Genomic DNA, 111,673 nt, shown 5'->3' with positions numbered 1-111,673 from the left:
TGCGACCGCGACTCGAGCAGGTCCGGACGGGAGATGACTGCCCGCAACGGCGTTACTCGCGAGCCACGGCGATGTTCCGTGTACGGCCGTTGCACTTCGGACAACGACCGAGCGAGTCCGTGACCTTGCGGTGGCCGCAGTTCCGGCATTCGTAGTACGATCTGTCGTCGGCGTGTGGCGCTGGGTACATGCTGGCCCGTGATTGACTACCACGGAAGAACGTTACGAGAAGACAGTATGAGTCGATAGGGACAATACTAGTGCGCGGAATGCGGTTTCGGACTGCACATTCGTCCATCTATCGGGCCGTCCGTCGTTAGCTCGAGCGCGAATCGCTCGACGCTTGAGTACCCGGAGACGCCGTCGCCGTCAGCCGATCGGTCGACGGTGAGAGTCGCCGATCGTTTCGTGTTGCGCGACCGTCGGTTTGGTGCCTACCGGTCGTCGTCGGCGACAGCAGACGGTGGCGAAACGGGTTCCGCGACGCTCAGTCGGGTCGGGAGTCGGTGGATCGGAAAACGCAGTTACTCGCGGCCGTTGATGGAGTCGATACTCGAGTCGGTCGTCGCCGGTCGCTATCCGGCCCATTCGCCGGCGAGGTCGCCGGCGATGTTCTGTCGCCACTGTTCGAACCCCTCCTCGCAGTCGGTCTTCTCGTCGATATGGTCGACGAAGCCGGCACCGGGCGACGCGAGTTCGTCTCCGCAGAACGGGCACGTGACAGGGTCGGACCAGTCCGTCGTCGTGTTCACAGCCATGTACCGATATCTATCAGGAACTATCATATAAGTCTCGCCCGTTAGGATCTATTACAATTAGTATGCCATATAATGACATTGGTGAGAATGTTGGTGGTTCGAAGCGATACCGGTCCCGTACCCCGGTTCGTCGTTCAATTGGTTGGTTCCCGACGCGTTTACGACGACAAGAGTTAACTCGACTCGAGAAGTATGGCAACACATGGCATTCGAGGAGCAACGCGAGTACGAGTGCGTCGACTGCGGGCGGCGGGAAACGGTCGGCGACGCGCTCGTCAGCACCTGTCCGTACTGCGGGGGCGAGATGCGCAACGTCGAGTTGATTCAGTAGGACGTTCGAACGCCCCGTCTCCCGGCAGTTCCGTCAGCCTGTGGAATCGGTAGCGGACGGTAGTCAACGGTCAAGTGCCACTGCGACGCCGACCAGCAGGAGGCCGAGGATGATGGCGCCGGCCCCGACGGCAGTCCCACCGGTGAGGGCGGCAACGCCGCCCGCGACGACGCCCGCGCCGCCACCGCCCGCAGCCACCGCGGGCGAAAGGGCCGTACCGTCGGTCGTCTCCTCGCGAACGGCCTCGAGGTCCGTCCGGAGCGCCTCGAGATCGTCGGTGCGGTCCGCCCGCTCGTCGACGGCGTCGAGTCGCGCGTCGATGGCTTCGACCCGATCCTCGAGATCCGAGAGCCCCGTCGAAACCGTCTCGAACCGTTCGTTCATCGCGTCGGTCTCGTTTTCGACCGACTGTACGTCGGTTCCGAGCGTCGCGGTCTCGTCTTCGAGCGCACGGACATCGTTTTCGAGCGTTGCTACCTCGTCCTCGACCGACGCGACCGCCGACGCCGTCGGCATCGAATCGATGGACTCGGCGAGGTCGTCGGATGCCGCTTGCAACGAGTCGAGTCGGTCGGCGGTCGCGGAAACGTCGTCCTCGAGGGCCGACAGATCACGCTCGCTGGCAGCATCGTCGACCCGATCCGAGAGCCCGTCGAGGTCGCCACCGATCGCCTCGAGTTCGGATTCGACCGCCTCGAGCGTCGCCGAAACGTCCGCGAGTCGGTCGTCGTGGTCGGCCAGCCGCTGGTCGGCGTCGTCGGACTCGGCCTCGAGCGCCGCCACCGTCTCGGTCAACGATTCAGTTTCGGACTCGAGGTCGGCCTGGAGGGCGGCGACATCGTCCGCGAGCGAGGTCTCGACATCGTCGACGCGGTCGTCGAACGACGCCCGTACGTCGTCGATCTCGTCCTCGAGCGTCGTCCGAACGTCGGCTACGTCCGCCAGTTCGTCCTCGAGGCCGTCTAACCGACCCTCGACGGCTGCGAGGTCGGCGTCGATCGACTCCACGTCGTCGGCCACCGTCTCGATCCCATCTGCGGTTTCGGTCACCGACTCCCGTACCGCCGCGAGCGCCTCGTCCGTGACTGCCTCGTCGTCGAGCCGGTCGACCGTTGCCTCGAGTGCCGAGAGATCCGCAGCGATCTCGTCGGTCGTGGTTTCGAGTCGACCCTCGAGGGTCGACTCCACCCGATCGATCCGCCCCTCTAGCTCCGACGCCGCCGTCTCCACCCGCTCCGTGAGGGCATCGTCGAGCGACTCGAGGTCGGCCGTCAGCGCCGCGAGGTCCTCGTCGAGGGCCGACAGATCGTCGGCGATTCCCTCGACCGTCTCAGTGTCAGCGGCCCGGTCCTCGAGATCGGCCAGCGAGTCCGAGACGGCCGATACCGTTCCGTCGATCTCCTCGAACGCCGACTCGAGGGCCGTCAGATCGTACGCGAGCCCGTCGACTCGCTCGTCGGTCGCGGCCGCTTCCTCGAGGGTCGCGAGCGTGTCCGAGAGCGCCTCGAGATCGGCGTCGAGCGTCTCGGTCCGCTCGTCAAGCCGCCCGCGAACGGTGTCGAGATCGGCCTCGACGGCTGCGATCTCCTCGTCGATCGTGGCCTCGACCTCGTCGACCCGCGCGTCGGTCCGCTCGGACTGTTCCTCGAGTCGGCCCGACACGCCGTCGATCCGGGTACGCAGCTCCTCGAGCCGTCCCGAGACCCCCTCGAGTCTGGTTTCGGCGCGGTCGGTCGCCGTTTCGAGGGCCGCGAGATCCGCCGCCAACTCCGAGGTCGTCTCCTCGAGGGCCGCGAGATCCGTCTCAGTCGCCGCGGTTTCCTCGAGGGATTCGAGGTCGTCCCGAAGGTCGTCGAGGCCGTTCTCGGCCGTTTCGGTCCGTTCGGTTACCGTGTCGAGATCGCTTCCGAGGTCGTCCAGCCGCTCCTCGAGGGCGGCCCGTTCGTCGGCTGCGGTCGCGTCCAGTTCCGCCAGTTCGTCGTCGACGCCCTCGATCTCTCCCTCGAGGGCCGCGAGCGCGTCCGACAGCGCCGCGAGATCGTCGTCGAGCCGTTCGACGTCGTCCGAGACGGCCGCGACGGTCGACTCGTCGGCGTGCGTTTCGCTCTCGTCCGCGAGGTCGGTCAGTTCGTCGGCGAACGACTCGAGGCGCTCGTCGAGTTCGTCGACCGCCTCGGCGGGCGCAGTCCGTTCCTCGACGTACTCGAGGTCCTCGATTAGCCCCTCGACGTCCGCCCGGACCGACTCGATCTCCGCGTCGCGATCGGCGAGTCGGTCGAACAACTGATCGATGGCGTCGTCGCTGGGATCGGTGTGTGACGGCTCGTCGAACGCGAGTTCGGTCGGATCGCCGGTCGTCGACGCCTCCCCGCCTCCCGATTCGTCGGCAGCGGCGCTCGGGTCGGTGACGACCTCTCCCTCGTCGCCGCCGGCCGTCGGGTCCTCCCACGTGATCGTCTCGTCGGCGTCGACGTCGTCTTTCGCCGCCGCGAGGGCACCTCTAGCGGCACTTTCCGCGGGTGCGGCGGCGAGCCGGACGCCGCGAACCGAAAACGGGAGCGCGGCGGCGTCGAACCGCCCGCCGAACAGGTACTCGACGCCCTCGACCGCACCCGTCCCCGCGATGGCGATCGGGACGGACAGCCCCTCCTGGACGTCGCTCTCGTCGGCCTCCTCGCGGATCGCCTCGGTCAATGCGGCGATCAGCCCGTCGAACGCCTCGGCGAGCGCGCTCTCGATCTCGCCGGCCGCCGCATCCGGATCGAGCGTGAACTCCGCGAGGACGCCGGCGACCTGTGCCGGTGCGTGGCCCGTTTCGGCGGCTGCCCGCTCGACGAGCCACTCCCGGCCCTTCGAGAGCGAACAGGTCATCGCCGGGACGCCGTAGTACGCGAGCGTCGCGTTCGTGGTCCGGGCGCCGATGTTGATCCCGAGCCCGGTGTAGTTGTCGCCGGCCAGTTGATCGTAGATCACCGCAAACCCCGTGCTGATCGGCGTCATCTCGAGGCCACGATCGGCCAGCACGGTCTCGACCGTCTCGCGATGCACATCGGCCGAGGCCGTCGCGTCGATCAGCGGCCCGGGTGTCGTATAACAGAGTTGCCCGTCGGACTCCCCCTCGAGGAGGTCGCCGACGACGGTATCCAGCGCGGGCGTCGCGTACGCCGTCGTCTCCGCCGCGAGGACGCCGCCGTCGAACACTGACCGGGGTGTGTCGTCGACTTCGTCGGCGACTGCCCGCGCGTCGTCGCCGACCGCGTATGTCGTTCCCTCCGCCCGGATCGTCCGTTCCTCGGAGATCCCTGCCGCCTCGAGGGCGGCGTCGTCGACCGGAACGACGACCGGCGGGACCGCGTCGATCCCCTCCCCTCCGTCCGCGTCGGTAGCGGCCCGTACCGTCCCCGGGCCGATGTCGAGACCGTATGCCATACCCCCGGCAACTTCGACCGCCCTATTGGAAGTTTGCCCCCCAGTACCAGATGTGAAAATCGGCGCTGCCGGCGCCCGCTGACCGCCACCACTGGACACTCCCGCTGCCGACGGAACACGACTCGATTAGAATTATTTCTGACTCGAGTACTCATTATCTCTTACCAGAAAGAGTACTCTTTCGGACCTAGTAATGAGATTGTTACACACGGCCGTCTCCGGGCTAGGAACCGCCATACGTTACTCGGTCACTGGGTAGGTCCTGACACACGACGACGAAAATCCTTCACGCTTATGCATCAGGAAGATGGTGACTTAGGTGTATGTCTGAAACCGGGACGGAGTCCCGTCCGCTGGTCCGACAGCTTCCGGATCCAACCACAGCGTCGAACGTCCGGTATAACCCGTCGCTCGAGGAACTACGGGAACTCGCCGACCACGAGGAGACGACCACCGAGTTCGGGTCGCCATCCTACGTCAGTGAGTTCCGTTCGCGGAGCGCCGATCGGACGAAAAACGCCGTCGACGACGAGTTCGACGAGCGCGATCACGAACTGATCGACGACGCCGTCGATCGTACCGACGAGACCGAGTTCGTCTGCGTCGACCGACTGATGGGCCGCCACCCCGAGGCGTCGTTTTGCTGTCGGCTCTTCGTCCCCGTCGAACACGCTCGCATCGCCTACGCGTGGGCGAACCTGTTCGAGCCCGCCGACGGCCGGGACCCGGACCTCTATACGGTCCAGCTCCCCGACTACGACGAGACCGCCATCCGCGTGCTTCCCGATACCGGCTTCACCGCGGTGTTGGGCAGCGACTACACCGGCGAAGCCAAGAAGTCGTTCCTCCGGCTGTTCATGTACCGGATCAAGCAGCAGGGTGGCCTCGGACTCCACGCGGGGAGCAAACGCGTCCGCGTCCGCGATGCCGACGGCGACCTCCGGACCGTCGGGCAGGTCTTCATGGGGCTGTCCGCGACCGGTAAGTCGACGCTTACCTCCCACGGCTGTTGGCTCGAGGACCCCGAGGACGCCGCGATGCTGCAGGACGACGTCTGTGGACTGCTCTCAGACGGCTCCGTCGCCGGCAGCGAAGGTCAGGGGCTGTTCATCAAGACGATCGGCCTCGGCGAGGACGAACAGCCCGAACTCTACGCGGCCGCGACCGACGAGTCGGCGATCTTGGAGAACGTCGCGGTCGACGACGACGGTACCGTCGACTTCGACGAGGATCGCCATACCTCGAACTCCCGCGCGATCATCCAGCGCGACCAACTCGAGAGCGCCGACGAGGAGATCGACCTCGGGAGCATGGATCAGGCCTTCTTCATCACCCGGAACCCCCTGATGCCGCCGGTCGCCAAACTCGACGAGGAACAGGCCGCGGTCGCGTTCATGCTCGGCGAGTCGATCGAGACCAGCGCGGGCGACCCCTCCCGCGCCGGCGAGTCGATCCGCGTCGTCGGGACCAACCCCTTTATCGTTGGGCCGGCGGGCGAGGAGGGCAACATCTTCCACGAACTGATCGACATCCTCGACGTCGACTGCTACGTCATCAACACGGGGTATCTCGGCGACAAATCCAAGGACATCGGCGTCACCGAGTCAGTGACGATCCTCACCGAGGCCGCTCGCGGCACCATCGAGTGGACGGACGACGAGCGGATGGGCCTGACCGTCCCCGAGTCGATCCCGGAACTCGACATCGAGGACTACTACGTCCCCGACCACGTCGACGATTACGAGGACGCACTCGCCGAGTTGCGCGCCGAGCGCCGCGAGTACCTAGAGCAGTTCGACGAACTCCGCGACGAGATCAAAGACGCCGTCTACTGATCGCCAGTTCCGGTCTCGGACCGGCCACAACCAACTGTCCCCGGACTTCAGACTGATACGGTCTCCCGTCCGTCATTGCCGGCGGGACCGCGACCGTCCTGCGGTCCCACCGGGAACTCGGTACGGCAACCCGTTTGACGCACGATTTTCGAGCGGCGAGGCAGCACTTGCCGCGCACGGATACCGTTATATGTGTCGAGTTCCCACGGACCAATAATGAGTACACAGGTACGGAAACCGACCGCGAGAGTCTGCGAAGAATGCAGTCGAGTCGAACGATGGGACGAGACCCTCGAGGCCTGGCAACTCGCGCTCGAGGACGACGAGAAGCAAGTCGGTAACCCACACTGCATCCACGAGTGGGATATCAACGGTACGTTCAATCCGGTCAACGACGACGAGTAGCCGGGCAACGTGTCCCGTGACGGGACGTTTTTGCCCACCTCGAGCGTAGCGTCGGATATGCCGACCGTCTACGTCACAGCACCGCCCGAGGCGGCTACGGAAATCACCGAGACGCTCGTCGAGGAACGGCTCGCGGCCTGCGTCAATCGCCTCGAGGCGACCTCGACGTACCGCTGGAAGGGAGAAATCCACCGCGACGAGGAGGTCGTCCTGCTCGCGAAGACCACCGACGACGCCTACGATGACCTCGTCGACCGCGTCCTGCAACTGCATCCCGACGACGTGCCCTGTATCGAACGCTTCGACGAGAGCGACGTCCTCGAGTCATTTGCGACGTGGCGCGCCGATAGCGTCGAGTAGTGACCGGCGATCGGACCCGCACGTGAGACGGTCACAGACGATGACTGCACGAATTAGCAACCCTTAAAACTCGCGCACGGGTTGTGACGGATATGGCTGGAACCATCGAAGTGCTCGTTCCGGGTGGCCAGGCCAATCCTGGCCCGCCGCTCGGTCCCGAGCTTGGACCGACCCCCGTCGACGTGCAGGCCGTCGTACAGGAGATCAACGACCAGACCGAAGCGTTCGACGGGACCGAAGTCCCCGTCACCGTCGACTACGACGACGACGGCTCCTTCGAGATCGACGTCGGCGTCCCGCCGACGGCCGAACTCGTCAAGGACGAGGCCGGCTTCGAGACCGGCAGCGGCGAGCCCCAGAAGGACTTCGTCGCCGACCTCTCGGTCGATCAGGTCAAACAGATCGCCGAGCAGAAACACCCCGACCTGCTGGCCTACGACCTCCGCAACGCGGCGAAGGAAGTCGTCGGTACCTGTGCCTCGATGGGCGTCACCATCGAGGGCAACGACGCTCGAGAGTTCAAAGAGCGCGTCGACGACGGCGAGTACGACGACGTACTCGTCGACGAAGCGGCAGCGTAATCACGGGCCGATCGAGTTTTGTCGTTTCCGATGTCGCGTGCGTAGCCGCGCACGTCGTTGCAAACCCGACAGTGCTGTCTTCTGTCGCATGCGCTCACGCGAGGCTACGAGTCGTCGGAACGGTATAGAGGACGTGAAGCGCCGGCGGGGGTGGTGGGCCGATTCAGATCTTGTTCGCAGGCGGGACGGTCCGGTCGTCGGGGCGGGCCGCGCCGACGCCGCCGACCAGCACGCGGACGCTGGCACCGATGCCGAGCGCGCCGGCGAGGGCGGCGACGGCCACCGTCGCCGGGAACACCAGGCCGGCGGCCCCGTGGATGAGCCCGCCGACCAGAATACCGGTCCAGAGACGATCGCGGCCGACGATCGCGGCCGCGTTGCGCCCGAGCGCGGTGAATCCGATCGCGATCACGGCCGGCAGGACCGTCACCCCGAGGATGACAAGCGGGATGCCGAAGAACGTCCCGACGCTCGTATCGACGATGAGATACCCCGTCCCCGCGAGCCCGGCGACGACGAGCAGGCTCGGCAGTCCGAGACAGATCGAGATGACCGGACTGCGGCGGGACTTCGAGATCGCCTGCGTCCCGAAGTTCTGGAGCAGCCCCAGCACGACCATCGCGACGAGGACCGTCCCCGCGAACTGAATCCCCGCCCGCAAGAGCGGGTCGAGCGATCGATACGCCTCGAGTTCACCGCCGGCCGCCGGCATGGCGATCGAGCCGAGTACTGCCGGCCCGATACTGATATATAAGTCTAATGGCCACATAGACGAATGGTATACGACAACGCATAATAGAACTTTCGGTGAAATTGACTGTAATGATGCCTTACGAAACTGATCGCTGCGCTGACGGAACGGACTCGCGGCCCGTTCATCGACTCCGATCCGAGTACGCGTCGGGGGATCGCCGCGTTCGGCCCTGACGCGAGCGCGCGGGTAGTTCGACGGGTTTAAGTCCAGCATCGCACTTGGTTCAAAAGAGACAGGCATCGCCTGTTTCACTGACCCGTAGGAGCAGTCCTGCGTACTACGGAGGTGAACGATGGCAGATTCGGATATTGAAACAGCAGTAGCCCGCGCACTCGAGGACTCGCCGGACCGGAACTTTACCGAGACGGTAGACCTCGCGATTAATCTGCGCGACTTAGACCTGAACGAACCGTCGAACCGCGTTGACGAGTCGATCGTCCTGCCGGCCGGAACCGGCCAGGAGACCCGCATCGTCGTCATCGCCGAGGGAGAGACCGCAGTCCGCGCCGAAGAGGCGGCGGACGAGGTTCTCTCGGCCGATGACGTCGCGGATCTGGACGACGACGAGGCCAAAGACATGGCCGACGAGACGGACTTCTTCATCGCCGAAGAGGCGATGATGCAAGACATCGCCCGGCACCTGGGTACCATTCTCGGTCCCCGAGGGAAGATGCCGGACCCGCTCTCGCCCGACGACGACGTCGTCGAAACCGTCAACCGGCTCAAAAACACCGTGCAGCTTCGCTCCGGCGACCGACGAACGTTCCACACCCTCGTCGGTGCCGAAGACATGGACGCCGAGGACATCGGCGACAACATCGACGTCATCCTGCGACGCCTGCACGCCGACCTCGAGAAGGGCCCCCAGAACATCGACGCCGTCTACGTGAAGACGACGATGGGGCCGTCCGTGGAGGTGGCCTAAATGAGCGCACAGGCCGAACGCAAGACCGAGAACCTTCCCCAGTGGAAGAAAGAAGAAGTCGCGGAGCTCGAGGAGATCATCGAGCGCTACGACAGCGTCGGCATCGTCGGCATCGCCGGCATCCCCTCGAAACAGCTCCAGGACATGCGCCGGGACCTGTACGGCACGGCCCAGCTGCGGGTCAGCCGCAACACGCTGCAGTCCCGCGCGCTGGAAGACGCCGGCTTCGGTGACCTCGTCGAACACGTCGAGGGCCAGGTCGGTATCGTCGGCACGAACGAGAACCCGTTCTCGCTGTACAAGGAACTCGAGGCGTCGAAGACGCCGGCACCGATCAACGAGGGCGAGGTTGCGCCGAACGACATCGTGATCCCCGAAGGGGACACCGGTGTCGATCCGGGGCCGTTCGTCGGCGAACTCCAGAGCATCGGCGCGAACGCGCGCATCGAGGACGGCTCGATTCAGGTCATGGAGGACTCGACGGTCCTCGAGGCCGGCGAGGAAGTCTCCGCGGATCTGGCGAACGTCCTCAACGAACTCGGGATCGAGCCCAAGGAAGTCGGGCTCGACCTGCGCGCCGTCGTCGCCGACGGCGTTCGCTTCGACCCCGAGGACCTCGACATCGACGTCGAGGCCTACGAGAGCGACGTGTCGACGGCCGCCGCCCGCGCACGGAACCTCGCGATCAACGCGAGCTTCCCGACCGCGAGTACGGCCCCGACGCTCATCGCCAAGGCCACGGGCGAGGCCAAGAGCCTCGGCCTGCAGGCCGCCATCGAGGACGAAGAGCTGATGCCCGACCTCGTCAGCAAGGCCGACGCACAGCTGCGTGCGCTCGCGGCCCAGATCGACGACGAGGACGCCCTGCCCGAGGAACTGCAGGACGTCGACGCGGCCGCCCAGCCGGCGGCCGCCGATGAGGGCGACGCTGACGACGAATCGGCAGACGACCAGACAGAGGAGGCCGAGACCGAAGACACCGACACCGACGACGATGACGACGAAGACGACGGTGACGGCGCGGCCGGTCTCGGCGAGATGTTCGGATAACTAACGGAGGACCCAACAATGGAATACGTATACGCTGCACTCATCCTGAACGAATCGGGCGAAGAGATCAACGAAGACAACCTGACGAACGTGCTCGACGCTGCGGGCGTCGACGTCGAGGAGTCCCGCGTCAAGGCCCTCGTCGCCGCGCTCGAGGACGTCGACATCGACGACGCGGTCTCCGAGGCCGCAGCCGTCCCCGCCGGCGGGGCCGCCGCGGGCGGCGCTGCAGGTGCCGAGGAAGCTGCCGACGACGACGGCGACGACGAAGCCGAGGAAGCCGAAGAGACCAGCGACGTGCCGGACACGACGGACGACGACGACGAAGACGACGAGGCCGACGGCGAGGGTCTTGGCGAACTCTTCGGATAACGTTCCCGTCGGTTCGGTTCCGACGAGTTGCAATCCCGAATTTTCTTTCGACTCGAGATCGAGTGGCGACGCCGATCGAGGCCGAAACCGGAATCAGACCGTCACCGAGAGTAGCGATGGTGAGTACAGTAGCGGTCAGGCTACTTACTGAGCGACGATTAATTACGGGGCCGAGACCAATACACCCGGCGACGTTGGTGGGACGATTGAGGGTTGAGTCGACGGTAAGAACGCGTTTGAGTGCGATGAAGGCCACATCTCTCTCTCTCTGTGACTACCACCTCGTATCCCTTCTTCAGATCTTGTATTTCTTGCTAAGATCAATCTCAGGACACGTACTGGTACGTCCCCGAGGACATTAGCGGCCACCGTCTCTTGAAGATCCGCGATAGATATCTATGTATCTGGGTATAATTTTATATAGAAAATATTAATACGATATGTTATAGACTTAGTTTTGATAGCGCGAGAAGAAAACGATAATGGTAGTGACACCCCATCATTCAATCGACGTAACGCATTACAAACAATCAGTGGGGGAATGTTCGCCCTAACTGGACTCTCAGGAACCGGGAGTGCTAGCGAATCAGATACAGATGATGTCCCCCTTCCAGATGTAGAAGAGCTATCCGGCGATGAAAAGAAAAAATACATTTTGAAGGCATTGTCCTCTCCTGAATACAAAACGTTACTGCGAGAGTCGTCGATAGTTTCTCGCCAGTCAGTCCAACTCAATGATTCCAGAGTAGTGCGTTCGGAGTGGAAAGAGTCCTCAAAAGAAAGCGGCCCACGGCACATCGTCGAATTCCCTGTGAAATCTTCTCCAGATCGCGGTCGAAAAGGAAGAACAACAGACGATGAAGACGGAGATACGGTTGTCAACGTAGTATTCGAATCGGATGGTTCGGTCTCAGCCAAGGCGACACGCTTCAAGGATGGTGAAGACGGTGATATCACAATACAACTTGATGTAACGACCAACGAGGTTACTGCTCAGCGAGCGAGTAACCAAAGAGGTGTTAGATTAGAATCGACGACTGAAACAGTCAATCCCTCAAAGGAGGTATACCCAACCGACCCCTCGGAAGTGACGATACAGGGGCACGGTTGTGGATGCACATTGAAATGCAGTCTCTGTGTTCAGATATACAAACATGTCTGTAAGCATGGGTGTTGGGGAGGTGCTTCAACTATCTGCGCAGTACTTGATATTGGCGGTATCCCAGGAAGCCTGACGTGTGCGACTATCGCAAGAACCGTGTGCAGGAAAGAAACATCGAGTTGGGATTGCGGTAGTCTGGCAGCCCAAAAGTTCTGCAACAAGAACTTCGACCTCTGTGACGCAGTTCTATAAATTCAAAATTTTATAATTGCCTATTTTATGAACTGAGTAGTCTAGTATTTATTTGTGTAGGTTTCCTCGCCAATAGTTGTAGGACGCTACGAGTAGCATGAATCCAATCCCTACAATGAAACTCTCGACTGCCAACTCAAATATACCGCCCCGATCAAGCATAAAGTTCACCAAAAAGTAGATAACAATAAGAATCAATCCCTGTTCCACGATTACTCTCTTTTCATTCGACACCATCATATTTTCGGATTGATATTGGGTATATTAAACGTCTTGCTTTTGTATAGCGTGCCAGAACCAAGTCAAGGCACGAGGGTAGTCCAAAATTGAGGGTATAATGAGGTCCAGTCCGACCGGTACCACCACATCAGGTCGTGTGCATTAACAGCAGCGACGACCGACGAGCGAGCGGCCCGCCTTGAGACCCTGTCGACGGTCAGCGAGACTGCTTCGAGCCCGTGGGAGGGTGATCTCGGCGAGCATTACGAGGAACTTGAGGCAACCCACATCGACGGCTTCGAGCAACACGAACGACGGATTCACGGTCCAACCGTGACGACTTGCTCGACGCGTTCGTACTCGCGGCTACGTCGCAAGCGAGCAATCTCCGGCGGCTTTCGTCGTTGCAGCTAGCGCGATTCCAACCGACGACGAGACCGGCTTCCCCCAGAAAATCGTCGATCACGATCCGGAACAGTGAGGCGATGCCCGAGATCATATAAACGAAGCCGCGGCCAAAGCCGGAGATGCCCGCGCCGATCGAAGTCGTGAGCGAGCCGGCGGTGACGCTCCAGTTGCTGGGCTGGGTATTGGCCGGCTCCCTACTGGGGTGTTGTAGCGGGCTCGTACCGGGACTCCACGCCAACAACTTCGCGTTCCTGCTGGCCGGCGTCGTGCCGTCGGTGCCAGGCCCACCGTTGTTCGTCGGCTGTGCGATGCTCGCGGCCGGCGTCGTCCACACGTTCCTGAACGCCGTCCCCGCGATGGCGCTTGGCGTCCCCGACGCCGAGATGGCCGTCACCGCCCTCCCCGGCCATCGACTGGTCCTCGAGGGCCGGGGCTACGAGGCGATCCGTCTGTCGGCGCTGGGGAGCCTGCTTGCCGTCCTCGTGGCGGTCCCGCTCGCGCTTCCCGTGACCGCGGCCGTGACGGCGGCGTATCCGACGGTTCGGGCCCACCTCTCGCTCGTCCTCGCGATGGTGGCAGTAGCGCTACTCGCCTCGGAACCCACCCGACGCGGTCGGATCGGTGGTCTCGTTTCCTTCGCGCTGGCGACTGGACTCGGCGCGGTCGCGCTGGATCTCTCGCCGGACGCCCCGCTCGAGGCCGGCGGCACCCTCGCACCGCTTTTCGCCGGGCTGTTCGGCGCGCCCGTGTTGATCGACGCCGTCCGCGGGGGTGGCGTCCCGAGCCAGGAGGGGACAGCGGTCACGACCTCGCGACGGTTCGTCGGGACGACGGCGGTCGCCGGCTCGCTCGCAGGTGCCGTCGTCGGCTACCTCCCGGGCATCTCGGCCGCCATCGCCGCCGTCGCCGTGCTGGCGGTCGTGCCGAACGGGGCCAGCGACCGCGGCTACGTCGTCGCGACCAGCGGCGTCGACACGTCGAACACGGTCTTCGCGCTCTTCGCACTGGTCGCTATCGGCCAGCCCCGAACCGGCGTGTTGGTCGCCTTCGAGGGAACTGCTGCGCCGCTCGAGTTGCCGATCCTGCTCGCGGCCGTCGTCCTCGCGGGACTGGTCGGGTTCGTCGCCGTGATCGCGTTGGGGGACGCCTACCTCGACGCGGTCGGGCGGCTTCCCTACTGGAAAATTTCGGTGGCCGTCCTCGCCGTGTTGCTCGCGCTCTCGTATCTCTTTACCGGCGTTATCGGGATCGCGATCTTCGCCGTCGCGACGGGGATCGGGATGGTTCCAGTACGCCTGCGGTGTCGCCGAGTCCACCTGATGGGGGTCCTGATCGGGCCGCTGATGCTGGGGCTCTGAGCGGCTCGCGGGCCGCTCGCGATCAGTCGTCGCTCGAGGCCGCGTCCCGGACCGTGCCAACGAGTTCATCGACCCGATCTCTGGAGATCGGGCTTGTCGTCTCGCCGCCGCGTTTGAGCGCGGTACCGACGATGACGCCGTCGGCCCCCGCCGCGAGGCAGTCGCCGACCGTGTCGCTCGTGACGCCGCTACCGACGAACACCGGGGGCCGATCGCGCTCGCCGTCGGTTGTCCGATCGGCGAGCGCGTCGACGACCCGCTCGAGGTCCGCGAGCGACGTTTCGGCTCCGGTTCCGGGTCCGGAGACGATCACGCCGTCGGCCCGTCCACGCTCGACGGCCTCGAGCGCGGCACGTTCGATGTCCCGGTCGCCGATCGGGCTTGCGTGTTTGACGTGGACGTCCGCGAGGATCGAGACGTCGGCCGCGAGCCGGTCGCGCAACCGGAGCGTCTCGTGGGCTCGGCCCTCGAGGACGCCCTGGTCGGTCGCGGCGCTGCCGACGTGGACGTTGACACGGACGAACGCGGCGTCGGCTGCCGCGGCGACCGACACCGCCGCCGCGGCGTCGTTGCGGAGGACGTTGATCCCGACCGGAACGTCGACGGCGTCGGTGACGGCCGTCGCGGTCGCAGTCATCTCCGCGACGACGTGTTTCGGTACGTCGTCGGGATAGAACGGGGCGTCCCCGAAGTTCTCGACGATGATTCCGTCGACCCCGCCGGCCTCGAGCCGGCGGGCGTCCGCGAGCGCGCGGCGACGGATAGCCGCACGGTCGTCCTCGTCTCCGTCGCCGAACCCCGGCGCGCCGGGCAGCGGCGGGAGATGGACCATGCCGATCACCGGGTGGGACGCGTCGAATCGGTCCATGATGGCGGATACCGTCTCCATATCGGTGCTGGAACCGCGACGATCATACCGGTATCGCGTTCGGTCGGGCCGACGCGAGCCGGCAAGCCCCGCTCCCTCCGCGGCCGTTTTCCTCCTGCCGTGGATACGACCGGTCGATGACTGACTTGCTTGCCGGACTGTCGTTGCGCGATCTCGAGACGCGGAACCGAATCGCCGTCTCGCCGATGTGTCAGTACTCCTGTGACCCCGACGGGCTGCCGACCGAGTGGCACCGCGTCCACCTCGGGAGCCGAGCCGTCGGCGGGGCCGGCATCGTCATGACCGAGGCGACCGCGGTCTCCCCCGAGGGACGGATCACGCCCCACGACCTGGGCATCTGGAGCGACGACCACGCCGAGGCCCTCGAGCCGATCACGGAGTTCATCCGGGAGCAGGGCGGCGTGCCGGCGATCCAGCTCGCCCACGCGGGCCACAAAGCGAGCAAGGAACGTCCGTGGGAGGGCCACGTCCCGATCCAGCCCGACGAAACGGGGCCCTCGGGGGCGGCCGGCTGGGAGGTACTCTCGCCGTCGCCCGACGCCTATCCGCCCTTCGACGGCGATCGGCCGGCGATGCGGAAGGCCGAGCAGGACGACATCGAGGGTGTAATCGATGCCTACCGTGCGGCGGCCGAACGATCGCTCGCGGCCGGCTTCGAGATCGCCGAGGTCCACGCGGCCCACGGCTACCTGCTCCACGAGTTCCTCTCGCCGGTCACGAACCATCGCGAGGACGACTACGGCGGGAGCTTCGAGAACCGAACCCGACTGGTCCGCGAAGTAGTCGCAGCCGTTCGTGAGGTCTGGCCCGACGACAAGCCGGTCTTCGTCAGGATTTCGGGCACGGACTGGCTCGACGATCGGGAGTCGTGGGACATCGAACAGTCGGTGCGACTGGCCGACGACCTCGCCGATCTCGGTGTCGATCTAGTCGACGTGAGTTCCGGCGGGCTCCACCCCGACCAGTCGATTTCGGGCGGTCCGAACTTTCAGGTGCCGCTGGCCGAGCAGGTCCGGGAGGGCGCGGACGTCGCCGTCGGCGCGGTCGGCGGCGTCACCGAGCCCGAACAGGCCGACGCCCTGATTCGCAACGAGCGAGCCGATCTCGTCCTCGTCGGCCGCGAGTTCCTGCGGGATCCGTACTTCGGGCTCCGCGCGACCGGCGACCTCGAGCGTGACCCCGACGCGGTCGCGAAAGAGTGGCCGGTCCAGTACCGACGCGCAACCCAGCGATAACGGGTCCGCAAGCAGGTACCCCGACGGTCACGCTCCGTCGTAGCCGTCGAGCCAGCCCGTGACCGCCGACTGCAACGCGCCGGTCGTCGTCCCGACGTTCAGCAGTTGATAGCCGTTCTCCGCCTTTTCGTTGACGTCGTCCATCCCGAAGCCGAGGCCACCGACCGGGACGTCCGCCTCGATGGCGGCCGATCGGATCCGTTCGACGGCCTCCTCGACCTCCGGATGGTCGAATTCGCCCGGATGACCCAGCGAGACCGAGAGATCGAGCGGGCCGATGAAGACGAATCCGAGTTCGGGGACGGCGAGGATGTCGTCGAGTTCGTCGAGCGCGGACTGCGTCTCGATCGTGACCCCGACGACAACTGACTCGTCCTCGCTGGTCACGTAGTCGTCGGTCAGCCCCCAGCGGCTCGCTCGAGGGTTGGCCATGCCCCGGCGACCGGGTTCACCGTCGTACTCGAACCGGCCGGCCCGGACCGCCGCCTCGAGTTCCTCGCGACTGCCGACGCGGGGGAGAAAGACGTTTCGCACGCCGGCGTCGAGTGCCTTCCGTACGAGCGCGGGATCGGTATCGGGGAGCCGAACGAGCAGTTCGGTATCCGTGCCGTCGGCCGCCCGGAGCAGTTCCTCCAACCGGCCGCCATCGACCGGACTCGGGCCGCCGTGTTCGAGGTCGATCCAGACGAAGTCGACGCCGAGCGCGGCGTAGAGTTCGACGACAGTCGGGCTGTACGTGTTTTCGAGGACGCCGAGTGCTACGTCGCCGGACTCGAGCGTCTCCCGAAGCGCGTTGGTTCGCGGATGCTGACTCACACGTCCGACTACACTGGCCACGGACTAAAGACCGGGGACGAACGGGCGGAAGCGGGCGGCGTTCGGAGGTCGAACCGACTCAGTCCTCTTTCCACTTGATCGAACAGCCCCGGGAGGGTTGCCACTCGAGGTCGAGCGACTCACCGGCCAGCACGGCGTCGATCGCCTCGCGGATCTGGAAGCGACTCGGTTCGTCGTCGGGGTTGGGCGCGTCGTCGAGCCGGCCGTGGTACGCGAGCCTGAACGTGCCGTCCTCGCGTTCGAACAGGAACGGATCCGGCGTACAGACTGCGCCGTAGGCTCGCGCAACCGCCTGACTCTCGTCGCGGAGGTAGGCGTCGTACTCGATTTTCCCCTCGTCGACGAACGCCTCCATCTTCTCGAAGGAATCGTCGGGATACTCCGCGGCGTCGTTGGGGTTGATCCCGACGACCGAGACGTCGTCGTACTCGGCGGCCAGTTCGTTCAGCAGGTCGAACTTCGCCTGCGCGTACGGGCAGTGGTTGCACGTGAACACGACCAGCAGCGCCTCGTCGTCGGCGAAGGAGTCGAGCGAATACGTCTCGCCGTCGACGCCCTCGAGGTCGAACTCGGGGGCGGGGTCGCCGGCCTCGAGTTCGGAGTCGGATTCCTGGAGAACCATGGTCGTCGGTTCGGCTCGTTCGGCCTTAGGTCTCACGTTCGGGGCGGTCGCCGTCCCTCGAGACGCGGGGACGACTTACATATTTGTACCCCCGGCCGCATCGACTGGGTATGAAGACGCTCGAGGTCACCGACGAACAGTACGCGTTCATCCAGTACCTCCGCGAGGAGATCTCCGAATCGGTCGTCGGCAAGTACGGCTTCGTCCGTGAGCAGGACGCGGTGCAGTTCCTGATCGACAACTTGGACGAGGAAATCGAACTCGAGGCCGACGGCGAGTTCGACTCCTCGGCGACCGACGACGTCGCGGCCTCGGTCGGGGCCGCCATCGACGGCGAGGCCGATCCCCACGACCTCGAGGAAGTCTCCTACGTCGAGGGCGAGGCGACGGGGACCGACGGGGTCGTGGACGACGCGGACGGGGACGAGGACCGCGAGTCCGAGTCGGACGATCCCGCGGAACCGGCCGACGACGATACGAGCGACGCGGACGAAGGAACCGATGACGACGGCGAGGATGGGAGAGATGACGAGAGCGACGCGGACGACGAGAGCGACACCGACGGCGACGACGGCTCCGACGATGACGGCTCCGCTGACGACGACGACATGTTAGATGAGATGATGAGCCTACTCGAGACCCACGACGACAAGTGGGAAGAGGCGGCTTCGGCGGACTACCGCTACAGCGTCGATCTGCCGGACGGCTCGACCGAGCAGGTCCAGACGAAAGACGACGTGCGGGCGCTGTTGTTCAAGAACTACCGGTAGTCGGATCCCGAACGATCGTTCACGAACGAACAACGTTAGACCTTTACTCGCGCTCGCGCTTGCAGGCAGTATGAGCGAACGCGAGGTGCTCGAGTTGCTTCGTGAGAACGCGCGATACTCCGCGGCCGACATCGCGCGAATGACCGACCTCGAGGAAGACGAGGTCGAGGCAACCATCGAGGAACTCGAGGCAGCAGGCGTCGTCCGCGGGTACCAAGCGGTCGTCGACTGGGACAAGCTCGCCGACGAGCGCGTCCGAGCCGAGGTCGAGCTGAACGTCACGCTCGACCGCGAGACCGGCTACGACGACATCGCCCAGCGCCTCGCACAGTTCCCGGAGGTCAAAGCCCTCCGACTGATCAGCGGCGACTACGACTTCGATATGGAGGTCGAAGGCGACTCCATCCGCGAGGTCTCGCAGTTCATCAGCGAGAAGGTCGCGCCCGTCCCCGAGATCACCCAGACGGTCACCCACTACGTGATGACCTCCTACAAGGAGAACGGGATCGAACTCGGCGACGGCGAGGACGACGACCGGCTTTCCTTCTCGCCCTGACCATGAGCTTCGAACTGTCAGACCGGGTGCAGACGGTGCCGCCGTCGGGCATCCGCCGGTTCTTCGAAATCGCCGACGAGCGCGACGATGTCATCTCGCTGGGCGTGGGCGAACCCGACTTCGCGACGCCGTGGGCGGCCCGCGACGCCGCCATCGCCTCGCTCGAGCAGGGCAAGACCTCCTACACCGCCAACCGCGGCAAGAGCGACCTCCGCGAGGCGATCGCCGACTACGTCGCCGATCGGTTCGATCTGGGCTACGATCCCGACGAGGAGATCATCGTCACCGCCGGGGCCAGTGAGGCCGTCGATCTCGCCTTCCGGGCGTTCGTCGATCCCGGCGACACGGTCGCGATCGCCCAGCCCTCCTACATCTCCTACGAGCCCGGCGTGATCTTCGCCGGCGGCGAAGTGCTGTCGGTCCCCACGAAAGAGGAAGACGACTTCCGGCTCACCGTCGAGGGCCTCGAGGAAGCGGGCGCCGACGAGGCCGACGTCCTCGTCCTCTGTTACCCGAACAACCCAACTGGCGCGATCATGCCCGCCGAGGACCTCGAGCCGATCGCCGAGTTCGCCCGCGAACACGACCTGATGGTCCTCTCGGACGAGATCTACGCGGAACTGACCTACGACGGGGATCACACCTCGATCGCGAGCTTCGAGGGGATGCGCGAGCGGACGATCGTCTTCAACGGCTTCTCGAAGGCCCACGCGATGACCGGGCTCCGGTTGGGCTATGCGCTTGGCCCGGCCGACGCCATCGGCGCGATGAACAAGATCCACCAGTACACGATGCTGTCGGCCCCGACGACCGCTCAGTACGCCGCCCTCGAGGCGCTCGACTCCTGCGAGGACGACGTCCGGGAGATGGTCGATCAGTACGACCGCCGCCGACAGTTCGTCCTCTCGCGATTCAGGGAGATCGGGATGGACGTCTTCGAGGCCAAGGGAGCCTTCTACTGTTTCCCCGAGGTCCCCGAGGGCTTTACCGCCGAGGAGTTCGCCGAGGAAGTGCTGCGCGAACAGGGCGTGGCCGTCGTCCCCGGCGACGTCTTCGGCACCGGCGGCGAGGGCCACCTGCGGATCTCCTACGCGACCGGCCTCGAGGACCTTCGAGAGGCGCTGAACCGGATCGAGGCGTTCGTCGCCGACAACGCCTGAGCCGGCATCGCCGACCCGTATCGTGTTGCCGGCCGAGTCGCTGAGACAAGCGGTCCCGCCGCGAGCCCCTGGCTCGAGGGTCCTCAGGGGTCGTCGACATCGCCGTTTGACGCGTCCCAGACCGCGAGCGTGGCGGCGGAGACGAGCAGTCCGAGACTCGGCAGCAGGCCGGATCGCAGCCGTCGATCCAGCCCGAGTTCGAGGAGGCCGCTCGCGAGCAGGACGAGACAGACCGCGAGGACGGTCGCGCTGCCGAGGAGGATCGAGAGTCGTTCGAAGAAATCGACCATGGCGTCGTTCCTATCCGATCGATCGGGATAACTCGCTTGCCTGGACCGGACGATTCGACTCCGCTCGGCGCCGCCCCATGTCACTCAAACACATACCGGCGCTCGGCCACGACACTGAAATAGGGGGTTTACTAACTATCCAGTAACTATCCGTCGATGATTCCAACGGTTGCGAGCGGGTATCTATTCGGGTGCGGGGGCGGGACTACGTCGTCGAGACGGGTGTGGGGTGGCGAGTCATGACGATGCGTTCCGTACCGATCGTCGATCGCGTCACCGACGCCTTCTTCGCTCTCGATACGAGCTTTCGGTTCACCTATCTCAACGAACGGGCGGAGACGTTACTGAAACGCTCCCGAGAGGATCTGATCGGGCGGGTCATGTGGGACGAGTTCCCTCAGACCGTCGAGACGCAGTTCCCCGAGGGCTTTCACCGCGCGATGGACGAACAGGTGCCGGTTTCCTTCGAAATCTATCACGCCCCCCTCGAGACGTGGTTCGAGGCACGGGCCTATCCCTCCGAAACGGGCCTCTCCGTGTTCATGCGCGACGTCAGCGAGCGGAAGGCCCAGGAGACGACGCTCGCCCAACACGCCGCGGTCGTCGAGGCGATCCGCGACGCCGTCGTCACGCTCGATCGCAACCGCGAGATCATCACCGTCAACGGCGCGACCGAGTCGGTGCTTGGTGCGGGCCGCTCGACGCTCGTCGGCGAACACATCGAGACCCTGACCGAAGCGGCGGGGATCGACGACGATGACGCCGTCGAGATCGGGCGGGCGATCACCGACGTCGACGTCGGCAACGCCGACCGCCGCCAGCTCGAGTTGCCCTACGTCGGGCCGAACGGCGACGACCGGATGGGCGAGTTCCGGTTCGTCCCCGTCGAGGACAACGCGGCGACGGTCGCCGCCATCGTCCGCGACGTCACCGACCAACACGAGTACGACCGCGTCGTCACGTCGTTGCACGAGGTCACCCGCTGGCTGCTCGAGTCCGACGATCCCGAGGAGATTTGTGCGATCGCCGTCCACGCCGGCAGCGACCTGCTCGATCTCCCCATCAGCGGCGTCTGGCTGCTCGAGGAGGAACAGGGCTACCTCGAACCGGTCGCCGGCACCGCGGGGGCCCACGACGAGTTCGGCGGCCTCCCGCGGTTCAACCCCGGCGAGGGGTTGGTCTGGGAGGTCTTCGAGGGCGGCGAGGTCCAACTGTTCGACGATCTCGGCGATACCGATGGACTCTACAATCCCGAGACGCCGCTTCGATCTGAGATCATCGCCCCGATCGGGACCCACGGGGTTCTCATGACGGGCTCGTACGACCCCCACTGGTTCGACGAAACCGACGTCGATCTCATTTCGACGCTCGTCGAGAACACTCGTGCCGCCCTCGACCGGGCGGACCGGGAACGAGTCCTGCGGGATCGGACGGCCGAACTCGAGCGCCAGACCGAACGCCTCGAGGCCGTCGCCGAGATCCTCTCGAGTGACCTTCAGAACCAGCTCGAGGCCGTCGCCGACGCCCTCGCGGACGACGGAGCCGACGAGTGGGAGTTCCCGCTGGCGGAAGACACCGTCGAGACGACGCTCGACCGGGCCGAACGGCTCGTCGACGACGTCCGGGAATTTGCCCGCAACGCCTCCGCGGTCGGTCCGCGAAGCCGACTCCGCCTCGAGTCGGCGATCGACGACGCGATCGCCGATTCCCGGCTGGACCCCGATAACGTCGTCGTGGACGCGCCGGCCGCGCTCCGGGCCGATCCCGACCGGTTCGTCCACCTCCTCCAGACGGCGTTCGACAGCGCGGTCGCTCGGGCGAACGACGACGTGACGATCCAGATCGGACTGGTCGGGTTCGAAGACGACGGCAGCCGCGGGCTCTTCCTCCTCGATGATGCCGCGGAGATCCCGCCGAACGCACACGATCGCGTCCTCGACCCGACCGCCGACGACGACACCGCGATCGACGGCCTCGGGCTCGCGCTCGTCCGGGCGATCGCCGAGGCCCACGACTGGACGTGTACGGTCACCAACGGCGACAACGGCGGCACCCGGATCGAAATCAGGGAGATAACGACCCTCGATCGGGACCCCGCGTAAACGCTATTCCGTTTCGAACGACTCACCCGCGATGTCCCGCCAGAGCTGTCGGTAGCCGTCCTGCGCTAAGAGTTCCTGCATCGTGTCGTCGACCCGGACCCGGAGGACGGCCAGTCGGTCCTCGAGTTCGGCGTACTCCTGACTCGACTGGCGCTCAGCCGCGGTCTTCTGGTCGTCCAACAGCGCCTTCTTCGAGGCCAGCGCGAAGAACTCCCGGAGCTGGTCGTCGTAGGTCGAACGAAGCAGTAACTGGTCGATCACGTCGACGAGTTCGTCGCCCGAAACCGGCTTGACCAGGTAATCGTCGAACCCCATCTCGACGATGTCGAAGTCGGGTTCGACCGCCGTCACCATCGCGACGCGACAATCGAGGCTCCGTTCCCGCATGGTGTCGAGGACGGTATCGCCCGAGAGCCCCGGCATCCGCCGATCGAGCAATACGACGTCGATCGTCTCATCGATCGCATCGAGCGCCTCGGCGCCGTCGTAAGCCGTGCGGACGCGACACTCCTCCTCGAGCCAGGCGGCATAGAGATCCGCGAGGTCGGGCTCGTCTTCGACGATCAGGACGGATGGGGTATCGGACATCGATGTTCCTCCGGCTGTGCCGTTCGCGGAGAATCCGTGCCGAACGAATATCAATATACCGGAGAGTAGCGGTCGTAAGGTGGTCCCCGCCGATCATCACGCCGCGACCGTCACTCGAGGCCGCGTTCGATCGTCGCGCGCCGTTCCCGAATCTCGGCGGCGTCGGTCTCGATCGTCCGGTCGCCGACGGCGACGGACAGCGACCCGTCGTCGGTTGCCGACCCGAGTTCGACGACGGGGGCGACGCCGTCAAACGCCTCGCGGACCGCTTCGACGGACTCAGTCTGGATCAGCGCGCGGCCGGGCTGTTCGTGGAACAGTTCGCCGGCGGGGTCGTCGCCCGGCAGCGACACCGCGAGGCCGGCCTCCTCGGTGACCATCTCGGCGAGGGAGACGGCGAGGCCGCCGTGGCTGACGTCGTGAACCGCGAGCGTCGCGTCGTCGTCGGCGACCGCGGCGAGGGTCTCGATCAGGGCCGCGGGGTCGTCGGGCAGTTCGGGGAACCGATCGCTACCGCCGAACTGCGCAAGGTACTCGGAGCCGCCGAGTCGGGCGTCATCGCCGAGCCCCAGATCGCCGACCAGCACCAGGTCGCCCTCGGGCGCGGCCGATAGCGGCGGCGCGTCGTAACCCTCTTTCGCCCCGACAAGCGCCAGCGTCGGCGTCGGCGGGATCGGTCCGGCGACGGAATCGTTGTACAGGGAGACGTTACCCCCGACGACCGGCGTCGACAGCGTTTCGCACATCTCGGCGAGGCCGTCGACGATCCCCTCGAAGCCGCCGTAAACGTCGGGCTTCTCTGGGTTGCCGCCGTTGAGACAGTCGACGGCGGCAAGCGGCGTCGCACCCTTGGCCGCGACGTTGGTCGCGTTCTCGAGGGCGACCGCGCGAGCGCCCTCGTACGGCGCCGTCGAGGTCCAGTTCGGTGCGGCACCGGACGAGAGCGCCAGTCCCTGCTCGGCTTCCCGAACCGCAACGATTGCTGCGTCGTCGCCGGGGCCAACGCTCGTGCGGACGCCGACTTCGTGGTCGTACTGGCGGTAGACCCACCGTTTCGAGGCCGTGTTCGGGCTCGCGACGACGGCGTCGAAGGCGGCCTCGAGGTCGGTGTCGGGCAGCTCGGTCTCCGGTTCAATGGGGTCCTCGCTCTCGAGGTCGTTCATCGGCGCGCCCTCGCCGAGGAAGTAGGCGTCGACGTCGACGACCGGCTCTCCGTCGAACGTGCAGGTGTAGTTGCCGTCGGTGACCTCGCCGATGACCGAACAGCCCAGATCGAACCGCTCGGCGATCTCGCGCACCCGGTCGACGTTCTCGGGCTCGACTTCGTAACATATCCGCTCCTGTGATTCGGCCAGCAGGATTTCGAGCGCGTTCATGTTCGGCTCGCGCTGGTGGACCCGCTCGAGTTCGATCCGTGCGCCGAGATCGGCTTTGGCGACCATCTCGCTCGAGGCCCCGCCGAGGCCGGCGGCACCGAGGTCGCGGGCCGATTCGATCAGTCCCTCGTCGACGAGGGCCTCGTTGGCCTCGATGAGCAACTTCTCGGCGTAGGGGTCGCCGACCTGGACCGCGGGCCGGTCTTCGGTTTCGGCGTCCTCTGCCAAGTCCTCGCTGGCGAAGCTCGCGCCGCCGAGGCCGTCGCGGCCGGTGGCGTTGCCGACGAGGACGAGCTTGTTGCCCGGTTCCTGCGCTTCGGCGGTGACCAGCCGGTCTTCGTTCGTCAGCCCGACGCAGGCGACGTTGACCAGCGGGTTGCCCTCGTAATCGGGGTGGAAGTCGACACTGCCGGCGACGGTGGGGACGCCGATACAGTTCCCGTAGTGGCTGATCCCCTCGACGACGCCTTCGAAGAGGTACTTCGAGTGGTCGTCGCCGAACTCGCCGAAGTACAGCGAATCGGCCAGCGCGATCGGGTAGGCCCCCATCGAGAGCGTATCCCGGACGATGCCGCCGACGCCGGTCGCCGCGCCGTCGAACGGGTCCACGTAGGAGGGGTGGTTGTGGCTCTCGATCCCCATCGTGATGTACGTCGCGTCCTCGCCCTCCTCGCCGGGGAGCGCGACGACCGCCGCGTCGTCGCCCGGCCCGACGACGACCTGCGCCCCCTCGCTGTCGAAGGCCGACAGCAGCGGTCGCGAGGAGCGGTACGCACAGTGTTCGCTCCAGAGGTTCTCGAACAGCGCCGCCTCCGCTCGAGTCGGTTCCCGCCCCAGCTCGGAAACGACGAGTTCGCGGTCCGAATCGGCAAGACTCATTCACCTAGGTGGTGAAAGTCGGTCGGTAAATGGGTTTCTATATGCACGTTCATGTATATTGGCGATCGGATTCGACGATCGCAGCCGACGGACCGAGTCGTTTTTGATCAGGCCGCCTAAACGTACGCTCGTGCTGTCGGTCGAACTCCACACGCACTCGTCGCTGTCCTACGACGGTCGCGACCCGGTCGAACTCATCTTGGAGCAGGCTGAGGCCGTCGGGCTGGACGCGATCGCCGTGACGGACCACGACGAGATCGACGCGAGCCTCGAGGCCGCCGAACTGGCCCCCGAGTACGGACTGGTCGGGGTTCCGGGCATGGAAATCTCGAGTAAGGCCGGCCACGTACTGGGGCTGGGACTCGAGGAGGCAGTCCCGCCGGGACTCTCCTTCGAGTCGACGCTCGAGGCGATCCACGACCAGGGTGGGCTCGCAGTGATCCCGCATCCCTTCCAGGAGGCTCGACACGGCGTCATGGCACGTATTTCTCGAGAACAGCTCGCGCTGGGCGACGCGATCGAGGTCTACAACTCGCGGCTGTTTACCGGCCGCGCGAACCGCCAGGCCGAGCGCTACGCCCGGTCGCGGGAGCTACCGATGACCGCTGGCAGCGACGCCCACATCAGCGAGATGGTCGGACAGGCGGTCACCCGGGTCGACGCCGACGAGCGCTCGGCCGATGCGATCCTCGCGGCCATCGCCGACGGCCGGACGACGGTCGAGGGGAAGCGAACGCCGTGGCGAATCAGCGTCCAACAGTTCGCCGGCGGCGTCACGCGACGACTGAGCCGCGTTCTGAGCGTGCTGCGATGACCGACGAACTGCGCGGCGACCCGGCGACCGTCCGCGACGCCATCGAGCGGGCCGATCCGCTGCCCGGTGGCACCGGATTCTCCGGGCGCGTCGACGGCCGCCTCGTCCGCGATATCCTCGGCCGGGAGCCGCTGTTCGTCGACGCCGACGACTCCGCGGACGAGGAGCGGGCGTGGTCGTTCGAGCCGGCCCCGCTCGAGGACCCCGTTCTCTTCCCGGCTGGCGCGGCCACGTCCCCCGCCGATCCGCTTCCCGAGCCGGAATCGTACTGGTCCCTTCCAGATCCGGAGCCATACGCCCCCGAGCGGGCGCTCGCATCCCTCGAGCGGGCGGTCGAGACGGCGGCCGACGCCGCGCTGGGGACCGACCACGATATCGCGGTCGCCTTCTCCGGCGGGGTCGACTCGGCGCTGGTCGCCGAACTGCTCGATGCACCGCTGTACGTCGTCGGCTTCCCCGACAGCCACGACGTCGAAGCCGCGCGGACGGCCGCCGACGCGATGGGCCGGGAGCTGACGGTCGTCGAACTCGAGCCCGCGGACCTCGAGCGGGCGGTCCCGGAAGTCGTGCGAGCGACCGGCCGGACGAACGCGATGGACGTCCAGATCGCCCTGCCGCTGTATCTGGTCGGCGAACGCGTCGCCGCCGACGGGTTCGACGCGCTCGCGGTCGGACAGGGCGCGGACGAACTGTTCGGCGGCTACGAGAAGGTCGTCCGGCTCGATCACCGGGTCGACGCCGAGACGGTCCGCGGGGCCGTCCGGGAGGGGATCCGGAGCCTCCCCGACCAGCTCCCGCGGGACGTCCTGACGATCGAAGCGACGGGGCTCGAGCCCGTCGCGCCGCTTCTCCACGACGCCGTGATCGAGGCGGCGCTTCGGTTGCCCGACGAGCTACTCGCCGACACCGAGGAACGGAAACGCGGCTTCCGCCGGGTTGCGGCCGAACACCTCCCGGCCGAAGTCGCCCAGCGGGACAAGAAAGCGGTCCAGTACGGCAGCCTCGTCGCCCGCGAACTCGACCGCCTCGCCCGGCAGGCCGGCTACAAGCGCCGGATCGACGACCACGTCGACAAGTACGTCGCCGCGCTGTGTTCGGACGGTCCGACCGAGCGCGACTCCTCCACCACGTCGTCTTAGGACGGCAGCGGACAGAGACTCGCGGTGAAGATCACCGTCTCGTCGGTCTCGTTTCTCGCGCCGTGGTCGACACCACGCTCGTGGTGGACGACGCCGGGCGCCTCGATGGCCTCGCTTTCGTCGCCCTGGACGACGGTTACCGTCCCCTCGAGGACGTGAAAGACGTTCGTGCTATCGGGGTGGTCGTGGGCCTCGAGTTCCGCGCCCGGGCCGAGGGCGAAGGCCTTCACCAGGACGTCGTCGCTGACGGCCAGTTCCGCGGTCTCGACCTCGCCGTCGGCCGGCTCGAGGTCGGCGATCGATTCGGCGTAGCTATCGAGCATGTGGAACGGTTCGCTCGAGTCCACTATAACGCTCGGGGAAGACCACGATAGAACAGGAAGGCGCCACACTCTGGCGGCGGCCGTCGAGGCGTCAGTCTTCCGTCTCGGTCGGCAGCTTGTTCGTCGGTTCGTGGGAGACGTTCTCCGAGACTTTGCGGCGGTTCTGCTCGCCGATCCGGTCGGCGATCTCGCCGACGACGTCCTCGAGGGAGTCCTGGACCTCGCTGTCGTCGTCCTTGACGAGGGCCCCTTCGCTGCCGTCGGCCCCGAAGTCGGGGTGGATCGGGATCCGACCCAGCAACGGCACGTCGTACTTGTCGACGATGGTGTCGGCCCCGCCGGTCCCGAACAGCCCGTGCTGGTCGCCACAGGACGGACAGACGAACGAACTCATGTTCTCGACGACGCCCAGTACCGGCGTGTCGTGTTTGTTGAACATCTGGATCCCCTTGCGGGTGTCGTCCAGGGCCATCTCCTGAGGCGTCGTGACGACGACCGACCCGGTCACCGGCATCGACTGCAAGAGGTTCAGCGTCGCGTCGCCGGTCCCCGGCGGCAGGTCGACGATGAGGTAGTCGAGTCGGCCCCACTCGACGCCCTCGAGGAACTTCATCATGAACTTGTTGACCATCGGGCCGCGCAAGATTGCGGGGTCGTCCTCGTCTTCCATCATCATCCCCATGCTGATGACGCGGACGCCGTCCGATCGCGGCGGGACGATTTCCTCGTTGGGCGTGACGCCAGGCTCGCTCTCGACCGGCAGGATCTGGGGGACGTTCGGCCCGTGGATGTCGGCGTCGAGTAGCCCGACCATCGCGCCGCGTTTCTGGAGGCCGGCCGCGAGGTTGGCCGCGACCGTCGTCTTGCCGACGCCGCCTTTGCCCGAGGAGACGGCGATGACGTTGCGAACCCGCGGGAGGACCTCCTGATCGAAGCCGTGGTCCTCGTCGACGTGTGCCCGCAGGTCGGGCTCGAGGCCGGCGTCTTCGATGACGTCACGGACTCGGTTGCCAAGTTCCAGTTCCGAGGGCGCATACGGCGCGTTGAGGGCCAGCGAGATCCGGGCGGTCTCGTCGTCGATCCGGACGTCGTTGACCAGCCCCAGCGAGACGATGTCCTCGCCGATGTCGGGGTCCTCGACCCCCTCGAGTTTGATTTCGAGTTCGTGTTCAGTGATGCTCATAGTGGCTGTGTGATACGAATGAAGGGGATCGAACGGGATACGTGTGATGGTTCGGCCATCGAAGCCGTTGCTATCGGGGTACGGCTACGAGAAAAATGTGAAAACGGAACGGACGTTCGAACGCGATACGACTCGGTTACGGCGGGCCGACGCTGCTGATCGGCTCCGGCGGGCCACCGTAGAACACGACGCCGATCAGCACGGTCAGGACGAACATCCCGACCCACATCGACGTCGTGAGACCGACGAGATAGCCAACGCCCATCAGCCCGGACTTCGTGTCGCGAGGTTCACCGAGGAACCACGCCGCGAGCATGATGTAGACCGGAACCAGGATGATCGCGAAGATCACCCACGTCCCTTCGTTGGCGAAGCCGGTGAAGCCGCTGGTCCCGTCGTAGCCGTGGTACAGCAGCGTCGACGAGAGTGCCAGTGCTGAACTCATGCTTCCACCTCCGGTTCGGTCGCGTCGTCACCGTGTTCGTGGTCGCCGCGCATGTGTTCGACCGCGTGGAGTTCGACCACGGGAACGAGCTTCGAGAGGTTGAGGAATAAAAGTGCAACCAATCCGGCCGTTCCGACGAGCGAGAGCCATTCGATCGCGCTCGGGAAGTAGGTCCCGGGCGTGTTGGCGTAGATGTCGAACGTGGGGTGCAGGAACCCTTCGACGACGAACAGGATCTTCTCGGTCAGCGTCGCAGTGAGGATCGCACAGCTGGCGATCAGCGCCCGTTTCTTACTGAACAGCGACGGGCGAATCGCCTGCAGGAAGATATAGACCAGCGTGAGGAAGGCCAGCGCCATCGCCATCTGATACAGCGGGTGGGCCATCTTCGCTTCGGCCGCGACCGCGCTGTTGGTCGGACCGAGGAAGACGCCGTTGATGTTGGCCTGCAGCTGGAACCAGAGGAACAGCAGGGTGAAGAAGCCAAGCCACAGGAGCAGCCCGCGGAAGATGTCGTCGGTGATGATGTGGTCCCAGTCGTAGGCACGACGGAACGCATAGGAGATGATCATCACGCCGCTGATCGCCGACATCAGTGCGATGGCGAGGAACATCGGCCCCTGAATCCCACCGCTCCAGGCGGGCATCGCCGGGAGCAGTGCGAACAGCCACGGGATGACGCCGCCGTGGAGCAGGAGCGGGGCCATGATGATGACCGCCGCCGCGAGCCACCAGACCATCCGGTCGATGACTTCGTCTTCCTTCTCGGAGTAACCGATCGTCATGATCTTGTAGACCGGCTCGAACATGTCCGGCAGATCGTCGCGCAGCCGGCTGATGTCGTAGCGAAGCGTCAGTCCGAGGTAGGTCGCCGACAGCACGAAGTAGGCCGTAATGACCGTCACGTCCCACACTAGCGGCGAGTTGTTAACCGTGATGTGGTAGTGACCGATGACGCTCGTAACCATCCGGTCCGGACGACCCATGTGGACCAGGATGTAGAAGCCGGCGGCCGAGAGGCCACCGATCGTCGTCATCTCCGCGAGTCGGGCGATCGGCATATAGCGGTCCATGCCGAGCAGTCGGACGGCAGCCGAGAGGATAATGCCGCCGTGTGCGACACCGACCCACCAGATGAACGCGCCGATGTACAGGCCCCACGTCGAGCCACCGCCGCTCCCCCAGTCGCCGAGGCCGGTAACGATCAGCCCCTTCTGGAGCTGGTAGGCCCACGCGATCAGGAAGGCGACGAGGCCCAGTGCAGCGGCCCCGTACAGGATGATGTACTTCTTCGTGAACGTGTTGATCGGGCGGAGGATGTCCGCTTCGGTCGGCTCCTTCGTACTCATAGCGACACCCCGTCAATACGTCCGACCGTCTCTTCGTCGAGGTACTCCTGACGCTTGTCGAGCAGGCCGGCGTCCTCGTACTTGGTCGGCCCTTCGACCTGGTGGGCCTCCGGTCCGGGCTGCTGGCCGAGGTAGGTGACGTTCGGGTTCGTCCCGACGTCCTCGAGCAGCTGGAACGAACTCGGATCGCCCGTGTACTGCTTGAGTCGCATCTGGACGTCCTGTTCGCTACCGTCGCCGAGTCCGAGCGTATCGTACGCCTCCTCGGTATCGAGGTCGACGTACTGCTGGAAGGTCTCGACCGCCGAGATGATGGCCTGTTCGTTCTGGAGGATGGAATTGTTCTCCTCGTCGCCGGGCTCGAGACCCTCGCTGACCATCTCGATCGACTTCATGACCGCGAGGATGTCTTCGGTGAGCCCGTCGATCTGTTCGATCGCGGTCTCGAGGTCGTCGCCCTGGCTGAGAGCGCTATCGATTTGATCCGCCGTCGGAGCGGATTTGGGACTCTCGGTCCCGTTCGTCAAGTGAACGATGGCGCGACTCTTGGACGGGTGTTCACGGTGCTGAGAGGGATCGCTGCGCTCGTCATTGACGTTCCCGAACTGGATCGCGTTCGGCGGACAGGCCCGTTCGCAGGCAGTCGTACCCACGTGTTCCTCGCCCTGGCGGCCGTCCTGCATGCTTGGACAGAACGTACACTTGCTCATGACGCCACGTGGCGCGCGGCTGTCGACCCAGCGCTCGCCGTGTTCGTACTCGGCGTGCGTGATCTCGTCGGGATCCTCGGGGTTCTCGAGGCCGTCGATGTCCTCGTAGGCGACGTCGGGCTCGTCCCACTGGAAGTAGTTGACGCCGTAGGGACAGGCGACCTGACAGTACCGACAGCCGATACAGACGTCGTAGTCGGTCAGGACGATCCCGTCCTTGTCGCGGGTGTGGCGGGCCGTGGTCGGACAAACCTTCTCACAGGGGGCGTCCGTACAGTGCTGGCACGGCCGCACGAGCATGTTGTAGTCGCTTCCCAGGTTGAAGTCGGAGTAAACGTCGGTGCCGCCTTCTTCTCCGGGGCCGCTGTGGTTTTCGTCCTCCCAGGCCATCACGTACATCCAGTTGACCCCCTTATCGATGTCGTTCTCCTCGGTACAGGCGGTCATACAGGAGAGACAGCCGTCACAGCGCTCGAGGTCGATCGTCATCCCCCACTGGGTGTCGCTTTCCTCAGTGGTCTCCTGTCGGGGACCGCCGTGGCCCCCTTCTTCCGCGATGCTGTTCTCGGGGCCCTCGGCGACGGTACCGAACGCGCCCATCCCGACGGCCGCAGCGCCGACCCCCATCTTCTTCATGGTTTCACGACGGGTTTCGTCGCCGTCGCCGTCGAACTTGTCGAGCATTCTGGAGGCAGTTCCTTTCGCCTCCTCCTGGGCCGCCTCGTAGGCTTCCTTGGTCGGGCGCTCGTCCTCGCCGAACTCCTCCATGACCTCCTCGTGGTAGCGGTCGTGGAATTCGGCCTCGGAGAGTTCGCCCTTCGTGACCCGCATCGCGTCTTGGGCCATCTCCATACCGAGTTCGCTGTCGTACTCGGTATCGTCGAGCATCGACTCGAGTTCGTCTTCCCACTCCTCGCCGAGCGGGTGGAATGATTCGTCGTCCGTACTCATTAGATCAGAACACCTCTGTATATGACACTGGTGTCATGCCGGGGCTACTCGACGGCATGCACTTCAAATCGTTCATTTGTGGATCCTCACTCCGGGACTCACAACCCTACTCGGATGAAGCATCGAGCCGATTTCCAACGGCTGAAAATCAATGCGACCATGTTCGTGAGTATAAGTGAGGGGTGCTATACTAACGGCTGGCCCGAGCATCGGAGACTCGGATCGCGCGCACGGACGTATAACGAACAGACGACCCGACTTAGCTGGTCGCGAGTTGCTCTTCGAGTTCCTCCTCGTCGTCGAGTCCCGGGAGGTCCTCAACGAACCGCTTGACGATCGCCTCCTCGGCCCGGTGGAGCGTCTCGCTGCAGGTCGACTTGGCGATGTCCAAGTGATCCGCCAGATCGGTCAGCGAGCAGCGCCGCGGGGTGTCGTAGTAGCCCTCGTCGACCGCAGCGACGACGACCTCGAGTTGGCGCTCGGAGAGCAGTTGGCTCTCGTGGAGTCGTTCGCGGACGTGTTCGATCCGGTACTGGAGCCCGAAGTGTTCGAGCTGTTCGGCGAGTTCGGCGAGGCGTTCGCGGGAACCGGTCACTTCGATTTTCGCCTCGCCGTCCTGAATCTCCACCGGTAGCTCGATGGGCATCCCCGACTCTCGAGAGGAAAACAGCAACAGCGGGGCCGTCGTCTCGAAGTGGACCGTCGCCTCGTTGTCGCTCCACTGGGCCAGCGTGAGTTCGGTGAGCTGGGGGTGATCGTTCATGTCCTCGATCACCTCCGGCACCGACGAGCCGGCGATCCGGACGAGAGCGAACCCGGACTCGGAGCCGGGGACGGCGGCCAGCACCCGGAAGGTCGATTCGGGGTAATCCGTCGATATCTGTTGGATCCAGACCTCCTCGGGCATCGTGAGACTGAGTGTTGCTTGGGCCATACGAACGTGTTCCGTTCGAATCTATATCCCGGTAGTTACGAATATGTTCGCCCATTTCCTACCGACTGGGAAGTTCGTCCTGCTCGAACACGTTCGGACGAACGACCATCGGTCCGCGGCCGGAACGTGTAACCGATGGCGACCGAATCCACCGAACGAACGCTCGACGTCCGCGAGATCGATGGACCGCCGTTCGACGACATCATGGCCGCCCTCGAGGAACTGGAGACCGAACAACGGCTCCGGCTGATCGCCCCGTTCGAGCCGAAGCCGCTCTACGAAGTCCTCGACGATCGCGGGTTCACCCACGAGAGTCGGGAACGGGAGGGCGGTGTCTGGCACGTCCTCATCGAGCATGCGTAGGCCCCGCGGGTCCACCTCCGAACGAGTACCGAACATATTCGTGCAAACGCCGATGCGGGACTCGATCCGAGTACGGGTTGCATGACGCGACTCGACGTCAGGGACATCCCGCCGGTGAACCGCCATCCGACCATCCACGACGAGTTCGAGGCCCTCGAGCCGGGCGAGGCGCTGACGATCGTCAACGATCACGAGCCCAAACCGCTGTTCTACGAGTTCGAGGCCGAAGTCGAGAGCTTCGATGCCGACGGCTACGAGGTCGAACAAGTCGCACCCGACGAGTTCGTCGCGACGTTCCCGAAAGTAGAGGCCTGATCGAGCCGGCCGACCGGTGACCGAACACGTACGGGAGCAGAGATAGCCGATACCGGCTTGAACCGACACCTATGCAATCGCCAGCCTCGATCGTCGACCGAACCGACGCACCGGACGACCGACAAACGGAGACGATCGACGTCCGATCGGCCGGGCCGCCGGAGCCGCTCCAGCGGACGCTCGAGACGCTCGTCGACCTACCCGACGAGACGGTTCTCGTCCAGCGAAACGATCGCGTTCCCCAGTTCCTCTTCCCGAAACTGGACGACCGCGGCTACAGCTACGAGACGGTCGAACGCGACGACGACGTCGTGACCGTCATCTGGCGTGTCTAACGCCGTCGAGCGACGGAGGGATCGGGCGACTGACCGATCGCGGGACCGCGGAAACGGGGACGGTAGCGGCCGGAAGATAACTCACGGATGACAACGGAACACAGCCGACGACGGTTCGCGGATCTACTGACAGCGACGGTAATCGCGGCGTACGTCCTCGTGGCGCTCGGGACCGCCGTCTCGACGACCGATAGCGCGGCCGCCTGCAGCGCGTGGCCGACCTGCTCGACCGATCCGATCATCGGCTCGGCCACCGGCGACACCCTCCTCTACTGGGGCCATCGCGTGGCGGCGCTCGTGGCCGGCTGCCTCGTCCTCGCATCCGGGCTCGCCGCCCGCCGGGTCGAGGTCAACCGCCGTGTGGCCGCCCTCATCGGTTGTGCGCTCGTTCTCTTTCCCGTCCAGGTCCTCCTCGGCGCGACCATCGCCGTCGGTGGCCCGTCGGTCGCGGGCCCCGTCCACCTCGCGCTCGCGATGGCCATCTTCGCCTGTCTCCTCGTCGCGCTCGTGTTCACCCTCGATGACGGCACGCTCGAGGAGGAGACGGACCGGTTGACGCCGACGCCCGAGTCGCCGACCAGCGGCGATGACGCGGGCGGCGACCCGGCGACGGCCCCGCAGCCGACCGGTCGGAGCGCCCGGCTCAAACGGACGATCGGCGCGTACCTGACCCTGACCAAACCGCGACTGATGTGGCTGCTCTGTCTGGTCGCGCTGGCGGGGATGGGACTGGCGACGCTTTCCGGGGCGACGCTCGAGCCGTCGACGGCGCTTGCGACGCTTGCCGGCGGCGTCCTCGCGATCGGAGCGAGCGGAACCTTCAATCACGTCTACGAGCGCGACCGGGATCGGCGGATGGACCGAACGTCGGATCGGCCGCTCGTCCACGACCTCGTGCCGGCGCGCAACGCCGTGGCGTTCGGGGTCGGGCTCACGGCCGTGTCGATGGCCGTTCTCCTGACGTGGGTCAACGCGCTCGCAGCGGTGTTTACCCTCGCTGCGATCGGGTACTACGCCGCCCTCTATACCGTCGTGCTGAAGCCGAACACGGCCTGGAACACGGTGTTGGGCGGCGGTGCAGGTGCGTTGCCCGCAGTCATCGGCTGGGTCGCCGTCACCGGGCGCGTCGGGCTTCCCGCCGTCGCCCTCGCGGCGGTGATCTTCCTGTGGACGCCCGCCCACTTCTACAGTCTCGCCATCGCGTATCGCGACGACTACGCGCGTGGGGGCTTTCCCATGTACCCGGTCGCGGAAGGCGTCGCCGCGGCGCGTCGCCACATCGCGTTCTACCTCGGCGCAACGTTGCTGGCCGCCAGCGGCCTGGGATGGGTGGCCGGCTTAGGCTGGGTCTACGGCATCACGTCGGTCGCCCTCGGCGCCGTCTTCCTGCGGTCGGTGGTCCGCCAGTTCCGGCAGCCGACCGACGAGGTCGCGCTGCGGTCGTTCTACGTCTCGAACTACTATCTCGGGGCGATCCTGCTGGCGATCGTTCTCGAGACGCTCGTCGTTGCGGGCTGACCGGCGTCGCCCTCGACGGGGCGTCGCCGACGGTCGAACGAACGCCCGATGCCGAGTCCCGCCGCGACGAACGGCCTCTTTTTATTGATCGTCTGAACATGTACGCCCCTCCTCTTACCGCCCGAGAACTGTCGTACCGGTTGAACCGGCTAGCCCTGCTAGACGAGCGTGAGGGCAACGACTCGAGACCAGTTCGATCGATCGCCACACCGCATCATAGACCCATGACACACCTCTCACGCCGTACCGTCCTTCGATCGACCGCCTGTACAGTCGGCCTCGCGTTGGCGGGCTGTCTCGCCGACGGCGACGAGCAGTCGGATGACGGGCAGCCGCCCGAAAACGCTGGGGAACTCGGCACCCCTGCCGAGGCAGTCACGATCACGGCGAACTCCCGGCCGTATCCCGAGTTCGACCCGCAGATCGTCCACGTCGTTCCCGGCGGGACCGTCGAGTGGCTCGTCGAGACCGGTCGCCACGACGTCACCGGCTACCACGAGGATAGCCATGGGCCGCACCGAACTCCCGGCAGCGTCGAGCCGTGGGGGAGCGACCGACTGACCGGGGTCGGCTCCGAGTACGAACACACCTTCGATACCGAGGGCGTCTACGATTACGTCGACACGCAGCAGGTCTGTACCTCACACGAAGTCGCCGGGAACGTAGGCCGCATCGTCGTCGGCTGGCCCGACCCCACCGACGAGCCTGCGATGGCCGACCCCCAGCCGGAACTCCCGTTGCAGGTCGTCAACGCGATCGAACTGTTCAACGAGAAAACCCGTCCCGTACTCGAGGAGGGGCCATGAACGACGGTGTCTCGGGTCGGCCGGCACGCCTCGAGCCGTCCGTCGGACGCGCCGCTCGGTGGGTCGCTGTCGAACATGTTCGCGTGTTTCTACCGGGGCGGGAATCCGAGCAGCGCTTTACCACCGACAGCCGCAAGGAGCAATTATCATGAACCGCCCAGATCCGACTCTCGATCGACGAACGGTACTGCAGACAGTGGGCGCGACGGCCGTCGGCGCGTCCGTCGCGGGGTGTTTGTCCCTGAACGGCGCCGACAGCGACGGCGACAGGCCCGTCCTATCAGCGCCGGAAAACCACGAGCGGATCAAGGAATCGGGGCTTCCGCACCCGATTTACGGGGAGGAGATTCCCGAAGCCACGGTCCCGGCACCGCTCCACGAGCGCTCGATCACGACCACGGAGTTCACCGGCGACCGTCACCTGATGCTGACGTTCATATACACCAGCTGTACGACTGTCTGTACGGGACTGACCGCCGCCCTGCGGCGAGTGCAGGCAGATGCGACCGATCGCGACTACGCGGACGAGATCGCCTTCCTCCCGACGACGTTCGATCCGGAATACGACACGGCGGACGTCCTCGAGTCCTACGGCAAGGACTACGGCGTCGACTTCGACGCTGGGAACTGGTATTTCCTCCGGCCGGACACGCCCGACGACGCGAAGGCCGTCGTTCAGGACACGTTCGGCGTCGCGTTCGAGCAGGGCGACGAGTCGTCCGACGGCGGGGACGACGAGACGGATCACGATGAAATGGACCACGACCGACAGTTCGTCCACACGTCCCTGATCCTGCTCGTAAACAAGGACGGCGTCGTCGAGCGGGCCTACACGGGCGGCTCGCCCGACGGCAACGATATCGTCGAAGACGCACGGACCGTCGTGGAGGGGTGGTGACCGATGCGCCGTCGCGAGGTCCTCGTGGGAGTCACCGGACTCGCCGCCCTCGGCGGCGGCGCGCTCGCGGTCGGCGGATGGAACCCCCTCGAGAGCGGCGACGCCGTCGAACCGATCGAACTCGAGACGATCGACGCACCCGGAAGTACCGCGGGAACCGCCAGCGTTCCCGAACGTGGCCGCGTGACGTTCGTCGAACTGTTCGCCACCTGGTGTGGCGTCTGTGAGAGCCAGATGGAGCCGCTCGCGGCGGTCCACGGGACGGTCGACGACGAGGTCCAGTTCGTCTCCGCGACGAGCGAACCCGTCGGGAACACCATCACTCGAGACGACATCGCGACCTGGTGGCGCGATCACGACGGCGATTGGCCCGTCGCACTCGATACCGATCTCGAACTGACGGAGGCCCTCGACGCCTCGGGCGTTCCGTACGCGTTCGTGCTGGACGAATCGAATACGGTCACGTGGTCCGGTCGCGGGCGCAAATCGGCCGACGAGATCCGATCGGCGATCGACGCTGCCGGGGGTGGGTGACATGGCGAGTGGCGAACTCCTCGGCACCGTGGTGTTCGCCCTCGGTGCCGGCATCGCTACGTTCTTTTCACCGTGTGCGTACGCGCTCTTGCCCGGGTACGTCGGCTACTACGTCGCCGCGACCGGTGATGAGACCGCGCCGCCGCTGTCGGGGACGCTCGCCCGCGGGCTCGCTGCCGCCGCCGGCGCGGTGGGGGTTCTCGGCGCGCTCTCGGTCGCCGCGGTCGTCGCGGGCGAGACGGTCGGCCAGACGTTGCCGCTACTGGAGTACGGCGTCGGCGTCGGGTTGATCGCACTCGGGCTCTGGGTGGCCTACGGCGGCAGTGGTGCCGTCCACGTCCTCCTGCCCGAGCGCCGGTCGACCGTTCTCGGGTTCGGCCTCTTCGGCGCGATGTACGCGCTGGCGGCGGTCGCCTGTGTCCTCCCGTTGTTCCTCGGGCTCGCGTTTCGGTCGCTGACGATGCCGCCGCTCGAGACGGCGCTGGTACTCGGGACGTACGCCGTCGGGTTCGGGTCGCTGACGGTCGCGATCACGGTCGCGACGGCCTTCGGCTACGCACTGGGTGCCGGCCGCATCGCCGGCTACGTCGACCGCGTGGTCCGACTGGCGGGGGTCGTGCTGGTCGTGGCCGGCCTCGGCCAACTGTACGTCGCCGCAGTCTGACGCCACCGCGGCCGCGATCCCTTCTCCGTCCTGTCACCATTAGCACCTGCCATCAGTTTATTCGGCTCTTCAGCGGCTCTGATGGGAATATGTGCGGGGGAATCGATATGCAAGTTCCACAAGGAGATCGGGTCGAACGGAGCTATGGCACCATCACAACGAACCGAATCAGAACCAACGATGCAACGATTGTACGACCGCATCTGGCTACTCGCAGCGGCAGCGCTCCTGTTTTTCGCGCTGTCGTACGTTGCGTGGGGCTGGATAGACGTCTTCTCGGTTCCCATGGGGTGATTCAATGACGTCACCGATCAAACCCCCGGACGGAAACTGGTGGGACCAACCCGTCAACAGGCGCGAATCGATCTGGCTCGGGCTCGGCGTCGGCTGGTCGCTGATCCTCTTTGGCTGGATGAGCGCCTGGACCCGGGTCGGCGACCAGAACCCCATCGGCGAGACGTTCCGCGTCGAGGACGAGGAGTTCCGTGAGAAGCTGACTGACTACAAAGAGCGCGCCGAGGAGACCGACGACGGCCTCGTTCCGCCGGAACAGGACGTCTATCTCCAGGCGATGCGGTTCCAGTGGGACGGCGCACCGGTCGTCCTCGAGACGGGAACGGAGTACGACTTCCATCTCAACTCGATGGACGTCCAACACGGCTTCTCGCTTCGTCCCGAGGACGCACTGAGCAAACAGATCAACCTGCAGGTGCTGCCCGGCTACGAGTGGGTCGTGCCGATGACCTTCGACGAACCCGGTACCTACCACATCATCTGTAACGAGTTCTGTGGGCAGGGCCACCGGAGCATGCACGGCACCATCGTCGTGGAGGAGGGATAACGATGGCACACAAACTGGACGTTCTCGGCCTGTTCGACAACGAGTACCGCGAGGACGGCTTCCGGACCTGCTCTGTAACGGGGCTCGAGGTCCACCGTTCCACCGAGAACCATATCAAACTGTTCGGGCTCACGGCGGTCGTCGCCCTGCTATACGGTGGAATCTTCGCCTTCACCGTCGCGATGACCCGCTGGGAAGTCATCGGGTTGCTCGAGCCCGGGGCCTTCTACACCCACCTGAGCCTGCACGCCTGGAACCTGCTGATCTTCTGGATGGTGTTCATGGAGATCGCCATCCTCTATGTCGGCGGGCCGATGGTGCTTGGCAGACGGCTGCCGTTCACGAAGATCGCGAAGGCCGGCTGGCTCGTCATGGCCGCCGGGGCGGTTCTGGTCAACTACGCCATCTGGACCACCGAGGCACCCAACGAGGCACCGCTGTTGACGGCCTACGTGCCGATGCCGATCTCGCCGCTGTTCTACGCTGGCGCGGTCGTTTTCATTCTGGGAACGGTCGTCGCGGCGCTGCCGTTCTTCGCGACGATGTGGTTCGAGAAGCGCGAAAACCCCGGCAAGACGCTGCCGCTGGTCAGTTTCGCCGCCTTCGTCACGTCGATCATCGCCGTCGAGGCGCTGGTCGGTGGCCTACTCGCGTTCGGTCCCGCCCTGCTGTGGCGTCTCGAGATCATCGAGTGGTGGGACGCGGCCTGGTACCGTCAGATGTACTGGATCATCGGCCACGGCACCCAGCAGATCAACCTCGTGGCGATGATCGCGGTCTGGTACTTCGTGACACACGTCGTCGCGGGCGCGGAGGTCGCCAGCGAGAAGATCTCGCGGACGGCCTTTATTCTGTACCTGTTCTTCATCAACCTCGGGGCGGCACACCACCTGCTGTCCGACCCCGCCGTCTCGACCGGCTGGCGGATCTGGAACACGTCCTACGCGTTCTACGGGGCGACGTTCGCGAGCCTGATCCACGCCTTTACCATCCCGGCCGGGCTCGAGGCCGGCCGGCGTAAACGCGGGAAAGGCGGCGGCCTGTTCGGCTGGCTGACGTCCGCACCATGGCGGAATCCGGTCTTCTCGTCGACGATCTTCTCGATCATCCTCTTCGGCTTCCTCGGGGGGATCACCGGCGTCATGATGGGCCAGCTGCAACTCAACATGACCTGGCACAACACGTTCGCGACGGTCGGGCACTTCCACGGCACCGTCGTCCTCGGGACCACGGTCGCGTTCATGGGCCTGGTCTTCTTCGTGATCCGGACGATGTTCATGCGCCAGTATATCTCCAAGCGGCTGGCCGCGATCCAGCCGTATTTCTACTCGGCCGCGATGGGCGTGGCCGTCCTGATGATGATGTACGTGGGCATCCTCTACGGGATTCCGCGTCGAACCGCCGAGGTCGTCGAGAACATCCCCGGCACCGAGTTCAGCCTCTCGGCCGCCTCGCCGCTGTTTGCGGTCTTCGGGATCTTCGCCCTGCTCGCGATCGCCGGCGGCGTGTTGTTCGTCCTCGTGGCGGTCGGCTCGCTGGTCTTTGGCGACCGCGTCGAGAACGGCGACAACGCCGACCTCGTCGCCGACGGCGGTCTCGGGATGGCACAGGATCCCGATGACCCCGTCCACGCCTACGAGATGCGCGGCACGTTCGTCCTCTGTCTGGTCTTTCTCGCGGCGTTCGTGATCACCTACCTGCTGAACTGGTATCTGCTCACGCAACTCTGGTCGATCGGGGCCTAACCGATCGGCCCCCGACCCCTGGCGAACCGACCGCCCCTCGCGGGCGAACCGACTCTCGACCCACCGATCACCGACGCACGAATGACAGCATCCGACACCGACGCGACTGCATCGCCGCTCGAGTACGTCAGGCGAGTCATCCAACAGGCCTGGCGTGACATCTTGAGCGTGTACTACGCGAACACGCCGATCTGGCGGCTGTTCAAGAGCGTCGGCCTGCTCTTTTTCGGCTTCTTCTGCTGGACGGCGTCGAACCTCCTGTTTTCCTACGGGGTCGAGTGGACGATCCTCGAGTACGTGCGGGCCTACGGCTTCGCCCTCATCCTGTGGGGGCCGTTGACTCACGCCGTCGTCGTCCCGCTGGTGATCCGGCTCCGGCGGACCGCAAACCGGCCCATCGTCCGGACGATCGCCCGTAACGGGTCCAAGATCAACCTCTCGATCTTCCTCGCGATCGTCCTGATTCTGGGGACGGCCCCGATCTCGCCGATGATACTCGACTTCCAGCCTGCCTCCGACGACGGCTCGAGCGCGGACGTAAACCCCGATCTCACCTGTACGCGGGCGGACGGGGAGATCACCTGCGAACTCTCCGACTCCGAGGGGATCGACAGCGTCGTCGTGACAAGCGGTGGAAGCGAGGTGACACGGACCGAGGAACCGCCGTACAACGTCACGTTCCGGGAGGCCGACCTCGAGGAGACGGTCGGTCAAAAGGAGTTCATCGTTGAACTCCGAGACGAGGACGGCGAGACGCTGCGGCGGTACCGGCGGTCCATGGCGTCGGTGTCCGAAGCCTAACTCGTCACCGATCGCCGGAACGGCTCAATCGAAGGCCGTGACGAGATCACCCGCCGCGAGCGGGTCTGGGGCGTTGGCTTCCCGCTCGTTCGGCTCCACCGTCGTCGCGTCGTCGTATTCGACCCTGGCTGCGCCGGTTTCGTCGACTGCGTAGACGACGCCGCTGGGCGCAGCGTCGGCGACCGAAACTGCACCATCCTCGTGGAGTACTGACCCGACGGCACCGACTCGATAGAGGAATACGATGTGCGGGTTCTTTCCCCACAGTTCGCTGTCTTGGACGCCGTAGTAGACGCTGAGGACGCGGCCGGACCCCGACCGGTTACAGAGTTCCTCGTGGGTCACGTACGCGTTCTCGAACTCGCGGACGAAGTCGACGACCGCGGCCGTCCCGAACTCGGTCGGTGGCTCCGGATACGGAATCGTCGCCGCCGTCTCGTACTCGCGAGTGTCGCCGCCTTCGTCGACCGTGATTCGTTCCGACTCCCGCTTGCACTCGGGACGTACTGGCCCCTCTTCGAATCGACTCCGAACGGTCGCCTTCTCACCCCCTCTTTCGGATCGGTCCGACCCGTCGTCATCGGGCCGGTCCGCGTCATCGTCGTCAGATCGATCCGTTTCGCTCCCGGTTCGACCCTCGTCGGCACCGTCGTCGAGACAGCCGGCGACCGCCCCCGTTACCGCGCCGACTGTCGACAGCATCGCTCGTCGGTTCATATACGAACGTGTTGGAGATCCGACTGCATAAACCCGGCTCGAGCTAAAACGGCCGTTTCAGTTATCCGGAACCGGTATCGAGGCGGAGACGCCCGGCGTTGGCCCTCGAGGCGTCGCGGGCCCCGGGTCACCGATCGTCCGACAGCACCGGCCGCGAGGAGTTGACGACGACGATTGCGCTGCTGGTCGCCATCGCGACGGCGGCAAACAGCGGGTTGAGCAATCCCGCTGCGGCCAGTGGGATCGCGACCGCGTTGTACAGCAGTGCCCAGCAGACGTTCTCGCGAATGCGCCGTCGTGTGCCCGCTGCGAGATCGAACACGGCGGGGACGGCGCGGAGATCGCTCCCGGTCACGACGGCGTCGGCGGCGTCGGTCGCGCGAGCGGTCCCGCTGTCGAGGGCGATCCCGACGTCCGCAGCCGCCAGTGCGGGTGCGTCGTTGGTTCCGTCGCCGACCATCGCGGTGGTCCCCTCGTCGGCGAGCCGCCGGACGGTCTCGACTTTGCCGTCCGGCGGGACGCCCGCGAAGACCCGATCGACCGCCGGATGGTCGCGGAACGTCGCCGTCGCGGCTTCGTCGTCGCCCGTCAGGACGATCACCTCGCGGTCGGCGACCGACTCGAGGACCTCGCGCCACTCCGCCCGTCGGCGGTCCCCGACGACCGCGACGGCCCGCGCCCGCCCGTCGTAGCCGACGACCGTGGGAAGGTCGCCGCCGGCTCGCGCCTCGTCGATCGCCGCCTCGAGTGCCGCCGGGATCGGACCGACCAGCCGCTCGACGAGGTCGGGCGTCCCCACCACGACGCGGCGACGGGACGTGCCCGACGGCTCGGACGCCCGCTCCTCGGGCGCGGGCCGATCGGACGCCTCGAGACCGACCGTCGCACTCACTCCCTCGCCGGGGTGTCGCTCGAAGTCGGTCACCGCGAGGTCGTGATCGCGAGGTGGCAAGTCACCGGCCGCCGCGGCGTCGACGGTGCCCCCGTCGGACGCGACCGGGTCGTCGATGCCCGTGCCCTCGTTTTCGGACGCCTCGGCCGTAGCGTGGGCGACGATAGCGCCCGCAACCGGATGTTCGGAGCGGCGTTCGACGGCCGCGGCGAACGTGATCGCCGAGTCCTCGCCGTGGACCTCACGGACCGACATTTCGCCGGCGGTCAGCGTGCCGGTCTTGTCGAAGACGACCGTCTCGGCGGCCGACGCCGATTCGAACAGGGTCGCGTTCGCGACGACGATCCCGCGCTCTAAGGCGTCGCGCAGTCCGGACGCGACCGCCAGCGGCGTCGCCAGCCCCATGGCACAGGGACAGGAGACGACGAGTACCGTCAGCCCCGTCAACACGGCGTCGCCGACGGGCGTCCCCGTCGCGAGCCGCCAGGCCGTGACGAGGACTGCGACGGTCACGACGAGAGGGACGAAGACCGTCGCGAGCCGGTCGGCCAGCCGCTGGACGCCCGGGGTCGCGCTCTGGATCTCCCACATGAGCGTCGCGATCCGGTCGAGCGTACTCTCAGCGTCCTCGCCGACCTCGAGGACGAGCGCGCTGTCGGTCACGATCGCGCCGCCGACGACCCGGTCGCCAGGCTCCTTGGTGACCGGCAGGGACTCCCCCGTGAGGACCGACTCGTCGACCGCCGCCGTCCCCTCACGGACGATCCCGTCGACCGGAATCCGCTCGCCCGGTTTGACGAGCAGTTCGTCGCCGGCCGCGAGCCGATCGACGGGGACCGTTTCGGTCCCGCCCCCATCCGGAAGCCGGCGTGTTGCTTCCCGGACCTGCGCGGCGGTCACGTCCGCAAGCAGATCGGTGGCCCGGCGCTTGATCCGGCGTTCGTAGTAGGTGCCAAGCGAGACGATCATGATCACGGCGACGGTCACGTCGTAGTAGAGGTGGGTACTGCCCGTCGCCAGCGCGACCGTGCTGTAGGCGTAGGCCGAGACGGCAGCGACGGCGATCAGCAGGTCCATGTTCGGCTGGCCGACCCGCAGGCTGACGTACGCGCCCCGCAGGACGGGGTAGCCGGTATAGCACAGGACGCCGGTCGTCAACAGCCCGATTATCGCCATCGGCAGGTAGATTCCGACCGGTGAGGTCGCGTCGACCGAGAGAATCCCCGTCTCGATACCGACGTAGCTCGGATAGAGATAGAACAGGTACCACGGCATGATCAACATCGCGAGAAAGCCGCCGACCAGCAGCCGCTGGATCAGTTCCGTCTCGTCTCGCCGGCCGCCGTCGCCGTCGCGGAACCGCGCCTCGTAGCCGTAGCCCGAGAGCCGCTCGGGGAGATCGGCCCGTTCGAGCCGCTCGGGATCGTAGACGACCCGGGCGGTGTCGGTCGCGTAGCTCGCCTCGACGGTCAGGATACCCGGCTCGTCCTCGCCCAGCAGCGAGACGAACCCCTCGCAGGTCGAGCAGTGCATCCCGTCGACCGCCAGAAACGTCTCCGCGGCCCCCGCCGGCACCTCGCGGTCGGTCGACTCCCGCGCGCGATCGACTACTGCCTCGCGCTCGAGTCCATCGACGTCGTCGAGGGTCGCGCTCACCTCGAGACAGCCACGACAGCAGAACGTCCCCTCGAGGTCGGCCGCGGTCACCGGTTCGTCGGGGATCGGCAGCCCGCAGAGCGAGCAGGAACTCATCTCACGGTCGAACGTCGTCGACGAGTCGGGGAAGCCGTAGTCCCGAACGAGTTCGGGTTAGTGGCCGATGATCGAAGCGGGATCACGCGCGGCCTGCCCGCCAGCGGTGGCCGGCCGTCACCGCCAGCCGCCACGGGAGGATAAAACCGAGCCCGAGGACGGCGTTGACCAGCAGGAACTCGGGCGGTGCGCCGCCGAGGAACAGCGACGACGAGCGAATGAGACCGCCGATCAGGGTCGCGGCGATCCACGCGATGGCGACGACTGCGAGGGTGCGCCCGAACGACTCGAGGACTCGTCCCCGATAGGCCCCGAGAAGCGGCGCAGCGATCGCCCAGCCGATCACGAACGGGGTCGCCGTTCGAAGGGTGTAGGCCGGGAACGTCCACGGTTCCATCGCGTGCATGAACAGGCCGACGCCGATGAACGCCACGACGACGAGCGCGTCGACGACGGCTACCGACAGGACGAACGGTTCGGTGACGATTCGACCGACCGACTGTGGCTGTATGCGGGATTCGATCATACTAGTCCTCGAGCGCCGCACGGACCGGTGAGATGGCCGGGATCGCCGGCAGCCCGGTACGGAGCGACTCGTTCGGAGCGACGCTCCCGTCGGATGCGGTTCCTCTCCCGAACGTGTTCTGCCGGTCCGATCGGTCCCCGGTATCACCGGAGCCGATCAAGCAGCCAGATGTGCGAGGATTTCGTCGGTGAGCCGCGTCGGCGCTTCGTGTGGCACCCAGTGGCTCGTCTCCGGGAGCAACTCGAGCCGTCCGTCGGCACACAGCATCGTGCTGTCGACCGCCAGCGAGGGAACGAGCGCGTCGTCGTCCTCGCCCCAGACGACGAGCGTCGGGGGCTCGATCGGCTCGGTCGGGGACCGAGGCGGATACCGGGCGGCCGCTCGATACCAGTTCAGCATCGCCGTCAGCGCCCCCTCTCGGTCCCAGGCGCGGCGATAGCGAGCCAGTTCGTCATCGCGGAACGTTCCCGGGGCGGCCGTCCCACGAAGGGCCCGCTCGAGAACGCGGTAGTCGTCGTAGCGGGCGACGCGTTCGGGAAGCCACGGCACCTGGAACCAGAGGGCGTACCAGCTCCGGCGTAGCTGCGCCGGATTCGACAGGAGTTGGCGGCGGTACGCGGTCGGGTGTGGGACGTTCACGATGGTCAGTCGGTCGACGACCTCGGGGTGGTGGGCTGCGACCGACCAGGCGACCATGCCGCCCCAGTCGTGGCCGACGACGGCCGCGCGTTCGCGATCCTCGGTCCCGATCAGTTCGACCACGTCCCGCGTCAGTTCAGTGAGACGGTACGAACCAACGCCGTCGGGTTTCTCGCTTCGGTTGTACCCGCGCTGATCGGGCACGACGACCCGATAGCCGGCATCGACGAGCGGCCCGATGACCCGCCGCCAGCCGTACCAGAACTCGGGAAACCCGTGGAGCAAGACCACCAGCGGCGCCGACTCGTCACCGGCGGCGACGACGTGCAGGTCGACCCCGTTGACCGTTCGGCGACTCGAGTCCAGTTCGACCGACGAAACGGTCGCCTCGAGTACTCCGTCCGAAGCGCGTCCGTGTGGCTCCATGCTACTGACTTGACCGAGATCCAACATATCCGTTTGGGTCGGCCACGCTCGAGAGTCGCTTCCCGCTGGGAGTGGGACCGATGACGGGGCTGAATTCGTGCCGGTCGACGAAATCAACCGGAAGTGGGTATTTAATGGACCATCATATCCGGGGAACCGACGATCGGATTACTATCCGACGGGAAGCATCGTGATGGTTGATCATACGTCCACCACTATGTATAGATAGGACAATGACCCAATCCAATCTCACCCGACGACGGGCGATGCAGGCGATCGGAGCGACCGGCGCGTTGGCAGTCGCCGGCTGCCTCGGTGGCGACACCCAGACCGACAGCGGGAACGGCGACCAGTCGGCGGCTGAGGACGAGGGGCTGGCGGCAGCCAAAGCCGTCGACGTCGACCGCATCGCGCGGGACCCGACGGACATTCCGGACCCGGTTGACTGGAACGAGCCCCGCGAACACGACGTCACGATCCGGACCGAGCGGGTCACGGCCGAGATCGAGCCCGGGGTCACCTTCGACTACATGACCTTCGAGGGGCAGGTTCCCGGGCCGATGCTCCGAGTGCGCCGCGGCGACCGGGTGAATCTGACCTTCGACGTGCCGGATGACCTGAACGTGGCCGCCCACAACATGGACTTCCACGCGGTCTACGGCCCCGGCGGCGGTGCCGACGCGACCACGATCGCGCCCGGCGATGATCCCACCCAGATCAGCTTCACCGCCGACTACGCGGGCGTGTTCATCTATCACTGCGCGATCCCGAACATGGACCAGCACATCAGCGCGGGCATGTTCGGCTCGATCCTCGTCGAGCCCGAGGACGGTCTGCCCGAGGTCGACAACGAGTACTACCTCGGCCAGCACGAGATCTACACGGACGGCGACCTCGGCGAGGAAGGCCACCACGGCTTCGACTTCGATGCGATGCTCAAAGAGGAGCCGACCTACGTCGTCTTCAATGGCCAGGCCTACGGCTTCACTCCCGACGGCGGCGTTCCCATGGAGGCCAACACCGGCGAGACCGCCCGGGTGTACTTCGCCAACGGCGGCCCGAACCTGCTGAGTTCCTGGCACGCCATCGGCAACGTCTGGAGTCGCTTCTACCGCGACGGCGACCTCCTGACCGACCCCGATCGCAACGTCGAAACCGCGCCCGTCGCACCCGGGACGACGGCTGCGGCCGAAATGGAGTTCCCGGTGCCGGGACCGGTCAAGATCGTCGACCACGCCCTGACTCGTGCCGCCCGCCGCGGCGCACTCGGCGTCGTCGACGTCAGTGGCGAGCCTACCCGCGACATCTACGACGAGGACCCGTGAGCGGGATCGGATCCGGACGACTTTTTTGCGCGTGATGCCACCCGCCGCCGAGTCGAACTCGAGGCCGACGCGTCGCGTCCACGGGGCGTCGTCAGGTCCAGACGTGGAGGCAGTCGGTCGAGCAGAAGTGGAGGTCGACCGACTCCCGTCCGTCCGGTTCGACGTAGGTCGTCAACGTGTACGCGACCGCGTCGGAATCGCAGTTGTCACAGTGCATACGGCCACGGTCACGACGACCACCCTTGAGTATCGACCTGTTAAAATATCGTTCTCGTGATTGTTCGGCGAGTAAGACAGTATTGGAACGCGACAATCACGGGTTGACCGTCAGTCGCGATACCGCTCAGGCCGGCGCGCCGCCGTCGGCCTCGAGCAGTTCCTTGTAGCGGTTGCGGATGGTGACCTCGGAGATGCTGGCGACGTCGCTGACGTCGTTTTGGGTGACTTTCTCGTTGGTCAGGAGGGCGGCGGCGTAGACGGCGGCCGCGGCGAGGCCGACCGGAGACTTGCCGCTGTGGACGCCGCGTTCCTTGGCCGTCGACAGGAGGTCGTGAGCGCGGCGTTCGGTCTCGTCGGCGAGATCGAGATCGCTGGCGAACCGGGGGACGTAGCTCTCGGGATCGGCCGGCTGGACCTCGAGGCCGAGTTCCCGGACGACGTACCGGTATGTGCGGGCGATTTCGGCTTTCTCGACGCGGCTGACCGCCGAAATCTCGTCGAGACTGCGAGGGGTGCCGGCCTGTCGGGCGGCGGCGTACAGCGACGCGGTCGCGACGCCTTCGATCGAGCGACCCGGCAGCAGGTCCTCCTCGAGGGCACGCCGATAGATCACGCTCGACGTTTCGCGGACGGTGTCGGGGAGACCGAGCGCGCTGGCCATCCGGTCGATCTCGCCCAGCGCCTGCTTGAGGTTGCGCTCCTTGGAGTTACGGGTGCGAAAGCGCTCGTTCCAGGTACGCAGGCGCTGCATCTTCTCGCGTTGGCGACTCGAGAGCGAGCGGCCGTAGGCGTCTTTGTCCTGCCAGCCGATGTTGGTCGAGAGCCCCTGGTCGTGCATCATGTTGGTCGTCGGCGCGCCGACGCGGGACTTCTCGTCTTTCTCGGCGGCGTCGAACGCACGCCATTCGGGGCCGCGGTCGATCTCGTCTTCCTCGACGACGAGGCTACAGTCCGTACAGACCGTCTCGGCACGTCCGTCGTCGGAAACCAGTCGGCCGCCACACTCGGGGCAGTGTTCCTGCTCGTCGGCGGTCTCGGTCGATGTCTCGGACTCGGTTTGGCGGGGCTCGTCGCTTCGCGTTCGGATGGGTGAGTCTGTCATTGTCAGCGAGACGGGTACCAGTGGCTGGAAAACGTTCTCGTGACCCATATAACGGAATCATGTCAGTTAAACGCTGGGATCGAGACAGTCCGCGGCGGGCAGCAGTCGGCGGACGGTCCGTGGCCCCGCGGTATCGAAACCCTTACTCTCCGGAGGCCGGTCTGACCACGTATGAGCGACGACGCCGTCAGTCCCGAGGAGGTCCGCCACGTCGCGGAGCTGGCCCGCGTCGACCTCGACGACGAAGAGGTCGACCGGTTCACCGGGCAGTTCGCGGACATCCTCGAGTACTTCGAGACCCTAGACGAGGTGCCGGCAGTCGATCGGGACGCCGATCTCGCGAACGTGATGCGGCCCGACGAGGAACGCGAATCGCTCTCGAGCGAGGACGCGCTCCGGAACGCGTCGGAAACCGAGGACGGCTACTTCAAGGGGCCCAACGTCTCGTAACCATGTCCGAGGACATTTTCATCACCGAGGAGCGGATCGAGGGGGCCGACGACGGCCCGCTCGCCGGTCGGACGGTCGCCGTCAAGGACAACATCTCGACCGAGGGGGTCCGGACGACCTGCGGCTCGAAGATGCTCGAGGACTACGTCCCGCCCTACGACGCGACGGTCGTCTCGCGGCTGAAGGAGGCCGGCGCGACCATCGTCGGCAAGGCCAACATGGACGAGTTCGGCATGGGGACGACCACCGAGACCTCCTACTTCGGTGCGACGGACAACCCTGCCGCGCCGGGCCACGTTCCCGGGGGCTCCTCGGGAGGCTCCGCGGCCGCCGTCGCCGCCGGCGAGGCCGACCTCGCGCTGGGGTCGGACACCGGCGGCTCGGTTCGCTGTCCCGCGGCCTTCTGTGGCGTCGTCGGCATCAAGCCGACCTACGGCCTCGTCTCGCGGTACGGCCTCGTCGCCTACGGCAACAGCTTGGAGCAGATCGGCCCCTTCGGCGAGACCGTCGAGGACGCCGCCGAACTGCTTGACGTGATCGCCGGCAGCGACGAGCGCGATGCGACGACACGCGAGGCGCCACTGGAAGACAGCGAGCGCTACGCCGACGCCGCGACCGGCGACGTCGACGGGCTCTCGATCGGCGTTCCGACGGAACTGCTCGAGGGGGCCGACGAGGGGGTCGTCGAGACGTTCTGGGACGCCATCGCCGACTTGGAGGACCGCGGCGCGGAGTACCACGAGGTCTCCCTGCCGTCCGTCGAACACGCCGTCGAGGCCTACTACGTGATCGCGATGTCGGAAGCCTCGTCGAACCTCGCGCGGTTCGACGGCGTCCGCTACGGGCAGTCGGGCGGCTACGACGGCAACTGGAACGAGACCTTCGCGAAAGCGCGCGAGGAGGGGTTCGGCGACGAGGTCAAACGGCGGATTCTGCTGGGAACCTACGCACTCTCCGCCGGCTACCACGACAAGTACTACAAGAAGGCCCAGGACGCCCGCGCGTGGGTCAAACAGGACTTCGACGACGCCCTCGCGGAGGCGGACGTCCTCGCCAGCCCGACGATGCCGGTGCCGCCGTTCGAACTCGGCGAGAGCCTCGAGGATCCGCTGCAGTTGTATCTCGCCGACGCGAACACCGTGCCGGTGAACCTCGCTGACCTGCCCGCGATTTCGGTGCCGGCCGGCGAAACGGACGGGCTCCCCGTCGGCCTCCAACTGATCGGCCCCGCATTCGGCGAACGGCGGCTGATCCGGGCGGCGAGCGCGCTCGCCTGAGACGGCTTGCTGTTCTGATTTTCCGGCGCAACCGCGACCCGTAGCGATTGCGCCGGCAATGACTGACAGGAAACCGTCTGAACGACGGATAGATTTTTGTGTCCGTCTGGCAATCCTCTGCGTACCGAACGGTTCACTCGAGGGGACTTATGAAAATCGCACAGGATCAGGAGGTCGAATTCGACGAGTTCTCGCGGGCGTGTGATCTCGTCGAGAGCTATTTCGGGGAGACGATCGATGACGTCGCGTTGCACGCGCCGGTTTCCCGCCGGCAGCTCATCGCCGTCCTCGCGCGCGCACAGCTGTCGGGTCGACAGCTCGCGATCGACGGCCTGACCGAGGAGGGCGAGGTCGTCTATCAGTCCAACGACGAAACGCTGCTGTGGCTCGACGGCGGGTTCTGGACCGACATGCGGGGCCAACATCACCTAGAGCCCGACGAGGGACGGGCCGCACGCGAGGTCCACCGGCGACTCATCGAGGCGTTGGACGGCGACGTCTCCTACTACAACCGCGAACGCGACCCCTTCGTTCTCATCGAGCGGTTCGATCCCTACGAGTGATCGATTCCGCCGGGCCGGCTGGGTCGGCTCCCGACCCGACGCACAGTGTCTCGACAGCCGGCGTGTTCATGTCTCGCTCTTATTTATCAACGAACCGTAACTAGACCGTGTCCGTCGCGCCGGATCCCGCCGAGATATTCGATCGGGCCGCACACGTGGCTGGCGCGCTCACTTCGGCGTCGGCAACGACTGACCCGACGCGATAGCCTGCGCTCGAGCAACGGCAGCCGATGAAAGAGCGGTGGTTCGTCGACCGCGGTCGACGGGTTACTCCTCGTAAGCGAGGTTCATGATCCACTGGGAGAAGGCGTCGCTGTTGGGGTCGACCTCCTCCTCGCCGATGAACGGCGAGAGCATGTCGCCGGCCATCAGCAGGGTGAAATCCAGGTCGCGGGCGGTCGGCGAGATGTAGTAGGTGTTGTGTCCCTCGTAGACGGTCTCCTCCCGGTCGACCAGTTCCTTCTCGACGAGCGACTCGACGATTCGACTGCCCTTCCGCGAGGAGACGTCCAGTTCCTTCCAGAAGTCGCTCTGGTGGATGCCGCCGGACTCGCGGACGAGTTCGAGGCCCGCGCGCTCGGCCTCGGTGAGTTCGGCTTCGGCCGCGGACACGCTCACGGCCACCACCTCGCCGTGTGCGTCGCTACAGGCAGGAGTGCGTCCATACCCATACCAGATAGTGCGAGCCGCTTAAATGTGCCCTTCGCCGTCGATCGCCGGGTCCGTTCCGTCGGCGTCGGCGGCTCCCGACACGCGTTCGGGGAGAGAGACCGACTCGTAGCTCGTCCGACAGGGCGGTCCCGGCGCGAACTCGTATCGCGCCGTCTCGGGACCGAGCGCGAGCAGCGATGACGAGCGGGTTCCGAACCCGTCCTCATGAATGCAGACGCCGTAATCGTGGTCCGAAAGCACCGCGGCCCCGCGCTCGAGCCAGTCGCCGACGGTCTCGCCCGATGCCGGCGCGAGCGCATCCCGGACCGCTCGAGCGTTGTCCGCCTGCGCTTGGCCGACCGCCGCTCGGTCCGCCGGGACGTCGACGTCGTCGTTGACCGCGACGTTGACGACGACGTGGACGCCGGGCTCGAACTCGGTCAGCGTGAGGTCGCCGTCCCACTGGTAGCAAAACGCCTCGTCGGCGTCGGCGGCAACCAGATAGAACCCGCTGTACCCGTCGGCATCGGTCGCGTCCGCCACGATCGAGCGGGCTTCGGCGGCCGAGCGCGCCTCGAGGGCGTCGGCGACGAGCAGCCCCCGAGAGCGCTCGCCGGCGAGATCGGCGGTGGCCCACTTGTTCGTGAGGCCGACGAAGACGCCGTGTTCGTTGTAGCCGATCCAAGTGCCGCCGGCCTCGGCGTCACGCGGCGCAACGATCAGCGGTTCCTCGCGGTAGACGCCCGGCGGTTCGGATGGCCGGCCGACCGCCTCGTCACGGTTCGCGGCGACGGCGACCGGTGCCTCCTCGAAGACCTGCCAAGCGAGCGTGAGCGTACACACGGGTCCGCGTAGGGCGGCAAGCGGCTTAACTCCGGGTCCGGCGGCAATCCCGTTGGTTCCGCCCATCTATCCTGCAGTGTGGTACCGATCCTGTAGCGGCGTTCGATACAAAGGGTTCTTCAACGATTAGGAGTGGGATCCGAGACACATCTGATGCTGGCTCACACAATCGTGAGTAGCGACGATACGCAGACGACCGCCGAACGGAACGGCGACGAGCGTAGTGGGGTCGAACGATGAACGTCGGTCGGCTCCTCGGCCTCGAGGACGCCTCGCGGGGAGAGATGGCCCTGTTTTTCGTGACGATGGGCGTGATGCTCTCGCTTGGGATCGTTGGATTCCTGCGGCCGTCGGCATTGAGTAGTGCGCTCATTGGGGCGAAAAGCTGGGTCCTCGTCTACTTCGGCTGGTGGTTCATCCTGCTTGGGTTCGTCCTGCTGGTCGCCGCGACCGCGTTCACGGCCTCGCGGTACGGCCGGATCCGGATCGGCGGCCCCGACGCCGAGCCCGAATTCGATCGCTTCTCGTGGCTATCGATGGTCTTTACCGTCGGGTTCGGCGCGTCAGTCCTCATCTGGGGCGTGGCGGAACCGGTTTCGATCGTCCAGTATCCCCCGCCGGATCCCGCGCCGGTCCAGAACGCGTCCACCGAGTCGATGGCGCTCGCGTTCATGTTCATCCACGAGGTGTTCCCGGGGCTGGCGATGTGGTATCTCCCCGTCGCGATCGCCTTCGGGATCGCGGTCTACACGGACGGCATCGGCGAGTACAAGATCAGTTCGATGCTTGCCGGCGTCGTCGACAAGGGCCGAATCCCGGGCCTCTACTGGCTGGTCGATCTGGCGGCGATGATCGCCACGATCGGCGGCATCGCGACGACGCTCGGGTTCAGCGCACAGACGATGTCCGCGATCCTCAGCGGCGTCTTCGGCCTCGAGGCGCGGATCCTCACCTACGCGGTGTTCGCGCTGATCGGGCTGGTCTTCCTCGGTGACGTCTGGCTCGGCCTCCGGAAGGGGATCCGTAACGCGGCCCGGGCGACGGTGGTCCTCATCGGCGTCGCGATGGCCCTACTCGTGGTGATCGGGCCGACGCTGTACATGCTCGAACTCCACCTCGACGCGACCGGCGTCTGGCTCAGCAACCTGTTCCGGCTGTCGCTGTACACCGCGCCGGGGGCCGAGGGCAACTGGGCGGCCGACTGGACCGGCTTCTGGTGGGCCTGGTGGGCCGCCTGGAGTATCTTCGTCGGGAGTTTCGTCGCTCGCGTCTCGAAGGGCCGCACGGTCAGGGAACTGTTCGCCGTCCTCGTGCTGGTCCCGACGCTGTTCACCTGGATCCAGCACGGTCTCATCGGCGGCTGGGCGCTCGCACCGGGGTATCAAGCTCCAATCGCGGAGGCACTGGCCGCCTCGGGCAATCCCGCAGCCATCGCGAAAGCCCTCGAGATCACGCCGTATGGAACGATTCTCGCCGTACTCTTCGTCTTCATCATCGCCGGCTACATCATTACCTCGCTCGACTCGGCGGTGTTTATGATTTCGGCGATCACGCTCGGCGACGAGAACCCGAACCCGCGAAACCGCGCGTGGTGGGGTGCCTTGCTCGCCGTCTTCGGGATGATGTCACTCGAACTCGAGGAGTTCAGCGCCATCGAGTCGCTGTCGGTGACGATGGCGCTGCCGTTCTCGCTGTTCCTGTTGCTCGTCCTGTACGGCAGCTACGTCGTCGCCAGAAACTACGTTCGCGACAACGAGACGCCGGTCTCGGAGCCGCCGACTCGCCGTCAGCGGCCGGTCTCCGAGAGCGTCTCCGACGACGACTGACCAGCGACGCGGGAGACTACCCGCTCAGGTCGGTCCCGTCCGTAAGCAGACGCTCGCGGACCTCCTCACGGTCGACGGTCCCCGACGCGGTCCGGGGAAGCGAGTCGGCGACCCCGATCGTCTTCGGCCGCTTGAACCCCGCGAGGCGCTCGTCGCAGTGAGCGAGCAGGGACGCCGGCTCGAGCGATGCGGCTGCCCCCGCTTCGGGGACGACGAGTGCTGCGACCCGTTCGCCCCACTCCGGATCGGAGAGACCCACGACCGCGGCGTCCTCGACATCTGGGTGGGACCGCAGCGCCGCGACGACCTCGCCGGGGTCGACGTTCTCGCCGCCGGTGACGATGCGGTCACTGCGGCGATTGAGGACCCATAGCCGGCCGTCTGCATCGCGGTAGCCGACGTCGCCGGTGTGGAGCCCGTGGTCGCCGAAGGCGGCCGCGGTCTCGGCGGCGTCGAGATAGCCCGGCGTCACCGTCGGCCCCGAGACGACGAGTTCGCCCTGTTCGTCCGGCCCGAGAACCGTGCCGTCCTCGTCGACAACGGTCACGTCGGTTCCGGAAAGCGGCTTGCCGACCGTCCCCTCGTGGGCCGCGGTCTCGGCCGGCGTCGCCGTCGCGATCTGGGAGGCGGTCTCGGTCATGCCGTAGGTCGGGTGGGCCGGCACGCCCCGCTCCCGACAGCGCTCGAGCAGTTCCCCCGAAGCCGGAGCGCCGCCCAGCAGAACGAACCGCAGCGAGTCCGGTGGCTCCCAGCCGGCCTCGAGCAGGCGCTTGCACATCGTCGGCACGAGCGAGACGCCCGTGATATCGTACTCGTCGACGACGCGGGCGGTGTCGTGGGGGTCGAACACGCGCTGGATCACGGCGGTCGTTCCGTACAGCGTCGACCGGACGATCGGTGCCAGCCCGCCCATGTGATACATCGGCAGACAGCAGAGCCACCGGTCGGCCGGCAGGACGCCGAGCCGGAACGCCGAGGCGGTCGCGCTGGCGACGAGGTTGCCGACCGTCAGCCGGACGGCCTTCGGATCCCCCGACGTACCCGACGTGAACATGAGCAGGTGCGTGTCGTCGCGCTCGAGCGCGACCGGGGTCACGGACGCCCCGTCGATCGGCTCGAGCGGGTCGACGCCGTCGCGATCGGGGGCGTCGACCGAGACGATCGGGCAGTCGCCGATCTCGAGGGCGAGTTCTTCGGTCGCCGCCTCGCAGACGAGCGCGTCGATGGCGGTTCGTCGGACCTTCGGGGCGAGTTCCGCTGCCGTTTCCCGGACGTTCAACGGGACGATCGTGACGCCGAGTCGCATCGCCGCGAAGTAGACCTCGGCGAACGCGACGCGGGTGTCCATGAGGATACCGAGGCGATCGTCGGGGCCGGAGACGAGGCTCTCGAATCGTGCCGCGACGGCGTCGACCCGCCGGTCGAACGCCCTGTACGTCCACGATCGGTCACCGTCGGCGTCGACGAGTCCCGTCGCGTCCGGCGTCGTCGAGGCACGACCGGCGAGCAGGTCCCGCGTCGGCCACTCGAGGCCGCCGGTCATCGGTCACCCCAGACGTCCGCGACGCCCAGTCCCTTCGCCTGCGGGACGACGGCCGACCCCTTCTCGATCAAGACGGGATCCCGGCCCAGATCCGTCGCGAGCAGATCGCCGGTCGCCAGTCCGCAGGCCGGCACGTCGGGGATCGCGGCCGCCAGATGTACCGCGCCGGTGCGCGCGACGACGCCGTCGATGGTGGTCGTCACCAGCGGCGCGACCTCGAGTTCGGACAGCCACGCAGCGACCTGTCGGGCGACGTCGATCCCGCCCAGCGCCATCGGCTTCAGGACGACGACGTCGGCTGCCCCGGCGTCACAGATCGCGTCGACGCCGTGTTCGAGCAGCCCCTCGTCGAGCGCGATCGAGACGCCACGGCTCTCCTTGCGGAGGTCGGCGTGACCCTCGAGCGCGCCCGCCGGGAGGGGCTGCTCGAGGATCGAGACGCCACAGTCGGCAAAGCCCTCGAGAGCCGACTGGGCCTCCTCGAAGGTCCAGGCCTCGTTGGCGTCGGCCCGCAGTTCGATCCGGTCGCCGACGGCCTCGCGGACTCGGCGGACGCGTTCGATGTCGTCCTCGACGCTCCGGAGGCCGACCTTCAGCTTGCAGGTGGTAAAGCCCCGATCGACGGCCGCGCGGGCCGCGGCGACCGTCTCGTCCGGTGAGCCGTCGCCGATCGTCGCGTTGACCGGCACCCGCCCGACCATCGGCCCCTGTCCGAGGTACCGATACAGCGGCGTCGACTCGCGGGTCGCCTGCAGGTCGGCCAGTGCCAGCGAGAGGGCGTGACGGGCCGCGACCTGCCGGTCGACGGCCTCGAGGGCCTCGCTCGGGCCGTCGGTTCGGAGCGCCTCCTGTGCGCGCTCGAGGGCGCGCTCGCAGTCCTCCCGGGACTCGGTCCAGCCCGGCAGCGGCGTCGCTTCCCCGTAGCCGACGGCCGGCTCGTCGCCGGCTCCGTCGCTGCCGTCGTCGGCCTCGTCGACCAGTCGGACGAGAAAGCCGTCCCGGGACGCGATCGTCCCGTCGGCCGTCTCGAGCGGCTCAACGAGGTCGAGCGAGAAGGGACGATACTCCAGCGAGAGGTCCTCGGCGGCGCTCATAGCAGCACCAGCCCCCCGGCGAAACAGACGGCATAGATCGCGAGCAGCTTGCCGGTCGCCTCGAGCGCGGGGTTGAGCGCCTCGCCATCGGTTCGGGTCAGGACGGTTCGCGCGATCGTCGCGGCGTAGGGCAGCGTCACCAGCGGGAGCAACACACCGGGGCCGACGTCGGTCGCGAGCCAGAACCAGCCCGGAACGACGTAGGCGATCGCGAGCATGGCCACGTACTCCACGCGACTCCAGCGGTAGCCCAGCCGGACCGCGAGGGTCCGTTTGCCCGCCTCGGTGTCGGTCTCCTTGTCCCGGACGTTGTTCACGACGAGAATCGCCGTCGAGAGCCCGGCGATCGGCAGGCTCGCGATCACGGCCTCGAGCGGGACGGTGCCGTCGGGGACCGTCGTCGCGAGCGGCTCCGCGAGGACGGCCGCGGCCTGTACGTAGTAGGTTCCGGTCACGGCGACGAGGCCGAAGAAGACGAACACGAAGAGATCGCCCAGCCCGTGATAGCCCAGCGGGTAGGGGCCGCCGGTGTAGGCCCAGCCGCAGAAGACGCTGACGAGCCCCACGACGAGGATCGGAACGCCCCCCACATAGACGAGATAGGTCCCCGAGCAGATCGCCAGTCCGAAGGTGACGATCGTCGCGAGCTTGACCTGCTCGGGCGAGATGAGCCCCGACTGGGTGACCCGGGTAAAGCCCTCCCGGTCCTCGGTGTCGGCCCCCTTGACGGCGTCGTAGTAGTCGTTCGCGAAGTTCGTCCCGATCTGGATCAGCGCCGCACCGACGAAGGCCACGATCGCCGGCAGCGGCGCGAACACGCCCTCGGCGGCCGCCAGCCCCGACCCGACGATCACCGGGGCCGCGGCCGCGGGCAAGGTCTGCGGGCGGGCCGCCATCAGCCACGCCTTCGTCCGTGATGTCTCGACCTCGGCCGAACTCATGGTTCGAGTGTCCCACTCGAGAGAGTGTCAACGTTGGCATTGCGAGTGACCGCCGGCGGTCGTGGCCACGAGCGAGCGGGAGAACGAACGGGGGAAACAGCTACGCCGACGGAACCACGAGTTCGACCGGCTCCATCCCGAAAAACGCCGTTTCGTAGCCCTGATGGCGGGCCGTTTGCGGGGGCGACTCGACCGCGATCCGGACCGTATCGCCCGGCCGAACGTCCGAAACGGACCGCCCGTAGTGGTGCCCGTACTCACCGTCGATCACCGGCTCGAGGCGCTCGTCGAGGACCTGTCGGGCGTCGCGCTCGAGGACGACCCGCAGCGACGCGTTCGGGAGCGGCACCCGGTTGTACGGCGTCCGGGGCGAGACGAGCAGATAGGGGTCGTCGCCGTCGGCGAGTCGCGATTCGGGCTCAAGCAGCGCGACGACGACCGCCGCATCGCCGCTCCTTGGGACACCATCGCCGGCCGTGCCGTTCGTCTCGGAACCGGCAACCGACTCGACCAGCCGCGTCCCGGGATAGGCGTCGGCCGGCGGCACCCGCGAGTAGGGGGCTCCAGGGTCCGGTTCCCCGTTCCCCACACCGGTCGCGTCGTCGCCGGCGCTCTCTCCACCGTCCTCGTCACCGGCGGCCCCGCGCTCCGTCATCGGCTCGAGCGCACCCCGCTGGCCCCACCGGTCCCGGTCCAGCAGTTCGATCCCCTCGACGACGGCCTCGCGGAAGGCCTGATCGTACGTGAACTCGAAGGTCGCGGTCGCCCCGTCGGTGAATCTGCCCGCGAGCGAGCCGGTCCGACGGATCGAAAGCGGTGGGAGGTCGACGTCGACGGTGTAGGTCCCGTCCGCCGGGAGGGCGACGTTGTCGCCGACGTGGAGGCCCATCTCCTGGGAGAGCATCGGCCACAGCGCCCGCGAATCGATCTCGCGCCCGTCGCGGGAGACCGTTGCCCTCGGCTCGGCACCGGGCAAGACCCGTCCCGTCTCCCGGTCCCAGACGACGACCATCAGGTGGACCCCACGGCCGGCCGCGGGTTCGACGAACTCGCGGTAGTTCGCCGTGACGATCCAGAACGGATGGGGGTACGACAGCATCGGGGTCAGCGCGTACTCGCCGGCAGCGACCGGCTCGAGAACGCGCATCGACTTCCGGTGGCCGGGTAGATAGACCGCCTCCGGCGGGTCCTCGAGCATCGGGATCGGCGGGGTTCCCGAGACGCCCTCGGAGCCGTCGCTTCCGCCCCCGGCGTCGGCCTCCCCATCGGGCTCGTCGCTGGGCGCGGTACAGCCTGCGAGCGCGAGCGCGGCCGGCAGCGTCGTCCGCCGGAGGAGCGTTCGTCGGTGCATCGGTTCGATATACGGGCCTTAGATTAGTAGTGCCACGGGAAGTCGTCGAAGTCCGGATCGCGACCTTCGACGAACGCGTCTCGACCCTCCTTCGCTTCGTCGGTCATGTAGCCCAGCCGCGTCGCCTCGCCGGCGAAGACCTGCTGACCGACCATCCCGTCGTCGGTCATGTTGAACGCGTACTTGAGCATCCGCATCGCCGTCGGGCTCTTCGAGTTGATGCGCTCGCCCCACTCGAGGGCGGTCTCCTCTAACTCCTCGTGGGGAACCGCCTCGTTGACCATGCCCATCTCCGCGGCCTCTTCGGCGTCGTAGGTCTTCCCGAGGAAGAACACCTCGCGGGCCTTCTTCTGGCCGATCTGTTTGGCCAAGTACGCGGAGCCGAAGCCGGCGTCGTAGCTTGCCACGTCGGGATCGGTCTGGAGGAACTTCGCGTGGTCTTCGCTCGCGAGGGTCAGGTCACAGACGACGTGCAGCGAGTGGCCGCCGCCGACGGCCCAGCCCGGCACGACGGCGACGACGACCTTCGGAATGTGCCGAATGAGGCGCTGGACCTCGAGGATGTGGAGCCGGCCCTGTTCCGACGCTCGTTCCTCGTCGCCCTCGTACTGGTAGCCGTCCTCGCCCCGGATCGTCTGATCGCCGCCGGAACAGAAGGCCCAGCCGCCGTCCTTCGAGGACGGCCCGTTCCCGGTCAGCAGGATACAGCCGACGTCGGTCTGGCGCTTGGCGTGGTCCAGCGCGTCGTAGAGTTCGTCGACGGTCCCCGGCCGGAAGGCGTTGCGGACGTCGGGCCGGTCGAACGCGATCCGGACCGTCCCGGAGTCGACCGCGCGGTGGTAGGTGATGTCCCTGAACTCGTCGTTCAGTGCCGCAGGCTCCCACTGCTCGGGATCGAAGCGTTCCGAAACCATTGCTCGAGTGTGGCGGGCGACGGCTGAAATAGATTCGCGTCTCGGCCGGGTCGTCGTCGACTCCCCGCTCGAGGTCGACTGCCGGCCGGGGTCAGCCGGTCGTGTCAGCGAGGTCGTCAGTGGCGGCGTCGTCGGTCCCGTCGTAGTCGGTGTACCGTGCCCAGACCGCGAGCAGGCTCGGCAGGACGACGATGCTCGCGAGGAATGCGTACGCGATCGCGACGCTCGTGACGAAGCCAAAGCGCCGCAGCGACGGCACGAGCGCGAAGACGAGGACGCCAAAGCCCGCGGCGGTGGTGACGGCGCTGGCGAGCAACGCACCGCCGGTTCCCCGGACCGTTCGCCGGAGCGACGCGATGGGGTCACCCCGCGCTCGCTCCTCCTCGAGGAACCGCTCGCCGACGTGGATCGCGTAGTCGACGCCGATCCCGATACCGATCGCCGCGATGATGGCCGTCTCGGAGGTAAAGGGGATCCCCGCGAGGTACATCGTCCCGAACAGCCATGCCTGCGCGAACAGGACCGGGGCGATGACGACCGCACCCAGCGAGAGCGTGCGGTAGCGAGCCCAGAACGTCGCCGTCAGGAACGCGAGGATGACGGCGAACGTGATCGCGAAGCCCTGCACGAGCGTCTCGAGTAGCCCCTTCTGGACGAGTTCCTCGACGATCGGCTGGCCGGTCGCCGTCACTGTCAGCCCGGAGTCGCCCTCGATGGTCGTCGCGACCGCTCGCATCTCCTCGGTGATCGTCGCGGTATTTGCCCCGCCGGAGAGGCCGATCGAGAGCCGGAGCGACCGATACTCGCCGTCCGTGCGATGGATCGTCTCGGCGGCCGCCGACGGATCGGCGGCGTAGACCGCGTCGTAGACCGCCGCGAGGTTCTCATCCGGCACGCCGTCGCCGTCGGTGTCGGCGTCGTCGACCACGGCGGCGACCGTTTCGTTGTCCGCGGCGACCGACTCGATGGTCTCGAGCGGCCCCGTCGCCTGTAGCCGGCCGTTGGCCAGCGTCTGTGCGGACGAGGCGTTTGCCGCCCGGTCCCTGCCGGCCGCGACCCGCTCGAGCGTGTCGGGGTCGGTGACCGGCCCCTCGATCAGTAACTCCGCTCTCGACTGGTCGCGCGACTGGGCGAACCGGTCGTTCAGATACAGCGCCTGCTCGCGCAGTTGGTAGTCGCTGGGCTGCAACGAACCGGGCAGCGAGTCCATCCAGGCCGGTGAGTCCCGCGGGAGGAAGTCCGTTTGCTCGATCGACGTGTCGATGTCCGTCGCGGCCGCGCCCCCAGCCGCGCTCAGGACGAGCGCGATGGCGATGACGACGGCCGGCCCCCGGTCGGCGATCTCGGCACCGACGCTGAGGATCCGGCTGGCGACGCCGCCGCGACCGAACGCCGGCCGGCGACGCGACAGGCCGAGTCGCTCGAGCCCGCCGTCGAGTTCGAGTTTCAGCGCGGGCAGCAGCAGGCCGAAGACGAGAAACGCCGACACGATGCCGACGGCGCTGACGATACCGAACTCCCTGATCGAGGCCAGCGGGCTGACGACGTTCGAGAGGAACCCGACGGCGGTCGTGAACGTGGCGGCACCGATGGCGACGACGACCCCGGCCAGCCCCCGGCGCATCGCCGTCCGCGGCGTCGCCTCGGGATCGTCGGCACTTGCCTCCCGATAGCGCATCACGACGTGTAATGCGTAGTCGATCGAGAGCCCGATCAGCAGGAACGGAACGGCGATCAGGATCTGCGTCACGCCGATCCCGGCCCACCCCATGAAGCCGGCCATCCACGCGAGGACGAGCGCGATCCCGGCGAGCCCGAGCCCGATGTCGAAGACGTCGCGGTAGGCGATCCCCAGCGCGAGGACGATGATCAGCAACGCGATCGGCGAGATGATCGCGAAGCTCTCGCCGGTCGCCTGCGTACTCTCGGCGTCGACGACGGCACTCCCGAAGACGAAGCTCTCCCCGGACGTCAACGTCGACGCCGACAGCTCCCGGATCTCGAGCTGGGCGTCGGCCACGTCCGCGGGGAGATCGTCGCCGCTCGCGCCGCTCGTGTCCTGAAAGACGTAGAGGACGCGGCCGTCGGTCGTCGTCGCGCCCGGCTCGTAATCGGTCGGCAGCAGTGAGTAGGGATCGACCGCGCCCGCGGCTGCCGACTCCGGTGCCAGCACCCGTTCGACGGTCGCCTCGACCTCGCTTTCCGACATCGACTCCAGTTGCGCGATCTGGGCCTCGAGCGGCGGCGGTGCCGAACCGTTGGCCGCGCCGGCGGACCCATTGGGAGTCCCGTTGCCGGCCTCGGCCTCCCGAATCGCCGCGGTCGCGACGACGTTCGAGAGCCCGACCATCGGCTGCCGGTCCCGTAGCGTCGCGTTCACGTCGCCGTCGTCGGCGATGGCGCGTTGGAGGGTCAGCCCCTCGAGCAGCGAGTCCTTCGACAGGGCGTTCTCGTCGCGGACGACGACCTGGACGACGGTCGTGTTCTCCCCCTCGGTCGCGAAGTCGGACCGGAGTTGGTCGTACTTCTCGGCCTCCGTCGAGTCGCTCTCGAAGTTCGCGATCGTCAGCTCCGAGTCGACGCTACCCGCCCCGCTGGCGACGAGCAACGTCGCGATCAGCACGACCGCGATGATCGCCTTGCTGTGTGCGGTCACGAACGCCGCGTACCGATCGGCCGGATCCATTACCAGCCGTTTCCCCACCCGGGAACATAAGTATTGTAGGATACTACAAAATATATCCAATCGGGGAACCCCGCTACTGATAGGCCCGACGCGCGAACCCTCGAGCGACCGACCCGCAGGTATTCATGAGTACACGAGATGCAGTCGCGGCGCTGAAACGGCTCGGCCTGCCGAACTATCAGGCCCGCGTCTTCGTCGCCCTCCAGGAACTGGGGACGGGGACCGCCCAGGAGATCAGCGAGGTCTCGGAGGTCCCCCGATCGCAGGTCTACGGTGCGGCCGACGACCTCCTCGAGCGCGGACTCGTCGAACTGACCGAGTCGTCGCCGAAACGGTACCGGCCGGTGAGTCTCGGCGCCGCCCGCGAGCAGTTGACGAACCGCCTCGAGCGCGAGCGCGAGCGGGCGTTCGCAAACCTCGCGGAACTCCGGACCGCGACGCCGGACCGCCCGGATGACGGCTCGGTATCGACTCTCCGGGGCCGCCAACCGATCGATGATCGGATCGCGGAGTTGATCGGCGAAGCGGCGGCGGCCGTCGTCTTCACTGCGCCCTCGAAGCAGTCGCTGACCGAGGGGATCGAAACGGCGTTGCGAGAACGAGCGACACAGGGGGTCGCCGTCACCGTCGTCACCGCCGAAAAGGCGCTCCGCGAACGCTTCGCCGAGCGCCCGATCCGGGTAATCGTGATGGGCGAGGACAACCCCGCCGACTTCGCCGGCCGAGCCCTGATGATCGACGAGGGGACGGTGTTGCTATCGGTCGCGACCGACGACGAGGCGGTCGACGAGGAGGCGATGTGGACGGCCGGCAGCAGCATCGGCCGCATTCTGGCGCAGTTCATGCAGTCCGGCATCGAGTCCGGAACGGACCGCAACGCCTGACCGAACGGAGCAGTCGGCCGGCCACTCCTCGAGACCGCGGGACGAGTACGTCGTCTCCGCGTCGAACGGGATGCGAGGAGCCGACGGTCCGCTTCGGCCGATCGATTCACGCCGACCCGATATCGACGGAGGTCGGTTCGGGACACATTCTTCGCATGCTTATAAACCTACAAATGAAACTGGAAAACTCACGAGCTGGTGACTCCCAATTCGGTGCGAAAATCGGACGATATCGGATTAGCAACTACGAACAATCCACGGTCGAACATCACCATATCCAGATCAACGAACTGCTCTGCCCGGTCGAGCAATCGACTCACTAAATCGGCTTTCGAGTACGATGGAGAGTCGTCGGGCTCCCATGCAGAGTCCTCTTCGACCGGCTCAATACCGAGGACGATCGGTGCGTGGTCACCAACTAGCGTGATGGTAGCGTACTTGTACCCACGTTTGTACTCGCCGTCTTTCTTGTACCCGCTCACCATCTTCGGGTAGTCTGGCTTCGCGATACCTGCTTCCTTGTCCTCCCACGGCCAGACGTGGAACTGCTCGTGGGTGATGTCGATCGCTGCAACGGTCTCACGAGAATCGAAGGGGTCGCCCGCCTCGGATCTATCGAAGCCCTGATCCCGATACACGGGAAGGCTGGTCGCAGTGACCGGCCGCGACGCGCCCGCTCCGCCCGCCGTCGATGTCGGCTCAGGCGGCCGGGAGCGCCCACTGCCACGCCCACCTGAGGGCGACGACGCCGAACGGACCGCCCCACCCGGCGGCGACCGCCGCGATGGTGGGAGCGGAGTAGGCGAGGCCCGCCACGACGGCGATGCTACAGGCTCCGACTGCGGCCGCCACCCCGGCCACGCGTCGGTCGAGTGAGCCGAACTCCGTCGTCTCGGCCGGAAGTTCGAACACCTCAACGGCCCGGCCATACTCCCGGAGGTGCGCGACACTGAGTTCGTACTCCCCCGCTGACGGCATGAGCGAGAACGTTCGGGTGTCGCAGGCGCGGTCGACGAACTCCCCCTCGCACAATTCGGCGTCCCGGATGTCGTCGACGGGGATCGCCCACTGGACAGTATCGGTAAGGTCGTCGTACGCGACCACCGTGTCGTCGCGACGCTGGTACGCCAGTGTACCGTGAGTGAGGGCGTACTCGACGGCCTTCAGCCCGCCGATGCCGGCCGGCAGGAGGCCGAAACAGACCACCGTGGCAGCGACCGGCCCTGTCGATCCGCTGGTGAGCCCAACCCACGCGAAGAGGTACACCGGGCCGCTGCCGATTGCGGACTTCGCACCCTGCCAGAGCGCGGTACCGCGGACGGCGCGCCGGTCCGGACGGACCTCAGCCGTCGGCGACGCATCCGGAGCCGCTACAGGCGGGAGCGTCCCCACCCCCTTGTCGGTGGTGGACGACTGCCCGGCGCGGTAGTCCCCCCACTCCGCGAATAGCTTCACCGTGACGAACGCGACCAGCGCGCCGGTCGGACCACCGGCGGCCGCGAACCAGAGTACCACCATAGCTACCCCAGCCTCGTTCTTCGCGCTTCTGATCACGTCTCGAGGGGTACTCGTCTCGTGGCGCCGCTTGCGGAAGTACTCGCGGTTGATGACGCCGACTTGAGAGACGATCAGGGAGGCGGCGCTCGCCGCCACCATCGGATCGGCGAGCGTCGCCGGCACGTCGATGAAACGGCTCAGTACGGCGAGATATATCCCGAGGAGCGCCACAGCAGCCCCGAACGCTCGCGAGACGAACGGGAAGTTCCGGGGGTAGATCAGCGGAAGGGAGTCGACGACCGTGACGCTCCCACGCCGGCGGTTGAGGTCGCTCGGTCCGACGGAGACCCCGCCTAACTCGTCGGACTTGAGCGGGTTATCCTCCTGTGGGCGCTCCAGCTCGTCGTAGTTCGGCGGGCGGCGCGCGAATAATGCCTTCAACCCGGCGAACGGGACAGCGACAACCAGTTCCATCGCGTAGATGACCGCGAACGTCTGTGCGCTCCACCCGAGGTGGACCACGCCGACCAGCGGGACGATGTTCGCCGCGACTGTCACCAGAAACACGGTAGATGAATCGTTCGACGGTGGCTTCATAGATTCACTATCTGTGGGAAGTTTAATCGTCAGCCCTTCGATTTCAATTTCGACCGGATACAGTCGGCATAGTTTGATTCGTGCATCATTGGTGGTGAACTACCAGCTGGTGAGTCAGTCAGCCGCATTGTGGTGATCTTGTCATGCAGCGACCACCGACTAGAGGGTCACTGCGGGGTAGATTCGACGGTCGAGACACTGCCGTTTGAGTACGGGCGGAACTGAGGCGGATGTCATGGGTGTGGTAATCTGTGATCTGCAGGTTGTTCAGTGTCTCTACCATGTAGAAAATATGTTGTTATGGATATAACTTTGGTCTGGAAGATCTGCGAATAATCCCTTGCAAGATGATATGGATACCAGCTACAATTGGTAGGTGTCTCAAGGTCAGTTCACAGTTCTACTGATCAGGCGATTCGCTTCTCGCAACCCTGCAAGTAAGCCACGACTCAAACCCGATCCTCCGTGATGGTGTGGTGAGAACAGCTCAGTTCAAAACCATATTTCTCTGCAAAGCGGACCAAGAACCCGATATTCGCTCTATTTACTCTTGAGTACTGGGTGTTGACCAGATCTTACAAGGCACTGAATTAATTTAGAGTCTATGAGAATTGTTGCTTGATTAATGGTTTGTAGGAAACCAAACGCAGGATCTGTGTTCGGGATCGTCCGACGTATTTTGTATACCGACATACGATTCATTTGCTCGAGAGCCACCGGTTCGGGTCGCCCGTTCGCCGGACAACGAGGCCCCGAACACGTCAACGAGGCCGAGTTATTTTTCACTCGTCCGACCGATCGGCTACTTGATGGGGGAGACCTACTACGAGGTCTTGGAGGTCGACCCGGACGCCACTGCCGACGAGATCGAGTCTGCCTACCGCGATCGCGTCCTCGAGACCCATCCGGACCACTCCGACGCCCCCGATGCTGCCGAGCGGTTCCAGCGGGTCCAGACCGCCAGGTCGGTGTTGACCGACGGGGACGAACGGGCCCGCTACGACCGGCTCGGCCACGAGGCCTACGTCCGACTCGCCGACGGCACCGCAACCGACGACGCGGCCGGCGAGACTGCCGATACCGACGGTTCGGGCCGGAACAGTGATCGACGTCGTTCGCACGCAACGGGCGGCCGGACGAACGCGACGGGGACGGCCAACGGAGACGGAAGGGCGACGACGGGAACGGGAGCCGGCGGCGCGACGACGGGCCGACGAACGAGTCGCCGGACCGACCGCGCTCGAGGGTCCGCTAACACGACGACCGCGGACGGAACGACGGATCGCACCTCGAGCCATCACGCCCGCCAGCGGTCGCGACGCCGCCAGCAACGGGCCACGCGGCAGGCGACCGGCGACTGGCCCTTCGGCGCGGACGATGAAGCGGAGTCGAACGAGTCGGCAGGTTCGACCGAGAGCGACGACGCGACGGCGGATGACGGCTTCAGTTACTCCGTTCACGGTTGGGACGACGAGATCGACCTCGAGTGGGAGAGCCGGCGGATCGACGGGTCGACGGCGACGTCGGTCGGCGCCGTCGCCGTGTTGTACCCGCTGCTCGTCTGGGCAAGTCTCACCCCGTTCTTTTCGCTGCCGGTCAACGCCGTCCTCGCCGGCTGTACGCTCGCGCTGGTGGGGTATCTGTTGACGATGCCGCGGCTGGCGATCGGCGTCTTCGGCGGGTGGAGCGTTCTGTTCCCGCTCGGAATCGCGGTGCTGTCGCCGGTCGGGCTCGGTTCGCTGTTCGGCCTGTTCGCGCTCGGGTTCGTCTGGATTCCGCTGGGCTACGCCGTCGTGCTGTGGTGGGTCCTGCAGCCGTAACGAACGGAATAAGGGGAAAACGGGAGTTACGCGTCGTACTCGAGGTCGGTCGCGACCGCGTCAGTGACGCGGTCCGCGAGTTCGTCACGTCGCCGATGACTCGCCTCGGAATCGAACCCGACCGAGAGGACCTGCGTGCCCGGCGTCTCGAGCGAGCGGCGATAGGCCGCGGCAAAGTCCGCCGGCGCGACGCGTTCGAACGCGAGGTCGTATACGTCCTCGAGCGCGGAAAAGTCGAGGCCGTGGGGCGTCTTGAACTGGTCCGTGAATGGTGGCTCGAACTCCTCGATCGGCAGTTCGTGGAAGATGCCGCCGCCGTCGTTGTCCAGCAAGACGATCGTGGCGTCGACGCCACAGCGCTCGAGCGCCAACAGGCCGTTCGAATCGTGATAGAAGGCGAGGTCGCCGGTCACCAGCACCAGCGGCTCGTCGGTCGTACTGCCGGCGCCCAGCGCCGTACTCGTGATCCCGTCGATCCCGCTGGCTCCGCGGTTGGCCAGTACCGTCAGCTCGGCCGCCCGCGGCCGGGCGAACCGGTCGGCGTCCCGGATCGGCATGCTGTTCGAGACGAACACCGTCGCCAGATCCGGCGCGTTCGCGAACACCTCGGTGAGGACCGCCCCCTCGAAGGGGTCGGTCTCGAGCGCGTCCGCGGCGAGCGCCTCGTCGCGGATGGCCCAGTGGCGGCGTTCCGCCGCCTCGACGCGCTCGCGCCAGCTGCGGTCGGTTTCGGAACGGCCGTCCCCGTCGGGGAGCGCCTCGAGCAGTCCGTCGACGACGGCGGTGGGGTCGGCTGCCAGCAGGTCGGTCGCGGTGAACGTGGCCTCGCGCCACTCGCCGGGGGGATCGACGAGGAACTGGCGGGCATCGGCGTCGCGCAGCCAGTGGCGAAGCGGCTTCGAGGTGGGGGAGGCACCGAACCGGAGGACGACGTCCGGCGGCGGCAGTTGTCCGACGTAGGTGTCGTAGCCGCCGTAGATCGTTCGCGGTAGCGAGTTCTCGTTTTCACGGTCGACGTGCGGGCCAAAGCGCAGCCCCGAGAGCGGGTCCGCCATGATTGGGGCGTCGAGCCGCTCCGCGAGTTCGGCGACGGCAGCGGGCTCGAGGTCGGCGAGCGTCGTCGGATCGGCCGGCCCCGCGACGAGCAGCGGGCGGTCGGCGTCTGCAAGTGCCGCCGCTAGCCGGTCGCGATCTGCCTCGGCGGGGGTCTGCCGGCCGCTCGCGGTTTCTACGAACGGCCCGTCACGCCCCTGGCCGGCCGTCGTCTCGGTGAAGTCGTCCGGTACGTCGCCGGGCACCTCGATCGGCTCGAGGGGCTTGCGGAACGGACAGTTGACGTGGACGGGTCCGGGCGGAACGCCGCCGGTCTCGGCGAGCGCGCGGGCCGCAGTGGTCCGGAGACTCCTGACTTTCCGCTCGTCGGCCTCCGGTTCGGGGAGTTCGGTATACCATCGGACCGCGTCGCCGTAGAGCTTGACCTGGTCGACGGTCTGGTTCGCGCCGCTGTCTCTGAGTTCCGAGGGCCTGTCGGCCGTCAGTACGAGCAGGGGAACGCGGGCCCGATCGGCCTCCATGACGGCTGGGTGGAAGTTCGCCGCGGCCGTGCCCGAGGTGCAGACCAGCGCCGTCGGCTCGCCGGTGCGTCGCGCACGCCCGAGCGCGAAGAAGGCCGCCGAGCGCTCGTCGAGATGCGAGTAGACGTCGATTCCGTCGTGTTCCGCGAAGGCGACCGTCAGCGGCGTCGAGCGGCTCCCGGGCGCGAGACAGACGGCCTCGAGGCCGCTTTTGGCGAGCTCGTCGGCCAGCACGCGGCCCCACAGGGTCGCGCGGTTCGGTGCCGTCATCGGTCTATTTGAGTTCGTCGAGGACCGGTCGGAACTTCAACTGTACCTCGTCCCACTCCTCGTCGGAATCGCTGTCGGCGACGATTCCGCTGCCCGCAAAGAGGGTGACCTGCTCGTCGGTCGCGACGCCCGAGCGGAGTCCGACCGCGAACTCGCCGTCGCCGTCGGCGTCGAACCAGCCCACCGGGGCAGCGTACCAGCCCCGGTCGAACGACTCCGTCTCGCGGATCGTCTCCCAGGCCGCGTCCGGCGGGACGCCGCCGACCGCGGGGGTCGGATGGAGCGCCTCGACGATCTCGAGGACGTGTCGATCGCCCGAGAGCGTCGCCTCGATCGGCGTTTGCAGGTGCTGAATCGTCGCCAGCCGGCGGATCGTCTGCTCGCTGACCGTAAGGTCGCGGGCAAGCGGCGCGAGCTGTTCGCGGATCGCGTCGACGACGAGCCCGTGTTCATGCTGGAACTTCTCGTCACCGCGCATGCGCTCGACGTGATCCTCGTCCTCGGCCGGCGTCTCGCCGCGGGGTACTGAGCCGGCGAGCGCCTCGGTCTCGACGCGCTGGCCGCGTTTCGAGACCAGCCGCTCCGGCGGCGCGCCAAAGAAGGTACCGCCGGTACCGTGGTCGACCGAAAATCGATAGCAGTTCGGATACTGTCGGCCCAACCGCTCGAGGGTCGCCGCGACGTCGATCGGGCCCTCGAGTTCGACCGATAGTGCCTGTGCGAGAACGACCTTCCGCAGTCTGCCGTCAGCGATCCGCTCGAGGGCGGTTTCGACCTGCGTCGTCCACTCGGCTGGCGAGGTCGTCCGCCGGGTCGCGGCGACGCCGGGCGTCGAGCCCCTCGGCCCCGTCCCCGGCGAGACTGTCAGGCGGTCGTGCCAGCGCTCGAGTCGGTCGTCAGCCTCGCCGGCCCGGTCACCGACGGCCGTGAGCCAGGTGCCGTCGTCGGTCCGCACGACCTGCACTCGCGGCAGGATAAACGACGCTGCCGGGAACCCAGTCCAGGGCGGCGTCGGCTCGTGGCCGTCATGGAAGGCGACACCGCCGACGGCCCGCGGACGGGCCGGATCCGGTCCGTCGTGAACGAGCCCGGAAAACACCCGGTTCGCCCGGTCTCGAAGTCGGTCGAAGCGGCCGGTTCCGCCGGCGGTGAACTCGGCTGCGATCCCTCGCCCGACCAGTTCCAGCCCGTCGGGCGTGGCCCACTGGACGCGGGCGGCGGCGCTGCCGTCGAGGATCGCGTCCGCAGCGACCCCCTCGAGTTCGCGGCTCCGACTGACGAGATCGGCAGCGCCGTCGGCCCCGTTCGTCCCGCCCGCCAGTCGACTGTCGCCCGACGATCGATCCATCGATCGCACGTCAGGACCGGCCGGACTTCAGCCTGACTATTGGCGAATCGATCAGCTATATCGCTGCTCCTCCCACGGGTTCGCGGTCTGGGAGTAGCCACGCCGCTCCCAGTACCCCCGCTGGGGCTCGGTGAGGAACTCGATGCCGTCGACCCACTTGGCACCCTTGTAGGCGTACTTGTGGGGCGTCACGACTCGAAGCGGACCGCCGTGGTCCTCGGGCAGGGCCTCGCCGTCGAACGCCCACGCGAACAGGACCTCCTCGCGTAGACAGTCCTCGAGGGGCAGATCCGTGGTGTAGCCGTCCAGCCCGGAGAACATCGCGTGGACGGCTTCCGGGTCGACGCCGGCCCGCTCGGCGAGTTCGGGGAAGGAAACGCCGGTGAACGAACAGTCGAACTTGCTCCAGCCGGTCACGCAGTGGAAGTCCTGACGCTGTGTGACCGACGGCAGTTCGCGAAACTCCTCCCACGAGAAGGTTAGTTCCTCCTCGACTGCGCCGGTGACGGTGAACTCCCAGGTCTCCGGGTCCCAGTCGGGCGTCCCGCTCTTCGAGAGGACCGGGAAGGCGGTCGTTTCGCGCTGTCCCGGCGGCAGCCGTTCGTCGCCGAATTCCTGATAGAGATCCGTGACGTCGGTCGCGTCCATATCCGTCCGTACGGTCGAACGGACGTAGATGTGACGCCATCGATCGCCGTCCCCGCGGATGACCGTCGCGGCTGCGCTGGACAGCGTCGGCCGGTCACCGATCCGTCGTCGATCGGTGACTCGAGCCTCGATTCGAGACCGGTCCGGAGCCGACGGACTGTCGCCGAAAAAGGCAATATTCACGGGACGGGATCGGGGACGAAACTGATTGAAACGGTCGCGTCGCGGCCACAACTCGGTAGTTTCCGTCGAAACCCTCGCCATCCCTTAGTACGGTCTCGCCGAGGGTACGATCGCATGGCGAGTAGACAACAGTTAACGGAACGAGAACTGACAGACACCGAACCGGAAGAGATGGGCGAGCAAGCCATGGGGCCGGCGTTCGTCGCGTCGGCCGCATCGGTCGGGCTCTCGCTGTATTACTTCTTCATCCGCGGGGAACGCGAACTCGGGGCGTTCGTCGGCCTCTGGCCCCCGACGATCCTCGCGTTCGCGAGCTACTTCAACCAGCGCAAGATGCGCCAGCAACTGGAGACGCTGACCCAACCCGGGACGACCCTGAAGAACGCGTTCGACTCGATGATGGGCAATCGCTGAGCCGATCGTCTCGACCCCCACTGCGGCGGTGCCATCCCACTGCCGTCGACTTGCCGATCCGCGCGCCCTCAGTTTTCGATTCGGCCCGACGAGCGGTCTCGTTTCGGCTGCGTGACCGGTCGCTTTCGCCCGGTGTGTAGTCCCCGTCAAACCTAAATACCCCCTCGCCGAAAGCCGAATCAGATGCCGAAAGTAGAGATCACCATACCGGAACACCTCGAGATGCAGATCGCCCAGATGGTCGAGCGCGGCGAGTTCGTCAACCGCGAGGAGGCGATCGAGGACCTCCTATCGACGGGCATCAAGGCGTACAAGACCAGCGGCCCATCGGACGAAGAGGAGGGAGCTGGAACCGGCGGTACCGGCTTCGAAGACGACGGGATGATGGGCCACGACGACGAGTACGTCTTCTAACCTAGATACCGAACGCGAGCAGCGGGATTCCGAACGCGATCGCGACGCCGACCAGCGCGACGAGCGCACCGGTCAGCGCCGCTCCCGCCGAAAAGTCGCTCATCGGTGCGGTCGTCCGGTCGGCCGCGAGGTCGTGACCGACATCGGCTCCCGTGTCGTCCTCCGTTGCGGTGTCGCTGTCGTCCGTCATACCCGCGTGTTCTCGGCTCGACCGCTTAAGATCACCGACACGGGTCTCGAGCGGCCGCGCCGCCGACGGCCCGCCGTGAACGGAATTCGCCCGATCCAGACCCCTTTACTATCCCGGGCGCGAACGATCCGGTAACGACCACATGACACTGACAAAACGCGTCATCCCGTGTATCGACGTGGACCTCGACGAGGACGGGAACCCGGCGGTCTACACCGGCGTCAACTTCGAGGACCTGCAATACACCGGCGACCCGGTCGAGATGGCCCGCGCGTACAACCGCGCGGGGGCGGACGAGTTCGTCTTCCTCGACATCACCGCCTCCGCCGAAGGCCGCGAGACGATGCTCGAGGTCGTCGAACGCGTCGCCGACGAGGTTTTCATCCCGCTCACCGTCGGCGGGGGGATCCGCACCACCGACGACATCAAGGAGACCCTGCGGGCCGGCGCGGACAAGGTCTCGATCACCACTGGCGCGCTCGAGCGGCCCGAACTGATCAACGAGGGGGCGCGGGCCTTCGGCAGTCAGTGTATCGTCATCAGCGTCGACGCCAGACGGCGCTTCGACGCGGGGGGCGAACACTACGTCGAGGTCGACGGCGAGTCCTGCTGGTTCGAGTGTACGAAGAAGGGCGGCCGCGAGGGGACCGGGATCGACGTCCTCGAGTGGGCCGCCGAGGCCGAGTCCCGCGGCGCGGGCGAACTGTTCGTCAACTCGATCGACAAGGACGGCACCAAGGACGGTTACGACCTCCCGCTGACGAAGGCCGTCTGTGACGCCGTCGACACGCCCGTGATCGCGTCCTCGGGCTGTGGCGGTCCCGAGGACATGTACGACGTCTTCACCGAGGCCGGGGCCGACGCCGGGCTCGCGGCCTCGATCTTCCACTTCGACGAGTACTCCATCGAGGAGACGAAGGCCTACCTCGACGAGCGCGGCGTCCCCGTCCGCCGCTGAGACCGTTCTCGAGTCCCGCGTTCCCGACCCCGGCGATTCGATCGGGCATCCAGTACGTTTATTCCGCCCCGGTCCTCCGTTCCGGTAGTGAAATGGCGGTGTACGCGGTGTGGCAAACCGCACGCGTCGAACGACCCGCCCTGTGACGAGTGCGGCCACAACGCCTTCGAGAAGGCGATCGTCCGGGTCGACGACACCGACGACGGTAGCAGCGGCGAACGGAGCGGCAGCGAGCCGATCCCCTCGGGCACCGTCGAAACCGGGCCGGAGTACGTCTGGGCCTGCACCAACTGCGGCCGGGAACACGTCCGGAACACCCCGCCGTGTTCCCGCTGTGGCAACCCCGACCTCGAGCGGGTCGAGCGGACCTACGAGGACGTCGAACGGGACCTCGATACCCCGAGCTGGTTCGAGGTCGCCAAGCCCTATCTGCCGATCTTCGCCGTCATCGGCGTCGTCGTCGCGCTGTTCGCGACGGGGATCGTCCCCCCGTCGGTCCTTCCCGGGATCGGCCCGCCGTCGCCGCCGGACGCACCGGGTAACGCTTCCGAACAGGCCGGGCTCGATTTCGAGACGACCGAGGCCGCGGTCCACGACCGGCTCGAGGGCGAGCGCACCGGTTCCGACACGCGGCGGTACGACGACGGGCTCGCGGCCTACGCGGAGCATCAGAACCGCGGGCTCGTCGCCGTCGAGTTCGACGACAGGGAGCCCGACGCGGCCGAGCCCGACGACTTCGGCCACGACTGCGGCGACGCTCGCGTCGTCGGCGCACCGCTCGTCCTTTCCGATCGCTCGCTGACGGCGTACGATAACGAGTCGGCGTTCGCCGCCGACGTCGCCGACGGACTGCTCTCCTCGCGGTTCGGTGACGATATCCGTTCCGGATACGACGCCGAGGGGCTGGACGTCCACGTCGCGCCCAACGGCGACGTGTACGTCTTCTACGCGGCGTGTTGAGTTCGGGCTCGGTCGTTGAGAGAACGGGCGAAAAACGCGGCCGTGACGACTGTTCGATCGAGTCCTCGACCCGCTTCAGGCCGCCGCCTCGAACGCGTCGCGGAACGACGTCGCCTTCTCGCGGACGGTGACCGCCGCGTCCTCGAGACACTCGAGCGGGTCGGCCCCGCCCTCGGTCTTGATCGTCAGGATCGGCTCGGTCTGGCCGCCCGACTGTTCGGGGTTGACGTCGTAGGTCGCCGCGCTCACGTCGTCGTGTTCGAGCAGCGCGCCCTTGAGTACGTTCATGAAGGTGTGATCCTCGCCGGCGATCTCGATCGAGAGTTCGTCGTCGGTACTCTCGGTGACCCGCAGTTCCATGCTGTATAGGTCCGGCCGTCGACCGCTTGTACCTTTCGAAGCGGGCGTTCGGGCGCTCGGTCGTGGTTCCCGCGACGCCGCCTCGAGGTCAGCACCGGACGATGCGGTCCCGGCGGCGGTTCGCCGAAGGCAAATCACTATACGCCCCCGTTCGAACCACGCGACATGGTTTCGGTTGCGGCCCTGTTGATGGTCCTCGTCGCCGCGACGCTGCTCGGGTCGATCGCGGTCGTCAGGCGACTCCACCGGCCGGCGCGACGCTGGCGCGACCGCCTCCGGTCGCGGTTCGTCCTCGGCGTGCCGTGGGGTTCGCTGCTCGTGATCGCCGTCGTTCTCGCGGTCTATCTGTTCGTCCAAGACGGGATCACGGACTTCGACGACCCGGTGACGATCCCCTTCCGGACGTGGTCGTATTTCTACCCGCTCGGGATGGCAACGGCGTCGTTCTCCCACGCGGGGCCGAGTCACTTGATTGGCAATCTGGCCGGGACGGTCGTCGTCGCACCGCTTGCCGAGTACGCCTGGGGCCACTATCCGACCGACGGCGAGAGGGCGACTAAGGGTGACACGGGGTGGGTCGGCTCGCTATACGGGAACCCGCGATTCCGGGCCTTCGTCTGCTTTCCGCTGGCCGTCATTGCGGTCGGATTGGTGACGAGCCTGTTCGCGCTCGGCCCCGTGATCGGCTTCTCGGGCGTGGTCTTTGCCTTCGCCGGCTTCGCTATCGTTCACTACCCGATCGTGACGATCGTCGCCACGCTCGGCGTTCAGGGTGCAATTTTGCGCCTGTACTCCGCACTGCAGAACCCGATCTACGTCTACACCGCACAACCCAGTCCGCCGTCGGCACCGTCGTGGGCCGGCATCGCGATTCAGGGCCACGCACTGGGGCTTTTCATCGGGTTCGTCCTCGGGATCGTCCTGCTCGAGCGACGGGGACGGCGGCCGGACCCGCTGCGGCTCTGGCTGGCCATCCTCCTGTTCGGGTTTGCGAAGGGACTGTGGGCGATCTACTGGTTCGGCGGTGAGAACACATATCTCCTCTATCAGGGTCCGGGCGTCGTTGTCGTGGCCGTCCTCGCACTGGTCGTTACCCTGGCGGTCACCGCCTCCGAGCGGCCGGCGGTCCCGGAGCGCCTCGCAGGGCTACTCTCCGACTCGAGGGGGGCGACCGTGACGGCGGACGGCGACCGCGCGATCGATCGGCCGCTCGAGTTAGCCCGCACCGACGACGGCGATGATCCGTCCGTCAGCGACCGCCTCAAGCGGGTCCGCGAACTCGCAGGCGGGGCCCGGGACCGGGCCGCGGACGGGGGTACCCTGGCGGCGCTGACTCGAAAGCAGGTCGCCTTCCTCGCGGTGATCGGCGTCCTCGCGCTGCTGGCCGGCGTCGCCGTCCCCGCCAATTTCCTCGTCGTCGAGGATGCGAGCGCGTCCACGGAGACCGCGGTGCAGATCGAGGACTACACGATCGAGTACGTCGAGGGCGTTCCCAACGGGCTCGTCTCGGGGATCGGTATCGAGGCCATCGAGAGCGACGAGGGCCTCGAGTCGAGCGGGGTGATCGTCGCCAGCGAGCGCCGCCAGGTGTGGCTCGAGGCGGTCAGCGCCCAGCGGCTCTCCGTTACCGGCGAGGAGACCGTCTCCGTCGGCGGGGCCGGCTGGCGGAAAGCGGTCCACGTCGAACGGACCGGCTGGGAACCGGTCGGTAACGACACCGTCTATCAGGTCTGGCTCCGGCCCGACGGCGGGGACCGACGGCTTGCCCACGAGTCCAACAAGTCGCGGGCCGAAGCCCGGATCGCCGACCGAAACGTGACGATCGGCTCGGACGGCGGCGAGTTCGTCCTCGAGGTGACCGCGGACGGAACGGAGCCCGCCACGACGGCGATCCCGGCTGCGAACGAGACGGCGACGGCGGGCGGGCTAACGTTCGAACGCGAGAACGAGACGATCTACGCGGCCGCTGACGGAACGCGGGTCGCCGTCGCCAGCGAGGAGACGTACAACGGCTATTGACCGGTCCACCGCGCGGTGGCGCGCGCTGTCCCGCGGTGAACCACCGGTGGATCGCGGGTCGAACTGTGCGAGGTCTTCACGAACGTAGTGAGCGAATGGCTCGGAAGACGCTCGCGTCTTCCGGTGGATGAACGAGCGACGAACGGAGCGAGGGTAGCGCGGAACCGACGGTTCCGCGACCCATACGAACGGCGGCTTCGCCGCCGTGAGTAGAAATCGGCTGGGGAGGGCGTGGAAATTCCGTGTTGCCAGTATGAGAGCGGTGCCCGTTCGGGTTCGGTATCCGCCGACCGAACGACAGTTCGTTTCCCTTTCGCGGCAGCGATGACTGCAGCCGCGGCGACCGATTACGCTCGAGGCGACCACTCGATCCGGAAGACTTCGGCCTCGAGCGTCGCCTCGGCCTCGGTGTGGAACTCGAACTGATTCGAAATCGGGAACTCGGCCCGGAAGGCATGGGTCACCTCGCCGCCGGCGTCCGCGGTGTAGGACTCGACGAACTCCTGGCTCCCTTCGTTGTGGATCGTATACGAGACCGCGGCGATCTCGCTCGCCGCCTCGAGGAACGCCCGGTCGGCGTGGCGGTTGCCCCGCTGGGCACCGAAGGGCGGATTCGAGAGGACCGTCGCCTCGGTCGTCGCGAACGGATGCCGGCTCACGTCCCCCCGGAGCCACTCGATGGCTCGATCGCTGCCGTCGGCGTGACTCTCTCCTTCGAGCGCGGTCCGTTCGTTCTCCCGTGCCAGCGCGAGCGCGTCCGGGTCGACGTCGATCCCCGCGACCCGGTCGGCACCGGCCAGCGACGCCGCGATCGCGAGCATTCCGGTCCCGGTCCCCAGATCGATCACCCGCCGCTCGAGGTCGTTCTGGAGCCCGGCCAGATGGCAGAGGTGGGCAGCCAGCTCCGCCGGGGTGAGATACTGCTCGAGGGCCGGCGAAGGGTCGGCGAAGTCCGCGAGCGACTCGAGCCGACGGGCGAGGGTCCGCCGTGACGGGCCGGCCATTTATTCCGCGAGCGAGAGCGAGCCCTCGAGATCGAAGGCGAGCCCCTCTCGCTCGGCGCGTTCGGCACAGGCTGCGAGCGCGGGACGGACCTTCTCCGGGTCGGCGACGTCGCCGACGCTGACGGTCACCGTGCCGACGCCGAGGAAGGACCCAGCCCGGACGTAGCCTCGGATCCGATCCACCTCCTCCTGGGTCGCCAGCGAGCAGTCCGCGTCGAAACACGCCTCGACGATCAGTTCGGCCGGCACCATCCCCTCGGCGGTCAGATCGGCCTTGAGATCGCGGAGGTACTCGGGAGCGGTCGACTCGAGGGTCGCGGCCTCGAGGGAGACGGGAGTCGCATCGGCGGGTTGACAGCGTTCGACTGCGGGGTTTGGGGACGTCGTACTCATTACACACTAATACATAGACTGCATACAAAAAGCTTTCTGGATACGTAGTAGTAATACACGGTCGCGGACTGGCCCAGTATCGTCACAGTGTGACGACGGCCGCGGCCGCTTTGTCCAGCGGGCACCTCGACATCTCCGTTTCGCGAGAGGTTCGAATAGAGTTAAGACAGGCCCGTGAAAGTATCAGGTATGGACGACTGTCCACGGTGTGGGGGAGCGATCGAGGAACTCTCACTCGGCGACGCGTCTACGGTCACGTGTCCCCACTGTGGGTTCGCCGACGTTCCCGTCGAACACCAACCGGTCGGCGAGGACCCCGAATCCTGGCGGGACGCGTTCAACCGCTTCTACGAGGAGTAGCGACTCGAGTCGGGACCCCTCGACCGTGTCGCCGAAAAAACGGAACGTCCGAAGTGTCGCTATTCGTTCGCAGCGGCCGCTTCCGCTTCCTCGTTGCCGCCGTCGTCGTGATCGACGTCCTCGTCGGAACGGGCCGCGACCAGACCACCGCGAGCGACGCTGTACAGCGGTTCGTTCGCGTGGGTCACGCCGCTGATCGAGAACGGAATGTTCGCCTCCTCGAGGTGGTCCTTGAACAGGGCCTCGAAGCCGCTCGGGCTGGAGGTCCCGCCGGTGACGACGACGGGAACGTCGAGCCCTTCCTCGACGTCTTCCTCGTCGACTTCCTTGACGATGTTCTCGATGACGTAGTCGAGCAGGTTCTCGTAGTAAATCGAGAGTGCCCCCTCGACGCCACCGACGTCGGTCGTGAAGTCGAGTTCGAAGTCGTCTTCCTTGATCGAAGTGACCTTGTCTACGGGCGTGCCCGTCGCGCGGGCGGCCTGCTCGTCGACCCAGTCGCCACCGCGGGCCACCGAGAACTTCATGACTGGCACTGCGTAGTAGGCCAGACAGACGTTCGTCATCCCGGCACCGAACGAGATCCCGAGACCGGTGAAGTTGTTGTCCGCGAGTTCGGAGTAGATGACGGACATCCCCTCGTTGATGGGCTCGGCGTCGTAGCCCATGTCGTCGAGGAAGGATTCGATCGTCTTCTGGTGGTACAGCGTCGAGAGGTCCGAGTCGATCGGGTCCGCGGGCGTCGAGAAGTAGAGCTTCTCGTCCGGATACGCGGGCTCGCCGACGACCTGCTCGATGATGAGTTTCATCATCGGGATCGCGCTCTGCTCGTCGTTCGAGAGGATCCCGTGTTTCATCGGCCGACGGGTCTCCTTGTTGAAGATGTTCGCGAAGTTCAGGGCGTCGTCGCCGACGACGTAGACCTTGTCGTCCTTGCGAATGTGGAGGACTTCGCTTCGCGAGAGCATCTGCTCGGCCATGTCCGAGTACTCGATCTCGACGAAGGAGTTACGCTGTTGCACGAAAACCGTGTCGTTCCCATCCTGTTGTGCTGACAGGATGTTCATCGTACCGACGTCCAGGCCTTTGGCCATGTGTGGGGAAGACCACCGACGGATTATAAATCTATGTGCATTAATTCCTCTCTTTACCGGCGCCGAAGTAAGAATTAATTACTGCCGCACGGTCGCGTTAATCCCGTTTTACCAGCGAACGAACCCGATTCAGCAACCCTTCGAAGGGCTTTGTGACGCGTTCGGTGGCGCTTTCCTCGTCGGCCGTCGCGAGTTCCTCCGCGCGTTGCTGTTCGCGCAGTTCCTTGAGTTTCGCCGTCTGGTCGTCGACCGTCGAACTCGAGGTGGTCTGTTTCGTTTCGCCGCCTTTCAGCCCCTTGAGGCCGGCGACTTGCTGGTCGACGCCCGAGGAGCGGGTCGTCGTGGTCCCGGCGTCGGTGTCGATCTCGACATCGCCGAGATCGTCGCTCGAGAAGTTCAATCGCTTGTGTTCGGTCTTCTCGACACCGCCCCACGAGAGTTCGACGCCCTCCATCGCGTCGTCGATGTCCTGCTGGATCTCGTCGTCGGTCAGTTCCGGTTCATCGTCGTCGTCGGCCTCGACCGCGACGGCGTCGGCCTGCTGTGCCATATCGAGGTAGTGGGCGATCAGGGCCGCCCCGGTCGAGGCGGTGATCGCAGCCAGCCCGACGGCGTAGGTGGCGATGATCGGGACGGTGTAGTCGTTGCCGTACCCGTTCCAGTCGCCGGGGTAGGCCACGAGGAAGCCGATTATCGCTGCGATGGTCACGGCGACGCCGGCGATAGAGGCGTACTGCATCCGCCGCTCCGAGGGTAACAGGACGACGATTCCGAGCATCGTCACGGGAAGAGCCGTCATCGCGAGCGCGTACGCGGGGCCGACCCACGCGACGTAACCCGCGGTGCGGGCGTCGTAGGTGTTCCCCCACAGGAAAAGCAGCAGTCCGACGAGTGCGAGTCCGATCCCACCGAGGAACAATCCGAACCCAACGTAAACGTCGGTCCGGTCCTCCGGTTCACCGATGTATCGACGATAGAGGTCGAAGAGATAGCCGTCTGTGGCCTGTTCCGCTGCCATTAACTCCCTGTTTACGCTCCAGTACTATGACTGTTGGGACGCAAAACGAAGTCGGCAGGACCGTTATCCCGGCCGATCGGCCGACACGATCGCTCTCGAGGGCGTCCCGGTTGGATACACGTCGGCACATGTAAATAGTATTAGTTTTGTCCATAGTTTGATATCCAAGCCGACAGCAGAGAACGAGAGTAATGATTGACGCACAGCGAACCGTTCTCGTCGCGGCCACCGACCCCGACGCGGTCGCCGAGTACCGCTCGTGGCTCACGGGGGCGTACCGGGTCGAGACGACGACCGATGGGACCGACGCGCTCGCGCGACTCGAGGCCGTCGACGTGGCCCTGATCGGACGGGGTCTGCGAACGGCCGACGGAACCGTCGTCGCGCGAGCCGTCGAACGCAGAGGCGCGGGACACGCGATGGCGGTACTTCGCGGGGACGACGAGCCCGACCGCGACCGCACGGTGGCCGTCAAACTCACCGAACCGGTTTCGAACGCCACACTGTGTGAGACCGTCGATCGACTGCTGTGTCGGGTCCGCTATGACGAGCTGATCGACGAATGCGCGGCTCTCGCGGCCGGCGACGCTCCCGAGAATGCCGAGACCGACACCGACCGCGACACATTGGAAGGGGACCGTCTCGAGGAACTGCTCGGGACGGTGGACGCGTTGCTCGATGGCTTCGACGGCGAGGACTTCCGGGCCGCGTTCGGGACCTGCACGTACGGCGAGTCCACTCGAGTCGAGGGGGTCCGCGAGCGGTCGTAAGCCTGTCCACCAGAAGCGTCGGCGTTATACGTTCGTGGGCGCAAGCAGTGCTAATGAGTCAGGAGTCGGAATACACCGAGGGGGACCTCCGGAACACCGGAATGCAGCTCAAGCACGACCGGGAGTGGGACTACGAACTCGAGACGATCGTCGACGCGATCGAGGAGCGAGACGCCACGAAGGTCGGCCTGCAGTTCCCCGAGGGACTGAAACGACGAGGTCCGTCCGTCGCCGACGACCTCCGGGAACTGGCCGACGACGACGTGACGTTCATGCTCTCGGGCCAGCCCTGTTACGGTGCCTGCGACCTCGACACCTATCTGATGAAACGCACCGACGTGTTCGTTCACTTCGGCCACTCGCCGATGAAGGACACGGACAAGGTGATCTACGTGCCGCTGTTCTCGAACGTCGAGGTCACGCCGATCATGGAGGACGCGCTCGAGACCCTCGAGCCGCCCGAAGAGACCGAAGACGTCGGTCTCGTGACGACCGCCCAGCACATGAACCGCTACGAGGAGATGGCTGCCTTCCTCGAGGAGCGGGGCTACGAGGTCCACAGCCGCCGCGGCGACGACCGGCTGACCCACGAGGGACAGGTCCTGGGCTGTAACTACGCGAGCGCGGACGTCCCTGCGGATCAGGTCCTCTACGTCGGCGGCGGCAAGTTCCACCCGCTGGGGCTGGCGATGGAGTATCCCGACAAGCACGTCGTCATCGCCGACCCCGTCAACAACGTCGTCACCGTCGCCGACACGGAGAAGTTCATGAAACAGCGCTACGGCGCCGTCCACCGCGCGATGGATGCCGAGAAGTGGGGCGTCATCTTCTGTACCAAGATCGGCCAGGGCCGCTGGGAGCAGGCCCAAGAGATCCTCGAGGATAACGACGACGCCTACCTCATCACGATGGACGAGGTGACGCCGGACCGCCTGCGGAACTTCGACATGGACGCGTTCGTCAACACCGGCTGTCCGCGGATCACGACCGACGACGGGCCACAGTTCCACAAGCCGATGCTCACGCCCGGCGAGTACGAGATCGCGGTCGGCAACAAGCCCCTGGACGAACTCTCCTTCGACACGTTCCACGGCACCTGGTAACGCTTTTTCTCCTCTGTCTTCGTACAGCGTCGGCGTGTTTCAGGCTCGTCTGACAATATTGTGTGATAGACATTCGTTTTGCTATCCCCGAAAGAGTTCGCTACGTACAGCCCTACATAGCAGTATCTGGTGGAATGTAAAGCAAAGTGGCCATAATGGGGGACTGATTCCAAATCTGTTTGGAAGCACCCTTTTGCCCGTTAGTCCCCGACCAGTAGTCGATGAGTAACTCAGCCTCGATCGGATCCGCGGCCGCCGATCACACCGATCGTTTCGCCGCCCTCGCCGACGCTCGTCGACGAACGCTCCTCCGGCTCGTCCACGAGCGATCGCCGGACGGGATCGGGAAAGACGATCTTGCGGCCGAGTTCGCGGCGGTAACAGCGGATACACGCCGCCACGACGTCTCGGCGGACCACCAGCAGCGGGCGCTCGTCGAACTCCACCACAAGCTGCTCCCGCGGCTGACGGACGCGGGACTGCTCGAGACGGACGACGACGTCGTTCGGGTCCCCGACGAGCAACCGCTGGACGACACCGTGTTCGCGGAAGCGCTCTCGGGCTCGAACCGCGACCTCGAGGCGACCACCCTCGACGCCCTCTTCGAGGCTCTCGCCGACGAACGCAGGCGACGAATCCTCGCGGTACTCGGCAGTCGAGACCAACCCACCACGACGGCGGCGATCGCTCGAGCCGTGGCGGCCGCGGAGGCCGACGCAGTCGGGCACGAGGTAACACAGGACCGCGTCGACGAGGTCCGCGCCGCCCTCGTTCACGTCCACCTGCCGCTGTTGCACGAGGCCACGCTGATCGGCTACGACGACGAGTCGGGTCGGGTCTCCTACGAGGGCCATCCGCGCGTTCGCACCGAGTGGATTCGATCCACCGACGGGGCGCCGGCGATCGAGACCGCGAGTACCGACGCCGATGCGGCGCCGGACGCCCGCCGCTCGCCGTTCCCGCTCTAACCGTGTCCGATCACGTCCGCCGATACCCCGCCCGTCCGTCTCTCTAACTGTGTCTCGCGCTCGTTGAACCCGATCCGATAGCGGACGCTCCATCGGCCGAGACGACAACACTTACCGGGTCGCTGTCCGCATCCTCGAGTATGATCGAAAGCGACTGGGACGACTGGCTCGTTCGCGACGTCGCGGACGCAACCCCCGACGGCGTGGCGATCTGGTATCTCGGCTGTAACGGCTTCGTTCTGAAAGGCAGCGAGGGAACGACGGTCTTCATCGACCCCTACCTCGGCCTGGGCGATCCGCCGCGGACGATCCGGATGATTCCGGTCCCGTTCGACCCCGCGGACGTCGCGGCCGCTGACGCCGTCCTCGCGACCCACGAACACACCGACCACGTCCACGGACCGAGCCAGGCCCCGATCCTCGAGACCACGGGCGCGACCTTCTACGGACCCGACGACAGCGTCGCCGTCGCTCGCGAGGAGGAGGCCTGGACGGACGAGTGGGACGTTTCGGACGAGCAACTGACCGAGGTCGCCGAGGGCGACACGCTCGAGATCGGCGAGTTCACCGTCCACGTCGAGGTGGCAAACGACCCCGACGCGACCCACCCCGTGAGCTACGTGATCGACCACGACGCGGGCACCTTCTTCCACGGCGGCGATACGAAACCGACCGACGAGTTCGAACGGGTCGGCGACGAGTACGAGATCGATCTCGCGGCGCTCGCCTTCGGCACCGTCGGGCAGATCCCCGACAAGCAGACCCGCGAGCCGAAACGGACCCGCTGGTACAACGACGAGAACCAACTCATCGAATGCGCCGCCGCCATCGACGCCGACCGACTGCTCCCCAGCCACTGGGACATGTGGAAGGGGCTGACCGCCGACCCGACGACGCTGCACCACCACGCCCGAAGCTTCGACTCCCCGCGGGACCTCGAGATCGTCGAGATCGGCGATCGCGTCGACCTCTGAGACGGTTTGCCGTAACGATGTCCCGGTGTGACCACAGGCCGTATCGCGGTCGCACTGGAAGCGACTGACAGCAGACCGTATGAGCCGGCGGAACCGGCCGCCGGACCGTCCGCACGTTTTATAATAATGGTATGGTAACGTTGGTCCCATATGAGTAGCACCGCCGATACGGACGACGTGATCGAGGTCAGTGCCGATGGGGTAACCGTCCGGAAGACGTTCGCAGCGGACGAGTTCCCCGTCCCCGCGATCCGGTTCGAGATCGAATCGGACCGCGACGAGCCGGTCACGTTCCAACTCTCCGAGGACATCCCCGAATCGTTCCCGATGGACAAGGTCGGGTTCCATCCCGACTACCACAGCGACGAGTGGACCGCCTATCAGGACCACCACGTCGAGTTCACGGCCACCCTCGAGCCCGACGAGACGCTCCTGACTGTCTACGGTATCCAACTCGAGGACGAGAGTCGCGCGACGGCGTTTCTCGGGGAGCCCGCGATCGCCGATCTCAGCGCCCGCGACGACGCCGCCGACACGGCCGACGAGGTCGACGACGAAGTCATCGGCAACATCGTCTCGGAGGACCGCAATCAGGCCGTCAAGGACATGATCTCCGGCGACTCCGACTCGGTACCGGGACTCGAGGACGAAGAGGAGAACGTGGCCGACGAGACGACCACAACGGCCGCCGAAACCGACGCCGAATCCGCCGACGCCGAGGCGGAGGACGACGAGTCGGCGGGGCTAGACCTCGACCTCGAGAACGTCGATCCCGAGCCGGAGACGGCCGATACGGACGATGACGAGGAGACGGAGGAAACGCCGGATATCGATCTCGGCTTCGACGACGAGGAGATCCCCGAGCCCGACGAGGACACGGCTGCTGACGACGATGCCGGCCTTTCGATCGGGGCCGACGAGGGCGGGATCGAGTTAGGGACCGACGAGGACCTCGAGATCGACAGCGAGGCGGACGAAGACGATGCGGCGGCGGACGGATCGGACGAGCCCAGCGTCGATCTCGATCTCGGCGACGAGGCCGACGACTCGAGCCCTGCGGCCGACACCGCGACCGAAGCGGCTGCCGAAGCCGACGACAAGACGGCAGCCGACGACGACGCCGCGATCGAACTCGACATCGACGACGATGCCGACGAAGGCGATGCTGACGATGTGGCCGAGGAAGACGATGCCGGCGACGCGCCCGAAATCGATCTGGCGGCGGACGATGCTGCCCCGTCCGAGTCCGACGCTGCGACCGAGGCCGACGAGACGGCGGGTGACGACGTCGACGAAGCCACGGCGGCAGAGGAATCCGACGACGCGATCGAGGCATCGGCGGAAGCCGACGCGGAACCGGACTCCGACGCGGCCGATGACGAATCCGTTGCTGAGTCCGACGCTGAAACCACTGCCGACAGTGACCTCGAGGCGGACACGGATGAGGAACCCGACGGCGAAGCGACCGACGACACCGATCTCGAGGCGGAGTCCCAGCCGGAGCCCGAGACACAGCCGGCCACCGAATCCGAGCCCGAGGGCGACGCCGACTCGACAGCCGACGAGACCGGTGTGACGGCCGGGATCGAAGACGAGCCACCGGTCGAGGACGCCGCCGCGACGGCCGACGCCGCCCCGAATCCGGCACCGGAGTTCACCGGCTCCGTCGCCACCCGGCTCGCGACCGAGATCCGCGAGGGCACCGTCGACGACGACGATCTCGAGGCGATCCGTACCGAACTCGACGTCGAGCCCACGGGTGCCGAGATCGCGAAAGTCGATCACCTCCAGTCCCGTGTCGAGGAAGTGGCCGCCTACACCGACGCCCTCGAGACGTTCCTCGAGGAGAACGGGACGGGGGCACAGCTCATCGAGGACCTCCAGTCCGATCTCGAAGCGCTGGAAGCCGAGATCGAGTCCGTCGACGACCGACTCGAGGGGACCACCTCGCGGGTCGACGAGGTCGCTGCAGATGTCGACGATCTCAGCGACTGGAACGGCGATCTCCAGTCCGAGGTAAACGCCGTCGACGACGACGTCGAGGACCTCGAGGCCGACCTCGCGGACGTGGAAGCCGAGATCGAGTCCGTCGACGACGAGGTCGAGACGGTTGCGGACGGTCTCGAAGCCGTGGAGGACGACGTGGACTCCATCGAAGACGATGTCGACGAGGTCGAGGATGACGTGGAGTCCGTCGAAGACGACGTCGAGGATCTCGAGGACGATATCGAGGACCTCGCGGACGACGTCGAGACGGTGCGTGCGGACGTGACCGACATTCAGGAGTGGCGCGACCAGCTCGGGTCGATGTTCTCGGACTGACGGCGTCTCGCCTCGGAAACACAACTCGTTTATCCGTCGCCGGTCGACAGTCGCTCGATGGGCGAGACGATACCGATCGCTGTGCCGCGAAAGGGACGACCGCTCGAGTCGGTACTGGATCGACTGGCCGACCGGCTCGACGTTCCCGACCTCGCGGACGATATCACGTCGACGCTTCGCCACGAAAAGGCGCTCACGAAGGGGACGATCGACCCCGACGAGGAGGACGTTTACCATCGTCTCGCCGCCTACAGCACCGTCGACGATCCGACCGCGCCCGAATACACGCTCTTGCGTGACGACCGTGCCGGCAAGCCCCGTCGGATCGTCTTCGATAGCGTCACGATCCCGCTTTCCCACGTCGAGAGCGCACCCGACGGCGCGGCGATCCAACTCGTGGGTCGCGAGGAACCGTTCCGGTCGCTCCGGACTCACGAGTTCGCCCTCGGGTTCGACAGTGCCGATCTGGTTCTCGAGGAGGTCGTCGAACTCCGAGCGGAGCCGCTGAACCGGATCGCCGACATCAACGCCCGGATCAACCCCGCGGATACCGACGTGCAGGTCGTCACCGGAATGGGCGATACCGTCTATCACACGCTGCTGGCGACGCCCGATGTCGCACCCTCTTCCGGCTCGCTCGATCGGGACTTCCTCGAGGCGTACGAAGGACCCCTCTGTATCGAACCGCGATACGAACGGCTCGTCCAGGCAGTGCTTGGAACCCGAGCGCTCGAGGGCATCGAGTTTCGCTACCCCGAGGAGGGTCGCGAAGAGGAGGCAGCGATCGCGGAGACGGGCCTCGGTGTCTACCTGACCGTGACCGGCTCGACCGCACGCGATCACGGCCTCCTGCTCGGCGAGCAACTGTTCCCCAGCGAAACCGTGTTGCTGGAAAACACCGCCGAGACGACCGAGACGGTCGCGTTCGTCCGCTCGTTGTTGAACGGAAAGGATCTCGAGACCGAACTCGCTGTCGGTCAGTAGCGTCCGGGGAGGTGCCGCTCGGCCGCCTCGTTCAGCATCGGTCCAAGCGAACCGTCTCGCGTTCGGCGTGGGGTCGAGCAAAGCGATAGATCCGTTCCGCCGGTCTTTTCGAACGGATACCGTCAAGAATTATACACGCCCCGCCGAAGGGTCGTCGTAATGGTCCCCTCTAGACGCCGGGTTCTCGAAGCGGTCGGACTCACGGTCGCCGGTTCGATCGTCGCGTTCGGTACCAGCGGCAGGGAGTCCGATTCGGCGGCCACTGTCGAGTGGCCGATGAACCGGTACGACTCCGCCGGAACCGGACACAATCCCGCTGCAGTCGGACCGAAAGACGGTGTCGAGGTCGGTTGGGAACACGACACGACCGACTGGTTTCGCGGGACGGCCCCGCCGATTCGTCGGGACGATACGATCTACGCCGCGGGGAACGGCCTGCTCGCGCTGGACGCCGACACGGGAGCCCGGCGGTTCGGCGAGCCCGGTCCGTATCAGTCGAGTCTCGCCCGTGCCCGAACGTCGGTCTACGACACCGATACGCTCGCAGTGACCGCACCCTCCGGCGTCTTCGGGATGAACGCCGGAGGTGGCCTGGACGTTCCGTTGCTGAATCGATCGGTCGGCACCGAGCGATGGGCGGGGCCGCAGTCGCCCGGTCCTGGCTTCTTCGGCCCCGCCGATCCGGCAACCCCGGTCGCCGCCGACGGGACGATCTACACCCCGATCCCCGGAACGAATTCGATCGCGGCGCTCGATCCGGACGACGGCCGAGTTCTGTGGCGCAACACTCATCACGAGGACGACAAGGTGAGCGCCGCGTTCAACAGGCCCGCCGTGATGGATGGGCTCGTCTTCGTGACGAACTGGCCCTGGCAGGTGACCGCTTACGACGCCGAAACGGGAGCAACGCGCTGGCAGCGAAAACTCGACGAACAAACGGTTCTCGCACCCGTAGCGACCGATTCGGGAATCGTCGTCCCAACTCGCAACGATATCCGGTTGCTCGACGCGACCAGCGGGGATCGCCTGTGGAAGCGGACCCACGACGGAAACATCACCGAGAGCGTACCGGCGGTGGCCGACGAGACCGTCTTCTTCGCCGACGAACAGGGGTCGATGCACGCATACGACCTCGAGACGGGGGAGCCGTTGTGGACAGCACCGTTCGACGGGAAGACATCGCCGGTCGTAGCTGACGGCGTCGTGTACGCGGTCCAGTCGGGGTTTTCGCTGGTCGCCATCGACGCCGCCTCCGGCGAGCAGCGGTTCGAGTACCAGCCGTCGCAAGTTCCGCTTTCGACCCCGATCGTCGGTGACGGCGTTCTCTACGCTGCCAATCGGAAGCGGGTCATCGCCTTGGAGGAAGCGACATGACTGTCGAACCGGGCGACGATCCGACCGCCGACCCCTCGGCGTCGACGAAACCACCCGGACTACGGGCCGGAGCCATCTTGCGAGCAACGATTGTCCGCATCCGCCGCGATCCGGTACTCGTCGTCCCGTACGCGGTCGCCGGCGTACTCGTCGCGCTCGCCGACTTGCTCCGTCAGTGGGACCCCCTTCCGGCAACGACGCCGGACTCGCTCGGACAGATGATCAGCGTCCAGTATTCGATCATCCCGCAAGGAACCCCCCGAACGATCAGACGTATTGGTGCGTTCATCGACTTCCAGTTGCCGTATCTCGTCGGCGCTGTCGCCCTCGAATTGCTCGTCGTACTGGCGCTCGGTATCGCCGGCTGGGTGACGATTACGCGCGCTCTGAACGCTGAACGGCGTCTCGATTCGCTCGCTCGGTATCTCGGACTCCTCTTGGTGATCTCGCTTCTCCCACAGCTGTTCGGGTCTCCATCCCTCGAGATCGGGAGTCTTCCCCTCGGTGCGCTAGCGATCGTCGTCGCTGCCCTCGTCGGAATCCACCTCTTTCTCTTCCCCGGCTTTTTGGTGGTCGGCCAGTCGCTCGCGACAGCGCTCGGCAAGAGCGTACGGGAACCTCGAGGTCGTCGATGGCCCGTCCTCCTGCTCATCGTCCTGTTCGGATTCACGTCCTGGGCGCTCGCACAGGTCCCGGTTGCGGGCGGATTCCTGAGTACCGCTGTCGTCGCACCCGTGCAAGCCGTCTCGATCGCCGTTCTGATCGGTAACGCGGGGAACGCGGCAACGGCCAGTCGACACGGCGAGTAAGCTATCAGGTGGGCTTCGTACACACTGCGGCCGTTCGAGGCGTGCAGTTCGATTCGTTCTCCAGCGACGAACCCGGACACTCTCGGCCGATTCGATCAGGGAAGCAACAAGCCGATGTTGGATGCGCAGGTCGAGGAGCCGGCGGCACCGTCTTCCTCGAGCGTCAGACTGTGTTCCTGTTGTCGCCGAGTACAGCTTTTGATGGTCGTCTGGACGTGCGTCTCGTTATCGTCGAGGTCTTCGACGAGGTAGACCGTGACGTTGCCCGGCGTCCATCCGTCGACGGTCGTCGTCACCTCGTCACCCGGCTCGACGGTGATTTGCTGCGTCGGAATGCCGTCGTCGACCAGCGTCGCGTTTCGGAACCCCTCTGGCCAGACTAACTGGGAGAGCATCGTGAGCCGTCGCTCGCCGTCCTCGGTAGTGACTGCGAAGTTCATGAGCAACGCCGTCTCTCTGTTCTCGGCAGTGTAGGCGGTCACTCGATACGTCGTATTGTCATCGTTCTCGACCGTCAGCGTCGGCGGTGCGTCGATCATCGCACCGCCGACCACGGAGAGTCCACTGAGGAGGACCAGGCCGGCAAGGAGGGCAATCGTCCGTCGGCGGGCCATACCAGTCGTCGTGTTAGCGAGGGTGAAATAATCACCTCATTTTCGGCCGGGGTGACTCGAGCGTCGGAAACGGCTACTGAAGCAATGAGACGATCCCTTCTCGTGACCAAACCGCGGGACACGATGGTCCCACCGAGGGTGGCAAATCAGTATAGCGATATACGATATACATGACTGGTTCGAACCAGGCTATTTGAGTACTACAGTAGTTGTTATTCGACTTAGAGTCCCGATCAAGTCAAGACTTGTAACGCCGAAATGCCGATATCCAGCGATATGAGCGACTAAAACGGATTTGCCGATCACTCATACGCCGGCACTCGACTCTCGACCAGTGACGGAATAGATACTGTCGAGATACGTCTCGCGGACTCGATCGCCCCAGTTGTGGGTGTAGGTGTCGATCACGTCGCCAGCGACGTCGCCCCGGAGATACTGGACGATCCCGCGATCGCCGGTTCGGTCCCGCAGATGGGTGGTGAAGAAATGCCGGAAGTAGTGTGGCGTCACGTTCTCCTCGGTCCCGCCGCCGGTTCGGTACCAGCCCCGTTCTCGAGCGTGTTTCTCGACGATATAGCGGACGTCCGACGGCGTGAGCCGCTGGCCCCAGGAATCGCGAGTGTCGAGAAAGAGCAGTCGCGCCGGCGAGACTGCGTCCGGTCGGATCGCCAGCCACTCACACAGGACCCGGCGAAGTTCCTCGTCGACGGGGACGACCGTCTCGCGCTTTCGCTTGTTCGAGGCCGTCCGCTCCTCGCCGTTGACTGTGGTGCCGCGGGCCGGCTCCGACGACACGAACAGCGACGCCGGCCGCTGCTCGAGGCCGACCCGCGGGGTCCACTCGAGGTCGACTGGGGGCGTCTCGAGGTGGAGATCCCGCAGATCGAGGTTACACAGTTCGCCGACCCGCATCCCGGTCTTCAAGAGGGTGACGACGACGGCCCGCTCGAGCGGGTGGGCGATCCCGTCGACGAACGACCGCATTTCGGCGATCGAAATGTCCCGCCGCGTGGGGTTCGTCTCGATCGACTCGGACAACTCCTCCATGACCAGTGCCATCGGGTTGTCGTCGAAGACACCGACGCGGGTCATGTACTCGTAAAACCGGTTGAGATAGGAGGCGTAGGTCGCGATCGTACTGGATTCGAACTCGCCGCGCAGCGAGTGAATCCAGGCCATACACTCCCGACGCCCCGCCGCGCCGGTCGCATCGGTATCGAACCGCTCGAGGAGAAAGGACTCGAACCGGCGCAACACCCGGTCGTAGGCCTCGAGGGTGCGCTCGCTCTTGCCGTGGTACCGTTGGTCGTCGAGGAAGTACGCGATGGGGTCGGTCACGTCCTCGGGGGCCTCGGCGGTCGGTTCAGTCGCCATCGCCATCACCGTCGACGACCGTGTATCCGCCGTGGCGACCGCTGTATCGAATCCGGTTGGCCGCCTGTAACTCCTCGAGGGTCTCGTCCAGTCGCGACTCGATGTCGTCGGCGACCGCCTCGAGGAGTTCGTCTCAGGAGTACGTGTCGGATTCCAGTAATTCGAGGACCTGTGTTTCGAGGGCGTTACCCCCAGGGTCAGAGCTGAGAAACATGGTTGTGGTTCCGATGACTTTGCTGCTGACCACTGGAGTCGATCCGACCCTCGGTAAATATTATTTGTGTATCTATTACTATTCACTGTCCGAGAGTAGTCCCATATAGACAACTAATCTCGAGAGGGCGGCGCTTTGACGGTAGCAGACACACAAATAAATATCCTTATTTGTGAATATAGGATAGATTGAAGTGACAGCGATTCGATCTCGAGCGTATGGCAGACGACGATCGAACTGCAGTGAAAACGTACGTTCCACGATACCAAAAGGAGGAATGGGCCGACCACGCTGACGAACTCGACATGAGTCAAAGTGAATTCGTCCGGACGATGGTGCAAGCGGGTCGGCGCGATTTCGATATTCCGTCGCTGAATGGTATCGATACCGAGACGGAAGCAGGGGACCGTACCCGAACACAGACGGATACCGACGATCTGCAGGAACGAATCCTCGAAGCGATCGAACGGGAAGCCGTCCTCGACTGGGACGAGTTAGTAGATGAACTGATCGACGATATCGAGAACGAAGTCGATACTGCATTAGGCGAACTTCAGGACGAAAACCTCATCCGGTACAGCGGACGGGATGGCGGTTACGTTCGGGCTACCAATGACTGACGGATCCGAACCGATCGAGTATTTCCTCGAGGATATCGAACACCACGGTCGTAACGAGCGGACCGCCGCAGCCTATCGGCGCGTCCTCTTCGAATTCGATGAGTTTCTCGACGAGCGGTTCGGCAAAGCACCGGCTGAGGCGAGCTACAGGGACTGTATGGCCTTCACACACGAACTGCGTTCGGAATATGCCGAAAGCACCGTTGCAAGCTATGCGTCGTACCTGAACCGGTTCTACAGCTATCTAGTACGGGTTGGACGACACGATGAGAACCCGATGGAGCTTGTACTAGAGGAGATGTCCGAATCGATCGAATCGAACCCCTCCCGTCGGGACGTTTCACTCGAAGAGATGCGTAATTTCGTCGCAACCGTTCGCCATCCGCTGCATCGAGCGGTCATACTGACGATGCTAAAAACGGGGATCCGATCCGGCGAACTCTGTAACATCGATCTGATCGATTTGCATCTCAACCACGAGGCGAGATCATGGAATCCACGGGCACAGATCAGTGATGAATCGAATTCACTGTATATCTCCGCTGAACACACGTACGCTCAAGAATCCGGAGGAATAATCCGGAAAGCATCAAATAAGCGTAAACGAGAAACGATCATTCCGATCGACTCCGAACTCGAAACTGCGCTGGTTCGATGGCTCGCTATCCGACCGGAAGCGATGTCTCGAAGTGAACCGCTGTTCGTCGGAACCGTCGAACGATGGGGCAAGCGGCTCACGATCGATACGGTCCATCATATCGTCGAACAGTATACAAGGGACTACGGCTGGTTCCGTACCGGTGGTGGGGCAGCAGAAAACGTGACACCGCATTATTTCCGGCACTTCTTCACCACTCATCTGCGGGACCGGACCGGTGACCGTGGGATAGTTAAATATCTACGCGGGGACGTTGCGAGTGACATAATCGACACCTACACCCACAACTGGGGGGATCGGGTTCGCGAAACGTATCTCGATCGAATTTATTCGCTCACGGACCATCGCTGAATAGTCGAAAGATAGACGCCCGGTAATCGTTCTCGAGAGTGGAAAGATCGATCTCCGAACGATCAAGTCGACCGAGAATGTAGTCACGATGCTGTGGTCGGCCCTGAAAGCGCTCTTCGAAGAAATACCGCAACGCAACTGGAGTGAAGTTCTCCAGTTGGTCATTTTGAGAATAGCAGCCGTTTTCTCGCCCTATTTTCTCGAATATATACCGGACAGTCGAGGGTTGGATTCGATTTCCCCAGTTCCCTTTCGTCTCGAGAAAGAGGGCGTCCGTCTGGTCGGGGTCAGGACGGATCGCGATCCAGCGTCGGAGAAGTACTTCTAATTCGGTATCGATCGGAACCACTGTTTCATGGCTCCGTTCTCGCCGGTTATTGTACGGAATATCTCCACCATACCGAACTCGGATCCCCGGACCAGCAAACGGAGTGGTGATGCCTGAATCGCTGGCAAAGTCTATATCGCCCATATCGACGTTGCAGAGTTCGCCAATACCAATTCCGGTTTTCGAGATCGTTGCGACGACTGCCATAGAAAGTGGATGTGAGATAGTTCGGCAAAGGTCGGACAGTTCATCGGTGGAAAACACCCTCCGAGTCGGCGAACGAGTTTTTCCAGTCGCGGTAGTATTTTGCTGGTGACCGTGGGCTGCGCGATGACACTCCCTACAGAGTGTAACGAGGTTCTGTAATCGATTCGTACCCCGGTCACTAATCGGGACCACATGGTGGACAACTAAATTACTCTCATCACTGCAGTTTCTACAGGTCCAGTTATCGCGCTCCAATACCTGCTCACGGATCTCGAACCATTCGTTCCCGTGAAGGCGCTCTCCCATGATTTATTTATCTTTCCCCTTCATTTATGTTTTTAGATATGGGTACGTAACGGTACTGCTGGTAATTAGGCAAGCCCACAACAATTATTCAAATAGAATAAACTGAATACCGCGATACAAACCTAGCAAAGTGGTCCAAGTGGAATATCGATTTCCAACGCCTACGCTATCAGATATCGCAACTCACCACACTCTGTTTTCAGACGCTTCAGCTGTCTTCGTCGCTCGAGTCCCCGTCGTCGGCCTCTCGGAACCACTGGCCGACCGTCCGCTGGCGTTTGCGTTCCCGCAGTCGTTCCTGGAGTCGTTCCTCGAGGTCGGCCTGTAGCTCGAGGCCCCGTTGGTCGTCGATGTCGTGGGCGGTCGCGGCCCGGCCGAGCAACGAGGCTGAACTCGCGGTGTCGGCGGTGACGCTGGCGAGGTTCCGCCGGCGCTGGAAGATCGTCGCCTGGTGGAGGACGGCCTGTACTCGGTAGTAGGGGACGACCTTGGTGGTGCGCCGCCAGAAGCCGGTTCGTGTGAGGAAATATCGGTCGTCGACCTGGTAGCCCCGGCTGGTCCACTTCAGGTGTGCGGCGGGCGGGACGAGGACGGCGAGGGCGGCCAGCAGGTACCACCGGCCGAGGACTCCCGTGTACCGCGCCACCAGCGCCGCAATCGCGACGACGGCGGCGACGACGAGCAGGTACCGGATCGCGTACCGCTCGCGCGCACGGCGGGGCGGCGACTCGAGGTCGACCGGGCCGAAAGGTTCGATCGCGCGTGCGAGTTCGTTCACCCGGTCGGCATCGGCAAGCGGGATCGCGGACTCGGTGCCCCGGGAGTCGGACTGACCGGGCGCGTAGCCGGCCGTCTCGACGCTGAGGGCGGCATACCCGAACCAGCGGAACGGAATCGACTTTGAAATCGTCAGCGCCTGGACCTTCTCGAGCGGGATCGTCCCGCTGTAGCGCTGCAAGAGTCCGCGCTCGTAGTAGAGTTCGTCGTCGGCGCGGGTGAGCCGGAACCCGTAGTATCGGGTGAACGTCAGCACCGCGCTGACGACCCAGGCGGCGAGCAGGAACAGGAGGAGGCCCCACACGAGGACGAGCGGACCCGTTTCGGGGCCCGGAAGCCAGCCGATGCGATCCCCGGGTATCAGCGTCGCGGGATCGAACCCGCTGGCAAAAGACAGCGCGATACCGCCGAGCAGACTCGCCCCGGGGTCGATGGTGAAGACGCTCAGAATCACGAGTTCCCGCGGGCGAATCTCGAACAGGAGTTCTTCGTCGGCAGGGCCGGAGTCGGCCGCTGTGGGGAGTTCGCCCGCCTCGAGGCCGTCATCGGCCGGTTTGCCCCCGCTCGCGCCACGCCGGAGCTGTCGCCTGAGCCGATGGGCCTCGTCCTCCGAGACGTACTCGAGGCTGACTTCGGTCTGACCGCCGCCGGCGGTCTCGATGTGGACGGCGGCGATGCCGAGGACGCGACCGAGGACGTTCTGTCTGATGTCGACGTTCTGGATCCGACCGAGCGGGAGTTCGCGGTCCCGACGCGCGAGGACGCCGGAGGTGACGTCGAACGTATCGTCGGTCAGGTCGTACCGGAACCGCTGGTAGTAGGCGAACTCGTAGACGATGCCGACGACGATCCCGACCGCGACGAGACCGAACACCGACAGGAGATCGATCCCGTTCCCGCCGGGCGAGACGACGACTCCCACGACGAAAAACAGGAAGCCAGTGTTGAGACTCCGCGACAGCGAGCGGACGGCGATCGACGCGGGATGCAGCGATCTCATACGGCGTCTTCACCCTCGCTCTCGATCGCGAGACCCCGAAGCGACTCCTGAAGCGATTCCGCACGGGCCGGCGTCAGCCCGGGGATCGCGACGTCCGAACTCCGGGAGCCGGCCGTGTAGACCACGACCGTCGCGAGCCCGGTCGTCCGCTCGAGCGGCGAGCGCCGGGAGTCGACGTGCTGGACCCGGACGTAGGGGACGACGGTTCTGACGCGTGTAAAGACGCCGCGCTCGATGTAGAGGTCGTCGTCCCGGAGTTCGAACCGCCAGACACCGTAGCGAAGCCAGGCGACGACGACCCGGAGGACAGCGAGGACGACGGCGATCGCGACGGCGGCCGGCACGAGGACGTCCGGCGCGCCCGCCCAGAGATCGGTCCGGGTGACCCCGATCGCGGCACCGACGACGATCCCACCGAAGATCGCGGCCCGAACCAGCGCAAGGGCCAGCCAGACGACCCGCACTCGCGGCGTGAGCCGTTCCATACCTATCCTGAGGGGACGACCCGATTAAAACATGGGAAAGCGGCGGTGAGTTTGCAACGACCGAGAGCGTCGGCGAGAGGACGACGCTGTCGCTGCCCGAAGTGCAGTTCGGCATCGCCGCGACGCGTACGTTCTCTTCCTCGAGGCCATAGTCGGGAACGGAACTGCAACGGAGATCGTCCGCACGGGCGAGGAGATCGGGCCCGAGTAACGGGGCTCACGAGGGATAAGTATATGACCGACGTTAACATAGATCACATAGAACGATGGGTGGCGACCGTGCCGAACTCGATCCGTTTGCGCTCAGTTCGGCGGTCGACGACCGACCGGTCGATGACGTGTTCCGGCTGCTTGCGTCCCCGACCGCTCGAGCGACGATCGTCTACTGCCACCAGCAGCCATCGCCAGCGGTCGAGGAACTCGCGGACGTGATCGCCGGCGTGGCCGCCAGCGCCGACGGGACGATCGCGTCGCCGGCCGATCGCGACCGGATCAGGATCCAGTTGTACCACGAGACGCTACCGCGGCTCGAGGACATGGGCCTGCTCGCGTTCGACAGGGAGTCCGGCGACGTCACCGAGACGTCGATCCCGGAGTCGATCCTCGACTGTCTCCGGGCCGTCGAGTGATGACGATGCGGTCGCTCCGAGACGCCTTCGAGGCGGTGAATCAACGGTACAAGACCCTCGAGATCTACACCGACGACGAGTCGGTCGTGACGGCGCTCCGTCGCGGGTTCGAGACGCGAACCGCCGAGGTGACACATCGCCCGCTGGGGCTACTCGACGGGACCGGCTTCGTGATCGTCCGGGACGCCGAGGGCGCGTTTCGGGGCGCGCTGGGGCTCGAGGGGTTCGAGGCGATCCTCTCGCCGACGGACCATCCGCCGTGGGAGTTGGCCGACGCCGGGCCCGATCCCGCTTACCTGTTCGACTTCCTCGAGAACACGCTGTTTGCGTCCGCGACCCGCGACCAGTTGCTCGCGACCTCCCGCGAGATCGAAGAGCGGGCGTGGCGGGTCGGTGCCGGCCGGCTGTACGCTGGCTTCCAGCGGCCGGCGGCGTTGCGGGCCCAGACGGGGGTCTACGAGCGGTTCGGTGCCCGCGATTCGATCGACGTGACGGTGTTTCTGGCGGGGGAGTGGTCGACGCCGCTCGAGGGCGTCTCGGTCGTCACCGGCTCCGGCGGGGAACTCGGCGCGTTCTGGTTCGTCGTCTTCGACGGCGGCGAGGACGGCAGGCACTGCGGTGCCCTGGTCGCCGAAGAACGCGACCCCGGCGAGTACGCCGGCTTCTGGACGTTCGAACCGTCGATCGTTCGCGAACTGATCGACTACCTCGAAACGAGCTACGACGCGTAGGGGCGAGAGGGGAGAGCAACTGCGAAGAACAAGGGTGACGTATCGGGGGCAGAGTCCGTGGTCGCCCCCGCCGTCAGTAGACGAGACGTGAGTCGGTATCAGTGGGTCGCGGCTCGGACGTCGTCGACGCGATAGAGGTCCTCTTGTAGTCCGTCGCCGTCACAGTCCTCGTTAGGGCACTCGTAGTGCCAGCCGTCCTGGGTCGCCGACCCCTCCTGGAATCGCTCCCCGCATACCTCACAGAGGAGCTGGCCATCTTCGCACGTATCCCGGTGTAACTCGAGGGCAAGCTCGGTCTGGAACGACTGATTACAGTTTCGACAGGTGTGCATATTTTTCCTGATGCGAGCCTCCGCAAAAACTGCTTGGGTTCTTTTATTCCGGCGGAGACGGCCCTGATTCGGCCTCTCTATCCCGATTTGGGGTCGACTGGTCGGGAAGAAAGAACGGTCGGAATCCGTGTTTACTCGGCATCGAGTGTTCCGGTCGCTGGTAGCTCGACGCGGGGAACAGTGTGGACCGACGGCTCACTCGCGTCCCGGCTGGTAACCGATCACGAGGGGCGGGATCGCCCTCGAACCGGCCTCGTGGTAGGACGGGACGGTGATTCTCCCCGACGGATTTGTGTCCGGCGATCCAACACTGCGGTGATGAACTCGTTCGTCATCGGTGGGCGACTGTTCGCAGGCGTCTTGCTCATCCTGGCCAACGCCTTCTTCGTCGCCATCGAGTTCGGACTGACTCGAGCGAGACAGTTCACGGAGGAGGAGTTCGTCGGTGACGACCCCAAACTCGAGCGGGCGTGGGCGATGACCGACGACCTCGAACTCTATCTCACCACGTGTCAGGTCGGGATTACTGCCTCGAGTATCGCGGTCGGGATCGTCGCCGAACCCGCGCTAGCTGCGATCTTCGAGCCGCTGTTCGAGAACACGGTACTGGCGACGGTCGGCAGCGGGGCGATCCTCGCCTTCCTCATCATCAACCTCGTCCACCTGACCCACGGCGAACAGACGCCGACGTATCTCGGCGTCGAGCGCTCGCGGATGGTCTGTCGGTACGGCGCGACGCCGCTGTACTGGTTTTATCGCATCATCTCGCCGGTCATCTCGATCGGCGACGGGATCGCGAAGCTGACGCTCAAACTCTTCGGCATCGAGATGACAGGTGCGTGGCTCGAGACCGAGGAGGACGTCATCGAGTCCCGCGCCGACCTGCGAAACCGGCTGGGCTCGATCCTGCAGGAGGGCGATCTCTCCGAGGAACGTCGCGAGGAGGTGATGAACGCGCTCCGGATCGGCGAGCAGTCGATCGGCGAACTGCTCGTGCCCCCCGAGGAGATCGTCGTGCTGTCGACCGAAGACGAACCCGAGGAGAACTTCCGAAAGATGGAGGAGCGACCGCAGACGCGGTATCCCCTAGTCGGTGAGGAACTGACCGACTTCCGTGGGATCGTCTACACGCCGGTTTTCGTCAGACACCGCGAGGAACTGGCCGACGGCACCGTCGACTTCGAGGAGCTTGCAGCGCCGCCGATGACGCTCTCGCCCGACGCGGACGTCAGCGACGCGGTCGACCAGTTTCAGGCCGAGAATCAGGAACTCGCTCTAGTCATCGAAGACGGCGAGGTCGTCGGCCTCGTGACCGTGACCGACCTGCTCGAGGCGGTGATGGGCGACATCGAAGACCCCCTCGATCAGGGCCACCTCGAGCCGGTCGATCACTGACCGAAAGCGTACTGTCGGTTCAGTCGTCCTGCCCGAGAATACCGCGCTCGGCCATCTTGCGTGGGTCGAGGACTTCGTCGGCTTCCTCCTCGTCGAGATACCCCTTCTCGAGGACCACTTCTCGAACGGTCTTGTCCTCCTTGAGCGCGGTCTTGGCGACCTCGCTTGCCTTGTCGTAGCCGATGTGGACGTTCAGCGAGGTTGCCATCGCCATCGACTGCTCGACGCGCTCTTCGCAGTACTCTTCGTTGGCCTCGAGTTCGCGGACGAACCGCTCGCCGAAGACCTGGCTCGCGTTCGAGATGAGTTCCGCCGACTCGAGGAAGTTGTGGGCCAGCACGGGCTTGTAGAGGTTCAGATCGATCTGGCCCTCGGCCGCGCCGGCGGAGACGGCGGCGTCGTTGCCGACGACCTGCTTGTGGACCTGGTTGACGGCCTCGGCGACGACCGGGTTGATCTTGCCGGGCATGATCGAGGAGCCTGGCTGGTTCTCCGGCTGTTCGATCTCGCCGAGTCCGTTACGGGGACCCGACGCGAGCAGGCGGAGGTCGTTTGCGATCTTGTTCAGCGAGCCGGCGACGGTCCGGAGCGCGCCGTGGGCCTCGCTCATCGCGTCGTGGGCGGCCTGGGCCTCGAAGTGGTTGTCGGCCTCGCGGAACTGGACGCCGGTCTCTTTCGTGATGTACTCGGCCGCGCGGCCGGGGAACTCCTCGTGCGTGTTGAGCCCGGTCCCGGTCGCGGTCCCGCCGAGGGCCAGTTCGCCGAGGTGGTCTCGGACCTGGTCGACGCGGGCCAGCCCCTTCTCGACCTGCGTGCGGTAGCCCGAAAACTCCTGACCGAGCGTGACCGGCGTCGCGTCCTGCAGGTGCGTGCGGCCGGTCTTGATCACGTCGTCGAACTCCTCCTCTTTCTCCTCGAGCGCTTCACGAAGCGTGTCCAGTGCCGGAATGACGTCTTTCTCCACTGCCTCGAGCGAGGCGACGTGCATCGCGGTCGGGATGACGTCGTTGCTCGACTGGCCGTAGTTGACGTGGTCGTTGGGGTGGACGACGCGGTCGCCGATCTCCGAGCCCATGATCTCGGCGGCGCGGTTGGCGATGACCTCGTTGGCGTTCATGTTCGAGGACGTGCCGGAACCGGTCTGGAAGATGTCGACCGGGAACTGGTCGTCGTGTTCGCCGGCGATGACCTCGTCGGCGGCCTTGATGATCGCCTCGGCGACGTCGTCGTCGACGAGCCCGAGGTCGCGGTTGGCCTGTGCGGCGGCCTTCTTGACGACGCCGAGCCCGCGGACGAACCGCCGGCTGAAGGTGATCCCCGAGATGGGGAAGTTCTGGATCGCACGTTGGGTCTGTGCCCCCCAGTAGGCGTCCGCGGGCACCTGCATCTCGCCGAGACTGTCCTCCTCGATTCGGTAATCGTCTCCGTCTGCCATACGCGAGGGGTCGGCTCGAGTCACGTAAAATCCACCGAAAGGCCGAGGTCGTCCGTGCGGGCGCGCTCGCGTAGCGCCGACTGGAGCCGTTCCCGGCCGGTGTCGTGGATCTCGCGGGCCGTCTCGAGGTCGATGTCATAGATCGTCGGCGACCCCCACGAGAAGGTGCGCGAACTGGCGGTATCGACGGCCAGCGACGCGAGCCCGAGCCGACGCTGGAAGACCGAGCGCCGGGTCGAGACCGTCTGAATCCGGTAGTAGGGGATCACGGTCGTCTGGCGGTTCCAGAACCCGCTCCGGATCACGAGGTGGTCCGCACCCACGAAGTAGCCAAGATTGACGTATTTCAGGTGTGCGGCGGGCGGGACAGCAACGAAGACGACGGCGGTGAGATACCAGCGGTCGAACGTCGAGACCCGTGAGAGACCGATCGCGGCGGCGACGATCACGGCCGCGACGATCGAATACCGAACGAAGTATCGGCGACGAGCCAGCCGCGGCGGACTCCGGAAATCGGGTGTCTCGACGCCGGTGAGGGTCTCGGCGAAGCGGTAGACGCGGTCGGTCCCGGCAAGCGGGACGGCCGACTGATTACTGCTCCCGCTGTCGGGGCCGTACCCCGCCGTTTCGACCCGGAGACCGGCGTAGCCGACCAGTCGCTGGAGCGGATTCTCGGTGACCGAAACCGACTGGACCTTCTCGACGGGGATCGAGCCGCTGTAGCGCTGGACCAACCCGCGCTCGTAGACGAAGTCTTCGCCCGCGTGGCCGAGGCGGAACCCGTAGTAGTTCGCGACCGTATAGATCGCGCTCGAGACGTAGGTGAACACCGACCACTGGACGGCGGTGACCGCGGCCAACATCAAAAGCGGGCCGACCGCCGCGCCCTCGAGCGTGTCCGGCCCGCCGAAGGGACGAGCGGCGTCGATGACGAACGCGGGCACGAGCCCCGATCCGGAGTCGGCACCGCCGAGGAAGACGAGTATCGCGATCGGAAAGACGGCCGCACCCCACCGGAACGAGGTCACCGCGTAGAGCAGGAGGTCCCGGACCTCGAGGTCGAATAACAGCGTCGGTGCGCCACCGCCTGATGAGTGGTTTTCGCGCGTTCGTTCGGACGGGGTCGGCTCGTCCGATGCCGACCGATCGGGGTCGGGGTCGGAGTCGGCGGTCGACTCCCCCGTGGCGGCCGTCAGCCGGCGGATTTCCGACCGGAGCCGCTCCGCCTCGTCCTCGCTGACGAACCGGAGCGTCGCTTCGGTGTCGCCGCCGCCGGCGGTCTCGATCGAGACGACGGCGAGGCCGAACAGTCGCTGGAAGAGGCCCTGGGAGCTATCGACGTTCTGGATCCGCCGGTAGGGGATCTCACGGGAGCGGCGCGCGAACACACCCGAGGAGACGTCGAACGTACTCGCGGTGACTTCGTACGTGTATCGGTAGTAGTACGCGATGCCGTAGCCGACGCCGGCGACGAGACCGATCGGGACCAACGCCAGTAGCGGTCCGATATCGATATCGAGAACGCTGGGGCCCAGCCCCACGAGCAGGACCGGGACCGAGAAGCCGGTTGCTCCGTGCTGGAGCGCCAGCATCACGGCGCTGAGGGGATGTAGTCGGTTCGTTTCAGACGGCATCGTCGCCCTCACTCTCGATAGCCAGTTCGCGGAGGGTCTCCTGTAGGCTGCGGGCCCGGTCCGGCGTCAGGCCCGGAATCCGAACGTCGGCGTTCCGGGAGCCGGCGGTATAGACCACGACGCTCGAGAGGCCGAGTGCCCGCTCGACGGGACCGAACTGGGTGTCAACGTGCTGGACGCGGACGAACGGAACGGCGGTCTCGACGAACGTGACGACGCCGCGCTCGAGGTAGAGGGCATCGTCCTGCAGTTCGAACCGCCAGACCTGGTAGAGGCGGACGGCGTAGCCGACGGCGAGAACCAGTGCAACGGCGACGACGGCCGCGATCGCGAGCGGCGGGACGGTAACTCGCCACTGATCGAGGGCGACGAGGGCGACGGCGAGGACGACCGCCGCGATCGCGCCGCGGGCGATCCAGATAAGCCTGATGCGGGGATGAAGCGTCTCCATATGATGGAAGCGTCACCGAGATGAAATAAATCCACGGGTCAACGGGCGTGACCGGCAGGCGGTCGAATCGACGGACGCCGGCGCGGGGATGGAAGCGGCGGAGACGCGGAACGGTCAGTCGTCGGGGACCGTCAGCACTGGAACGGACGAGGCCCGACGGACGCGGTCGGTGACGCTGGTCGGCGAGAGATAGCGTCGGAGGCCGGTCCGGGTCGGTTCGCCGATCACAACGAGATCGATGTCGTTGTGGGCAGCGTAGCGGGCGATCTCCTCGGCCGGATCGCCGTATCGAAGCCGTTTCGAGACCGTGACATCGGTGCCGACGGACACGTCCTCGACCGCCTCGAGCGCCGTCTCGGCGCTGTCTTCCCGCCGCTCGACAAGCATGTCCCAGCCGTCGACGGACGCGGTCATGCGGACGATCGACAGCGCGTCGACTCGAGCGCCGTGTCGGGCGGCCTCCGCGATCGCGACCCGCCCGACCGCAGCGGGCGTCTCGCCGTCGACCGCGACGAGGACGCGACCGAACCCCGCCTCGGTCGGCGCTTCGCCCGCGAGGTCCGGTTCGTCGATCGTGACCGATTCGTCCGTTTCGCCCATCGTCGATGCCATACCCCACGATAACCGGCGTGGAACGATATAATTGTCCAGAAAATAATTCGTCCCCGACCGATGTTTTCAATCCGCGTTTCCGGATCGGCCCGTGCAGTCGTTTCACGGAGTGAAAGCCGTCGGCTTCGACTGCGTGCCTGCAGCGAGCCCGTTCGAGGCCGTGTCGAACGACGGCACAGGCGTCGGTCGCTCTATTCGCCCTCGAGGTCGTCGTACTCCTCCGGGGTGTACGTCGACAGTTCGAGGGCGTGGATGTCGGTGGTCATGTGATCGCCCAGCGCGTCGTAGACCTCCTGATGTTGCTGGACGAGCGGGAGCCCGTCGAAGACCGGCGAGACGACCGTCGCGGCGAGGTGGTCCTCGTCGCCCTCGTCTCGTGCGTGTGTGACCGTGGCGTCGGCGTCCTCGAGGTTCGATTCGATGACGTCCTCGACGGCTGCTGGCTTCATAGGAGAGGGTTGGTCGCTCGCGGCAAAAGCGCCGCGGTCGCGATCGGTGGCGCGGCCGGTTCAGAACGGCACGTCGTCGGGCACGTCGGGCCCCGACGATCCACTGGCCATGCCGTCGAACCCGGTGCTGACGTCGACGTAGTCGATCGCGTCGATCTCGGCCGGCAGTCGTTGCTTGATCGCCTGCGTCGTCATCGAACTGACGCCACAGCCGCTACAGGCCCCGGTCAGGGCGATCGAGACGCGCCCCGCCTCGAGGTCGACCTCGGTGATCGCGGACTCGCCGCCGTGGGCCTCGATCTGGGGGAAGTTCCGGCGGAGGAACAGCGACACGTCTTCGCGGACGGCGTCGGCCGGGGACTGAGCCGGTTCGGACTCGCTCATGGGAGAGCCAAGGGACCGGAACGGTATATACTGTCGGACGAATCGATTCTCCCCGAAACTGGGGGAACGGCCTCGAGCCGTCCGAGCGGCGATGGCGGCGACTTTATGATCGCTCGCGACGCCGTCCTCGCTATGTCACTGGCAGCCGAGACGCGACGGACGGTCGATCGCCGTCCGTTCCTCCGGACCGCCCTGCGGGCCGGCGTCGTCAACTACACCGCCGCGGCCCGCTCGCTTCCGATCGAGGGCGAAGCCGACGCGATCGCGACGGCGCTGCGCCGGTACGCCGACGAGTTGCCCGCCCACGAGACCGACTCCCGCGACGTTCGCGTGCGGATGGAAAGCGGCGTTGGGCGACTCGAGGAGGGGGCCGACCGCGACGACGCGCTCGTAACCGTCGGCGACGCGGCCTTTGGCCCCTGCGGCGGCGATTCGACGGCCATCGTCGCGACGGGCGAGGTCGACGCGGCCGCCACAGGGGCCGCCCTCGAGCGACTCGACGTCGAGGGGATCGCGCCGGACGCCGCGGCCGTCGCCGACGGAACGATGATCCTCGTCGTCGATCGACGCGCGGGGGCGACGGCGCTACGGGCGGTCGAAGACGCGCTCGATCGAGTCGACGTCCGGGCCGATTGACCGGGTCCCGACAGTCCGGAGTCAGGCCGCGCTGCTGTCGTAGGCCTCGCCGAAGTCCCACTCGCGCCGGAGGAGTTCTTCGACCCCGTGTTCGAGAATGACCTCGCCGAGGACCGTCGGCCTGTAGTAGGTATAGAGACCGTTACTGTCCCGTTCCGTCCGAACGCGTTTCTCGATAAGACCGACGTCCCGGAGTTTCTCGAGGTGGTAGTGGAGCGTGCTGTCGTCGACGTCCATGACCGAATCGAGTTCCGTCGGCGTCAGTTCGTCCGCGTGGGAGAGTCGGTAGAGGATCTCGAACCGGGTTCGGTTCCCGACCGCGGCCTGCATCTCGAGGTACTCCTCGAGGGAGAGGACGCTTCGCTCCGGGAGGAGATCGTCCGGATCGTCCGGGGCGTCGTCGACTCGAGTGTGTTTCGTCCCCATCGTACCGAGACCTACTCGCTCTCCGTTTTTAGTCTTTGTCAAGCCAACGTTCGCTGAAAACACCCTTATTTATATACTACCCGCGAGTCGCTCGAGGTATGACTCGGGAGATCACCCGGGATCTCATCGCCGATCGGCTCGGAACCGTCGGGTACGACCGGTTTCTGTGCTATCTGATGGGGCCGTACAAATCGTTCAACCTGAACTACGTGTTGACCGACGAGGAACTGCAAGACGTGGCGGTCGAAGACCTGCCCAGCCCCTTTGAACGGCTCTTCCGGAACGAGGACGAGATCGACGAGGCGAAGGCGCTCCTGCGTCGAGTCCAGGGATCGCTCCGGGCGGATCCGGGGGTGAACGCGTTCCTCGCGGTCGACGTCGATATCGATACGGACGAGGTCGATGCGGTGACCCAGAGCATCGAGTACACGCGGTGTGCGAACGCGACCGCGTTCGTCCTGCCGTTTCTCGGCCACAACTTCGGCGTCGGCGAGGAGGCGGGGAGCATTCTCGAGGCCGTCGCGGAGACGGGAAGCGACCGAATCGTCTTCGTTCGCGAGGCGAACGTGACCAGCGAGATGATCCGGTCGGCACGGACTCGATGGGACCTGCGCATCGAGACCTACGAGACGGAAGCGGAACTGATCGAGACGCTACGCCGGTTCGTCGTCACGACGATGAACCGCGAGCGCTTCGGTGACCTCGAGTACCTCGATTGACGCCTGTCCGACTCGACAGTTCGATCCCGGGTAACCGCCGCGTTCGCGGTGCATCACACCGTTTAACTGTCGTCCGGGGGAAGTGAGCCCAATGACCCTGCACGTGACGAACACGTTGACGGGCGAAAAAGAGCCGTTCGAGCCACAGGACCCCGAAAACGTCTTGCTCTACTACTGTGGCCTGACGGTCTCGGACCCGCCACATCTGGGCCACGCCCGCTCGTGGGTCCACGTCGACGTCATGCACCGCTGGCTCGAGCAGCTCGGCTACGACGTGCGTCACGTCGAGAACTTCACCGACGTCAACGAGAAGATCGTCGCCCGCGTCGGCGAGGACGACCTCGGCGCGGACGAAAGCGAGGTCGCCGAGAGCTACGTTCGGCGGACGATCGAGGACATGCGCTCGCTGAACCTCCTGCGCGCGGAGGTCTATCCGCGCGTCTCCGAACACGTCCCCGAGATCGTCGACCTCGTCGAGACGCTGATCGAGAAGGGCTACGCCTACGAGTCCAACGGGTCGGTCTACTTCGACGTCACGAGCTTCGAGGAGTACGGCAAGCTCTCGAACCAGGACCTGACGGAGATCGAGTCTCAGGGGGATCCGGACGAGCGCTCGGAGAAGCGCCACCCCGCGGACTTCGCGCTCTGGAAGGCCGGCGGCGTCGATCCCGACGCCGTCGCCGAACACCGCCACGAGGGCGTCGACCACGGCGGCGACCCGCCCGAGGGCCTGACCTGGGACTCCCCGTGGGGCGAGGGCCGGCCCGGCTGGCACATCGAGTGTTCGGCGATGAGCATGACCCACCTCGGCGAGACGCTGGACATCCACGTCGGCGGCCGCGATCTGGTCTTTCCCCACCACGAGAACGAGATCGCCCAGTCCGAGGCCGCGACCGACCAGCAGTTCGCGAACTACTGGCTCCACTGCGAACTGTTCCAGATGGACGAGGAGAAGATGTCCTCGAGTCTGGGCAACTTCGTCACCGTCGCGGAGGCGATCGACCGCTGGGGGACAAACGTCATGCGGACCTTCCTGACCGCCGGCTCCTACAACAGCCAACAGCTCTACTCCGATGAGACGATCGCCGAGGCCGAAGAGCGCTGGGACCAACTCGAGCGGGCCTACGAGGCCGCCGTCGAAACGCTCGACTCCCCCGCGGCGAGTTCGAAGGCCGAGGACCCGACGCTGCGCGAGGCGGTCGCCGACGCCCGCGAGGCCTTCAGGACCGCGATGAACGACGATTTCAACACCCGGGAAGCCCAGTCCGCGCTGCTGTCGGTCGCGACGGCGATCAACCGCCACCTCGAGGCGGTAGGCGACGAGGGAGCTGACTACCGCGGGCTCCGCCGGGCCGTCGAGGCGCTCGAGGAACTGGGCGGCGTCCTCGGGCTCTCCTTCGACGGGTCGACGACCGGCTCGGCCGAACTCGCCGGCGACGTGGTCGAACTCGTCCTCGAGGTCCGCGAGCGGGAACGCGAGGCGGGCAACTACGAGCGCGCCGACGAACTGCGCGACGAACTCGCGGCGCTGGGGATCGAAGTCCAGGACGCCGACGACGGGCCGACCTATCGGCTCCCCGACGGCGGGTAAGCCAACGGGGACGAGCTGCTCCGTTCTCGGTCCGGGTGGCGTTACAGCACCGACTTCCAGTGGCGACTAGCAACACCGCTCAAGTAGGTCGCGGTCCAGTGGACAGTATGAGTGGCCCAAGCACGGATGCGTTGGTCGCGGCCGGCTTCGACGCGTTGCCCGCACGCGTCGCGATCCTCGACGCGTCGGGGACGATCGTCGACACGAACGAGTCCTGGGAATCGTTCGGCGAGGAACAGGGACTAGCACGGAGCGCGGGTGGCGTCGGGAGTAACTACCTCGCGGTCTGTGAGGCGAGCGACGATCCCGATGCAGTCGAAACTGCACGCGGGATCCGCGCGATCGCCGCCGGCGACAGCGAGTCGTTCCGCCTCGAGTACCCCTGCCACACGCCGGGCGAGGACGGCTGGTACCTGCTGGATGCCAGACCGTACGACCACGGCGGCGAGCGGTTCGTCCTCGTCATGCACGTCGACATCACCGAGCGCAAACTCCTCGAGCGGCGGACGCGAGAACAGGCCGAGCGGATGGAATCGTTCGCCACACTGCTCTCTCACGACCTCCGGAACCCGCTGTCCGTTGCGCTGGCACACGCGGAGATGCTCGAGTTGGACGACGGCGTCGACCTCGGCGACGACAGCGACGAAAACCCGTTGCGCGCCTCGCTCGAGCGCATGGAGTCGATCATCAACGAGGCGTTGCTCCTCGCGACGATCGATACGGTCGAGGAGACCGAACTCCTGGCGCTCTCGCGGGCCGTCGAGACTGCCTGGACCACCGTCCGCACGGACGGCGCGAGCGTCGACGTCGTCGACGACGTCGTGATCCGTGCCGATCCGTCGCTTCTGGCCCACCTCTTCGAGAACCTGTTTCGAAACGCTGTCGAACACGGTTCGACAAGCCCTGACTCGCACACTCGTCAGGACGCCGTCGAGCATGGCTCGACGAACCCTGCTTCGCACGCTCAGCAGAACGCCGTCGAACACGGGGGAGACGGCCCCCGTATCGAGATCGGGGCCCTCGAGTCGACGGCCGCCGACGGGGACCGCGACGACGAGGCGGCGAAAGCGGTCGAGGACGGAACGCGGCCCACGGACTGGTCGGGCGAAGCGGCCGACTACGACGGGTTTTACGTCGAAGACGACGGTCCCGGAATCCCGCCCGACGAGCGCGAGCGGATCTTCGAGAGTGGCTACTCGAGCGCCGGCGGCTCGGGTTTCGGGTTGGCGATCGTCAGCGACGTGGTCGACGCCCACGGCTGGTCGATCAGGGTCACGTCGGGACGAAACGGCGGGGCTCGGTTCGAGGTTCGCGGCGTCACCGTCGTCGACCGATAGGTCGTGGGACGGCTGGGGTCAGAACCCGACCGCAGTCGCGATCGAGACGCCGCTGGCGAGCGCGCCGAGCAGATAGCCCCCGATCGCCCCGCCGTTCAACAGCGGGAGGCCGGCGTGGGCCCGCCCCTCGATCACCATGTACATGAGGACGAGCAAGCCGGCGATCGTCCCCAGCGACGCGCCAAGCGCCGCCAGGTTCAGCGCGAGCCCCGGCACCGCGATCGCCCCGGCCTCGAGGAACGACGCGGCGCTGGCGACCAGCACTGTCGGGATGACGGCGTCGCCCAGTCCGATGAAGAAGGCGTCACGCTCGAGGACGTCGTCCCCGGCCGCCTCGTCGGTCGTGGCTGTCCCATCGTCGTCGACGGTAGCTGCTTCGTCGCCCCCCGCGTCCTCGGGTTCGGCGACCGGCTGGCCGCCGTCGGCGGCGCTTTCGTCCTCGAGGGCGTCCTCGGCACTGCCGGCCGCGAGATAGGAGTACGACAGCGTTGTCGGCACGACGAGGACGACCGGAATCTTGAGGTCCATCACGCCCTCGGCGAGATCGAGCATGTGTTCGGTGCCGTAGACGCTGATGGCGTCGTAGACGGCCAGCACCGAGAGCAACAATAGGGCCGGCAGGAGCCCGAAGCTGATCCCGAAGAGGGCGGCGGCACCGGCTCCCATCACGATCCCCGCGCCGTCGATGACGTACCACTCGGGATACCACAGCAGGGCGGCACCGACAGCCAGCGAGGCGAGGACGGCGAGGGCGTCCGCGACGCCCGCCGGGGCGATCGGCTCGACGAGGGCGGGCACGAGTTCGGCGAAGACGTACCACG

General features: G+C 65.9%; 112 protein-coding genes and 3 pseudogenes (1 of these 115 only partly in view). 58 read left to right on the top strand and 57 right to left on the bottom strand.

What is annotated here, in order from left to right; genetic code table 11:
• Nucleotides 1-52: 52 nt before the first annotated feature.
• Nucleotides 53-190 (bottom strand): rubrerythrin-like domain-containing protein, encoded by a 138-nt coding sequence (locus tag NATPE_RS22290; RefSeq protein WP_006181608.1) that lies wholly within the window; start codon nt 188-190, stop codon nt 53-55.
• 385 nt (nt 191-575) lie between these two features.
• Entirely contained in the window at nt 576-758 is a 183-nt protein-coding gene (locus NATPE_RS11350; RefSeq protein WP_006181606.1) for a DUF7501 family protein, read from the bottom strand.
• 202 nt (nt 759-960) lie between these two features.
• Here NATPE_RS11350 and NATPE_RS22285 point away from each other — a divergent pair, with 202 nt between their 5' ends.
• Entirely contained in the window at nt 961-1,089 is a 129-nt protein-coding gene (locus tag NATPE_RS22285) for a rubrerythrin-like domain-containing protein (RefSeq protein ID WP_006181605.1), read from the top strand.
• Between the two features lie 63 nt (nt 1,090-1,152).
• Here NATPE_RS22285 and NATPE_RS11345 read toward each other — a convergent pair whose 3' ends face one another.
• Nucleotides 1,153-4,518 (bottom strand): disk-shape morphogenesis protein volactin, encoded by a 3,366-nt coding sequence (locus tag NATPE_RS11345; RefSeq protein WP_006181604.1) that lies wholly within the window; start codon nt 4,516-4,518, stop codon nt 1,153-1,155.
• Nucleotides 4,519-4,841: 323 nt separating this feature from the next.
• On the opposite strand from NATPE_RS11345, the gene NATPE_RS11340 reads away from it, so the two are divergent.
• The 4 genes from NATPE_RS11340 (at nt 4,842) to NATPE_RS11325 (ending at nt 7,699) form a co-directional block, all read left to right on the top strand.
• Entirely contained in the window at nt 4,842-6,353 is a 1,512-nt protein-coding gene (locus tag NATPE_RS11340; RefSeq protein ID WP_006181603.1) for a phosphoenolpyruvate carboxykinase (ATP), read from the top strand.
• 216 nt (nt 6,354-6,569) lie between these two features.
• Nucleotides 6,570-6,758 (top strand): HEWD family protein, encoded by a 189-nt coding sequence (locus NATPE_RS11335; protein ID WP_006181602.1) that lies wholly within the window; start codon nt 6,570-6,572, stop codon nt 6,756-6,758.
• 57 nt (nt 6,759-6,815) lie between these two features.
• Nucleotides 6,816-7,118: a divalent-cation tolerance protein CutA gene (cutA, locus tag NATPE_RS11330; protein ID WP_006181601.1), complete on the top strand. Its 303-nt coding sequence runs from the start codon at nt 6,816-6,818 to the stop codon at nt 7,116-7,118.
• Nucleotides 7,119-7,210: 92 nt separating this feature from the next.
• Complete coding sequence (locus NATPE_RS11325; protein WP_006181600.1) at nt 7,211-7,699, top strand: 50S ribosomal protein L11; 489 nt, start codon at nt 7,211-7,213, stop codon at nt 7,697-7,699.
• Between the two features lie 163 nt (nt 7,700-7,862).
• Here NATPE_RS11325 and NATPE_RS11320 read toward each other — a convergent pair whose 3' ends face one another.
• Complete coding sequence (locus NATPE_RS11320) at nt 7,863-8,468, bottom strand: hypothetical protein (RefSeq protein WP_015299063.1); 606 nt, start codon at nt 8,466-8,468, stop codon at nt 7,863-7,865.
• 277 nt (nt 8,469-8,745) lie between these two features.
• On the opposite strand from NATPE_RS11320, the gene NATPE_RS11315 reads away from it, so the two are divergent.
• From NATPE_RS11315 to NATPE_RS11295, 5 genes are all read left to right on the top strand, one after another.
• Entirely contained in the window at nt 8,746-9,378 is a 633-nt protein-coding gene (locus tag NATPE_RS11315) for a 50S ribosomal protein L1 (RefSeq protein ID WP_006181598.1), read from the top strand.
• A complete protein-coding gene (locus NATPE_RS11310) occupies nt 9,379-10,428 on the top strand; it encodes a 50S ribosomal protein L10 (RefSeq protein ID WP_006181597.1) in 1,050 nt (349 codons plus the stop codon).
• Nucleotides 10,429-10,446: 18 nt separating this feature from the next.
• Entirely contained in the window at nt 10,447-10,800 is a 354-nt protein-coding gene (rpl12p, locus tag NATPE_RS11305; protein ID WP_006181596.1) for a 50S ribosomal protein P1, read from the top strand.
• A gap of 541 nt (nt 10,801-11,341) precedes the next feature.
• A complete protein-coding gene (locus NATPE_RS21450) occupies nt 11,342-12,154 on the top strand; it encodes a halocin C8-like domain-containing protein (protein ID WP_081597641.1) in 813 nt (270 codons plus the stop codon).
• A 746-nt stretch (nt 12,155-12,900) separates the two neighbouring features.
• Nucleotides 12,901-14,139 carry a tripartite tricarboxylate transporter permease gene (locus tag NATPE_RS11295; protein WP_006181594.1) on the top strand — a complete coding sequence of 413 codons (1,239 nt, stop codon included), beginning with the start codon at nt 12,901-12,903 and terminating at the stop codon, nt 14,137-14,139.
• 22 nt (nt 14,140-14,161) lie between these two features.
• On the opposite strand, the gene NATPE_RS11290 is transcribed toward NATPE_RS11295, so the two are convergent.
• A complete protein-coding gene (locus NATPE_RS11290; protein ID WP_006181593.1) occupies nt 14,162-15,028 on the bottom strand; it encodes a BtpA/SgcQ family protein in 867 nt (288 codons plus the stop codon).
• A gap of 116 nt (nt 15,029-15,144) precedes the next feature.
• Here NATPE_RS11290 and NATPE_RS11285 point away from each other — a divergent pair, with 116 nt between their 5' ends.
• Entirely contained in the window at nt 15,145-16,263 is a 1,119-nt protein-coding gene (locus NATPE_RS11285; RefSeq protein WP_006181592.1) for an NADH:flavin oxidoreductase/NADH oxidase, read from the top strand.
• A gap of 27 nt (nt 16,264-16,290) precedes the next feature.
• On the opposite strand, the gene NATPE_RS11280 is transcribed toward NATPE_RS11285, so the two are convergent.
• Together NATPE_RS11280 and NATPE_RS11275 are read right to left on the bottom strand one after the other, a co-directional pair.
• A complete protein-coding gene (locus tag NATPE_RS11280) occupies nt 16,291-17,079 on the bottom strand; it encodes an HpcH/HpaI aldolase family protein (protein ID WP_006181591.1) in 789 nt (262 codons plus the stop codon).
• A gap of 79 nt (nt 17,080-17,158) precedes the next feature.
• Complete coding sequence (locus NATPE_RS11275; RefSeq protein ID WP_006181590.1) at nt 17,159-17,722, bottom strand: thioredoxin family protein; 564 nt, start codon at nt 17,720-17,722, stop codon at nt 17,159-17,161.
• Nucleotides 17,723-17,832: 110 nt separating this feature from the next.
• Here NATPE_RS11275 and NATPE_RS11270 point away from each other — a divergent pair, with 110 nt between their 5' ends.
• The 3 genes from NATPE_RS11270 to NATPE_RS11260 all read left to right on the top strand — a co-directional run bounded on the left by NATPE_RS11270 (nt 17,833) and on the right by NATPE_RS11260 (nt 20,208).
• A complete protein-coding gene (locus NATPE_RS11270; RefSeq protein WP_006181589.1) occupies nt 17,833-18,492 on the top strand; it encodes a hypothetical protein in 660 nt (219 codons plus the stop codon).
• Nucleotides 18,493-18,562: 70 nt separating this feature from the next.
• Nucleotides 18,563-19,048 (top strand): Lrp/AsnC family transcriptional regulator, encoded by a 486-nt coding sequence (locus tag NATPE_RS11265; RefSeq protein WP_006181588.1) that lies wholly within the window; start codon nt 18,563-18,565, stop codon nt 19,046-19,048.
• A 2-nt stretch (nt 19,049-19,050) separates the two neighbouring features.
• The gene (locus NATPE_RS11260; RefSeq protein ID WP_006181587.1) at nt 19,051-20,208 is read left to right on the top strand and encodes a pyridoxal phosphate-dependent aminotransferase; all 1,158 of its coding nucleotides are present in this window, start codon (nt 19,051-19,053) and stop codon (nt 20,206-20,208) included.
• A gap of 83 nt (nt 20,209-20,291) precedes the next feature.
• On the opposite strand, the gene NATPE_RS11255 is transcribed toward NATPE_RS11260, so the two are convergent.
• Nucleotides 20,292-20,498 carry a hypothetical protein gene (locus NATPE_RS11255; protein ID WP_006181586.1) on the bottom strand — a complete coding sequence of 69 codons (207 nt, stop codon included), beginning with the start codon at nt 20,496-20,498 and terminating at the stop codon, nt 20,292-20,294.
• A 239-nt stretch (nt 20,499-20,737) separates the two neighbouring features.
• Here NATPE_RS11255 and NATPE_RS11250 point away from each other — a divergent pair, with 239 nt between their 5' ends.
• Nucleotides 20,738-22,600 carry a sensor histidine kinase gene (locus NATPE_RS11250; protein ID WP_006181585.1) on the top strand — a complete coding sequence of 621 codons (1,863 nt, stop codon included), beginning with the start codon at nt 20,738-20,740 and terminating at the stop codon, nt 22,598-22,600.
• A gap of 3 nt (nt 22,601-22,603) precedes the next feature.
• Here NATPE_RS11250 and NATPE_RS11245 read toward each other — a convergent pair whose 3' ends face one another.
• Both NATPE_RS11245 and purL read right to left on the bottom strand, forming a co-directional pair.
• Complete coding sequence (locus NATPE_RS11245; RefSeq protein WP_006181584.1) at nt 22,604-23,188, bottom strand: HalX domain-containing protein; 585 nt, start codon at nt 23,186-23,188, stop codon at nt 22,604-22,606.
• 110 nt (nt 23,189-23,298) lie between these two features.
• On the bottom strand, nt 23,299-25,443 hold the full coding sequence (gene purL / locus NATPE_RS11240) for a phosphoribosylformylglycinamidine synthase subunit PurL (protein ID WP_006181583.1): 2,145 nt from the start codon (nt 25,441-25,443) through the stop codon (nt 23,299-23,301).
• Nucleotides 25,444-25,573: 130 nt separating this feature from the next.
• On the opposite strand from purL, the gene NATPE_RS11235 reads away from it, so the two are divergent.
• A complete protein-coding gene (locus tag NATPE_RS11235; RefSeq protein WP_006181582.1) occupies nt 25,574-26,257 on the top strand; it encodes a PHP domain-containing protein in 684 nt (227 codons plus the stop codon).
• Nucleotides 26,254-27,396: an asparagine synthase C-terminal domain-containing protein gene (locus NATPE_RS11230; protein ID WP_006181581.1), complete on the top strand. Its 1,143-nt coding sequence runs from the start codon at nt 26,254-26,256 to the stop codon at nt 27,394-27,396. Before NATPE_RS11235 ends, NATPE_RS11230 begins: the two co-directional genes overlap by 4 nt.
• On the opposite strand, the gene NATPE_RS11225 is transcribed toward NATPE_RS11230, so the two are convergent.
• From NATPE_RS11225 to NATPE_RS11200, 6 genes are all read right to left on the bottom strand, one after another.
• Nucleotides 27,393-27,719, bottom strand: coding sequence for a cupin domain-containing protein (locus NATPE_RS11225; protein ID WP_015299059.1), 327 nt, complete (start codon nt 27,717-27,719; stop codon nt 27,393-27,395). The two genes, NATPE_RS11230 and NATPE_RS11225, sit on opposite strands and share 4 nt — an antisense overlap.
• A gap of 91 nt (nt 27,720-27,810) precedes the next feature.
• Nucleotides 27,811-28,902: an Mrp/NBP35 family ATP-binding protein gene (locus NATPE_RS11220; RefSeq protein WP_006181579.1), complete on the bottom strand. Its 1,092-nt coding sequence runs from the start codon at nt 28,900-28,902 to the stop codon at nt 27,811-27,813.
• Nucleotides 28,903-29,038: 136 nt separating this feature from the next.
• Entirely contained in the window at nt 29,039-29,347 is a 309-nt protein-coding gene (locus NATPE_RS11215) for a hypothetical protein (protein WP_006181578.1), read from the bottom strand.
• Nucleotides 29,344-30,696: an NrfD/PsrC family molybdoenzyme membrane anchor subunit gene (nrfD, locus tag NATPE_RS11210; protein ID WP_006181577.1), complete on the bottom strand. Its 1,353-nt coding sequence runs from the start codon at nt 30,694-30,696 to the stop codon at nt 29,344-29,346. The genes NATPE_RS11215 and nrfD overlap by 4 nt, the downstream gene beginning before the upstream one ends.
• Complete coding sequence (locus NATPE_RS11205) at nt 30,693-32,357, bottom strand: 4Fe-4S ferredoxin N-terminal domain-containing protein (RefSeq protein WP_006181576.1); 1,665 nt, start codon at nt 32,355-32,357, stop codon at nt 30,693-30,695. Before NATPE_RS11205 ends, nrfD begins: the two co-directional genes overlap by 4 nt.
• 259 nt (nt 32,358-32,616) lie before the next feature.
• Nucleotides 32,617-33,291: a helix-turn-helix domain-containing protein gene (locus tag NATPE_RS11200; RefSeq protein ID WP_006181575.1), complete on the bottom strand. Its 675-nt coding sequence runs from the start codon at nt 33,289-33,291 to the stop codon at nt 32,617-32,619.
• 135 nt (nt 33,292-33,426) lie between these two features.
• Between NATPE_RS11200 and NATPE_RS11195 the strand changes: the two genes are divergently transcribed.
• The 11 genes from NATPE_RS11195 (at nt 33,427) to NATPE_RS11140 (ending at nt 42,111) form a co-directional block, all read left to right on the top strand.
• A complete protein-coding gene (locus NATPE_RS11195; RefSeq protein WP_006181574.1) occupies nt 33,427-33,654 on the top strand; it encodes a DUF2249 domain-containing protein in 228 nt (75 codons plus the stop codon).
• Nucleotides 33,655-33,735: 81 nt separating this feature from the next.
• Nucleotides 33,736-33,969 (top strand): DUF2249 domain-containing protein, encoded by a 234-nt coding sequence (locus NATPE_RS11190; protein ID WP_006181573.1) that lies wholly within the window; start codon nt 33,736-33,738, stop codon nt 33,967-33,969.
• A 71-nt stretch (nt 33,970-34,040) separates the two neighbouring features.
• Complete coding sequence (locus NATPE_RS11185) at nt 34,041-34,304, top strand: DUF2249 domain-containing protein (protein WP_006181572.1); 264 nt, start codon at nt 34,041-34,043, stop codon at nt 34,302-34,304.
• A gap of 87 nt (nt 34,305-34,391) precedes the next feature.
• Nucleotides 34,392-35,822: a heme o synthase gene (gene cyoE / locus NATPE_RS11180; protein WP_015299058.1), complete on the top strand. Its 1,431-nt coding sequence runs from the start codon at nt 34,392-34,394 to the stop codon at nt 35,820-35,822.
• A 224-nt stretch (nt 35,823-36,046) separates the two neighbouring features.
• Entirely contained in the window at nt 36,047-36,628 is a 582-nt protein-coding gene (locus NATPE_RS11175) for a plastocyanin/azurin family copper-binding protein (protein WP_006181570.1), read from the top strand.
• Nucleotides 36,629-36,776: 148 nt separating this feature from the next.
• Nucleotides 36,777-37,526, top strand: a complete 750-nt coding sequence (locus NATPE_RS11170) for an SCO family protein (protein WP_015299057.1) — start codon at nt 36,777-36,779, stop codon at nt 37,524-37,526.
• A 3-nt stretch (nt 37,527-37,529) separates the two neighbouring features.
• Entirely contained in the window at nt 37,530-38,060 is a 531-nt protein-coding gene (locus tag NATPE_RS11165; protein WP_006181568.1) for a TlpA family protein disulfide reductase, read from the top strand.
• Between the two features lies 1 nt (nt 38,061).
• A complete protein-coding gene (locus NATPE_RS11160; RefSeq protein WP_006181567.1) occupies nt 38,062-38,724 on the top strand; it encodes a cytochrome c biogenesis protein CcdA in 663 nt (220 codons plus the stop codon).
• A gap of 298 nt (nt 38,725-39,022) precedes the next feature.
• Nucleotides 39,023-39,565 (top strand): cupredoxin domain-containing protein, encoded by a 543-nt coding sequence (locus NATPE_RS11150; protein WP_006181565.1) that lies wholly within the window; start codon nt 39,023-39,025, stop codon nt 39,563-39,565.
• Between the two features lie 2 nt (nt 39,566-39,567).
• Nucleotides 39,568-41,310, top strand: coding sequence for a cytochrome c oxidase subunit I (locus NATPE_RS11145; RefSeq protein ID WP_006181564.1), 1,743 nt, complete (start codon nt 39,568-39,570; stop codon nt 41,308-41,310).
• Between the two features lie 81 nt (nt 41,311-41,391).
• Nucleotides 41,392-42,111 (top strand): hypothetical protein, encoded by a 720-nt coding sequence (locus tag NATPE_RS11140; RefSeq protein WP_006181563.1) that lies wholly within the window; start codon nt 41,392-41,394, stop codon nt 42,109-42,111.
• 24 nt (nt 42,112-42,135) lie between these two features.
• Here NATPE_RS11140 and NATPE_RS11135 read toward each other — a convergent pair whose 3' ends face one another.
• The 4 genes from NATPE_RS11135 to NATPE_RS11120 all read right to left on the bottom strand — a co-directional run bounded on the left by NATPE_RS11135 (nt 42,136) and on the right by NATPE_RS11120 (nt 47,063).
• Complete coding sequence (locus NATPE_RS11135; protein ID WP_241432754.1) at nt 42,136-42,828, bottom strand: hypothetical protein; 693 nt, start codon at nt 42,826-42,828, stop codon at nt 42,136-42,138.
• A gap of 127 nt (nt 42,829-42,955) precedes the next feature.
• A complete protein-coding gene (locus NATPE_RS11130; RefSeq protein WP_006181561.1) occupies nt 42,956-45,472 on the bottom strand; it encodes a heavy metal translocating P-type ATPase in 2,517 nt (838 codons plus the stop codon).
• Nucleotides 45,473-45,554: 82 nt separating this feature from the next.
• A complete protein-coding gene (locus NATPE_RS11125; RefSeq protein WP_006181560.1) occupies nt 45,555-45,998 on the bottom strand; it encodes a DUF3054 domain-containing protein in 444 nt (147 codons plus the stop codon).
• A 156-nt stretch (nt 45,999-46,154) separates the two neighbouring features.
• A complete protein-coding gene (locus NATPE_RS11120; RefSeq protein ID WP_006181559.1) occupies nt 46,155-47,063 on the bottom strand; it encodes an alpha/beta fold hydrolase in 909 nt (302 codons plus the stop codon).
• A gap of 266 nt (nt 47,064-47,329) precedes the next feature.
• Here NATPE_RS11120 and nirK point away from each other — a divergent pair, with 266 nt between their 5' ends.
• Complete coding sequence (gene nirK, locus NATPE_RS11115) at nt 47,330-48,388, top strand: copper-containing nitrite reductase (RefSeq protein WP_015299055.1); 1,059 nt, start codon at nt 47,330-47,332, stop codon at nt 48,386-48,388.
• Between the two features lie 91 nt (nt 48,389-48,479).
• On the opposite strand, the gene NATPE_RS23280 is transcribed toward nirK, so the two are convergent.
• Nucleotides 48,480-48,605: a hypothetical protein gene (locus NATPE_RS23280; protein WP_006180829.1), complete on the bottom strand. Its 126-nt coding sequence runs from the start codon at nt 48,603-48,605 to the stop codon at nt 48,480-48,482.
• Between the two features lie 126 nt (nt 48,606-48,731).
• Nucleotides 48,732-49,709 carry a transcription initiation factor IIB gene (locus tag NATPE_RS11110; RefSeq protein ID WP_049897285.1) on the bottom strand — a complete coding sequence of 326 codons (978 nt, stop codon included), beginning with the start codon at nt 49,707-49,709 and terminating at the stop codon, nt 48,732-48,734.
• Between the two features lie 171 nt (nt 49,710-49,880).
• Between NATPE_RS11110 and gatC the strand changes: the two genes are divergently transcribed.
• The 3 genes from gatC to NATPE_RS11095 all read left to right on the top strand — a co-directional run bounded on the left by gatC (nt 49,881) and on the right by NATPE_RS11095 (nt 51,999).
• Nucleotides 49,881-50,159, top strand: coding sequence for an Asp-tRNA(Asn)/Glu-tRNA(Gln) amidotransferase subunit GatC (gene gatC, locus NATPE_RS11105; protein ID WP_006180831.1), 279 nt, complete (start codon nt 49,881-49,883; stop codon nt 50,157-50,159).
• A gap of 2 nt (nt 50,160-50,161) precedes the next feature.
• Nucleotides 50,162-51,436 (top strand): Asp-tRNA(Asn)/Glu-tRNA(Gln) amidotransferase subunit GatA, encoded by a 1,275-nt coding sequence (gene gatA, locus NATPE_RS11100; RefSeq protein WP_006180832.1) that lies wholly within the window; start codon nt 50,162-50,164, stop codon nt 51,434-51,436.
• Between the two features lie 149 nt (nt 51,437-51,585).
• A complete protein-coding gene (locus NATPE_RS11095) occupies nt 51,586-51,999 on the top strand; it encodes a hypothetical protein (protein ID WP_006180833.1) in 414 nt (137 codons plus the stop codon).
• Between the two features lie 267 nt (nt 52,000-52,266).
• Here NATPE_RS11095 and NATPE_RS11090 read toward each other — a convergent pair whose 3' ends face one another.
• Nucleotides 52,267-52,617 carry a helix-turn-helix transcriptional regulator gene (locus NATPE_RS11090; protein ID WP_006180834.1) on the bottom strand — a complete coding sequence of 117 codons (351 nt, stop codon included), beginning with the start codon at nt 52,615-52,617 and terminating at the stop codon, nt 52,267-52,269.
• 72 nt (nt 52,618-52,689) lie between these two features.
• Entirely contained in the window at nt 52,690-53,493 is an 804-nt protein-coding gene (locus NATPE_RS11085) for an NRDE family protein (RefSeq protein ID WP_006180835.1), read from the bottom strand.
• A gap of 236 nt (nt 53,494-53,729) precedes the next feature.
• Between NATPE_RS11085 and NATPE_RS11080 the strand changes: the two genes are divergently transcribed.
• Nucleotides 53,730-55,319, top strand: coding sequence for a BCCT family transporter (locus NATPE_RS11080; protein WP_006180836.1), 1,590 nt, complete (start codon nt 53,730-53,732; stop codon nt 55,317-55,319).
• A gap of 16 nt (nt 55,320-55,335) precedes the next feature.
• Here the strand turns inward: NATPE_RS11080 and menE are convergent, their stop codons facing one another.
• The 6 genes from menE to NATPE_RS11050 all read right to left on the bottom strand — a co-directional run bounded on the left by menE (nt 55,336) and on the right by NATPE_RS11050 (nt 63,848).
• The gene (menE, locus tag NATPE_RS11075; protein ID WP_006180837.1) at nt 55,336-56,862 is read right to left on the bottom strand and encodes an o-succinylbenzoate--CoA ligase; all 1,527 of its coding nucleotides are present in this window, start codon (nt 56,860-56,862) and stop codon (nt 55,336-55,338) included.
• Nucleotides 56,859-57,956: a mandelate racemase/muconate lactonizing enzyme family protein gene (locus tag NATPE_RS11070; RefSeq protein WP_006180838.1), complete on the bottom strand. Its 1,098-nt coding sequence runs from the start codon at nt 57,954-57,956 to the stop codon at nt 56,859-56,861. Before NATPE_RS11070 ends, menE begins: the two co-directional genes overlap by 4 nt.
• Nucleotides 57,953-58,897, bottom strand: coding sequence for a 1,4-dihydroxy-2-naphthoate polyprenyltransferase (locus NATPE_RS11065; protein ID WP_006180839.1), 945 nt, complete (start codon nt 58,895-58,897; stop codon nt 57,953-57,955). Before NATPE_RS11065 ends, NATPE_RS11070 begins: the two co-directional genes overlap by 4 nt.
• A gap of 100 nt (nt 58,898-58,997) precedes the next feature.
• A complete protein-coding gene (locus NATPE_RS11060) occupies nt 58,998-60,248 on the bottom strand; it encodes a DUF7350 domain-containing protein (protein WP_006180840.1) in 1,251 nt (416 codons plus the stop codon).
• Nucleotides 60,249-60,271: 23 nt separating this feature from the next.
• Complete coding sequence (locus NATPE_RS11055) at nt 60,272-61,162, bottom strand: 1,4-dihydroxy-2-naphthoyl-CoA synthase (RefSeq protein WP_006180841.1); 891 nt, start codon at nt 61,160-61,162, stop codon at nt 60,272-60,274.
• Between the two features lie 91 nt (nt 61,163-61,253).
• Nucleotides 61,254-63,848 (bottom strand): efflux RND transporter permease subunit, encoded by a 2,595-nt coding sequence (locus NATPE_RS11050; RefSeq protein ID WP_006180842.1) that lies wholly within the window; start codon nt 63,846-63,848, stop codon nt 61,254-61,256.
• Nucleotides 63,849-63,973: 125 nt separating this feature from the next.
• On the opposite strand from NATPE_RS11050, the gene NATPE_RS11045 reads away from it, so the two are divergent.
• Nucleotides 63,974-64,732 carry a TrmB family transcriptional regulator gene (locus NATPE_RS11045; protein WP_006180843.1) on the top strand — a complete coding sequence of 253 codons (759 nt, stop codon included), beginning with the start codon at nt 63,974-63,976 and terminating at the stop codon, nt 64,730-64,732.
• 245 nt (nt 64,733-64,977) lie between these two features.
• On the opposite strand, the pseudogene NATPE_RS11040 reads toward NATPE_RS11045, so the two are convergent.
• Nucleotides 64,978-65,328 (bottom strand): annotated as a pseudogene (locus tag NATPE_RS11040) (ISNCY family transposase); the annotation flags it as partial.
• Between the two features lie 103 nt (nt 65,329-65,431).
• Nucleotides 65,432-66,826 (bottom strand): DUF6498-containing protein, encoded by a 1,395-nt coding sequence (locus NATPE_RS11035; protein WP_015299051.1) that lies wholly within the window; start codon nt 66,824-66,826, stop codon nt 65,432-65,434.
• An 809-nt stretch (nt 66,827-67,635) separates the two neighbouring features.
• On the opposite strand from NATPE_RS11035, the gene NATPE_RS11030 reads away from it, so the two are divergent.
• Nucleotides 67,636-68,646, top strand: a complete 1,011-nt coding sequence (locus NATPE_RS11030; protein ID WP_006180846.1) for a DnaJ domain-containing protein — start codon at nt 67,636-67,638, stop codon at nt 68,644-68,646.
• Nucleotides 68,647-68,672: 26 nt separating this feature from the next.
• Here the strand turns inward: NATPE_RS11030 and menD are convergent, their stop codons facing one another.
• Genes menD through NATPE_RS11015 form a run of 3 tightly spaced genes read right to left on the bottom strand, consistent with a single transcriptional unit; the run spans nt 68,673 to nt 72,486 of the window.
• Nucleotides 68,673-70,490, bottom strand: coding sequence for a 2-succinyl-5-enolpyruvyl-6-hydroxy-3-cyclohexene-1-carboxylic-acid synthase (gene menD, locus NATPE_RS11025; RefSeq protein ID WP_006180847.1), 1,818 nt, complete (start codon nt 70,488-70,490; stop codon nt 68,673-68,675).
• Between the two features lie 4 nt (nt 70,491-70,494).
• The gene (locus NATPE_RS11020; protein WP_006180848.1) at nt 70,495-71,838 is read right to left on the bottom strand and encodes an isochorismate synthase; all 1,344 of its coding nucleotides are present in this window, start codon (nt 71,836-71,838) and stop codon (nt 70,495-70,497) included.
• A 51-nt stretch (nt 71,839-71,889) separates the two neighbouring features.
• Nucleotides 71,890-72,486, bottom strand: coding sequence for a sulfite oxidase-like oxidoreductase (locus tag NATPE_RS11015; RefSeq protein ID WP_015299050.1), 597 nt, complete (start codon nt 72,484-72,486; stop codon nt 71,890-71,892).
• Between the two features lie 297 nt (nt 72,487-72,783).
• On the opposite strand from NATPE_RS11015, the gene NATPE_RS11010 reads away from it, so the two are divergent.
• Both NATPE_RS11010 and NATPE_RS11005 read left to right on the top strand, forming a co-directional pair.
• A complete protein-coding gene (locus NATPE_RS11010) occupies nt 72,784-73,083 on the top strand; it encodes a hypothetical protein (RefSeq protein ID WP_006180850.1) in 300 nt (99 codons plus the stop codon).
• Nucleotides 73,084-73,266: 183 nt separating this feature from the next.
• Nucleotides 73,267-73,497 carry a ribbon-helix-helix domain-containing protein gene (locus NATPE_RS11005; protein ID WP_006180851.1) on the top strand — a complete coding sequence of 77 codons (231 nt, stop codon included), beginning with the start codon at nt 73,267-73,269 and terminating at the stop codon, nt 73,495-73,497.
• A 1-nt stretch (nt 73,498) separates the two neighbouring features.
• Here the strand turns inward: NATPE_RS11005 and NATPE_RS11000 are convergent, their stop codons facing one another.
• Nucleotides 73,499-73,687, bottom strand: a complete 189-nt coding sequence (locus NATPE_RS11000) for a DUF7550 family protein (protein ID WP_006180852.1) — start codon at nt 73,685-73,687, stop codon at nt 73,499-73,501.
• 142 nt (nt 73,688-73,829) lie between these two features.
• Between NATPE_RS11000 and hisF the strand changes: the two genes are divergently transcribed.
• Nucleotides 73,830-74,645 carry an imidazole glycerol phosphate synthase subunit HisF gene (gene hisF / locus NATPE_RS10995; RefSeq protein WP_006180853.1) on the top strand — a complete coding sequence of 272 codons (816 nt, stop codon included), beginning with the start codon at nt 73,830-73,832 and terminating at the stop codon, nt 74,643-74,645.
• 87 nt (nt 74,646-74,732) lie between these two features.
• Nucleotides 74,733-75,605 (top strand): hypothetical protein, encoded by an 873-nt coding sequence (locus NATPE_RS10990; protein WP_006180854.1) that lies wholly within the window; start codon nt 74,733-74,735, stop codon nt 75,603-75,605.
• Nucleotides 75,606-75,680: 75 nt separating this feature from the next.
• Here the strand turns inward: NATPE_RS10990 and NATPE_RS10985 are convergent, their stop codons facing one another.
• A complete protein-coding gene (locus NATPE_RS10985) occupies nt 75,681-75,965 on the bottom strand; it encodes a DNA-directed RNA polymerase subunit L (protein WP_006180855.1) in 285 nt (94 codons plus the stop codon).
• A 165-nt stretch (nt 75,966-76,130) separates the two neighbouring features.
• Here NATPE_RS10985 and NATPE_RS10980 point away from each other — a divergent pair, with 165 nt between their 5' ends.
• The gene (locus NATPE_RS10980) at nt 76,131-77,984 is read left to right on the top strand and encodes a rhomboid family intramembrane serine protease (protein ID WP_006180856.1); all 1,854 of its coding nucleotides are present in this window, start codon (nt 76,131-76,133) and stop codon (nt 77,982-77,984) included.
• Nucleotides 77,985-78,331: 347 nt separating this feature from the next.
• Here NATPE_RS10980 and NATPE_RS10975 read toward each other — a convergent pair whose 3' ends face one another.
• Both NATPE_RS10975 and NATPE_RS10970 read right to left on the bottom strand, forming a co-directional pair.
• The gene (locus NATPE_RS10975) at nt 78,332-78,988 is read right to left on the bottom strand and encodes an METTL5 family protein (RefSeq protein ID WP_006180857.1); all 657 of its coding nucleotides are present in this window, start codon (nt 78,986-78,988) and stop codon (nt 78,332-78,334) included.
• On the bottom strand, nt 78,989-79,381 hold the full coding sequence (locus tag NATPE_RS10970; protein WP_006180858.1) for a hypothetical protein: 393 nt from the start codon (nt 79,379-79,381) through the stop codon (nt 78,989-78,991).
• Nucleotides 79,382-79,570: 189 nt separating this feature from the next.
• Between NATPE_RS10970 and NATPE_RS21445 the strand changes: the two genes are divergently transcribed.
• Nucleotides 79,571-79,741 (top strand): zinc finger domain-containing protein, encoded by a 171-nt coding sequence (locus NATPE_RS21445; protein WP_006180859.1) that lies wholly within the window; start codon nt 79,571-79,573, stop codon nt 79,739-79,741.
• A 59-nt stretch (nt 79,742-79,800) separates the two neighbouring features.
• Here NATPE_RS21445 and NATPE_RS10965 read toward each other — a convergent pair whose 3' ends face one another.
• Nucleotides 79,801-80,835 (bottom strand): disk-shape morphogenesis protein volactin, encoded by a 1,035-nt coding sequence (locus NATPE_RS10965; RefSeq protein WP_006180860.1) that lies wholly within the window; start codon nt 80,833-80,835, stop codon nt 79,801-79,803.
• A gap of 97 nt (nt 80,836-80,932) precedes the next feature.
• A complete protein-coding gene (locus NATPE_RS10960) occupies nt 80,933-81,853 on the bottom strand; it encodes a DUF7139 domain-containing protein (RefSeq protein ID WP_006180861.1) in 921 nt (306 codons plus the stop codon).
• A gap of 191 nt (nt 81,854-82,044) precedes the next feature.
• On the opposite strand from NATPE_RS10960, the gene NATPE_RS10955 reads away from it, so the two are divergent.
• The 8 genes from NATPE_RS10955 to NATPE_RS10920 all read left to right on the top strand — a co-directional run bounded on the left by NATPE_RS10955 (nt 82,045) and on the right by NATPE_RS10920 (nt 91,157).
• The gene (locus NATPE_RS10955; RefSeq protein ID WP_006180862.1) at nt 82,045-82,623 is read left to right on the top strand and encodes a hypothetical protein; all 579 of its coding nucleotides are present in this window, start codon (nt 82,045-82,047) and stop codon (nt 82,621-82,623) included.
• 53 nt (nt 82,624-82,676) lie between these two features.
• Nucleotides 82,677-83,726, top strand: coding sequence for a diphthamide biosynthesis enzyme Dph2 (gene dph2 / locus NATPE_RS10950; protein ID WP_006180863.1), 1,050 nt, complete (start codon nt 82,677-82,679; stop codon nt 83,724-83,726).
• Nucleotides 83,727-83,947: 221 nt separating this feature from the next.
• A complete protein-coding gene (locus NATPE_RS22900) occupies nt 83,948-84,694 on the top strand; it encodes a DUF7344 domain-containing protein (protein WP_015299049.1) in 747 nt (248 codons plus the stop codon).
• Between the two features lie 140 nt (nt 84,695-84,834).
• Nucleotides 84,835-85,668 (top strand): MBL fold metallo-hydrolase, encoded by an 834-nt coding sequence (locus NATPE_RS10940; RefSeq protein ID WP_006180864.1) that lies wholly within the window; start codon nt 84,835-84,837, stop codon nt 85,666-85,668.
• 150 nt (nt 85,669-85,818) lie between these two features.
• Nucleotides 85,819-87,990: a hypothetical protein gene (locus NATPE_RS10935; protein ID WP_006180865.1), complete on the top strand. Its 2,172-nt coding sequence runs from the start codon at nt 85,819-85,821 to the stop codon at nt 87,988-87,990.
• A gap of 57 nt (nt 87,991-88,047) precedes the next feature.
• A complete protein-coding gene (locus tag NATPE_RS10930) occupies nt 88,048-88,974 on the top strand; it encodes a hypothetical protein (protein WP_006180866.1) in 927 nt (308 codons plus the stop codon).
• A 159-nt stretch (nt 88,975-89,133) separates the two neighbouring features.
• Nucleotides 89,134-90,348, top strand: coding sequence for a PQQ-binding-like beta-propeller repeat protein (locus tag NATPE_RS10925; protein ID WP_006180867.1), 1,215 nt, complete (start codon nt 89,134-89,136; stop codon nt 90,346-90,348).
• Complete coding sequence (locus tag NATPE_RS10920) at nt 90,345-91,157, top strand: hypothetical protein (RefSeq protein WP_006180868.1); 813 nt, start codon at nt 90,345-90,347, stop codon at nt 91,155-91,157. The genes NATPE_RS10925 and NATPE_RS10920 overlap by 4 nt, the downstream gene beginning before the upstream one ends.
• 95 nt (nt 91,158-91,252) lie before the next feature.
• On the opposite strand, the gene NATPE_RS10915 is transcribed toward NATPE_RS10920, so the two are convergent.
• The 3 genes and pseudogenes from NATPE_RS10915 to NATPE_RS23055 form a co-directional block, all read right to left on the bottom strand.
• Entirely contained in the window at nt 91,253-91,771 is a 519-nt protein-coding gene (locus NATPE_RS10915) for a hypothetical protein (RefSeq protein ID WP_006180869.1), read from the bottom strand.
• A 306-nt stretch (nt 91,772-92,077) separates the two neighbouring features.
• Complete coding sequence (locus NATPE_RS10910) at nt 92,078-93,145, bottom strand: tyrosine-type recombinase/integrase (RefSeq protein ID WP_049804874.1); 1,068 nt, start codon at nt 93,143-93,145, stop codon at nt 92,078-92,080.
• Nucleotides 93,135-93,347 (bottom strand): annotated as a pseudogene (locus tag NATPE_RS23055) (DUF5805 domain-containing protein); the annotation flags it as partial. The pseudogene NATPE_RS23055 and the gene NATPE_RS10910, both read right to left, overlap by 11 nt.
• Nucleotides 93,348-93,577: 230 nt before the next feature.
• On the opposite strand from NATPE_RS23055, the gene NATPE_RS10905 reads away from it, so the two are divergent.
• Nucleotides 93,578-93,979, top strand: coding sequence for a DUF5805 domain-containing protein (locus NATPE_RS10905; protein ID WP_006180871.1), 402 nt, complete (start codon nt 93,578-93,580; stop codon nt 93,977-93,979).
• Complete coding sequence (locus NATPE_RS10900; protein ID WP_006180872.1) at nt 93,972-94,988, top strand: tyrosine-type recombinase/integrase; 1,017 nt, start codon at nt 93,972-93,974, stop codon at nt 94,986-94,988. The genes NATPE_RS10905 and NATPE_RS10900 overlap by 8 nt, the downstream gene beginning before the upstream one ends.
• Here NATPE_RS10900 and NATPE_RS23370 read toward each other — a convergent pair.
• The 4 genes and pseudogenes from NATPE_RS23370 to NATPE_RS10885 form a co-directional block, all read right to left on the bottom strand.
• Nucleotides 94,972-95,523, bottom strand: coding sequence for a tyrosine-type recombinase/integrase (locus tag NATPE_RS23370; protein ID WP_241432735.1), 552 nt, complete (start codon nt 95,521-95,523; stop codon nt 94,972-94,974). The genes NATPE_RS10900 and NATPE_RS23370 overlap by 17 nt on opposite strands.
• Before the next feature lie 123 nt (nt 95,524-95,646).
• Nucleotides 95,647-95,829 (bottom strand): annotated as a pseudogene (locus tag NATPE_RS23475) (HNH endonuclease); the annotation flags it as partial.
• 208 nt (nt 95,830-96,037) lie between these two features.
• The gene (locus NATPE_RS10890) at nt 96,038-97,606 is read right to left on the bottom strand and encodes a PH domain-containing protein (protein WP_006180874.1); all 1,569 of its coding nucleotides are present in this window, start codon (nt 97,604-97,606) and stop codon (nt 96,038-96,040) included.
• Nucleotides 97,603-98,091: a PH domain-containing protein gene (locus NATPE_RS10885; RefSeq protein WP_006180875.1), complete on the bottom strand. Its 489-nt coding sequence runs from the start codon at nt 98,089-98,091 to the stop codon at nt 97,603-97,605. The genes NATPE_RS10890 and NATPE_RS10885 overlap by 4 nt, the downstream gene beginning before the upstream one ends.
• 266 nt (nt 98,092-98,357) lie before the next feature.
• Here NATPE_RS10885 and NATPE_RS10880 point away from each other — a divergent pair, with 266 nt between their 5' ends.
• Both NATPE_RS10880 and NATPE_RS10875 read left to right on the top strand, forming a co-directional pair.
• Nucleotides 98,358-98,720 (top strand): DUF7344 domain-containing protein, encoded by a 363-nt coding sequence (locus NATPE_RS10880; RefSeq protein WP_006180876.1) that lies wholly within the window; start codon nt 98,358-98,360, stop codon nt 98,718-98,720.
• Complete coding sequence (locus NATPE_RS10875; RefSeq protein ID WP_006180877.1) at nt 98,720-99,451, top strand: DICT sensory domain-containing protein; 732 nt, start codon at nt 98,720-98,722, stop codon at nt 99,449-99,451. The genes NATPE_RS10880 and NATPE_RS10875 overlap by 1 nt, the downstream gene beginning before the upstream one ends.
• Nucleotides 99,452-99,549: 98 nt before the next feature.
• On the opposite strand, the gene NATPE_RS10870 is transcribed toward NATPE_RS10875, so the two are convergent.
• Nucleotides 99,550-99,783, bottom strand: coding sequence for an HVO_2901 family zinc finger protein (locus tag NATPE_RS10870; RefSeq protein ID WP_006180878.1), 234 nt, complete (start codon nt 99,781-99,783; stop codon nt 99,550-99,552).
• Nucleotides 99,784-100,101: 318 nt separating this feature from the next.
• On the opposite strand from NATPE_RS10870, the gene NATPE_RS10865 reads away from it, so the two are divergent.
• Nucleotides 100,102-101,178 carry a CNNM domain-containing protein gene (locus NATPE_RS10865; protein WP_006180879.1) on the top strand — a complete coding sequence of 359 codons (1,077 nt, stop codon included), beginning with the start codon at nt 100,102-100,104 and terminating at the stop codon, nt 101,176-101,178.
• 19 nt (nt 101,179-101,197) lie between these two features.
• Here the strand turns inward: NATPE_RS10865 and NATPE_RS10860 are convergent, their stop codons facing one another.
• The 6 genes from NATPE_RS10860 to NATPE_RS10835 form a co-directional block, all read right to left on the bottom strand.
• On the bottom strand, nt 101,198-102,613 hold the full coding sequence (locus tag NATPE_RS10860; protein WP_006180880.1) for a class II fumarate hydratase: 1,416 nt from the start codon (nt 102,611-102,613) through the stop codon (nt 101,198-101,200).
• A 20-nt stretch (nt 102,614-102,633) separates the two neighbouring features.
• A complete protein-coding gene (locus NATPE_RS10855) occupies nt 102,634-104,205 on the bottom strand; it encodes a PH domain-containing protein (RefSeq protein ID WP_015299047.1) in 1,572 nt (523 codons plus the stop codon).
• 31 nt (nt 104,206-104,236) lie between these two features.
• Entirely contained in the window at nt 104,237-104,698 is a 462-nt protein-coding gene (locus NATPE_RS10850; protein WP_006180882.1) for a PH domain-containing protein, read from the bottom strand.
• Nucleotides 104,699-104,812: 114 nt separating this feature from the next.
• Complete coding sequence (locus tag NATPE_RS10845; RefSeq protein WP_006180883.1) at nt 104,813-105,310, bottom strand: universal stress protein; 498 nt, start codon at nt 105,308-105,310, stop codon at nt 104,813-104,815.
• 191 nt (nt 105,311-105,501) lie between these two features.
• Entirely contained in the window at nt 105,502-105,759 is a 258-nt protein-coding gene (locus NATPE_RS10840; protein WP_006180884.1) for a BolA family protein, read from the bottom strand.
• Nucleotides 105,760-105,819: 60 nt separating this feature from the next.
• Nucleotides 105,820-106,143 (bottom strand): NifU family protein, encoded by a 324-nt coding sequence (locus NATPE_RS10835; RefSeq protein ID WP_006180885.1) that lies wholly within the window; start codon nt 106,141-106,143, stop codon nt 105,820-105,822.
• A gap of 105 nt (nt 106,144-106,248) precedes the next feature.
• Between NATPE_RS10835 and NATPE_RS10830 the strand changes: the two genes are divergently transcribed.
• The gene (locus NATPE_RS10830; RefSeq protein ID WP_006180886.1) at nt 106,249-106,779 is read left to right on the top strand and encodes a DUF7523 family protein; all 531 of its coding nucleotides are present in this window, start codon (nt 106,249-106,251) and stop codon (nt 106,777-106,779) included.
• A gap of 21 nt (nt 106,780-106,800) precedes the next feature.
• On the opposite strand, the gene NATPE_RS10825 is transcribed toward NATPE_RS10830, so the two are convergent.
• Nucleotides 106,801-107,205 carry a winged helix-turn-helix domain-containing protein gene (locus tag NATPE_RS10825; RefSeq protein ID WP_006180887.1) on the bottom strand — a complete coding sequence of 135 codons (405 nt, stop codon included), beginning with the start codon at nt 107,203-107,205 and terminating at the stop codon, nt 106,801-106,803.
• Nucleotides 107,206-107,303: 98 nt separating this feature from the next.
• Between NATPE_RS10825 and NATPE_RS10820 the strand changes: the two genes are divergently transcribed.
• From NATPE_RS10820 to NATPE_RS10810, 3 genes are all read left to right on the top strand, one after another.
• A complete protein-coding gene (locus NATPE_RS10820) occupies nt 107,304-107,924 on the top strand; it encodes a DUF7509 family protein (RefSeq protein ID WP_006180888.1) in 621 nt (206 codons plus the stop codon).
• A 91-nt stretch (nt 107,925-108,015) separates the two neighbouring features.
• On the top strand, nt 108,016-109,515 hold the full coding sequence (gene cysS / locus NATPE_RS10815) for a cysteine--tRNA ligase (RefSeq protein WP_006180889.1): 1,500 nt from the start codon (nt 108,016-108,018) through the stop codon (nt 109,513-109,515).
• A 107-nt stretch (nt 109,516-109,622) separates the two neighbouring features.
• Nucleotides 109,623-110,852 carry a PAS domain-containing sensor histidine kinase gene (locus NATPE_RS10810; protein WP_015299045.1) on the top strand — a complete coding sequence of 410 codons (1,230 nt, stop codon included), beginning with the start codon at nt 109,623-109,625 and terminating at the stop codon, nt 110,850-110,852.
• A gap of 18 nt (nt 110,853-110,870) precedes the next feature.
• Here NATPE_RS10810 and NATPE_RS10805 read toward each other — a convergent pair whose 3' ends face one another.
• Nucleotides 110,871-111,673, bottom strand: partial view of a presenilin family intramembrane aspartyl protease PSH gene (locus NATPE_RS10805; protein WP_006180891.1) — the 3' portion only. The gene runs 259 nt beyond the window's last position; only the last 803 of its 1,062 coding nucleotides appear in the window; the start codon falls outside the window, past its right edge; the stop codon is at nt 110,871-110,873.

The sequence above is a fragment of the Natrinema pellirubrum DSM 15624 genome (assembly GCF_000230735.2).
Classification (GTDB): Archaea; Halobacteriota; Halobacteria; order Halobacteriales; family Natrialbaceae; genus Natrinema; species Natrinema pellirubrum.
Note: the sequence above shows the minus strand (reverse complement) of the source record. Positions and strands in the feature narration are given on the sequence as shown.

Coding starts and splice junctions, on each gene's coding strand:
- NATPE_RS22290 (WP_006181608.1), bottom strand. CDS start 190: ATGTACCCAGCGCCACACGCCGACGACAGATCGTACTACGAATGCCGG.
- NATPE_RS11350 (WP_006181606.1), bottom strand. CDS start 758: ATGGCTGTGAACACGACGACGGACTGGTCCGACCCTGTCACGTGCCCG.
- NATPE_RS22285 (WP_006181605.1), top strand. CDS start 961: ATGGCATTCGAGGAGCAACGCGAGTACGAGTGCGTCGACTGCGGGCGG.
- NATPE_RS11345 (WP_006181604.1), bottom strand. CDS start 4,518: ATGGCATACGGTCTCGACATCGGCCCGGGGACGGTACGGGCCGCTACC.
- NATPE_RS11340 (WP_006181603.1), top strand. CDS start 4,842: ATGTCTGAAACCGGGACGGAGTCCCGTCCGCTGGTCCGACAGCTTCCG.
- NATPE_RS11335 (WP_006181602.1), top strand. CDS start 6,570: ATGAGTACACAGGTACGGAAACCGACCGCGAGAGTCTGCGAAGAATGC.
- cutA (WP_006181601.1), top strand. CDS start 6,816: ATGCCGACCGTCTACGTCACAGCACCGCCCGAGGCGGCTACGGAAATC.
- NATPE_RS11325 (WP_006181600.1), top strand. CDS start 7,211: ATGGCTGGAACCATCGAAGTGCTCGTTCCGGGTGGCCAGGCCAATCCT.
- NATPE_RS11320 (WP_015299063.1), bottom strand. CDS start 8,468: ATGTGGCCATTAGACTTATATATCAGTATCGGGCCGGCAGTACTCGGC.
- NATPE_RS11315 (WP_006181598.1), top strand. CDS start 8,746: ATGGCAGATTCGGATATTGAAACAGCAGTAGCCCGCGCACTCGAGGAC.
- NATPE_RS11310 (WP_006181597.1), top strand. CDS start 9,379: ATGAGCGCACAGGCCGAACGCAAGACCGAGAACCTTCCCCAGTGGAAG.
- rpl12p (WP_006181596.1), top strand. CDS start 10,447: ATGGAATACGTATACGCTGCACTCATCCTGAACGAATCGGGCGAAGAG.
- NATPE_RS21450 (WP_081597641.1), top strand. CDS start 11,342: ATGTTCGCCCTAACTGGACTCTCAGGAACCGGGAGTGCTAGCGAATCA.
- NATPE_RS11295 (WP_006181594.1), top strand. CDS start 12,901: ATGCCCGCGCCGATCGAAGTCGTGAGCGAGCCGGCGGTGACGCTCCAG.
- NATPE_RS11290 (WP_006181593.1), bottom strand. CDS start 15,028: ATGGAGACGGTATCCGCCATCATGGACCGATTCGACGCGTCCCACCCG.
- NATPE_RS11285 (WP_006181592.1), top strand. CDS start 15,145: ATGACTGACTTGCTTGCCGGACTGTCGTTGCGCGATCTCGAGACGCGG.
- NATPE_RS11275 (WP_006181590.1), bottom strand. CDS start 17,722: ATGGTTCTCCAGGAATCCGACTCCGAACTCGAGGCCGGCGACCCCGCC.
- NATPE_RS11270 (WP_006181589.1), top strand. CDS start 17,833: ATGAAGACGCTCGAGGTCACCGACGAACAGTACGCGTTCATCCAGTAC.
- NATPE_RS11265 (WP_006181588.1), top strand. CDS start 18,563: ATGAGCGAACGCGAGGTGCTCGAGTTGCTTCGTGAGAACGCGCGATAC.
- NATPE_RS11260 (WP_006181587.1), top strand. CDS start 19,051: ATGAGCTTCGAACTGTCAGACCGGGTGCAGACGGTGCCGCCGTCGGGC.
- NATPE_RS11255 (WP_006181586.1), bottom strand. CDS start 20,498: ATGGTCGATTTCTTCGAACGACTCTCGATCCTCCTCGGCAGCGCGACC.
- NATPE_RS11250 (WP_006181585.1), top strand. CDS start 20,738: ATGACGATGCGTTCCGTACCGATCGTCGATCGCGTCACCGACGCCTTC.
- NATPE_RS11245 (WP_006181584.1), bottom strand. CDS start 23,188: ATGTCCGATACCCCATCCGTCCTGATCGTCGAAGACGAGCCCGACCTC.
- purL (WP_006181583.1), bottom strand. CDS start 25,443: ATGAGTCTTGCCGATTCGGACCGCGAACTCGTCGTTTCCGAGCTGGGG.
- NATPE_RS11230 (WP_006181581.1), top strand. CDS start 26,254: ATGACCGACGAACTGCGCGGCGACCCGGCGACCGTCCGCGACGCCATC.
- NATPE_RS11225 (WP_015299059.1), bottom strand. CDS start 27,719: ATGCTCGATAGCTACGCCGAATCGATCGCCGACCTCGAGCCGGCCGAC.
- NATPE_RS11220 (WP_006181579.1), bottom strand. CDS start 28,902: ATGAGCATCACTGAACACGAACTCGAAATCAAACTCGAGGGGGTCGAG.
- NATPE_RS11215 (WP_006181578.1), bottom strand. CDS start 29,347: ATGAGTTCAGCACTGGCACTCTCGTCGACGCTGCTGTACCACGGCTAC.
- nrfD (WP_006181577.1), bottom strand. CDS start 30,696: ATGAGTACGAAGGAGCCGACCGAAGCGGACATCCTCCGCCCGATCAAC.
- NATPE_RS11205 (WP_006181576.1), bottom strand. CDS start 32,357: ATGAGTACGGACGACGAATCATTCCACCCGCTCGGCGAGGAGTGGGAA.
- NATPE_RS11200 (WP_006181575.1), bottom strand. CDS start 33,291: ATGGCCCAAGCAACACTCAGTCTCACGATGCCCGAGGAGGTCTGGATC.
- NATPE_RS11195 (WP_006181574.1), top strand. CDS start 33,427: ATGGCGACCGAATCCACCGAACGAACGCTCGACGTCCGCGAGATCGAT.
- NATPE_RS11190 (WP_006181573.1), top strand. CDS start 33,736: ATGACGCGACTCGACGTCAGGGACATCCCGCCGGTGAACCGCCATCCG.
- NATPE_RS11185 (WP_006181572.1), top strand. CDS start 34,041: ATGCAATCGCCAGCCTCGATCGTCGACCGAACCGACGCACCGGACGAC.
- cyoE (WP_015299058.1), top strand. CDS start 34,392: ATGACAACGGAACACAGCCGACGACGGTTCGCGGATCTACTGACAGCG.
- NATPE_RS11175 (WP_006181570.1), top strand. CDS start 36,047: ATGACACACCTCTCACGCCGTACCGTCCTTCGATCGACCGCCTGTACA.
- NATPE_RS11170 (WP_015299057.1), top strand. CDS start 36,777: ATGAACCGCCCAGATCCGACTCTCGATCGACGAACGGTACTGCAGACA.
- NATPE_RS11165 (WP_006181568.1), top strand. CDS start 37,530: ATGCGCCGTCGCGAGGTCCTCGTGGGAGTCACCGGACTCGCCGCCCTC.
- NATPE_RS11160 (WP_006181567.1), top strand. CDS start 38,062: ATGGCGAGTGGCGAACTCCTCGGCACCGTGGTGTTCGCCCTCGGTGCC.
- NATPE_RS11150 (WP_006181565.1), top strand. CDS start 39,023: ATGACGTCACCGATCAAACCCCCGGACGGAAACTGGTGGGACCAACCC.
- NATPE_RS11145 (WP_006181564.1), top strand. CDS start 39,568: ATGGCACACAAACTGGACGTTCTCGGCCTGTTCGACAACGAGTACCGC.
- NATPE_RS11140 (WP_006181563.1), top strand. CDS start 41,392: ATGACAGCATCCGACACCGACGCGACTGCATCGCCGCTCGAGTACGTC.
- NATPE_RS11135 (WP_241432754.1), bottom strand. CDS start 42,828: ATGAACCGACGAGCGATGCTGTCGACAGTCGGCGCGGTAACGGGGGCG.
- NATPE_RS11130 (WP_006181561.1), bottom strand. CDS start 45,472: ATGAGTTCCTGCTCGCTCTGCGGGCTGCCGATCCCCGACGAACCGGTG.
- NATPE_RS11125 (WP_006181560.1), bottom strand. CDS start 45,998: ATGATCGAATCCCGCATACAGCCACAGTCGGTCGGTCGAATCGTCACC.
- NATPE_RS11120 (WP_006181559.1), bottom strand. CDS start 47,063: ATGGAGCCACACGGACGCGCTTCGGACGGAGTACTCGAGGCGACCGTT.
- nirK (WP_015299055.1), top strand. CDS start 47,330: ATGCAGGCGATCGGAGCGACCGGCGCGTTGGCAGTCGCCGGCTGCCTC.
- NATPE_RS23280 (WP_006180829.1), bottom strand. CDS start 48,605: ATGCACTGTGACAACTGCGATTCCGACGCGGTCGCGTACACGTTGACG.
- NATPE_RS11110 (WP_049897285.1), bottom strand. CDS start 49,709: ATGACAGACTCACCCATCCGAACGCGAAGCGACGAGCCCCGCCAAACC.
- gatC (WP_006180831.1), top strand. CDS start 49,881: ATGAGCGACGACGCCGTCAGTCCCGAGGAGGTCCGCCACGTCGCGGAG.
- gatA (WP_006180832.1), top strand. CDS start 50,162: ATGTCCGAGGACATTTTCATCACCGAGGAGCGGATCGAGGGGGCCGAC.
- NATPE_RS11095 (WP_006180833.1), top strand. CDS start 51,586: ATGAAAATCGCACAGGATCAGGAGGTCGAATTCGACGAGTTCTCGCGG.
- NATPE_RS11080 (WP_006180836.1), top strand. CDS start 53,730: ATGAACGTCGGTCGGCTCCTCGGCCTCGAGGACGCCTCGCGGGGAGAG.
- menE (WP_006180837.1), bottom strand. CDS start 56,862: ATGACCGGCGGCCTCGAGTGGCCGACGCGGGACCTGCTCGCCGGTCGT.
- NATPE_RS11070 (WP_006180838.1), bottom strand. CDS start 57,956: ATGAGCGCCGCCGAGGACCTCTCGCTGGAGTATCGTCCCTTCTCGCTC.
- NATPE_RS11065 (WP_006180839.1), bottom strand. CDS start 58,897: ATGAGTTCGGCCGAGGTCGAGACATCACGGACGAAGGCGTGGCTGATG.
- NATPE_RS11060 (WP_006180840.1), bottom strand. CDS start 60,248: ATGCACCGACGAACGCTCCTCCGGCGGACGACGCTGCCGGCCGCGCTC.
- NATPE_RS11055 (WP_006180841.1), bottom strand. CDS start 61,162: ATGGTTTCGGAACGCTTCGATCCCGAGCAGTGGGAGCCTGCGGCACTG.
- NATPE_RS11050 (WP_006180842.1), bottom strand. CDS start 63,848: ATGGATCCGGCCGATCGGTACGCGGCGTTCGTGACCGCACACAGCAAG.
- NATPE_RS11045 (WP_006180843.1), top strand. CDS start 63,974: ATGAGTACACGAGATGCAGTCGCGGCGCTGAAACGGCTCGGCCTGCCG.
- NATPE_RS11035 (WP_015299051.1), bottom strand. CDS start 66,826: ATGAAGCCACCGTCGAACGATTCATCTACCGTGTTTCTGGTGACAGTC.
- NATPE_RS11030 (WP_006180846.1), top strand. CDS start 67,636: ATGGGGGAGACCTACTACGAGGTCTTGGAGGTCGACCCGGACGCCACT.
- menD (WP_006180847.1), bottom strand. CDS start 70,490: ATGACGGCACCGAACCGCGCGACCCTGTGGGGCCGCGTGCTGGCCGAC.
- NATPE_RS11020 (WP_006180848.1), bottom strand. CDS start 71,838: ATGGATCGATCGTCGGGCGACAGTCGACTGGCGGGCGGGACGAACGGG.
- NATPE_RS11015 (WP_015299050.1), bottom strand. CDS start 72,486: ATGGACGCGACCGACGTCACGGATCTCTATCAGGAATTCGGCGACGAA.
- NATPE_RS11010 (WP_006180850.1), top strand. CDS start 72,784: ATGGCGAGTAGACAACAGTTAACGGAACGAGAACTGACAGACACCGAA.
- NATPE_RS11005 (WP_006180851.1), top strand. CDS start 73,267: ATGCCGAAAGTAGAGATCACCATACCGGAACACCTCGAGATGCAGATC.
- NATPE_RS11000 (WP_006180852.1), bottom strand. CDS start 73,687: ATGACGGACGACAGCGACACCGCAACGGAGGACGACACGGGAGCCGAT.
- hisF (WP_006180853.1), top strand. CDS start 73,830: ATGACACTGACAAAACGCGTCATCCCGTGTATCGACGTGGACCTCGAC.
- NATPE_RS10985 (WP_006180855.1), bottom strand. CDS start 75,965: ATGGAACTGCGGGTCACCGAGAGTACCGACGACGAACTCTCGATCGAG.
- NATPE_RS10980 (WP_006180856.1), top strand. CDS start 76,131: ATGGTTTCGGTTGCGGCCCTGTTGATGGTCCTCGTCGCCGCGACGCTG.
- NATPE_RS10975 (WP_006180857.1), bottom strand. CDS start 78,988: ATGGCCGGCCCGTCACGGCGGACCCTCGCCCGTCGGCTCGAGTCGCTC.
- NATPE_RS10970 (WP_006180858.1), bottom strand. CDS start 79,381: ATGAGTACGACGTCCCCAAACCCCGCAGTCGAACGCTGTCAACCCGCC.
- NATPE_RS21445 (WP_006180859.1), top strand. CDS start 79,571: ATGGACGACTGTCCACGGTGTGGGGGAGCGATCGAGGAACTCTCACTC.
- NATPE_RS10965 (WP_006180860.1), bottom strand. CDS start 80,835: ATGGCCAAAGGCCTGGACGTCGGTACGATGAACATCCTGTCAGCACAA.
- NATPE_RS10960 (WP_006180861.1), bottom strand. CDS start 81,853: ATGGCAGCGGAACAGGCCACAGACGGCTATCTCTTCGACCTCTATCGT.
- NATPE_RS10955 (WP_006180862.1), top strand. CDS start 82,045: ATGATTGACGCACAGCGAACCGTTCTCGTCGCGGCCACCGACCCCGAC.
- dph2 (WP_006180863.1), top strand. CDS start 82,677: ATGAGTCAGGAGTCGGAATACACCGAGGGGGACCTCCGGAACACCGGA.
- NATPE_RS22900 (WP_015299049.1), top strand. CDS start 83,948: ATGAGTAACTCAGCCTCGATCGGATCCGCGGCCGCCGATCACACCGAT.
- NATPE_RS10940 (WP_006180864.1), top strand. CDS start 84,835: ATGATCGAAAGCGACTGGGACGACTGGCTCGTTCGCGACGTCGCGGAC.
- NATPE_RS10935 (WP_006180865.1), top strand. CDS start 85,819: ATGAGTAGCACCGCCGATACGGACGACGTGATCGAGGTCAGTGCCGAT.
- NATPE_RS10930 (WP_006180866.1), top strand. CDS start 88,048: ATGGGCGAGACGATACCGATCGCTGTGCCGCGAAAGGGACGACCGCTC.
- NATPE_RS10925 (WP_006180867.1), top strand. CDS start 89,134: ATGGTCCCCTCTAGACGCCGGGTTCTCGAAGCGGTCGGACTCACGGTC.
- NATPE_RS10920 (WP_006180868.1), top strand. CDS start 90,345: ATGACTGTCGAACCGGGCGACGATCCGACCGCCGACCCCTCGGCGTCG.
- NATPE_RS10915 (WP_006180869.1), bottom strand. CDS start 91,771: ATGGCCCGCCGACGGACGATTGCCCTCCTTGCCGGCCTGGTCCTCCTC.
- NATPE_RS10910 (WP_049804874.1), bottom strand. CDS start 93,145: ATGGCGACTGAACCGACCGCCGAGGCCCCCGAGGACGTGACCGACCCC.
- NATPE_RS10905 (WP_006180871.1), top strand. CDS start 93,578: ATGGCAGACGACGATCGAACTGCAGTGAAAACGTACGTTCCACGATAC.
- NATPE_RS10900 (WP_006180872.1), top strand. CDS start 93,972: ATGACTGACGGATCCGAACCGATCGAGTATTTCCTCGAGGATATCGAA.
- NATPE_RS23370 (WP_241432735.1), bottom strand. CDS start 95,523: ATGGCAGTCGTCGCAACGATCTCGAAAACCGGAATTGGTATTGGCGAA.
- NATPE_RS10890 (WP_006180874.1), bottom strand. CDS start 97,606: ATGAGATCGCTGCATCCCGCGTCGATCGCCGTCCGCTCGCTGTCGCGG.
- NATPE_RS10885 (WP_006180875.1), bottom strand. CDS start 98,091: ATGGAACGGCTCACGCCGCGAGTGCGGGTCGTCTGGCTGGCCCTTGCG.
- NATPE_RS10880 (WP_006180876.1), top strand. CDS start 98,358: ATGGGTGGCGACCGTGCCGAACTCGATCCGTTTGCGCTCAGTTCGGCG.
- NATPE_RS10875 (WP_006180877.1), top strand. CDS start 98,720: ATGACGATGCGGTCGCTCCGAGACGCCTTCGAGGCGGTGAATCAACGG.
- NATPE_RS10870 (WP_006180878.1), bottom strand. CDS start 99,783: ATGCACACCTGTCGAAACTGTAATCAGTCGTTCCAGACCGAGCTTGCC.
- NATPE_RS10865 (WP_006180879.1), top strand. CDS start 100,102: ATGAACTCGTTCGTCATCGGTGGGCGACTGTTCGCAGGCGTCTTGCTC.
- NATPE_RS10860 (WP_006180880.1), bottom strand. CDS start 102,613: ATGGCAGACGGAGACGATTACCGAATCGAGGAGGACAGTCTCGGCGAG.
- NATPE_RS10855 (WP_015299047.1), bottom strand. CDS start 104,205: ATGCTGGCGCTCCAGCACGGAGCAACCGGCTTCTCGGTCCCGGTCCTG.
- NATPE_RS10850 (WP_006180882.1), bottom strand. CDS start 104,698: ATGGAGACGCTTCATCCCCGCATCAGGCTTATCTGGATCGCCCGCGGC.
- NATPE_RS10845 (WP_006180883.1), bottom strand. CDS start 105,310: ATGGCATCGACGATGGGCGAAACGGACGAATCGGTCACGATCGACGAA.
- NATPE_RS10840 (WP_006180884.1), bottom strand. CDS start 105,759: ATGAAGCCAGCAGCCGTCGAGGACGTCATCGAATCGAACCTCGAGGAC.
- NATPE_RS10835 (WP_006180885.1), bottom strand. CDS start 106,143: ATGAGCGAGTCCGAACCGGCTCAGTCCCCGGCCGACGCCGTCCGCGAA.
- NATPE_RS10830 (WP_006180886.1), top strand. CDS start 106,249: ATGATCGCTCGCGACGCCGTCCTCGCTATGTCACTGGCAGCCGAGACG.
- NATPE_RS10825 (WP_006180887.1), bottom strand. CDS start 107,205: ATGGGGACGAAACACACTCGAGTCGACGACGCCCCGGACGATCCGGAC.
- NATPE_RS10820 (WP_006180888.1), top strand. CDS start 107,304: ATGACTCGGGAGATCACCCGGGATCTCATCGCCGATCGGCTCGGAACC.
- cysS (WP_006180889.1), top strand. CDS start 108,016: ATGACCCTGCACGTGACGAACACGTTGACGGGCGAAAAAGAGCCGTTC.
- NATPE_RS10810 (WP_015299045.1), top strand. CDS start 109,623: ATGAGTGGCCCAAGCACGGATGCGTTGGTCGCGGCCGGCTTCGACGCG.